We start from the raw sequence: 115,343 nt of genomic DNA on the forward strand, positions 1-115,343 counted from the left end.
TGCAAAACAACCTCCCGGCCAGCGCAGAACGGGAATATGTAGTTTTCGTAATGCTTCAATCACATCAATACGCATGCCTTCGATATTAGGAATCGGTGAATCTTTACCTACCCAGATGCCTTCATAAATACAACGACCTAGATGTTCAGCAAATTGTCCGTGGATATGCCGACTGATTTTCCCTGTGATATCTTGAATATTCATATTCATATTAATCATATATATATACCTCCTTGATATCGCTTACATGACGATAATAACACGTTTTTTGATAATATATAATATAATTTTGCGACATAAATAGAATAACGTTTGTATTTTTATTAACATAACGATATAGTGGAAAGGTATTCGTTTACGTTACACACATTTGGTATTGGAGGAGCCTGAATATGAATCTGGATATTTCGGATAAATCATTGCCTGTGTATGAAGCACTCGCAAGCAGTGTAAGGCACAAAATCATTCAATTACTTGCTATACGACCTATGAATATTCGTGAACTAGCGGAAGCAGTAAGTTTAACCAGTGCCATTGTCTCTATGCATGTAAAAAAGCTAGAAAAAGCAGGAATTATTTCAACCAGTATGCAACCTGGTAAAGGTGGCGTACAAAAAATATGTTCACTTCAAGTAGAGGAAGCGCAGATTAACTTTCCGAACAAAGTTGAGCATTTACGCCAATACCATGAAAGTGAAATTTCGATTGGACATTATACAGACCTCAAAGTAGAACCGACTTGTGGTTTAGCGTCAGCCGAGAAGTTTATCGGGCAAGTAGATGATACCCGTTATTTTTTTGATGCAGAACGTTTTCAAGCCAAAATTTTGTGGTTTAGTGAAGGATTTATAGAGTATAAGATTCCTAACTTTTTGTTGTCTACCGAAAATCCTTTAGAATTATTAGTTTCACTTGAGATTTCTTCAGAAGCTCCTTTGACAGATAACCGTTTTCCTTCAGACATTACATTTTATTTAAATGAAGTGAAATTAGGAACATGGACAAGTCCAGGCGATTACGGAGATAAGCGTGGTAAGTACAATCCACAATGGTGGCCAGATATTGTAAATCAATATGGACTACTCAAGCATCTGACTGTATCCAGAGATGGTACATATATGGATGGACAAAAGTTGTCTGATGTGAATCTGGATCAGGTCAATGTACGTGATCGTCAATGGACATTACGTATTGCTGTTGATCCTTCGTCTGAGCATGTCGGTGGGTTAACACTGTTCGGTAGAGGATTTGGTAACTATAATCAAGATATTGTGTTCCGATTATATTATGACAAATTAATTCATTCTGCGAATGCCAGTGCACGCGAAGCAGAAACACAATCGTAATCAAACCGTACAAAAAAACGGCTACAGAGCATAGGCTCTAGCCGTTTTTTGTGTTGTTAACAATGAGTTAGAACAGATGGAGAGGGGGTAATGATTATCCTTTTACCCCTGAGATCGCCACAGATTCGATAATCTGACGTTGGAAGATCAAGAAAATAATTAAGATTGGTAATAACGATACAACAGATGCCGCCATAATCAACGGATAATCACTTTGGATCGCATAGTTGGCGTTAAAGTTAGCAATAACGATCTGTAACGTCTGAATTTCAGGAGAATTCAGATAGAGAATAGGAGGCAAGTAATCATTCCAGATTCCCATAAACCATAAGATTAACTGAGCGGCTATTGCTGGCTTGATCAACGGGAAAATAATACGGGCATAAATGCCGAAGTATGAGGTTCCATCGATTTTGGCAGCTTCAATAATCGCATTAGGAATACTGTACAGATACTGTCTCAAGAAGAAGATCATAATAATATTACCGAACAATCCCGGTACAATCAGTGGTAATAATGTATCTACCCATCCCCATTCAGAGAACATAATAAATTGAGAGATCATGACTGCTGGATACGGAATCATCATTGAAGAAAGCAATAATAAAAAGATTTGATTTTTGTAAGGAAAGCGTAGTTTGGCAAAAGCAAAAGCTGCCAGACTGGATGTAATCGTTCCGATAATCGTTACGGTTAAAGCAACAATCAGACTGTTGATAATACCGCTTAATAGAGGACCTGCTGTCCAGATTTCTTGGTATTTATTAAAATGAAACACGGCTGGAATCCAGTTAGGTGGAAGCGCAAATACATCTTGTCTATCTTTAAAAGAAGTAGATACCATCCAAAGTAGCGGAGCGATCATAACAATAGCTCCTATGCAGAGTAAAACAAAAATGAACGCATTGCTTATCTTTTGTTGCTTCGTATGAACCATTCTGTACTCACTCCTTTACAGCTAATAATCAATCGACATCAAAGCTTGAACGCTCATTCATTTTGAACTGAATTAATGTAACGATAAAGATAAATAGTCCTAAAATAACAGCCATTGCGGAAGCATAACCCATTTGTAAGTTATCAAAAGCTTTTTGCCAGATATAGAATACGATTGTAGCTGAAGAGTACTCCGGTCCACCTGTAGGTGTCATAATATTGATCTCGGTAAAGATCTGTGATCCCCCGATAATATTCGTAACGACAAGGAAGAACGTAACTGGCTTCACCATCGGCCATGTAATGTGACGGAACATTTTGAATCCACTTGCACCATCCAATTCAGCCGCTTCATAGTAACTACGAGACACACTTTGAAGAGCAGCCAGATATAGAAGCATTGAATATCCAAGACCTTTCCAGATCGTCATAATAATCAACGCTGGTTTGACAGTCGTCGTATTTGCTAACCAGTTAGGGCCTTTGATACCAAATAGATCAAGGAATTGATTCACAAGTCCATAATCCCCGTTATATGCCCACTGCCAAAGGATCGAGATTGCAGCCAGTGAAGAGATAACCGGTACATAATAGATCACACGAAATGTAGTGGTACCTGGAATTTTACGATTAAGTCCAAGTGCTAGTAGCAAAGAAATAACCAATCCAATCGGAATACCGATCATTAAGAATAAGGTGTTAAACATTGATTTGTAGAAGAAATCATCTGTCAAAATATCTTTAAAGTTATCCAACCCGATAAAGTTCATCTGTCCAAGACCATTCCAATCGGTAAATGATCCGTATACCGAATATAGTGCAGGATAAAGTGTGAACAGTAAGAAACCGACAACGGGTGGCAAAATAAACAAATAACCAAAATATTTTTCTTTACGATACAGATTAGATTTGGTTTTCATAATTCACCCCTAATTCATCTGGAATGAAAATGATGTTAGTCCCATCTGGATCTAGGGAAAGCTAACATCATTTTCACCATATTCAAAATGGCTCTGATTTATTACAGCAGGTACAGCTTACTTTTTAGATTTTTGATCTTGTTCTACGGCACGATCAAGTAGTTTTTGCATTTTAGGTTGTTCTTGTTTGACATAATCAGCAGCAGACATTTTACCATCGATTACTGGTTGAATATCTGTGAAGAAAAGGTCGTACCATTCTGCATTGTACGTATATTGACCTGGTAATGGTCTGCCATACTCAGTTACGATTTTGAGGAATTCTTCTTTGTTAGCTGGTTTGGTTGATGTATCAGCAGCCCATGTTTTCGCCATATCTTGCAAGTTAGGAATCTGTACGCCAGATTTAACTAACGCTTCTTGACCTTCTTTTGAAGCAGACAAGTAGGTTACTAATTTAGCAGCAAGTTCAGGATTAGCTGTTTTGCTAGATACACCAATACCTAGACTTCCGATCCATGTTGCTGTTTTGCCAGTAGAACCAGCAGGGTAAGGAATCAGATCATAATCGAATTTCAATTCACGATCATACGTGCTTAGATCCCAAGGTCCAACAGGGAAGAATGCAAGTTCGCCTCTCATCCAACGTTGGTACGTATCCAGTGTTTGTGCTTGCTCAATAGCAGGCGTGATTTTGTATTTGTTCTGCATATCTGCAAAGAATTGTAGAGCTTCGATAAATTTAGGTTCATCGATTGTCACTTTCGTATGTGTACTATCAATCCAATCAGCGCCATTACTCCATACGAACGCTTGTAGCGCCCATTGTACGTTAAGTCCAGTACCGAATTGATCTAATTTGCCATCACCATCGGTATCTTTGGTTAGCTCTTGATTGACTTTGATAAATTCATCCCATGTATAAGGTTTGTTTTTGTCCGGCAGAGGGATGCCTGCTTTTTCAAACATGGTTTTGTTATAGCCGAGGGAGAAAGGACCCAAATCTTTTGGTAGTCCGTATAGTGCGCCTTTGCCCACTTCTTTACCATCGTAGCGATAGAAATTTACGCCATCAGCCCACATGTTTTTCAGGTCAACTTCTTTGTTGTTTTCGATATACTTGCTAATGTCTAATAGGATATTGCTATTTACATATGCTTTAAGGTCAGCAGGATTGTAGAAAAATACATCAGGAATACTGTTTCCTGTAATCGCTGCTTGTAATTTAGTAGCATATTGATCACCGGTCGTCTGAATGACTTTGACCGTAACTCCAGGATTATCTTTTTTAAATTCTTCGACTACCGCATTATATGCTTTTTGCTCATCCGGTCCACCACGGAACATAAATGTTAATTGATTTGGATCTGAATTCTTTTTAGAACCTCCACAGCCTGCAAGCACCAAAGACAACATCAACACACTCGCCAAGACAATCAGCCAACTTTTTTGACGCAACATAGTTTAAACCTCCCCTTTAATTTCAAAAAAGTAATTCATAGACCACTGTACAGATTCAAATCATGACCTTGTTGATTTTAGGCAATAAGGCGAAGCTTAGGCTTTACGTAGACGAATTACATTCCACGAAGCTTTAGCAAGGCGAGCGGTTAACATGCCATCATCTAGTTGAGATTGACCACCGCGATGTGGCGCAACTTTTTCTTCATCTGCTGTATTTACAGCTTTGAGATCATCGTTTTCAAGAACAATATGTTCTTCAATCTGGTAACCTTCGAATGAACGCACATCACAATTCAAATCTAACGATTCGCTTAAATGACGGTTCAGTGCAAAGATCGTTAAGTATTCGTTTTCTTCGTCATACACAACAGCGCTATCTAAGTAAGGAACATCTGTATAATCACTAGCATCATACTTAGGAGAATCAACAACAGGCTTGAGGGATACACCACGTCCAAATGTAGAAGTGTGCATATATGGATAGAAAATCGTCTGTTTCCATACACGTCCGCCATCTTCAGTCATAATCGGAGCGATAACATTGACCAATTGAGCCAGACAAGCCATTTTGACACGATCGGCGTGACGTAAGAAGGTAAGTAGCATACTTCCAACTAACAAAGCATCTTCAAAATTATAGACATCTTCCAATTGTGGTGGAGCAATACTCCAAGGGTCCATTTTGCTATCTGCTTCATTAGAGTGATACCATACGTTCCATTCGTCAAAGCTCAAGTTCATTGTTTTTTTGCTACGTTTTTTCGCTTTAATATAATCACATGTAGAGATAACGGTATGAATAAAATGATCCATATCCATCGAACGAGCAAGGTAATCTGCTGTATTGTTGGTAGGATTACCGTAATACTGATGAAGTGAAATATAATCAACTGCTTCATACGTGTGATCCAGTGTTGTAGCTTCCCATTCAGGGAATGTAGGCATGCCTGTATTGGAACTTCCGCAAGCAACCAATTCAATACTAGAATCAACTTGACGCATCGCTTTAGCGGTTTCTAATGCTAATCGACCGTATTCATCGGCTGTTTTGTGACCGATTTGCCACGGGCCATCCATTTCATTACCAAGACACCATGTTTTGATATTGTAAGGATCACTAGCTCCATGTTGTTTACGTAGATCGCTGTAATAAGAGTTGCCCGGGTGATTGCAATACTCGATAAGATTACGAGCAGCATCGATACCACGTGTTCCCAGATTGACAGCCATCATCACTTCCGAACCTGCTTCTTTTGCCCATTTCATAAATTCATTTGTACCGACTTCGTTAGGCTCAACTGTTTTCCAAGCTAGTTCTAAGCGTTTCGGTCTAGAAGCAACAGGGCCAACACCATCTTCCCAGTTGTAACCGGATACAAAATTACCGCCAGGATAGCGAATAATAGGCACTTGTAGCTCTTGTATCAATTGTTTGACATCATTTCGGAAACCGCTTTCATCTGCGGACGCGTGAGAAGGATCATATATACCACCATATACGGCACGACCTAAGTGCTCGATAAAGGAACCATAAATGCGTTTATCAATTTCGGCGATACGGAAAGCTTTATCCACGACCATCTTAGCTTTGAGGTTAGACTGTGACAATAATATTCATCCTTTCTATCATCGATCATCATTAATGATAACGCTTCATTTGGATACTTCTTGCATAATTTAACAAAGCAAATGTAGCATATATTTTTTATACAGTCAATAATAATATTAATAATTAACATAAATATTAACTAAAATAAAAATGTAAATGATAGACCTACACAAAGCAATAATAGTTGACTATATTAATTTTAGTACCGTATAGTACTAATTATGACAAAAAAAAATAAAACCTCAAATCGTGATCTGATTATGCAGTTAGCCAAAGAATTGTTTTTACAAAAAGGATATTTAGCGACAGGAATGGATGAGATTGTAGCAGTAAGCAAAGTCTCTAAGACTAATATTTATTACCATTTTGCAAGTAAAGAAGAACTGTTAGCAGCTATTATTCATCAACTGATTGCACAATATACAGAAAAGATTACACATATCGCTGCTCAGCATGATCAATCTGTATGGGAACGTCTGCAACGATTTACTGAACTTCTAATCATGGAAGAAGTCGATTGTTTGGGAGGGTGTCCATTTTTGACGTTGTATACACAGACCCCTATAGAAGCAGAACATATTCGCAATACGATCAAGCATTTTTTCGAACAGCAAGTGATAGTCGTAGAACAATTGATCATTGAAGGGATACAGCGTAAAGAATTTAATGATTCGTTGCAACCACCAGCCGTTTCTTCATTAATCGTATCTACTATAGAAGGAGGACTTTTTTTAGGTCATGTTCATCAAAATCCACAAATGATTCGATCATCACTTTTTGCTTTGGCAGCGATGCTGAAGTAATTTTTTTTGAATATATTAGTACAGATCGGTACTAATATAAAAATGTGAATAAACATCAAAAGGAGACAATATGGATACTTTATTTTTGACAGGTGCTACAGGGTTTATTGGAAAGGCAATTTTGAAAAAATGTTTAGCAACCGATTACCGCATCATTGTACTGGTTCGTTCTTTACAACGATGGCAAGAATGGAGAAGATTACATAAGTGGAGTGACACCTTACAAATTATTGCGATAGAAGGAGATCTAGGATTACCACATTTGGGATTGTCTCATGAAGATTGGAGCCTAGCGATGCAAGCTGATACGATTATTCATGCAGGCGGACCAATGGATATTTTACTTCATTCCGATCAAGCCCAGTCTGCTTTTATGCAAGGTGCTATTCATATTGCAGAGTTGGCAAGCCAGATTCATCAAGCGCAACTTTTAAAGCAATTTATTCATATTGTAGGTTACAAAAGCCCGGTCACTGAAGAACATATACAGTTTCCAGAACGATTGAATCAGTTGTTACAACATGAAGCCCCTTATGAACAGACGAAATTCAAAGCCGATGCTTATATTCGTAAGCAATCATTACAACATCAATTTCCATTGTCGATTATTCATCCAGGAGTGGTGATTGGAGATTCAATGACAGGAGACACTCCGCAATTAGGAGGATTAGGAATCGTAGTCGATGCTGTACGTAAAGGAAAGATGCGTATTGTACCGGGTGGAAAACACCATTGGTTGCCTTTAGTTCATGTCGATTATATCGCTGACTTTCTGATCTGCTTATTATCGGAACAGCAACACTCACAGCTACCTCATATGCAAGCATACTATCTATTAAATCGCCCTGCACATACACATGACATGAAGCAATTGGTGAAGCTAATCAGTTCGGAATTGAATGCTCCTCAACCGATAGGGTCTGTTCCGCCTTACTTAGCCAAATATATACTGGGTACATCGCTCGGGCAAAAGTTAGGTGTGCCAGCAGCTTCTATTGATTTTATTGTTAATCAAGACTATCCATTAGAATCTGTACGCCAGATCGAAGCTAAATATGGTATTCAATCTACAATTACCATCAATGGATTGCAAAAAGTGATACATGATCTACATGCTCGTCTTCAACTTCAGACTCATATATAAATGACAACGATAGAGATAGAATAGCTTGTAATAACAACGTCAAGAAAAGGATGAAAATCAATTTTAGATTTTATCTTTTTTTATTGGCGTTTTTTTGCGTAAGAAATTTACTTTTTTATCCAATATGCTTTACAAGACGTCTACATTTTAGTTATTATAGAATTATAATTATTCTAAGTATAAATACTATATATTGTTATCGTATTATAATAATTGCATAACAAGTTGTGCTAGAACATATAGATTTATCGTGAAAACCAGATTATGCTCATCTTAGAATCTGTAGATATCTTGCAAATTTAACCGGAAGGTGTGAACACATAATGATACTGACAGAACAATTGAACCGGATTAAAGAGCGCTTAAAATCAAAAGGCTACAAACTAACACCTCAACGTGAAACAACAATTCGGGTATTACTCCAACATGAAAAAGATCATTTAAGTGCGGAAGAAGTATTTTTATTAGTAAAAGAGCAATTTCCTGAGATTGGTATGGCGACGGTATATCGTGTACTTGATCTGTTGACTGAACTTCATGTCGTTCAGAAAGTGAATTTCGGCGATGGAGCAGCTCGATTCGATCTTCGTCAAGCAAATAGCCCTCATTTGCATCATCATCTGATCTGTACAGAATGTGGAAATGTAGAAGAAATTATGGATGATTGGTTGCTACCGCTTGAAAAGCGTATTGAACGTGAATATGGATTTACTGTTACCGATCATCGTCTTGATTTTCAGGGTATCTGCACAGAGTGTCGGGTCAAAGAGCGTGACAAAAATAAAGCAAACAACAAATGCAAAGCAGTTTCTTAATTCCAGAAAGAGCCATGAATGGCTCTTTTTTTTGTGTTTATCTTTATTTTCACAAATACGCAACCGAAATAAAGGATAGCGCGAAATAACAGTTTGTCCTTCATTTGCCAAAATTGAGACTTATCTCATAGGTCGTACGTATGTAATAATACGAATATAAAGATAGAGAAAAGGGGAAGAAAGATGGCATTAGTAGAGGTAATAAAATACGACGGAACACCAGATGTATATGCTTGGAAACATCCTAATGAAGAGTTAGGCACATGGACACAATTGATCGTTAACGAATCTCAAGAAGCTATATTGTACAAAGGCGGTAAAGCATTTGATACCTTTGGGCCAGGCAGACATACACTAAGCACGCTCAATATTCCACTACTTAATAATATTGTTAATATTCCGTTTGGTGGACATTCTCCATTTGCAGCCGAAATATGGTATGTGAATCGAATTAGCAATTTAGATATGAAATGGGGCACAACGGCACCGATTCAACTACAAGACCCTAAGTATAAAATTATTATTCCAGTGCGTGCTTTTGGACAGATGGGTATTCGCATTGAAGATTCACGTAAATTTTTGGTGAAATTGGTCGGGACATTATCTCAATTTGATCAGGCAGATATTTCACGTTATTTCCGCGGACTATTGTTAATGAATATCAATGAGAGTATTTCTTCTTATCTGGTTCACAAGCAGATCAGTATCCTGGAAATTAATGCTTACATAAGCGAAATTTCTAATCATGTGAAAGAAAAAATGATGCCGGTTTTCGCAGAATTTGGGATTGAGATTGTTAATCTGTATATGGATTCAGTCAATACACCGGATGACGATCCATCAGTCAAAAGATTGCAAGAAGCTTTAGCACGCAAAGCTGAAATGGATATTGTCGGATATACCTATCAGCAAGAACGTAGCTTTGATACATTAGAAGGTGCCGCCAAAAATGAAGGTAGTACACAAGCAGGAGTGATGGGTGCTGGACTAGGCATGGGGATGGGTTTTGGTCTGGGTGGTGCTTTTGGACAAGGAATGGCAGGTCTTGGGCGGGTGATGGATATCACCGGTGGATCAGGAAATGTCCAATTTAACAGTTCTACATCATCCAACTCGGCAGCTACACAAACATGTGATAAATGCAGTCAACCGTTAACACCAGGTTCCAAATTTTGTGCTCATTGTGGAGATAAATATCACTCTTGCGAACACTGTGGAGCAGATAATCCAGAAAATGCTACAGAGTGTAAAAGCTGTGGAAAAGCATTTGCTAAGCCTTGTCGTAGTTGCGGGACAGCACTCAAAGCAGGCGTCAAATTCTGTCCGGAATGTGGAGCTTCAGCTGTGATGACTTGCAGTAGTTGTGGACATGCTGTTCAGCCAGGTCAAAAGTTCTGCCCTGAATGTGGTCAACGGGTCACACCAGAAGGAGAACAATAATATGACTGATAACCGCTTAGGAATCAAAATCATCACATTACTATACGGTGTTATTTTGACGATTACAGTGATTGGCTTTTTTCTGTTAGCTTCTTTTCATATATTAGACGTTCGCTTCTGGGTGTCTTTAGCTACGATTGTGTTGGCAGAAACATGTGTATGGTCTTTAGCAGGTTGGGGTGCATTACGAGCTGAACAATTTAAAAAGACAGTTCCTGCTTTTATGGGATTGGCTGTTGTAGCTGTTTTGTATCAAGCTTTAACGATTCTGTATGCTGTGGTGCTCTGGTTAGTGATTGCTGTACCGGCTAGCTTGTATATCTGGATTCAATTGATTACGTTTGGTGCTGTTTTTGTAATTGGTGGGTTATTGATCTGGTTTATGCAGACAGAACGTGGTATTGATAAAGAAGAACGATTGCAAATGCTCGGTATTCAAGAAATTCGTTCTATACTTAGCGAATCGAATCTGCAATTAAAAGGTTGGCAAGAACCTTATCGCAGCGAACTCAAACAATTACTCACTAATCTTGAAGAAAATGTACGCTTTAGTGATCCTGTGACTCATCCTGATATTTGGCAAGAAGAAGAGCAGTTAATGCATGAAGTCAGACGTTTACAAGAACAAATGATGCAAAGCCAAATGCAAGACGAACACAAAGCTACTCAGCAAGTACAGAATGTAAAAGCATTATTTGATTCAGTTCAAACTGTACTGCAACAACGTAATCGTAAGCTTATTACTGTAAAGTCTTGATACACATAAATAGTAAGAGAGTAATTTGAAGAATAAGAAAAGAGAAACATATAAAGGGGTTTATTATATGGCACTAGGTATCATTATGATTATAATTGGTATTCCTTTTTTATTAGTATGGGGAATAATGTCTATTGGGATTTTTATTCCAGATCCATCAGGAGCTTCTATTCCTATGGGTAGTCTTTGGGGAAGTTGGATTATAGTATCCTTATTTACATTTTTACCAGGTTTTTTACTTGTTTATTTTGGTGTCAAACAAATCAAACTGCATAATCGAAAAATTCAAGCACAAAAAGATTGGTATGCTCGCCAAAATGAAATTCATAATGAGCGTCAACAGCAGCACCAAAATCATTCATCAGGTTCTATTCATACAATTGATCGCGAAGATATGCAACATATTCCACATCGTCAGCCGAATCCTAATCATCATAGTAATACGACAACATCATATTCATCTACCACAACGACAACCAGTAATATGAATGGCAACAGTACGACAACAACCGATTACAAAATTTTTAATCCATTAGATCCTAAAACAGCACCTTATACGTCATGGCAACAACAGCAACGTAATCAGCAAATGAATCCTTCACCCACTCCTAATCTTCAACCTAAAAAGGTAGATTGTTCCGGTTGTGGAGCGATTTATACGATTGCACCGCATGAAACGAAGGATTGTGAATACTGTGGAAACACAGTTGTGTATGAATAGAAAAGTAAATGTTCTAATTTTAAATGTAAATTTGCAAAATCCTCAAAATCCCGCTTCTATCGACCATGAAGCGGGTAAATACTACGATATAAGACGAAACCGCAAGGCATCATTGCACTACGGAACATCGTCTTTTTTAATATTTGCCTTGTTAATGTATCCAAGTGTAATTGACAGTTATCTTACTTCCGCATTAACATATATTTATTGCCCTTTATAGGCAAAAACGGATTAGAAGGTGACTGCAAGTGCAACAGTATCGAGCAACAAGAGCAGACATTAACTTGGATGCATTACGTGCCAACTACGAAGCTTTTCGTGGAGCATTATCTCCACAAACTCAATTGTTATGCTGTGTCAAAGGTAATGCATACGGACATGGAGCAGTTGAAATTTCACGAGAATTGGAACGATTAGGTACGGATTATTTGAGTGTGGCATTTTTGGATGAAGCGATTGAGCTGCGTCAGCAAGGTATACGTATGCCTATTCTTGTTCTGGGCTATACCGGACCGGCAGGTATATCTGCTGCTTATGAATATGATATTACTCTTAATGTATTCACGGAGGATGTACTTGAAGCGATAGCTGAACTTGTGCTTGATTCTTCCGAACGCAAGCTTAAAGCTCATATCAAGATCGACAGTGGAATGGGTAGAATTGGTCTTTTAACAAATGTGGCAGTTGATTTTATTACAAGAGCTTTCCAGGTGCCACAACTTGAGATCGAAGGAATGTTTACCCATTTTGCCAAAGCTGATGAGTTAGACAAAAGTTATACATTGGAACAATATGAACGTTTTCAACAGGTGAACATGCAATTACGTGAACTGGGTTACTCTATCCCTATCATACATACGGGGAACAGTGCTACCGCTATTGATACTCCTGAACTATCACCTCAGATGGTTCGGATAGGTATTGCATTGTATGGGCTGTATCCTTCAGCTGAAGTGAACGAACAGGCGATAGAATTAACTCCAGTATTGACGCTCAAAACAGAAGTAACATATGTCAAACAACTTCCTGATCATTCCAAAGTAAGTTATGGCGGTAAGTATGTTACCGAAAGTGATGAATATATTGCAACACTTCCTATTGGCTATGCTGATGGTTATTCTCGAATGTTAACGGGAGTAGCGGAAGTATTGATTCGTGGTCGTCGTGTCCCTGTAGTAGGAACGATTTGTATGGACCAATGCATGGTATCACTTAAATCTTTTGCTGAAGAAGCAGAAGAAATCCAAATCGGCGAAGAGGTTGTCTTAATTGGCAGACAGCAAGATGCTGTGATTACTGCTGATGAGCTTGCATCTAAGCTAGGTACGATTCACTACGAAGTCGTTTGTATGATTGCCGCTAGAGTTCCGCGTGCTTATTACCGGAATAATGCCATTGTCACCCTTTGGAATCCCCTTACACATTTTACAAATTAAATTTGTAAATTCAGAAGGAAACCAACTATTTACGGCGAATCTTACATAAGTATCAAGAAAGGTCTGTACGCACACCTATGATCTGGTTTATAATGATGGCAGCAAACTTGCCTCATATGTCGTATGTGTCGCAAAGACCAGGAAGTTAGATTCGTGCACGAAAGATGCCAATACAGCCGCTATAGGGGTAGAGCTGGAAAAGGTTTTGGGGGTGCTTGACAGTTGGACAACATGCAAAATGCGCAGAGCATTATGATCCGTTTGCCGGATCAACTTCTGCAAGAAGTGGATGGTATCGCAGCTTTAGAAGATTCCGATCGCAGTGAACTAATCAGAAAAGCCACAAAAATTTATCTCACTGAACGCAAAAAGCGGTATATCCGTGAAGCGATGCAGCGTGGATATATGGAAATGGCCAAAATTAATCTGAGAATTGCTTGCGAAGCTTTTCATGCGGAGGAAGAGGCGGACATCACTCTGGACCGTTTAGTTAGCGGGGTGTAGACATTGATCGTAAAACGTGGCGATGTATTTTTTGCAGATTTATCGCCCGTCGTCGGCTCCGAACAGGGCGGCGTGAGGCCGGTTCTGGTTATCCAGAATGATATCGGCAACCGTTTCAGTCCAACGGTTATTGTGGCGGCAATTACGGCACAGATTCAAAAAGCCAAATTGCCAACACATGTGGAGATTGACGCGAAATCTCATGGGTTTGATAGAGATTCCGTCATTTTGCTGGAACAGATTCGAACTATTGATAAACAGCGTCTGACTGACAAAATCACACATCTGGATGAAGAAACAATGCGTCGTGTACATGATGCGCTCCAGATCAGTTTGGGCTTAGTTGAATTTTAAGCCTGACCACAATTCCGACCCGGTGAATTACACCGGGTTTTTTTGTATGGATATAGAGAACAAGATAGTGTCTCTGGAGCATCTCTAAGAGAGAAGTTATGCAATCAGGTGGAAATCAAAAGCATTGTCTGAGATAATAAAGGTATTATGCGAGGAATCTCCATTGTAGGGAGAAGAGAAAGAGGGATAGGATTTGTCTGAACAAAAAGTAATTACAGAAGCAGAAGCCAAAGTCACCGAACAGCAGGTTCGTGAACAAATTATTAAACAAATCGCAAGCGAATTACAGATTTCTTTAAAACAGATTCGTACAACGATCGATTTACTTGCAGAAGGTAATACTATTCCGTTTATTGCCCGTTATCGTAAAGAAATGACAGGCGAATTGGATGAAAATGAATTACGAGATATCGAAGAACGCCATCAATATTTGCGTAATCTGCAAGAACGTAAAGATGAAGTGCTACGTATCATCAGTGAACAAGATAAATTAACAGAAGAATTAGCAACAGCGATACAAAATGCAGCTAAATTGCAGGTTGTAGAAGATTTGTACCGTCCATATCGCCAGAAACGTAAAACACGTGCCAGTGTAGCCAAAGAAAAAGGATTAGAACCCCTTGCTAACTGGATTATGGAACAACATGCAAGCCCTGCGCCATTAGTTGAAGCAGAGCGCTATATTGATGTAGATAAAGGTGTAGAAGACAGTAATCAAGCACTACAAGGTGCTATGGATATTATTGCTGAGACGATATCCGATGATGCGAATCTACGTGCATGGATTAGAAGATATACGTTGGATCAAGGGATGTTGGTCACAGAAGCCAAAGCACCAACAGAAGAGTCTGTATACGAAATGTATTACAACTATCGTGAATTAGCCAAAAAAATGCCGCCTCACCGTATTTTAGCGATCAACCGCGGAGAGCGTGAGAATATTTTGAAAGTACAGCTTGAAGTACAACCAGAGTCGATCCATCGTTATATGGAAAAGCAACTGGTTAAAGGTTCCTCGGCAGTGCGTGATCTTTTGCTTACAGTGATTGAAGATGCATACAAACGTCTCATTGCACCATCAATTGAACGGGAAGTGCGCGCAGAGCTAACAGAAAAAGGCGATCAACAAGCAATTTCTATTTTTGCAGGCAATCTTCGGAATCTATTGCTACAAGCACCGATCAAAGAAAAACGTGTGCTTGGTGTCGATCCGGCTTATCGTACAGGATGTAAATTAGCGGCTGTAGATGGTACAGGTAAACTGCTTGAAGTGGAAGTGACCTATCCAACTCCACCGCATAACAAAAAGCGTGAAGCGGCTGAAATCTTCCGTCGTATGATCAAGCAGTATGATATTGAATTGATCGTTATCGGTAACGGAACCGCTTCGCGCGAATCCGAACAGTTCGTAGCAGAACTCATTCAAGAAATTACAGATCAAGAATTGTCTTATTTGATCGTTAGTGAAGCAGGAGCAAGTGTATACTCCGCTTCCAAATTAGCACAAGAAGAATTCCCAGATCTCGATGTAGCTCAACGTAGTGCTGCTTCGATCGCTCGTCGTGTTCAAGATCCTCTAGCTGAATTGGTCAAAATCGATCCAAAAGCGATCGGTGTAGGACAATACCAGCATGATGTGTCTCAGAAACATCTGGAGAGCAGTCTAAAAGCCGTTGTAGAGTCCGCAGTTAACCATGTTGGAGTAGATGTGAATACAGCTTCTCCATCGCTGTTATCGTATGTAGCAGGCGTTAATGCGACGATTGCCAAAAACATTGTAAAATACCGCGAAGAAAACGGTAAATTTACAAGTCGTAAACAATTGCAAAAAGTACCTCGTCTTGGTGCGAAATCTTTGCAACAATGTGTAGGATTTTTACGAATCAATGGTGGAGAAAATCCGCTCGATTATACATCGATTCATCCAGAGTCTTATGCAGCGACAACCAAATTGCTTAAATCACTGAAGATTACACCGGAACAATTAGGTACACCTGAAGCAGTAACAGCGTTATCAAATGTAGATGTAGAACAAGCTTCAGAAACATTGGATATCGGTGTGCCTACATTACGCGATATTTTGGATAGCTTACAACGTCCAGGACGTGATCCACGTGATGAATTGCCTTTGCCTATTTTCCGTACAGATGTTTTGAAAATAGAAGATTTATCACCAGGTATGGAATTACAAGGTACCGTTCGTAACGTTATTGATTTTGGTGCATTTGTCGATATCGGTATCAAAAATGATGGATTGGTGCATATCTCACAATTGAGCAACAGCTTTGTAAAACATCCGATGGATGTCGTGTCTGTTGGAGATAATGTAACAGTGTGGGTATTGAATATAGACCACAAAAAAGGTCGTGTCGGCTTAACGATGCGCAAATCCTCTGCGGATGAAGCTGCTCAAGCGTAAAGCAATTAGAATAGCTTTTTCTAAGGCATTCTTGTTATGTATACGAGATTATATGGTACAAATCGTAAAAGATAAATAACTCCAAAGGTAATCTAAAAAGCGTACACTCTTCGAATAGTCGTTCGAGAGATGTACGCTTTTTGCTGTAGCCAGATATAAGCTAGGGGTGAATGTGTATGTGCTGGATATCGGATGTTTGAGAAATAGAATTTTATGATAGAAAAATAATTAATTGAAAAGAAGTATTATACTTGAGTCTCTTCGTATTCTTCATACCATTGTTCTAATTGCGCTTGCAAAGCTCTAATTTCGGTCAATAAGGAGATTAAAGGATAATGATTTTCTTTGAGCACTGCAAAAGAACGTTCTAATTCATTGATATAATCCAGTCCGCCTGTAATCGAAGCATGCTCATCTAACAGTTCTAAATCATTACATTCTGCAATAGCACGAGGCAGAGAAGGAATGTTTGCGGCTGTTAATTTACTGATTTCTTTATGTAATCTAAGGTTAAGGGCACTTAATTGGTAAGCATAATCAGCAGGCATTTCTATATAAAAAAGCTGTGAATCTTGTTGCAATAGCACATAACGCATGTTTGTAGCAGTCATCATTAGATTCTCCTTTAGATATCGAATAGGTTATATAATTTATACTTGAAGTGTAGCTTACAATAAAGTTAAAATTCAAGAGAAGAGATTAAAATACAGGAAAACAGATACAAAGGAGAGCCATATTGTCCATGACTAACGAAGAATTACAAACGTGGGTGGAACAACTGTCGCTGGAGCATTTCGAATGGCCTTTTCGTCATCGTGCTGTATTCAATGCTAGATTACGTACGACAGGTGGACGTTACTTTTTGCGAAGTCATCATATAGAGATCAATCCGCATCAACTAGAAGCATTTGGTATAGAAGAAGTAGAACGGATTATCAAACACGAATTGTGTCATTATCATTTACATATTCATGGAATGGGTTATCGGCACCGTGATGCAGAATTCAAATACTGGCTCAAACGTGTAGGAGGAAGCCGATATTGTCAGGCTCCACCTGCGATAGAACAACAAAAACGCAAAGAATTGTACCGTTACAAACTATTATGTACTGCATGCCAGACTCAATATTTACGCAAACGAAAAATGAATCCAGACAAATATCGTTGTGGCAAATGCAGCGGTAAATTAACTTTGGAACAGCTTGACTTGCCTCAGGAATCATGGTAAATTATTTCTTGTACTACCTATATTATTCTTTGTAGATATTCCCTGATAGCTCAGTTGGTAGAGCACTCGACTGTTAATCGAGTTGTCACAGGTTCGAGTCCTGTTCGGGGAGCCATATGGAGAGATACCCAAGTGGCTATAAGGGGACCCTCTGCTAAGGGGTTAGACTGCGTTAGCGGTGCGAGGGTTCGAATCCCTCTCTCTCCGCCATATAAGAATGAGTAGAATAAGTAAGATCATAGGTACATACAACAAAAGGATCAGCAATTGCTGGTCCTTTTTTATATTTGTATAGTCAACGTGTAGAAGTAAAATATAAAAAAAGATTCTGACTGATATCAGAATCTTTTTTTATATAAAGCAATAAATAAGGACAAGATAAAATTGAAAAGGTAGCCTGTTAAACAGAAGGGATTGTCATACCCATTGCTTTATAAATCGCATGAGCTACGCCATCTTCTTCATTATTTTTGGTAACTTCATCAGCATAGGATTGGACTTCTAGATCGGCGTTGCCCATCGCTACACCTTTACCTGCGATTTGGAGCATTGATACATCATTGTAGTTATCACCGATAGCCATTGTATCTTCGATCGCAATATTGAAATGTTCAGCAAGACGTTGCAAAGCAAATCCTTTAGAAGCTTGTTTATGTTCCATTTCAAAATTATGACTACCTGAGATCACCATCGTCATATCATCGCGATTGGAGAATTTGTCTCGTCCTATTTGTAACTTCTCTGAATCTAAAGACAATGCCATAACGTTATACAAATCCGCTTGATCTGGAATTTCAGTAAAGGAAGAGATTCGTAAAAATCCTGCATTTTCATGGTGGAACTGCATCGCTTCTAGCATCTTGAGCAAGCTTGGATCAGGATCGGTACTCAGCAGGCGATCTACTTCCATCGCTAATAATTGATGACTATTGTTTACTGTATAAATGCCGCGGTCGCTATGCACCTGATAATAGTATTCATTGCTTTCTAACCATTGCAATACTTCATTAGCTGCTTGACGATCCAATGGCAAAGCAAATAGTTGTTTTTTTTGTTCATCATGAATAACAGAACCATTTGAAGAAATAACAGGAGTTTGAAGACCGGATGCTTGCAGGATTTCACGTACGTTACCATGTTCGCGCCCTGTAGCAATAGTAACTAAAATCCCTTCTTGTTGCGCAGTACGAATCGCTTGAATATTTGTTTCACTTACATGAGTATGGGCGCTTAATAACGTTCCATCCAAATCGATAGCAATTAATTTAACAGTCATAGACTTATCTCCTTTAAAATAGCTTGATTGGCAATATGCACTTCAATTTCATATTTTTTTAATAACTCCGCCATTTCTGGTGTAGGAGCACGATCTGTAATAATAAGATCAATTTCAGACAAATCTGCAAATTTATAAAACAGTTCTCTGCCGAATTTGGATTGATCTGCTAAAACAATAACGATATCTGCTTGTTGCATCATTTTATGTTTAATCATGCCTTCTTCATCAGACACCGAAGTAAGCCCTTTAGCCGAAATTCCACCAATACCAATAAAAGCACGCTGAACAAAATAATGCGAAAGTCGTTCAATCGCTGCTGAACCATACACATAACGATGCTGAGTATGTAGTTGTCCGCCTAAGAGATGAATCGTAATATCTTCTTTTTCAGATAAAATATCTGCTTGATTAATAGAATTAGTAATAATGGTACAACCCGTAGCATCTAGAAATTCAGCACAAGCTTGTACAGTCGTCGAAGAATCAAGAATAACCCGATCACGATCACTAATCAGTGAAGCAGCGACTTTACCGATACTTTTCTTTTCAGAAGAAACCGTATTTAGTCGATCTTGGTAACTGGGGATAATCATTTCAGAAGAAGGAAGCAGTGCACCACCACGTGTACGAATAATCGAATTTTGCTCTTCCATACGTACAAGATCACGCCGAGCGGTATCTCTGGATACATCGAACAATCGGCAAATATCTTCAATATTAATCCGTTGATGATTCTTCAGATAATCCAAAATATGAAGCATTCGTTCCTCTTGATACATAAGAATACTCCTTTTTATTAAGTATATATAAGTAATTATAAGTAATATTAAGTCATTTAACAAGTACATTTCTGTAAATGATAAGTAAAATAATTTCACTATGAAATGCTTGCTATCTATATCGATTCTTGTTATACTCATGTCTGTTGTTAAAAGCATGGCCCGTTGGTCAAGTGGTTAAGACACCTCCCTTTCACGGAGGTAACAGGGGTTCGAGTCCCCTACGGGTCACCATTTATCTACATTGAGAGCCATTAGCTCAGTCGGTAGAGCACCTGACTTTTAATCAGGGTGTCGAAGGTTCGAGCCCTTCATGGCTCACCATTTTTGTAAACAATAGTCCTCAGTTATATTATTGAGCGGTCGTGGTGGAATGGCAGACACGCTACCTTGAGGGGGTAGTGGGTGTATACCCGTGGAGGTTCGAGTCCTCTCGACCGCATATAAAGTAAAAAAAGTCCTAGCTGTTATAGCATGGACTTTTTTTCTAATGTTATAAATATAGGATAGAATAGAGTGCTTATTTTTGGTAGAATATAACGAGTGATTCATTTCTATTCGTCATATCCGTAGTAGAGCTTTGAATACATAAATATGATGCGAATCAATCTTGATCTGCTGTATAGTGCAAGAGCTATAGGTGACCTATGTACGCATATCAGTGGTTACAGTAATCATGAATATCAAGCAGGTCAGCGACTTGTTTACGATATCTGGTTGCTTTGCGTGTCCCGTTAATAAGATTGGATAAGCGGGAAGGAGGAATCCCGTAACGCGTGCAAAATGTCTTCTGATCCATCTGTAATTCTGCTAGACGTTGCTTGATTGCCCAACCGAAGGGGGTAACGGGCTGCTTACGATTCAATAGAAATCACCCCTTAATTTAACATAAAATGATGTATGCTTAGGTTGTAAATAAAGAGCTTCAAATTCATTATTGAACAACCTATGATATAATTATTTAGGGAAAGTAGTAAAAAAATGTCGCTAAAGTAAGTATATACTTTTTTAAGTTGTTAATCAATAAAAATAACTTAATTGAGTATCTAAAGATAATAACGTCGGGAGTGGAGGTACAATATGCAATCTATCTATGATCGAATCGAAATATTGATTAAGAATAAAGGGATTACTAAAAAATCATTTTGTGAACAATTGAAAATCAGTACAGGTAATTTTGGTGATTGGAAAAGAGGCAAATCGACACCCGGTACACATAAGCTTATAGAAATTGCCGCTTACTTTAACACAAGTCTGGATTGGTTGCTTACAGGGCAAGAACGTCTTCCTGAATTAATTAAAGAGCAGACTGATCCTTATTTTTTTGAACTAATGGGGCAATTGAATTGCCAAGATGAAATACTGTCAGAACAGGAAAAAGGTTTTATCAAAGAATATATTGAATTCACAGTGTATCGCAAAAATAAAAAGCAAGATCAATAATATAATGTATTCCAAAGTCCGTCGTTCAATGACGGGCTTTTTATATGAAGTAATTTGTACTATAGTTAACAAAGCGTAGTAGACAGTGTTCACTTTATTGCTTATTAAGTATGGGAAGTATAAGAAGGTTTACAAGTGACGTTCAGGATAGTATAATATGGAGGTTCGCTATAAGAACATGATATGTACGCGGTCGTGGTGGAATGGCAGACACGCTACCTTGAGGGGGTAGTGGGTGTATACCCGTGGAGGTTCGAGTCCTCTCGACCGCATTATAAGCTTTATCGAATACAAAGTTACATATTCCTCAACACAAAAAGCCTTTTAAACAGTAAGAGATATTTATATGTCTCTAGGTTTAGAAGGCTTTTTTGTATGAAATTTTAGGATGCTATAAAAAATTATGATGGTGTCGATGAAGAATCCGTATCATTTTTTAACAATTCAAGGATATCTGCTTGTATTTTGTCTGGAGTCGTTTGAGGTGAATATCGTTTGACAGGTTTGCCATTACGATCAATTAAGAATTTGGTAAAATTCCATTTAATTGCTTTGGAGCCTAGTATCCCGGGAGCTTCTTTGCTTAAATATTGAAAAAGTGGATGTGCAGAAGAACCTTTGACTTCTAGCTTTTCAAACATAGGAAAAGTAACTCCATAATTCAACTGACAAAATTCAGAAATTTCTTCGTTAGAACCAGGATCTTGTTGACCAAATTGATTACTTGGAAATCCTAAAATTTCGAAATCATGATCTTTAAACTCATCATATAAATCTTGAAGACCGGCAAATTGAGGAGTGAAGCCGCACTTACTCGCTGTATTGACGATTAACATAGGTTTTCCTTTGTAATTTTCTAACGGTACTTTTTCTCCACGAATATTATCAACAGCGTAATCATAGACACTCATACTAATACTCCACCACCTTTTTTGTTTGGTAACCTATTATAACATGATACAATTTAATTTCAAAAAATAGAGTTCATTGTGTGTCTTACGTTTCATTTTGCTAGAAATGCTTTACAAATATAGTGTTGGTCTAAAATAGCCTATTACAAGGAGCTGAAAAGAAATGGCAGTATATACAGCAAAAGTAACAGTCCACGGTGGACGTCAAGGTAAAGTGGAATCAACTACAGGTGGACTCGATGTAGACTTGGTTATGCCTAAAGAATTAGGTGGCGGCGGAGGTACAGGTACGAATCCGGAAGAATTATTTGCAGCAGGATACGGGGCTTGTTATCAAAGTGCATTAGCAAACGTAGCACGCCAAGCTAAAGTGGATGTAAAAGATACTACAATTGTAAATAACGTTATGCTTGATAAAGATACAGATGGTGGATTCAAATTATCCGTACGTATGGATATTAATATTCCTGGATTATCAAAAGAAGAAGCGACAGACATTGCTAAAAAAGCACATGAATTCTGTCCTTACTCCAAAGCAATTCGCGGAAATATTGATGTACAATTGAATATCGTCTAATTTCGATTGTATTTGTTTTAAATAAGTACAATAGATGAAAGAACCTGAATATTTTCAGGTTCTTTTTTATTTTATCTATACAATTTAGGCTGAAAATGATCATTATCTTAGAATGAAAAGATTAAAAATGATAGAGAAGGGTAAGTGTAGATAACAGAGTATTTTTAAAATAAATTTGTACAAGTAAAATGATCGAATCTATTGCTATGATTGCCTTTTTGACGATATTGTTGCTCCCCCGCAATCAAAATGAGTTGACAGGCAAAGCAAAATTCTTTAAGATGACATAGGTGAATTTCTATTGTTTTAGACCGAAATTTAAAGGATAATGGGTGATCATTAATGGCATATAGACCGAATATTACGGAATTACAAAAAGCTGGTATCAATGAAAAAGATGGTTTGTACGAATTTGTTTTGACACTTGCTGATGGAACACAATGCCGTGTGTTTTACAATCGTTTCCCAGAGTGGAAAATGACAAACATCAATCGTTTGTTAACAACACCTTGCCCAGTATGCCGTAAAGATTTTATTTGTAAATGTATGGATGCATTTGCAGGCGAAATCAATCAACAGATTCAAGATCGTCAATTGATTGATAAAGCACTTTCTTAATATGTAAATAGTTTTCATTAAATTGAAGACGCGGGGGTTTTGTACCCTTGCGTCTTTTTTCTATATTCTGTTATGAATTTATAAGGAGGAATACTATAATGGTAACTGCTAATGTACCTGCAACCAGTCAAGCACCAGTATCCAAACCAGGTGATCCAACAGATAAAACATCAACAGAAGTACAACAATTAATTCATGGAGATCATTCTATTGTCCTAGTAGATGGAGTGTGTCACTTTTGTCAGGGCTTAACCAAAATCATTATTGCTCGTGATCCTAAAGGAACATTCCATTTTGCTTCGATTCAATCAGAGATAGGACAAGAATTGCTCAAACGGGGTGGAATCCGCACCGATACGATGGATACTTTTGTATTGATCGAAAATGGTAAGTATTATACTCGTTCTACAGGAGCACTGCGTATTGCTCGCAAATTACGTTTTCCATGGCCGATGATGTTTGCATTAATGCTTGTACCGAAGCCATTCCGTGATGCCGTTTATAATTATGTAGCTCAAAACCGTTACCGTTGGTTTGGCAAATCAGATCAATGCATGTTACCTAGTCCAGAGATTCGTGGACGATTTATAGATTAATCTCTTTCTATACCAAAATGATATATATTAAAAAGCACCTTTGTCCTTATCGGATAGAGGTGCTTTTTGAATACTATTTTAAAGGTCAAAAGCTAGAGAATATTATTTTAATACCATTTTGGCAAGCATATCTTCATCTACTGAATAAATAGTATGGTTCACATAATCATTTGGTGCACTTAAAGCACTATTTTTGAATACATGCACAGTTGAAAGATTTGTTGGATACAAAATATACGTACGATCATCCAAATTAACAGCTAGATTGCCATCATTTGTTTTTTGTACCCATGTATAATCAGCAGAAGGTTCACCTTCTAATTCACGAGAAGCGATCACTTTGCTAGAAGACGTGTTATATAATTTCATCATTTGCTTATCATAAACCACGTATCCAGTGCCTGTAGATTGGGTGAGTGAACCACCTGGAATATTGCGTCCCCACATCAATTTACCTTTGGCATTAAATGCAAACATTTTATTTTTGGTACGATCGATATTCGTCCGAATTAAGACGGTGCTGTCTTTTAGAACAAACATCGAGTCACTGCCATCTCCATAAATATTGATATTAGCAGGGAACTGATAAGAATATAATTTGGTCAAAGCTAGACCGTATACATCGATCTTCGGATTAGGAACAGCTTCCCAACCATTTTGATTTTTGAGCAAGTTACTAGCAGTCACAATAATACGATCGCCTTCTGCTTTGAGCACAGTACCTTGAATATTTTTTGTGTTCAATAATGTCCCCATAGAATCGTAACGACTGATTGTCGATTTGACAACACCTTTTGTATTTACAGTTCCTTGAGAAGAGACTAATAAAGAACTATCTTTGAGCATTGTAATACTGCTTGCTTCTGTTAATGTTTTGACCCAGTTGAGTTTACCTGTTGAATTGATCGAGTGAAGTTTGTATGTTCCATCAGAATATGCGGCATACACATAAACTGTTCCATAACTTGAATAGATCATATCTGTATTTAATGTGTAAGGCCCCGCAGATTCATGTAGAGTGTACTGCCATTTCAGTTTCCCCGTTTTGATATCGAAAGCTTTGACTGTATCCAGATACCAGTTATTTTTCGTCTGACCGGTTGTATTAGGGATATCTTGCTGAGTATGTACATACACCAGATTTTTAGATGGAAGCGCGTGTACATCGGTTGCACGAGTCGCGATAGCATTATCCATCTTATCGGTGAACAGGGACGTTGAAGTCCACGAAGGATTCGTTAATGGCATAACGGTATCCGCTGCATACATAAATGAAGGTGAAGCCATACAGATTGCTCCTGTCAAAAGCAAAGCTGCCCATGGCTTAGTGTTAATAGGGCGTTGAAACATAAATTTTCCACCTCTCCTGATTGGCATAGACTGAGTTGATTACTCTGTATCCATTTAACCTTATCTTAATTAAATGCAACAGATGTAACTATAATGTAATATCTCTATATTAAAAACTTGTACTATACAAATGGTAAAGATCTATTATACCTATAAAATAGTTATTTAGACTACTGTATAGGTATATATACTTTACTAAATCATAGAGATACTAACTAAAAGTGAGACTATATATTCATATTATTCAATATTTTTTTGAATTTTTTAGTAAAATAGTATTGCAGACCTATAAAATGTATGATATTCTATCGTTAATTGGATAACACATGCAACGGAAGCACCGTTTAAGCATCGCACAATATATATTGTGTGGTATTTAAACGGTGCTTTTTTTGTTGCATTTTTTGAGGGGGAACGTCTATGGCTCCAGTACAAATTGTTCTGGGCGTTGAAGATAGCCAGTATATTGAATTGTTACTGCGCTATGTAAGAGACAGTGAATATGGATCTAAAGTAAGAATCAGAGCATTTTCGAATATAGCTACATTTCGCACCTACATGAATAGTGGGGAACATTCAGGGTTGGTAGCGGCAGAAGATTCTTTTCTTAAAAGCTGGTTAGATAGTGAAAATATTGAGAAACATCGGTGGGTCTGTCTAAATGAATACGGAGAAAAAACTCTTGAAGGTCCTTCGATTGCGAAATATCAGCCTTTACAAAGTTTGCTAGAACAATTATGTGCAATGACCAAGCCTGCAAGCACAGATGTAATACGGCGTGATAATCGTACTGTTGTGACGATGGTACATTCTGCTGTTCCAGGTAGTGGCAAATCGATCACTGCAATTAATATGGTCAAGCAACTTAGTATGAGCGGGCATCATGTATTTTATCTGAATCTAGAATCAGCAAGTAGCACATGGTTACTTCATTGGGATCAGCAACGTGAACAAGGTAATGGACTATCACGCTTATTGTATGATCTGCAAGCATTCGCTGAAAAAAAGGAAATGCCTACTCATCTTCCTTCTTCATACGCAGTGTATGCCGAAGAAATGAAAGCTGATACGTTTGAACCGCCTGAGAATTTAAATGAATTATTGCGAATGACAAAAGAAGAAACGCAAATGTTAATTCGTTATCTTGTAAATAGTGGGGAATATGATCATATCGTTATTGATGGAGAATCTAGCTGGCATGACCGGATACAGGTGGCATTACAAGAAAGTGATCGAGTGTTATGGCTGTTAACAGATGATCTACCTTGTATGAACAAAACAGCGATCTGGATGTCTTATTGGGAAAATCATTATGCAAGCTTGTATCAGGAATTGCGAGCCAAAACGTCGTTTATTATGAACAAATTTAACGGCAGTATTGTGAATGTATTGCCGGTAGAAGATATGCAATTAGAAGGTACACTGGCATATGTTCCTTCTTGGAAGCAAGTGACGAATAGCGAATTGTTATGGTGCTCTCCTATTTTTCAACGAGATATTCTGAAATTATGCCAGTCCGGTACATATGATCTTCGCAGTACTAATGGGGTGGAAATGTGAACGAAGACTTATTTATAACATTACGGGATGAAGTACGATCTGGACTAGATGTAACATTTACTATCGATGATGATGAACTGATGCAACGTATCGAGCAGAAAGTATTAGATCAACAACGTTATCCTAACTTAACAGCTGGTGAGAAAAGACGGTTAGTACGGCAAGTATTTGATTCATTTCGTGGATTAGATATTTTACAACCGCTTGTAGATGATAAAAGTGTGACCGAGATTATGATCAATAGCCATACCGATATTTTTATTGAACGTAATGGACAAGTGATGCGTAATGCTACAGTCTTTGAATCTAGAGATCGATTAGAAGATATTATTCAGACGATTGTATCGGGTGTTAACCGGGTGGTCAATGAATCTTCTCCGATTGTTGATGCAAGACTCAAAGATGGATCACGTGTCAATATTGTACTTCCACCTGTTGCGCTTAAAGGTCCTACGATGACGATTCGTAAATTTCCAGAGCAACCGATGACGATGAGTGATCTGGTTCGTATGGGCGCAATTGCTCCTGTTGCGTCTAACTTGCTACAGACGCTTGTACAAAGTAAGTTTAATATCTTTATCAGTGGTGGTACAGGTTCTGGAAAAACTACTTTTCTTAACGCTCTTTCTCAATACATTCCTGAGGATGAACGTGTAATCACGATTGAAGATTCGGCGGAATTACAGATCAAAACGATTCCTAATCTGGTCTCTATGGAGACACGTAATTCCAATACTGAAGGAAAAGGTGAAATTTCAATACGTGATCTGATTCGTTCTTCTCTACGGATGCGTCCCAATCGGATTGTAGTCGGTGAGGTTAGGGGATCAGAAGCGCTGGATATGCTACAAGCGATGAATACAGGGCATGATGGTTCATTATCTACAGGTCATGCTAACAGCGCTGTAGACATGATCAGTCGTCTAGAAACGATGGTGCTTAGCGGAGCAGATCTACCGATGCAAGTCGTACGTAAGCAGATTAGTTCAGCGATTGATATTTTTGTTCATTTGGCTCGCTTGCGTGATCGTTCACGTCGTATTGTAGAAATTTCCGAAGTACGAGGAATGGTAGATGGTGAAGTGGTGTTGAATCCTTTATTCGTATTTCAAGAGTCTGGCGAAAAAGAAGGTCGAATTATCGGCGATCTTGTACCTACAGGCAATCTATTGATTCATACAGATAAATTACGAGCTGCTGGAATCGAAGAATGGCGTAAATTAGCTTCGATGTATACACCTACTGCGGAACATAGCAGAGTATAACGTATTTACTCAGCAGTTGTGCAAAGACATATGAAGAAAGGAGAACAATATGTTTAAAGCTAATCAAGCAGGAAAAAGGCAACCGGCTACACCTGTAGCACAAGTCAATCCTGCTGTACCTAATCCATCTTCGTCGCCACTTCCACCACTTGCACGTTCTGAACAGCCGCGCGCAGAGTTAGCTGATTATACGGTGTATCATTTATCTGCTTTACAGCGAATAAGCTGTATTGTATTGTGCGCAGTTTTGTTTATGATGATCGGCTATTTATTTTACCATCAATGGATTATTGCTAGTGTATTGGCGATAGGAGCATGGTTTATGCCGAAGTTACTTCGCAAACATTTACTAGAACGCAAACGTGCTGCTTTGAGCTCCCATTTCAAACAAGCGTTATATTCATTGTCATCTTCGCTAGCTGTAGGACGTTCAGTGGAAAATGGATTTCGCGAAGCAGCGCAGGACTTACGGATGTTATATCCAGATGGTGATAACGATATGATTCGAGAACTGAATATTATTACTACACGCTTGGAGTATGGGCAACCCATAGAAGAAGCATTACAAGATTTTAGCGATCGAGCGATGAATGAAGATATTACGAATTTTGCAGATGTATTTGTGACGTGTAAGCGTACTGGTGGTGATCTGGTAGAAGTAGTACGTAAAACGTCTGCAACCATCGGTGAAAAGTTAGATATTCAGCAAGAGATATCCGTTATGATTTCGCAGAAAAAATTTGAATCTAATGCGCTTGTAGCGACTCCCTTTTTCTTTCTGATCTTTTTAAATGTAACAGCAGCAGACTTTATGAAGCCATTGTATGGTAATCCGATTGGTATTGTGATTTCTACGATTTGTTTAGCGGCATTGGGGTTCTGTTACTGGTTAATTCGGAAGTTTATGAATATCAAAGTGTAAACCAGTATCACAATAAGCTGGAAGGGAGGTGAACAAACTGCTTTTGATATGGTTGGAAGGGTTGTTGGCGACAGCATTAGTGATCGGATGGGTCGTACTGAATCAAAGTGCCAGTACGTTACATAAAGAGCTTGCCAAGCTACCATTAGAAGTGATTAAGCTAAGACCACTTTTACCAGCTATGTTGGTATTGCTCGAAAAAATTCGCTTTGTATCACGATTTTCAGGGGTGTTTTACCGGATTCAGAGCTCGATTCAAAAAGGTTTTGGGGTACATCGTAGCGGTGAAATGACCTTGCTTTATATTGCAGAAATGGCGGGCTATATCTGGTTATTACTAACAGGTGGACTTGTGATGGCAGCGATCTCGGGCGGTAGTATGACATGGTTAGTTATGGGAGTAGGGCTAGCAATACTGCTTCCTGTTGCATTATTCCGTGATTTACAAAAGAAAGTAAAAACACGAGAAATAGATATTTTACTAGAATTGCCCGAGTTTCTAAATAAAATCATTTTACTCGTAGGTGCTGGTGAAACGGTACAAAAAGCAATGGTACGTTGTGTAAAGCGCAAAGAAAATGCTAAAGATCATCCATTATATAAAGAGCTTTTTCAGATGATTAATGAAATGGATAATGGCTATTCTTTTCAGCAAGGATTAGAGTCATTTAGTAAACGTTGTGGAGTTCAGGAAGTTTCGGTATTTACAACAACAGTGTTGCTTAATTTCCGCCGTGGTGGAGGAGAATTTGGACTTGCTTTACGTGATCTTTCGCGGACATTATGGGATAAACGAAAAGCAGTAAGTCGTATAAGAGGAGAGCAAGCTTCTTCTAAGATGGTTCTTCCAATGGTTTTAATATTTTTAATAGTTATGGTTCTTGTCGGCACGCCAGCATTTATGATGATGAATATGTAGGAGGAAAATATAATGACAAGCTTAATTAAGGGTTCTTGGACTGGAGTCCAACGTTTTTGGAAAAATGAGGATGGTGTAGGTACATTAGAAATGGTTCTAATTATAGCAGTTCTTATAATGATTGCTATCTTATTTAAAGATGCAATTAAGACAGTAGTTGGAGATATGTTGACTTATATGGATACTCAAAGTAAAACATTTAAACAACCTTAATATGAATATCCAACGTTTTTGGAAAAATACTAAAGGGAGCTTCACACTTGAAGCTTCCATCGTTTTTCCTATTATCCTGTTCACAACGTTGTTGATTCTATTTATGTGTATGTACCAATATCAAAATACAATGCTGAAACAAGCAGCATCCAAAACTTCAGAGCGTGCTGCGTATACATGGGATAACAGTCATAAAGATATCAATACAGGTGCTTTTCCGCAAGGTCAAGATGATGGTCTGTACTGGCGTATTACAGATGATAGTATGATCAGTGCACTCTTTGGATGGGCAGGAGCTACCAATACAGCAAATGTTGCTATTCCAGGTGGAGGTAGTGGATCATTGCCAGCAACTAAATTATCAGCGGCTGCTTCATGGATACCGGGCAAAATGACTGGGAATACAACGTATAACAACCATTTGATGATGCGAAATGTAAATACAACTTTAAGTGAACCTATTTCATTAGGGGCATTAGAACGTGAATTGGGTCAACCACTACGAAGTGAAGTTAGCGCAAGTTCAGTTGTTGTGGAACCAGTAGAATTTATTCGTACGATTGAATTAATGCGTTATTACGGAGCCAAATTTACGGGGAAATATGGTACGGCTATGAACATGGGACGTGCTGGAACCGTACTGCAATGGTTTTCTACAGCAGCAGGTAGTTGAAGCAGGAGTGTGAATCATTTTGAGAAAAGCACGTAAATCACAAGTAAGACTAAAAATCACATATTGGAAAAAGTTATTACTACGCAAGTTAGCAGATACACAAGGCGCTGTCTCTATTTTTATGATTGTTGTACTTGCAGGTGTTTTTTTATTTACAGCAGTTTTTATCGATTACTCGCGTATAGCAGCGATGGAAGTACAATCCGAGCGATTAGCACATGCGGCTGTTCGTTCAGCAATGTCTGCGTTTGATACCGATCTCCAACAACAATATGGATTATTTGCTGCGGGAGAATCTGATCCTACACAACTTTTAGATACGGCGTTAAATGAGAATTTTAATTATACCGAGAATACAGATAGTTTTAAATTAATTCCAATGAAAGCAGCTAACACTTCGATTCAATTAAGTCGACCTTTAGGAAGTTATGATGTTTTTAATCACCAGATTCAAGAAGAAATGAAATATAAAGCGCCTATAGATTTCACCATAGAAATTGTAGATAAATTTAAAGGCATGTCCGGTGTACTAAAAGAAGCAAGTCAAACGGTCAATGTCCTAGAAGATGTACGCGAGCCTTATGATAAGCGTGAACAAGAAATAGATAAATTAATAGCTTTGCAGAAAAAAACGGCAGGTGAAGTTCAAGAATTAACAACTAAAATTATGAATCCTGTCAAAAATTCTATCGCTAACAAAAATGTAGGAGCGATTACGTCAGTCGCCGATATTGCAGCTCAGTTCAATAATTATACAGCTTTAATAGCAGAAGATAAAAAGCGTAAGAAAAAAGATAAAAGTCCGATCAATACAGCCAAAATTTCTGCGTACAAAAGTAAATCTAAAACATTTCTATCTAATTTGTCACGAGATTACAAATATCTAATTAATACTCACGAAAATACGTACAAAGAAGCCAATGAAATTATGGTTAAAATCAAACAATATAATCAAGAAATTGCTCGTATTATTGAAGAAGCCAAAACACGTACACAAAATGAAGCATATGAACGAGTACGAAATACAAATATACCGGGTGGATCGAATGCCGGAGATGCAGAATCGGAAGCTAAATTAGCAGAACTTCGCAAAAATCTAGAACAGCTTGTTTTATCGGATGATCTATTGGGCAAAATGGAAAGTTCGATCAAAACACAAAAAGATGATTACACGACAGCTAAGTATGCTATTAGCAACTTAATTACAGAAGCTACAGCTCAACTTACCAAAACAACTGGCGATGCTAACTCGTTAAAAAGCAGTACCATTCGTACCGCTAAGCTTTTACAAAAATATATTGATAATTATACAGGGAAAGCACCCAACGGAATCATGGGTGTGATCGAGCATGATCTCAAAGCAGCAAGATCAGGAACAGAAACAAAAGCAGCTTCAGAAGCGAAAGCAAAAGAAGAATTGAAAAAAGCTAAAAAAATGTTGGCTCAAATCGTAGGTGCAGCCGCCGCTGCAAGATTATTAGCTAAAGAATTCGATGAAGTAGATGGATATTACAAAGAAAGTATCGCTTTTAACGGTGCAGATGGAGGAGCTACCTCTGACTCTACTATGGATAATGATCCTTATAAAGAAAGCAAAAACGCTATGGGTGCGATGGATGTTGTATTTGGTGGTTTATCCGATGCTCTTCTAGCAGGTAGAAATGAATTTTTCCAAAATGAATATGCAATTCAGTATTTTAATACGTTCGATATTATTCAGCTTCAAGGGTTATTAGATACGTTATCAGAAGGCTCAATTACAGATGCGCTTGAAGAGGCTGGAGTACGTAATCAGCAGATTGAATACATTATTTACGGTATTAACGATCCTTCTGCTAATATTGCTGCGGCATATAGCGAAATTTTTGGAATGAGACTTGCGATTCGTACTGCTGAAGGACTTGTTAAAAATGCAAATCTAGGGCATCCCCTAGCTGTTCTTGCAGCAGGAGTTGCTTATGGAGTAGAGATGGCGATCAAAGACATGATCGAACTGCTCAATACAGGTAAAACGAAATTATCAGCGTATTTCCCGATAGAATTTGAATATCGAGATTATATGCGTTTGTTTTTGTTGCAACCTAGTAATGAGAAAAAAATGTCTCGTATGTTAGCGTTAATTCGCTTTTTGACAGATATCAATCCAGCAGAACGAAATACGTATGCGTCTGCTCATATACGAACAGCGATGCCTATTTGGTTTTTACCAGGTGTAATCAAAATGGTGAACTCAACCAGCGTGAATAGTTCTATAGAACAGGGTGTGTATTATGCAGATAAACAAGCAGATTACTCCTATTAAAAGCAAAAATAGGATTCAGCAAATCGGTGTGTTTAACACTGCATCCCGATTTGTTGCTACCTACTCTTCCAAAAGCACAAATGATCGATCTGATCATACCTATCATTCCCAATCTTCACCTTCTAATAATGTATATGAACTCAAAAATCCTCCTCCAAATCGGCGTATAAAATGTACTTTTTTTAAAAATGGAGAACGAGGCAGTATCGTATTAGAAGCCGCTATGGTATTACCGATTTTTTTGTTTATTTCTATTTTTCTAGTCTATTTAGTGCAAATGACTTTGGTATATACAGCGATGCAAAATGTAACTTCTGATACAGCCAGATATGTCGCTACTCATATGTATCCTGTTCAATTAGCCGCAGATAATTTGGTTGCCAAAAAAATTCTGCCTGCTGAATCGATGCGACTACCCAAATTAACATTTACAGAACTGGCGTCCAAATATCAAGATTCTGTCCCTGCTCCGCTAAATACATGGATGATGGAAGCAGCAAGTAGTGGAGATATCAAGTTACAAGAAATGAAAAATCAATTATCTGCACCTGCACTCGATACAATGATCAAACCATTGATGCAGAAGTTATCAGCAGAAAATAAATTGGATTATGAACGTATTCATGTCACGCAAGTCACCGTGCCTGATCTTACAGCCAAAACGCATCCGTATTTTGGAATTGAGATCCGTTACGAATTACCTTTCAAAATTCCTTTGATCTTCAAACCGATTGTGTTGCAAGCAAGAGCAACCGAACGATTGTGGATTGGAGATACTGGAGAATTTGGTGAAGATGCAGCCGCAGAAGCTACTAAAGAGACAGGCGTATCTGTAGTATCGGTTCCTTCACCTGCTCATCCAGAATCAAATATTTCAATTGTAGCCAAAGCACCACCGGGTACAACGGTTCATCTTAATATTCAATATAAAAGTGGAAACAGTACTGCACAGGGATTGGGTCAGGCGACAGTAGATGCAGAAGGCAATGTGAATTGGACATGGAAAATCCCTTCTAATGCAACACCGGGATGGGCGAACTACACAATCACTACAGCAGATGGAAAAGAAGTTAGAGGTGTATTCCAAGTGGCAGAATACGATGGTCGACCTGTTATTGGTAGTGCAGCTTCATAATCAAACTATAATATTTATTTGGATACTAAAAGGGGATACAGAATAGCAATGGAAACGATATTTATCGGCGGTGGAGTTTTTATATTATGGGCATTTTGGACAGATATCAAAGAACGCAAAATTCCTAATATACTGAATATTTTATTTATAGTCAGTGGATTACTATATCATGCGGTAATGTCTGGTTGGGATGGTCTAGCTTTTGCTGGTAAAGGGTTTCTATTGGGATTCGGTATCATGCTTATTCTTCATTGGATGAAGGCTGTAGGCGCAGGTGATGTGAAATTGTTTGGTGGGATCGGTGTATGGTTTGGGATGGGAATGACTGCACAGGTGATGATATATTCTATTATTTTCGCAGGCATCATTGGTCTCTTTATTATGCTGTGGAGACGTGAAACGATTGTACGTATGCGTAGAGTATTCTGGAAGCTTGCAGGTTCTGTGTTATGGAAACAATCGATTCGCTCAACAGAAGCTGAACACCAGCAATTTTTAACATTCCCTTTTATGACCGCCGTATTACCAGGAGTCGCTTTTTGTTATTTTTTTATCACATAAAACTAAATCTGCTTACACAGCATAAGTGATTCATCATTCACATGTTGTCATTTGAGTATCTTGTATACACATTAATATTAGGCAAAGAAAGTAAGGGGGCATGTATGATCATGCAAAAATTAACACAGGATTTTGTACAAGATGGCAAAACATATATGATTGTAGGTCGTGAGCAAGGTTTTCAAAATAGTGATCTGAGTAAAGCACAGACAGGAATGATGCTAGCTTCTCGTATTCGCGGAGTGTTACAACTTCATTTACAAGAAGTCGATCTACAAGCTGTACTACGTTATGACATTACAGGCAAACGAATGCTTAAACATTGTATGCAAGGCGAAATGATGGGCATTGCAGAGTATCTAGGTCTATTATTACAAGTGGTTTCTACTCTCGAAGAAAGTAGTCAGCATATGTTGTCGATGACCAATTATGTACTGGATGAAGAATATATTTTTGTAGAAGGTTCACTACAAGCGGGCACATTACATTTTACATATATTCCGGTAATGGAGACATTAAATGAAGAACCTGTACAAATGATTTTGAGTCAATTGGCATCAAGGTGGATGACTTCTGTAGCTGAATTAAGTGGTAACCAGATTCAGCGCATTTTGCGTTACTGTCATGCAGAAGACTTTACGATCAAAGGCATCAAGATGTTACTGCTTGAATTACTTGGCAATCCACAGCAAATGATAGATCTTACGCCACAACCTACTCAATCTTCTACTTCAAAATGGATTGATCCGGCAGAATTACGAAATAAGCAAGTTCCGTCATTTTCAAATGCTATACCATCACAAGAATCGGTATCTGCTAACGCTAGATACCAACAAGAAGTAAATATTCCAGCTCAACCTGCAAACAATCCTATTTTACAACATATGCAGAATAAGAAAAAAAGAACAGATCTATCAGAAGTATCAGCGTCTTCTTTGCCAAGCCAGCACAATCATAAGCCAACCAAAATGTCTAAAAGTCAAAGTTCGGCTACACCCACACAACCGACACCAGATCAGGAAGTACAACCAATGCCTTCAGCTCATCGAACATATTTGCTAGCAGGAGGAGCATTAGTAACAGCTATGATCTGGAAATTTGGTTACCTTTCGCACAGCAATGATTTTATGTTATATGGCTGTACAGCTTTGACTGTAGCGATCGGTTTAGTTATTTATATGATCTTAAAAGGTAAATCTCCACTAAAAAAAGGGCTTCAAATGCCTTCTTTTGTTCGTAATAAGAAGTCAGAAGAGGAAGATGGAAACGAAAGTTGGCGCTGGCAAGCAGATCCTGTGTTAGCAGGCGGAGGAGGACTAGTTTCAGCAACGCTACCTTCCACACCAGCACCTGATCCGATGCGCTGGCGGGATGAGAATATTGCTGCTATTTTTGGTTCGGATACACCAGAACAATCATCGATTCGTAGTCAAAATGCGATGATGAATAGAAATGAACAACAGTCAGGCTCCTATTCTACTACAGGTTCACCTATAGAGTTTGGTCGTTCAGCACAGGCTTCATCTATACCTAATTATCATGAAGACAATTATTCACAACAATCATCTCATCATAGTACAGAAATGCTTTCTCCTCATATGGCAACTGTATTGTTAGGACAAGATGCTTCTAATGATCAAGCTTATAGTCATTCGGGAGTTCAACCCTTTACAGGATATTTAGAACGTAGAGAAAATGGAACGATGCAGATGGAGCCTATCCGCTTAACACGAGGAAGCTTTATTATTGGTAGAGCTGCGGAAGGTGTTCATTATTTAGAAAAATCGACTGGCACTTCACGTAATCATGTAGAATTGGAAATTAGTGACCAACAGATTACGATCAAAGATTTAAGTTCGCGTAATGGAACTATTCTTAAAGGAGAACCAATCGTACCGTACAAAGAGTATCTTTTACATGAAGGTGATACTTTTACTATTGCGCAAGCAGTGTATACGTTGCGATTAGGTTGATATAATTTTAAAGCTATGTACTATCATTGTGATTAATAAATGATAAAAGCCAAATAATTAAGATACTATAGCAAAAGAGTCAGGCAGTAAGATACTACAGCAAAGACGTAAGATACTACAGTAAAAAGGCGATTTCTTTAGAGTATATTAAAGAAATCGCCTTTTATTCTTTTTCTCAACCTGTACAAATAATAAGTATAAGCAAACAGTCTATTATTTTACATGTATGATTATAGAGTTGATAATTTAGAAGTTACCGCATTACATCATATCTCTAAATATCTAAATATCTCTAAATTATTGCGTTTTTTCAATATGTTCTAAAGCTCCATATATCTCAGGGAAAAGAAACGTAAATCCATGATCCATTGCTTTTTTCGGGATAACACGTTGTCCATCTAGTAAAATATCTGACATTTCGCCTAATGTTGGTTTGAGCGCAATACTTGGAATATGGAACCAGTGTGGACGATGCGTGACTTTAGCAATCGTTTTGCCCAGATCAGCATAACGTACAGGATTAGGAGAAGACGCATTGATCGGGCCTTCAATCGCTTTATTTTTAACACAAAAATCGATCAATCTCACCATATCATCAATATGAATCCATGAGTTCCACTGCTTTCCTGATCCTAATTTACCACCAGCCATAAGGATATAAGGGAGTCTCATCATCGGGTATGCACCTTTATGTTTGTCGAGTACAATACTAACTCTCAGCTTGATTAGACGGACACCTTTGATACTATCCGCTACTGCTTCCCATTGTTCTGCAAGGCTAGAAGGAAAATTCATCGTTCTTTTAGGGCTATTTTCATCAAATGTTTCCGTATCTGAAGTACCGTAAATTGCCATAGCACTTGCTTGAACAACGACTTCAGGCTTTTTCTTTAATGCTTCGATCGCTTTTGAAACGATATTGACCGTTCTCATTCTGGATTCTACTAATTCAAGTTTGGTTTTGGTTGTCCATCTTTGATTTAGCGTCTCTCCTGAAAGATTAACAATCACCTCTGCCCCTTCTAATTGAGTAGGATTTTGTTCCATATCGTTCCAGGTGATATAGTTTACTGCTGGATTAGATTTTGATGTATCTGGAAGCTTACGAGTCACTACAGTCAGATCATGATTTTCTTGAAGCCAAAATGGAACCAAATGACTACCTACTAAACCTGTACCACCACACACAACAATATTCATATAAATCCTCCTATTTAATCTAAAGTGAGTTCACTATGTCCTGTTCGTTATGCCTATGGTAGAGTCTGTTTACATCAACAATATTTATTATGTTTATCCGATTCTATACATTCTTTTTCTATAATAATCTTTATTGAAAATACATTAGTACATTCAAACTATGAATCCAGTCATATAATCAATATAGTTATCCATGTATAAGATAGATTAATCTTATTCCACTGATGTTAAGCATTAATTATTCTTCTATTCAATGATTACCCATAATTGCTACAGGTGATCTGATCAGCAGACGATGAATTTAAGATGAAAAGCACAGCTATTTCTAGATTTATTTTGGTATTCACGTTAAAATAGGTGAGATTCGCGAATAGCGGAACAATAAGGAGGAAATACACTATGTTAAAGATCGGTTCCCATGTATCACTTTCTAGTAAAGGGTTACTCAGTGCAGCGAATGAGGCAGATACATATGGCTCAAGCTCATTTATGATATATACCGGAGCGCCGCAAAATACGCGCCGTAAACCTATAGATACGTTATTTATTGAAGAAGGCAAACAAAAAATGCAAACGATGGGTGTAGAAGAAATCGTTGTGCATGCACCTTATATCATTAATTTAGGTTCGTACAAAGAAAATATCTACGAATTGGCAGTTGATTTTTTACAAGAAGAAATCCGTCGCACTCATCAAATCGGTGTGCGTAATATCGTGCTTCATCCAGGTGCTTTTACAGATATGGATGCTGAATTTGGTATAAAACGTATTGCAAAAGGTCTGGAAAAAGTATTATCCGGTGTATCCGAAACAGATGTAAATATCGCGTTGGAGACAATGGCTGGTAAAGGAACAGAAGTAGGACGTAGCTTTGAAGAAATTGCGCAGATTATTGATATGGTTCCTCATAATGAGCGCTTAACGATTTGTTTTGATACATGTCATACCCATGATGCTGGTTATGATCTTGTTAATGATTTAGATGGAGTCTTGGAGAAATTTGATCGTCTTATCGGATTGGATCGACTTACTGTTGTCCATGTGAACGATAGTAAAAATCCGACAGGCGCAGGCAAAGACCGTCATACTACACTAGGTTCGGGTTGGATCGGTTATGAAGCACTTAGTCGTGTTGTGCATCATGATCAGTTGAAAGGTCGTCCGTTTATTTTGGAAACGCCGTGGATCGGTAAAGATGCGAAAACACAGCGTCCGATGTATGAAGCTGAAATTGCTTTGCTACGTGGTGATCTAACTGGTCGCTTTGGAGCAGGTTTCTTAGAAGATGTAGAAAAATTACATCATTTCTTTGAAGGGCAACAGATTGAAGCACGTCCATATATTTTGGAAACATGGGATATGCTGAAAAGCGATGCTAAAGCGCGTAAAGCAGATCCGCGTGAACCGATGGAACGTCTATACGATATGGTGATTGCTGAAGGATTATTTACCGAGTTGAGTGAAGAAGCATTGAATCACCGCTTAACTGCTTACTTTGCAGGGAAAAGTATTCTTTAATTGCACCCAATGTCTATGAATAGCTAATCACATCAGGATAAGTAAAGACATTTTTTTGAATGAATATTAATAAATTTGAATAAATATATTTACTTTCTTAGCATCATGACATAGATTGTAATATAAGATATTTGAAGGGGGAACGAAGATTCAATGGAAGTACATGTAAAACGAAATCAAACTGCAAGAGAAGAACAACAAGAAAATCGCGCCCGTATGCTGATTTCTTGCCCGGATGGCCCTGGAATCGTAGCTACTGTATCACGCTTTTTATTTGAACATGGAGCGAATATTGTTCAATCCGATCAATATACGATGAATCCAGCAGGCGGTATGTTCTTTATGCGTGTCGAATTTGATCTGCCTGAATTAAGTAAAAATCTACCTGCGCTAGAAAGTGATTTTCAAGCGGTAGGAGATCAGTTCAAAATGGAATGGACAATTAATCAGGTGAGTCGCAAAAAAAGACTAGCGATTTTTGTATCCAAAGAAGACCATTGTCTGGTGGAATTATTATGGCACTGGCAAGCAGGTGATCTGGATGCAGATATTGCGATGGTGATCAGTAACCACAATGATATGCGTAGTTATGTAGAATCATTTGGTATTCCTTTCTATCATATTCCAGTGACTGCGGATACGAAAAAAGAAGCAGAGCAAAAGCAATTAGAAGTGATCGGTTCAGATATTGATCTGATTGTACTTGCTCGTTATATGCAGATTATTTCGCCATTATTTATCGAGCATTTCCGTAATCGGATTATCAATATTCACCATTCGTTCTTGCCTGCATTTGTAGGTGGTAAGCCTTATGCACAAGCGTATGATCGTGGTGTTAAAATTATTGGTGCAACAGCTCACTATGTAACAGAAGAGCTTGATGGCGGTCCGATTATTGAGCAGGACGTACAACGTGTAAGTCATAGCGACAATGTAAATGAATTGAAGCGTATTGGTCGTACGATTGAACGTGTAGTATTAGCACGTGCAGTGCAATGGCACGCAGAAGATCGTGTACTGGTACATCAAAACAAAACAGTCGTTTTTAATTAATCCTTTGTCATCATAATCGCTTTTTATTCAAACGATAGCAGTGTATGACAAGCTGTATTATAAATATGTAAAAAGCACGAATGATCTTTTGCTGTTATTTAGCAGAAAATCATTCGTGCTTTTTTTGTTGCTACGTTAATGTTGTGTTAATACAGATCAAGTATGCTAAAGAGAATATAGATACAGCTCTATCCAAAGAAAATTTACAAATGTAATCCTGCTACATCAAATTGCATAAAAAATAGTGGAAATGATCTACATAGTATTCACTAATCTGCACACAAGAAAATCTGGAATTAAAGCTTATTGTTCTTTTCTATTTCGGCTCTATTTCGGCGTATTAATAATAATGTTCCAAGTAACCCCAAAGACAATCCGTATAATAAATGACCTGCTAACCAGTACCCGTAAGCCACTATATCAGTAATGTCTGGCACTCGATCAGACATCAATGTTAACGGAATAAATAAAAAAGAAGAGGCAATACCAATATATAGACCATACTTCCACGGATGCGGAGAAATTCGAATCCATATACTGTAGATCCAAGCAATAATGATTGCCACCACAAGATGTAAAGCAAATTCAATCGGTTCAGGCAAACGTTCCGGTAAAAAAGGAACAAAATCGATATTCAATAAAAGTGTATAAACCAATGAACCAGTTGCATATTGAACCCATTTCAAAAAGAATCCCAAAATAAACCCGCTAATCAAGCCCAACAGCAATGCATACGTGAACTCGACGATCCATATCCGATTCTGCTTTATCATGAAAACCTCATTTCTTTAGCGCTTAAAATTAATGGCGCGACTGAATGTCATAAAATCAAGTAATAATTTTTGCAACGTACATTATGTTGAACGATCGCTTATCCGTATATTATTACCACTAGCAAAAATAGTTCCTAACACACAATAGTTAATAACAGACAATATTTACTAACAGCTATAACAACAGACTAGCCGGAATAACAGGCGAAATACCCTAAAATAAAACGTGTTTTTCTAAAACTAAATGCGTAACTTCCTTTTCGTTATAGCCAGTTTGGGTATAAATAAGGATGAAGTTAAATAACGTTCTGGCAAACTTCTCAAACAAGTGTTACAATGGTTGAAGGCTAATAAGTCAAATTGAAAGACTCAAGAGGATTTATTTCATTTGCGACTTTGCTAAGATCTGATATTCAGATGAAATAGAATCTCAAGCACCTCGCTTTACCAAGAAGAATGAGGAGGATTAACATGACTGACAAGAAACAAGAGCAAGAACAAAGTATAAGTAAATCAGAGAACTCCAACGTGGACAATCTGGCGATTTCAACAATCCGTACGCTTTCTATCGATGCTATCGAGAAAGCTAATTCCGGACATCCTGGTATGCCGATGGGTTCTGCACCAATGGGCTACCAATTATTTGCTAAAACAATGACACATAACCCGGCTAATCCTACTTGGATCAACCGTGACCGTTTTGTACTTTCTGCTGGACATGGTTCTATGCTATTGTACAGCTTGCTACACCTTTCAGGCTATGGCTTGGAAATGGACGAAATCAAACAGTTCCGTCAATGGGGCAGTAAAACTCCAGGTCACCCTGAGTTTGGTCATACTGTTGGTGTTGATGCTACAACTGGACCTCTAGGTCAAGGTGTAGGTATGGCTGTAGGTATGGCGATTGCTGAAGCTCATTTGGCAGCGACTTACAACAAAGGCAACTTTAATGTTGTTGATCACTTCACATACGCTATCTGTGGTGATGGCGATATGATGGAAGGCGTTTCTAGTGAAGCAGCTTCTATGGCTGGTCATATGAAATTAGGTAAATTGATCATGATGTACGATTCCAATGATATTACATTGGATGGTAAAGCAGGTCTTTCTTTCTCTGAGAATGTAGAAGACCGTTATAAAGCTTATGGATGGCAAGTGATTCGTGTAGAAGACGGTAACGATCTTCCTGCACTTGCAGCTGCTTTGGAAGAAGCAAAAGCTGATCTTTCTCGTCCAACATTGATCGAAGTAAAAACAGTGATCGGTTACGGTAGCCCGAACAAACAGGGTATCGGCGGTCACGGTGGTACTCACGGTTCTCCACTAGGTTCTGCTGAAGCGAAATTGACTAAAGCAGCTTACGAGTGGACATACGAAGAAGATTTCTACGTACCAGACGAAGTTCGTGAATATTTCGCTAAAGTAAAAGAGCGTGGTGTAGAAGCGAACAATGCATGGAACGAGAAATTTGCTGAGTACAAAAAAGCAAACCCTGAATTAGCTGCTCAATTCGAAACAGTTATCGCTGGCGAATTAAGCGAAGGATGGGACAAAGAACTTCCTCATTACACTACAGAAGACAAAGCAGTTTCTACTCGTGTAGCTTCTGGTAATGCTTTGAATGGTCTAATCAATGGTGTTCCTCAATTAGCAGGCGGTTCTGCTGACCTTGAGAGTTCAACAATGACTCACCTAAATGGTCTAGACAGCTTTACTCCTCAAAGTTATGCTGGTCGTAACATCTATTACGGAGTACGTGAATTCGGTATGGCTGCGGCAATGAACGGTATTGCTCTTCATACAGGCGTTAAAATCTTTGGTGGTACATTCTTCGTATTTACAGATTACTTGCGTCCTGCTGTACGTTTGGCTGCTCTTATGGGATTGCCTGTAACGTATGTATTGACTCATGATAGTATTGCTGTTGGTGAAGATGGTCCTACCCACGAACCAATCGAGCAATTGGCTTCTCTACGCATCATTCCAGGTTTGACAGTGATTCGTCCAGCTGATGGTAACGAAACTTCTGCTGCTTGGGCTCATGCTATGGAAAACCAAAAAGGCCCTATCGCGCTTGTATTGACTCGTCAAAACTTGCCGATCTTGCCAGGTACTGTAGAACATTCTCGTCAAAACATCAAAAAAGGTGCTTATGTGGTATCTGATGCTAAAGCGGGACAACCAGTAGCACAATTGATTGCAACAGGTTCTGAAGTACAATTGGCTGTTCGTGCTCAAGAAGCACTAGCATCTGAAGGTATCGAAGTACGTGTTATCAGTATGCCAAGCTGGGAATTGTTCGAACAACAAGACCAAGCTTACAAAGATTCTGTATTGTTGCCTGATGTTAAACCACGTCTTGCAATCGAAATGGCTCAAACTTTCGGTTGGGAACGTTATGTGGGTGACAAAGGTGGAATTATCGGAATTACAACTTTCGGTGCTTCTGCTCCAGGAGATCGCGTAATGGCTGAATATGGCTTTACTGTTGAGAACGTTGTTCAACATGTTAAAGGTCTATTGTCTAAATAATTATAAAGTACTGTTAAAGGTGCAGAAGTTGGCAAAGCGCCATTTCTGCACCTTTTTATAACTATTTCTAGGTCTGTATTTCAAATGATGAGCAGGGGAGCGGTCTGAATTTATGACGCAATTAGAACAGGTTACAGTAATCAAAGAAGCTAATATTTATTATGAAGGCAAAGTAACAAGCCGTGCTGTGATTTTGCCAGATGGTAGCAAAATTACGTTAGGGATTATGTTGCCGGGCTCTTATGAATTTGGAACAGATCAACACGAAACGATGGAAATTCTGTCCGGTGAACTTCGTGTCCTGTTACCAGATACCGAAGAATGGTTAGATATTAAAGGACAGGCAACATTTGAAGTGCCTGCTCATACCAAGTTCAAACTTGAAATTGCTGTGGTTACTGATTATTGTTGCTCTTATGCTTAATAGCAATATAGTTAGTACAAAAAGTAGATCGTAAAAAAAGGCAAGCTCATCAGTATAGATTATACTGAGAACTTACCCTTTTCATGCGTAATCAAGTGATCCATCACCTGTGCGATACATCATGCGAAAGACAATGAAATACCGTTATACTGTACTATGGATATAGGATTACAGCTCTTTGCCGTTGATCGTTTGACCGATCCATTCTTCATAGCATTTAGCGATAACAGAAAGATCGTCATCACCATAGCCTTTGGTTTGACCGATCTGGAACATACTTTTTGCCAGATTTAGCATGGGCGAAGGGACACCGTTGGTATCGTTAAGCACAGAGGCAAGTTTGAGGTCTTTGAGCATTAATGCTAATGAAAATTGGTTGGTGTAATCACCATCGATAATTTTTTGACCTTTGAGTTCAGCTGTGCGACTGCCGGCTGCGCCCATACGTACCAGTTCATAAAATGCCGATGGATCGATCCCGCCTTTGGCTGCTACAGCAAAAGCTTCAGCAAGAGCAACCGTATGAATACCTACGATCGTATTATGAGCAAGTTTGGCAGTTGCACCGCTACCGTTAGCACCCATTGGAATGACTTTGCGACCTAGTGTCTCAAATACATCTTGATGAGCATCAATAACGTGTGGGTCACCGCCAACCATAAATACAAGTGTTCCATCAATAGCAGCAGGCTCACTACCGGTTACAGGAGCATCTAGAAATTGACCACCTTTGTCTGTAATCGAAGTGGCTAATTGTTTGACAAGTGATGGAGAAATGGTACTGCAATCCATAACGGTTAATCCGTTTTGGACAGCATTTAAAATACCATCTTCACCTTCGTACACATCAACAATCGAAGCATCATCACTAATGATCGTGATCACCATATCTTGATCTGTAGCGGCTTCACGCGGAGTATGTACTTGATGGGCTCCTTGTTGAACTAGAGATTCTGCTTTGGATGCTGTACGATTGTATACAGTTAAGGTATAACCTGCTTTGAGCAAATTGGCTGCCATAGGTAGACCCATCGTGCCAAGGCCAATAAATCCGATTTTTTTCATAGCTTGATTTCCTCCATATCGTAAGTGAGTTAGAACATCTATACTTATCCATTTAGTGTAGCATGTTCACTAGCACATTGGGTATGGGACCGTATCATAATTTATTTTGGGAGGGTAACAATATTATGGCTAAAACAGTTAAATTTGATTACAGTAACGCTCTTTCTTTTGTCGCTCAACACGAAGTGGATTATTTTGCAGAGCCGATTCGTTTGGCTCACGAACAATTGCATAACGGCACAGGCGCAGGTTCTGATTTCTTAGGATGGATTGATTTGCCTACAGCTTACGATAAAGAAGAATTTGCTCGCATTCAAAAAGCAGCAGCAAAAATTCAAAGCGATTCCGAAGTATTGATCGTTATCGGTATTGGTGGTTCGTACTTAGGTGCTCGTGCAGCGATCGAAATGTTAACTCATTCGTTCTATAACACACTACCTAAAGACAAACGCAAAACGCCTGAAATTTATTTCGCTGGTAACAACATCAGTTCTACGTATGTAAACCAATTGCTTGAAAATATTGAAGGTAAAGATTTCTCTGTGAATGTTATCTCCAAATCAGGTACAACAACAGAGCCAGCAATTGCTTTCCGTATTTTCCGCGCAGAACTTGAGAAAAAATATGGTAAAGAAGAAGCGAAAAAACGCATCTATGCAACAACTGACCGTGCAAAAGGCGCTTTGAAAACATTGGCTGATGCAGAAGGTTACGAAACATTCGTGATTCCTGATGATGTTGGTGGACGTTACTCTGTATTGACTCCTGTAGGATTGTTGCCTATCGCTACAGCAGGTATCAATATTGAAGAAATGATGCAAGGTGCAGCAGACGCAGCGAAAGAATACAGCAATCCTAATGTTGCTGAAAACGAAAGCTACCAATATGCAGCAGTGCGTAATGCTCTATACCGTAAAGGTAAAGCGATCGAAATTCTAGTTAACTATGAGCCTTCGTTACACTTTGTATCTGAATGGTGGAAACAACTATTCGGCGAAAGTGAAGGTAAAGACTTCAAAGGTATCTTCCCAGCAGCTGTAGATTTCTCAACAGACTTGCACTCTATGGGTCAATTTATCCAAGACGGTAGCCGTAACATTTTCGAAACAGTAGTACAAGTTGAAAATGTAGCTAGTCATATTACGATCGAATCGGATCCAGATGACTTGGATGGCTTGAACTTCTTAACAGGCAAAACACTTGATTTTGTAAACAAAAAAGCATTCCAGGGTACATTGCTTGCTCATACTGATGGTCAAGTACCTAACTTGATTGTAAATATTCAAGATCAAACACCGTATTCTTTCGGATACCTTGTGTATTTCTTTGAAAAAGCTTGCGGAATCAGCGGTTACTTGTCAGGTGTAAATCCATTTGACCAAGAAGGCGTAGAAGCTTACAAAAAGAATATGTTTGCATTGCTAGGTAAACCAGGATTTGAAAAACAAAAAGCAGAACTTGAAGCAAGACTTTCCGAATAAGTGACTTTAAGTTAAAATAGAATAAATCAATACGAGAAAGCAGTTCTTTGACAGTGATGTCAGGGAACTGCTTTCTTGATACTTAAATATAGTGTATTATATCTTTGGAAACACAAGCGCTATTCTGCGTTACATACATCCAGCATCATAGCAGAATAGTACAGTGTCTAATGAATAAAGTGGGGATTAAAATGGATAAGCCTGAACGGTATCGTACAGTAAAGCAAGAAGGTGTCAAAGAAATCGTGATCAAAAAATCTCGTTTTCTAGGGCATGTGATGCCTGTACAAAATGAAGAAGAAGCGATTGCTTTTATAGAACGAATTAAAAAGCAACACTGGAATGCAACTCATAATTGTTCTGCTTACTTGATTGGTTCGCGTGCAGAAATACAACGTCAATCAGATGATGGAGAACCAAGCGGTACAGCAGGCAAGCCGATTTTGGAGGTGATCAAAAATCAGCAACTTCAAGATGTAGCGATTGTAGTCACTCGTTATTTTGGAGGGATTATGTTAGGCGCAGGTGGATTGATTCGTGCGTATACAGACGGCGCTGTAGCGGCGATTGAAGCAGGGGAAGCAATTACTCGTATACTTCATCAAGAAGTTGCAGTAGAATTGGATTACACCTGGCTCGGCAAAGTAGAAAATGAATTGCGAAATCGCGGTATTCGCACAGCCGAGACTGATTTTACCGATAAAGTGATTATGAATTGCTTACCTGTTGCAAGTGAAGCCGAAGCATTCAAAGCATGGATCACTGATATTACGCAGGGACAATCTGTGATCACTGAAGGTGAACAGCGTTACTTTATCGAAGCTGCATTTTGAATCAGACTATGCAAAATGCTTGAAGGAGAATCGTAATCATGGCACGAAGAGCGGTAGAACAAGAATTATCCAGAGAAAGAATTCTCGAAGCTGCCAGACATCTGTTCGTCACCAAAGGATATCGGGCAATTTCAATGCGTAGTATTGGTCAACATTTGGGGTATAGTCATGGTTCGTTGTACTATCATTTTAAAGAAAAAGCAGAATTGTTTTATGCGATTGTGATGGAAGATTTTGATCATCTATGTGTGTTATTTAGAGAAGTCAAAGACAAACCTGAACATGGGGAATGGAGCAAAGTAGAGCTTTTGTTGATCGAATTTATTCGGTTCGGGCTGGATAATGCGCATCAGTATGAAATTATGTTTATGACACGAGATGAAGAGTTGTTAAGTTATTGTCGTGCAGAACAAGCACGATGTTTTGATTTATTTGCTTCTATTATCCGTCAATCTATGAACACATCCAATCATACGGCTGAAGCAATGAATACTGTGCCATTGAGTTTATTTTTATCGATTCATGGTTTTATTTCGTATTATATTCAAGATCGTGTTGGATATGATGAAATTAAGCCAGCTGTTATTGCCCATGTCAAGACATTATGTCGTGTACTGTGAAGGGACAATACAATGATTGCTTATACAAATAAGAATCAGGTCACTGATTCAAAGCAAGCGGGATTATATCTGCATACTTTAAGACTTTCCCTTGTCAAAACGGTAATCCCCTATAGTAAATTCATGTATCGCTATAGACACTACACACATGACGGGGTAACAATGTATCATGCCAAAAGGCGATTTATCCACAATATATATATGGATAGATCGCCTTTTGTAATTAACCTGCTATAATTTTGACCATATATTCACGCTTGCGAGGACCATCGAATTCACAGAAGTAAATGCCTTGCCAGCGTCCAAGTAACATACGACCTTCTTGAATAATAACGGTCTGTGAAGGGCCGGTCGTAATTGATTTTAGATGGGAAGCTGTGTTGCCTTCCATATGACGGTATTTCGGATGTTCCCATGGATAGACTTCATCCAATCGCATAATCACATCATGCTTTACATCAGGATCAGCATTTTCATTGATTGCTATGCCTGCGGTTGTATGTGGACAATAGATCACGACAATACCTTCTTGTACTCCGCTTTGCGTAATCAAAGAAGACACATCACGCGTAATATCTCTCATTGCATCACGTTTACTCGTTGAAATGGGCAATGTATACAGCATCATTATTCCTTCTTTCTCTGCTTTTTTTCAAATTGGATATTCAACGATTATTATTTTACATATATAGACAAAATATTGCGAAAATTGATCTGAAATCAGATCGCAAAATAAGTGACTATCTACTTCTGTATTACCCATTTTGCACGAAATGCTTATCATATCAATACATTTAACACTATTAACCATTTTGACAAAAAGTACTCTTTTAATTGACGGTAGGCATAACAATTTGCTAAAGTATTGCTAAGATTTAAAGCCGAGTATACTAATAGGAAATAAAGGTTAAAGCAAAGGAGTCATATCGTGAATAGTACATTGCTGCGTCATAAAGGATGGACTTGGGGATTTCGCTCTACCGTATTATTGTATTTTCTACTATTGATTGTACTACCGATTGCAGGAGTGTATGTGAACTCATTTTCAGAAGGTTGGGCAGCATTTGTACAGAATATCAGTGATCCTATCGCATGGAAAGCTGTTCTATTAACCTTAAAATTAGCGCTGATTGCTACGCTTATTAATGTGTTGATCGGTACGATGTCTGCATGGGTGTTGGTACGTTATGATTTTGCAGGGAAGTCTTTATTAAATAGTATTGTAGATTTGCCTTTTGCTTTACCGACTGCTGTAGGCGGATTGATGATTCTCGTTTTGTTAGGGCCGAACAGTTGGATGGGCAAATTAGCAGATACACTAGGCTTTCAGTTCGTATTTCATCAGCCGGCGATTATTATTGCGATGGTATTTGTCACCTTTCCATTTGTGATTCGGGCGATACAGCCATTATTGGAAGAAATCGATCATTCGGCTGAAGAAGCGGCTTATACACTAGGAGCTTCCAAACGAGATACTTTTTTTCGAGTGATCTTACCATCGATGACACCGGGTATTGTAAGTGGAGCTATGCTGGCTTTTTCAAGAGCATTGGCTGAATTTGGAGCTGTCGTTCTGGTAGCTGGTAATATTCCAGGACGTACACTTACTGCTTCCGTATATATTTTTGGTGAAGTAGAAAGTGATAATGAAGCAGGAGCCGCTGCTGTATCGGTTATTTTATTAACATTATCGTTTCTTATTCTTTGGCTGATTAATGCAGTACAGACAAGGAGAGCACGCTAATGAGAAAATATTGGATTCCGCTCACATGGATCGTTTTTAGCATATTGATTTTGATTCCTTTGGCTGTACTGGCAACAGGAGCTTTTGATAAAGGAACCAGTGGACTTATTGATGCATTAAGTCGTCCCGAAGCAAGACATGCACTGATGATGACAGGGCTTATCGTTATTGTGGTGACTATTTTAAATGGAATCTTTGGGATTATGATGGGCATTTATCTGGTACGAGGAACATGGCTAAGCCGTAGAGTAAGACAACTGTTCAACAGTATTGTCGATCTACCTTATGCGGTCTCACCAGTAATCGGTGGATTAATGATTGTGTTATTGCTAGGGCCAGATACAGTGATTGGTACATTTTTTGAACAGATTGGATTTAAAGTGGTTTATGCTTTTCCAGGGATGGTTATTGCGACACTATTTGTTACATTTCCATTAATGGTGCGTGAAGTTATGCCTGTACTACAAGAATTAGGAAACGATCAAGAAGAAGCGGCTTCTACATTAGGCGCGTATAGTTGGACAACGTTTTGGAAAGTCACCTGGCCTTCGATTCGCTGGGCTGTGATTTACGGTACGATTTTGACAGTTGCACGCTCTTTGGGTGAATTTGGAGCGGTATTGGTAGTGTCAGGCAATATTATTAACAAAACACAAACAGCAACCACGCTGGTGTATCAAGATATGGAGAATTTCAATGTCACTGCTGCTAATGGAGTTGCTCTGGTGTTGGCTGTATTTTCTGTAGGATTATTATTGTTAATGGAACGCGCCAAGAAGAGAAAGGGAGTGCACTGAGTATGCATCTGGAAGTTCGTAACCTTGATAAGCATTTTGGACAATTTCACGCTGTACAAGACGTTAGCTTCAATGTACAAAAAGGTCATCTGATCGGATTATTAGGCCCAAGTGGTGGAGGAAAAACATCTATTTTGCGTATGTTAGCTGGACTAGAATCACCGGATAGTGGCGATATTATTTTTCATGGGCAAAAAGTCAATCAACTACCTCCACAAGAACGCGAGATCGGCTTTGTTTTTCAAAACTATGCGTTGTTCAAACATATGACCGTATTCGATAATATCGCTTTTGGTCTAACCGTAAAAAAAATGAAAAAGTCTGCGATTAAAGAACGTGTACAGGAATTAGTAGAACTCACAGGATTAGCAGGATTTGAACATCGCTATCCGCATCAGTTATCAGGCGGACAACGACAACGGGTAGCTTTTGCGCGTGCTCTTGCGCCTGAACCGCAATTGTTATTGCTGGATGAGCCATTTGCTGCGATTGATGCTAAGATTCGGCAAGAATTACGTACATGGCTTCGCGAGCTGATTGAACGTGTCGGTATTACATCGATCTTTGTGACTCATGATCAAGATGAAGCAATTGAAGTAGCTGATGAGATTATGATTATTAACGGTGGACGATTAGAGCAAAAAGGAACACCGTGGGATATTTATAAACAACCTTCGACTCCTTTTGTTGCTTCCTTTATTGGAGAATCAACGATTGTAGATGAAGTATCGCTGTTAAAAGGATTCGATCATGAGCAGTCTCATCCGGGTATTCATGCATTGATTCGCCCTGAATATATTGAAGTAGGTCATGCCAGTGAATTTCCATTATTATCTGCTACCGAGAAAGGTACAGTAAAACATCTTCATTTTCGGGGCAGTCAGTGGTTGGTTGAAGTACAGGTGGGTCAGAATTCATTGATCACCTATCGTTCACTGGAAAAAGAAACATTAGAAATCGGACAATCTGTACATGTGATGGTGCACCGGGCATATCTATTTAATGATCAAGAAAGTTGGATCGCTGAAAACCGCCTGAAAAATGATACGTTATCGATGTTTATTTAACAGCAAAAGTAAGCTGAGTATGGTCTGTGAACGCGGGAAAGGAAGGGATTGGGCTTGAAGAACAATCGCTTGAGAATGTCTATGATCCGTAGTCGTTTAGTGCTGGCTTTACTACTTATGATGAGTGTAGTCTTGTCAGCTTGTAGTCATCAAACAGAAACAGACGCTACAGCTTCTGCTAGTGCTGTATCCAATGATGGCAAAGATATTACTTTAGTGATTGGTGCATACAGTGTAGCCAAAGATGCTGTAGGCGAGATTTTACCCAAGTTTCAAGCAGAATGGAAAGCCAAAACAGGGCAAAATGTAAAATTTCAAGAATCGTATGAAGCTTCAGGTACGCAAGCTAGAGCAATTGCAGGTGGATTTGAAGCTGATGTTACTTTGTTATCACTAGAAGGTGATATTGATAAATTAGTAAAAGCCGGACTGGTCAAAGATACATGGAGAGATGAACCGCATAAAGGAATGATTACACGTTCTATCGTTGTATTAGGTACACGTGAAGGCAATCCTCTCGGTATTCATAACTTTAATGATCTCACCAAGCCCGGGGTAAAAGTGTTATACCCTAATCCCAAAACATCCGGTGGTGCGCAGTGGGATATTAATGCGATCTATGGTGCAGGTCTCAAGCAATCTGAACGAGATGAAGGTCAGAAAGATCCTGCGGTGGCAAAAGCTTTTCTACAAGCAGTGCATCAAAATGTCGAGTCATTGGACAAAAGCGGACGTGCTTCTATGGCGGCATTTGAATATGGTGTAGGCGATGTGATTGTAACGTATGAAAATGAATTGCTTGCACGAATGGCGCAAGGAGCTAAATACGAAGTGGTTATACCTGACGATACTATTCTGATCGAAAATCCAGCCGCAGTTGTCGATAAATATGTCGATGAACATGGAACACGTAAAGTAGCTGAAGCATTTCTTGCTTATTTGTGGACACCAGAAGCCCAAGAAATATTTGCAAAGCATGGGTTCCGTCCTGTAAATGAGCAGGTGATGGCAAAACACGTAAGTGAGTATCCTACACCAAAAGGACTGTTTGATATTAACTATTTGGGTGGATGGAGTGAAGTACGCAAAAATCTATATTCTAGTCGTGGAATATGGTATCAGGTGCTAGCTGGGATATAAAATAACATAAATAGATGTTATTGGGCATAAAATTAAAAAACTTCTTTACGTGAAGCTCATTTCACGCTTAAAGAAGTTTTTTTGTGGGTAAAAGCAGAACAAGACCTAAATACCTTACCTTTTTAACTAAGCCAAAGGTCACGATTCATATGTCGAAAGATACAAGAAAATGATATAATAAATGATACTAGATGGCAACGCTCAAGGAGAGAATATAAACATGAACGGACGAGTAGATCGATTAACATTTTTAGGAACAGGCGATGCAATGGGCGTGCCAAGAGTATATTGTGAGTGTGAAGTATGTGAAGAAGCACGTAGTGGTGGAACGAACCGAAGGTTACGATCTTCTGTACTGGTAGAAGGTATTGAAGGAGACTTTTTATTAGATTGTGGACCTGATTGGCGAACACAGATGGAAATGATCAATCGTCGCGCAGATATTACAGACGTTATTGTGACTCATGCACACTTTGATCATATTGGAGGTTTGCCAGAATGGGCGGACGCTTGTCGCTGGCAACAGTTAAAAGGTCGCTTATTTGCTCCACAAGAAGTATTGGATGCGATCGGTAAGCAATTTCCGTGGATTAGTAGTTATATTGAATTGATAGCGAATGATCAAGGAATGGAATTGAATGGTTGGAGTATTACTCCATGGAAAGTACATCATGGACATAACGGATACTCTTATGCGTATCGGTTTGAAAAAAATGAGTTTGCCTGGGTATATTGCTCGGATGCTATTGGACTTGATGAAGAACAGAAAAAACCGATGCATATGTTAGATTTATTGATTTTAGGAACAAGCTTTGTTCGTGAAGAAGCAGAATATCATACTCGTTCTGTCTATGATATGTATGAAGCGGCTGAACTTATAGATGAAGTGGTTCCTTCTGAAACGATCTATACCCATATGTCTCATCAAGTAGATTTGCGTGAAGATTTGAATTTGGCTGCCAGTGTTAGTATCGCTCGCACAGGTATGACTGTAGATTTAGGCAATTATTCTTCGCTATTATCTGAATAACACTAAGAATAAAGGTATTCACCATATAGAGAAATACGATAAACCGGTAGATTGTGTACCGGTTTATTTGCATTTTTATGATCATTATTTAGAATAAAACAGAAATTTACTACTATTTAATGTAGGATTGTGTAGTTTTACATAGGTGTAGCTTAAGATTATATAAAATGTAAGTATAACTAACAAGAGAAACATAACATATACTATTTATGGAATTTTAAGGAGGAATATGATGATTACCTTCCATGAAGTTAACAAGTTCTATGGAGATTTTCAAGTGCTGACTGGAATTAATCTTCATGTCAAGCAAGGAGAAGTGGTTGTTGTACTCGGGCCTTCTGGTTCTGGTAAAAGCACCATGCTCCGATGTATCAATCGTCTTGAAGATACCAGTAGTGGACAGTTAACGGTCAACAATGTAAGAGTAGATGATCGCAAAACAGATCTCAATAAACTTCGCCGCAAAATTGGGATGGTGTTCCAACATTTTAATTTGTATCCCCATAAAAAAGTGATCGATAATATTACACTGGCTCCTATCAAAGCATTAGGTGTATCCAAAGCAGAAGCGGCAGAGACAGCTATGTATTATTTAGAAAAAGTAGGTATAGCAGAAAAAGCGAATGCGTACCCTTCCCAATTATCCGGGGGACAGCAGCAACGTGTCGCAATTGCTAGAGGTCTTGCTGTCAAACCTGAAATTATGTTATTTGATGAACCAACTTCTGCATTAGACCCTGAGATGGTCGGTGAAGTACTTGATGTTATGAAAGCACTCGCTAGAGAAGGAATGACTATGGTTGTCGTTACTCATGAAATGGGATTTGCTCGCGAAGTCGCAGACCGCGTGATCTTTATGGATCAAGGCAAAATTGTAGAAGAAGCTACACCTGAAGAATTCTTCTCCAATCCAAAAGAAGAGCGTGCACAGTTGTTCTTGAGTCGCTTATTAAATCACTAATATCTAATCTCTATAGTTCACTAATAACACATAGAAAAGGGGATTTACTTATGAAAAATCAAAAAAGATACAATGTTAAAAAATTAGCGATGTTGTTAGCGTGTATGGTAGCTATTGTTACAGTACTCGGAGCATGTAGCGTAAGCAAACCGACTTCTTCGTCCACAGCAAGTTCAAATGCTCTTCTGGATCAAATTAAAGAACGCGATAAATTAATCGTAGGTGTAAAATACGATACCAAATTATTCGGTCTGAAAAACCCGTCTACAGGTGATGTAGAAGGATTCGATATTGATATGGCTCATGCGCTAGCAAAAAGTATTTTAGGAGATGCGAGCAAAGTAGAGTTCAAAGAAGTAACATCCAAAACACGTATCCCTATGCTTAACAATGGCGATATTGATATGGTTATCGCAACGATGACGATTACAGATGAGCGTAAAAAAGAAGTAGACTTCTCGGATGTGTATTTCCAAGCAGGACAATCTCTATTAGTGAAAAAAGGTAGCCCGATCAAAGGAATTGAAGATGTAACCGCAGATACGACTGTACTTGCTTCTAAAGGTGCGACTTCGATTAAAAATATTGAAGACAAAGTACCAGGTGTAACCGTATTGGAATTTGATAATTATCAAGATGCATTCAACGCACTCAAAGCAGGTAAAGGTGATGCTTTAACAACAGATGATGCGATTCTATACGGTATGGCTGCGCAAGATCCTGGCTATGAAGTGGTAGGTAAGCCATTTACAGATGAGCCTTACGGTATCGCTGTGAAAAAAGGCGAAACCAAATTGGTTGAAGCGATCAATAAAGCTCTAACCGATATGAAAGCTGATAAATCTTACAATGAAATTTATAAAAAATGGATTGGTAAAGAGCCAACAACCTAAATCATGATCTCTTGAAGCGATCATTCGTAACACATACAGAAGGTGGGCAACAGGCAATCGTTGCCTACCTTTTTGTTTGATGATGTATACACAGGCTAAGGAGGTACAGAATATATGTTGGACTTTTCGATTCTTGTCGATTATTTGCCTTTATATTTGGAAGGGTTTCTGAATACGATCAAAGCGAGTGTACTGGCATTGATTGGTAGCTTTGTATTAGGAACGATTATTGCTATTTTCCGAATTAGTGGTGTGAAGCCATTACAGTGGTTCGGTACCGCTTATGTTGAATTTATACGAAATATTCCTATTTTGATCGTGGTGTTGTTTTTCTCTTGGGGATTACCTTCAATCGGTGTCAAATTAGATGGATTTGCCGCAGGTACATTAGGCTTAACCGTCTATACGTCGGCATTTATAGCAGAAGCGATTCGGGCAGGTATTCAATCAGTACCTAAAGGACAATCTGAAGCAGCTCGTTCAGCGGGAATGACTTATATTCAGACGATGATTCATGTCATTTTGCCACAAGCGATCAAATTGGTTATTCCACCGCTTAGTAATCAATTTATTAATCTGATTAAAAACTCTTCTGTACTTACGATCGTAGCTGGTCTGGATCTGATGTATTTTTCAGACAAAATCAGTAGCGAAACATATGTTATCTTCAGTACTTATATTTTTGCAGCGATGTTCTATCTTGTGCTGACTTTACCAATGAGTTATGGAGCATCTGTATTAGAACGCAAATGGGCGAAAAATTCATAACGATTGAGATAGAAACTCTCATAACACAGAAATAAAAAGTAAGAGTCAGAGGAACCAAAGGAGGGCAATCTATGGATTTCATAGGAGCATATTCACCGGATAACTTGCGCTTTCTTATGGAAGGGCTGAAAATAACACTTTTTGTAGCCTTTATCGCTATTATACTTAGCTTTGTAATCGGCTGTATTGTCGGTACGATTCGGTACGCTAAAGTACCTATTTTATCCCCGATCTTAATGGTTATAGTAGAAGTCTTGCGTAATTTGCCATTATTGCTTATTATTTTGTTTGTACAGTTTGGCTTGCCAGAGATTGGTATCAAAATGACGATCACCTTTGGAGCGATTGTAGCATTAACTGCTTTTGAAGCTTCGATGATTTCGGAGATTGTACGTGCCGGTCTAACTTCGGTTCCCAAAGGACAAGTAGAAGCTGCACGTTCTTCAGGGCTTACGCAAATGCAAACGTTATGGCATATTGTGTTACCACAAGGACTACGCAAAATGGTTCCACCATTAGTGAGTCAGTTTATTTCGCTACTCAAAGATACGTCGTTAGCTGTTATTATTTCGCTTGCAGAATTAGTACACAATGCACAGATTATTATGGGACAAAATTCAAATTACCCGATTCCCATCTTATTATTAATCGCTGTTATTTATTTTGTGATTAATTATGCGCTATCGTTAATTTCCAAACGGTTAGAAACCAAAACAGCTTAACATGGATCATTATGTGTGCCTTTATATCACCGGTTTCCGCAGGGAAGCCGGTTTTTGGTATGTGAAATCAAGATTTGTAAGTAATTTGTAAAAGTATACAGCCTGAAAGGGAAAATGTATGATACCATATAAACAATTTCAAAATACTTTTTATAAGCTAATGACAAAGGTAAAGTACTCGTTAGTGAATCAGCAAGTCGCAGCAGAAACCAGTTCCAGAGGAGCGGAAGGACGGATGGCGACTTTTTTTAAAAATGAAAAAATCCAGATCCTTACTGTAGCAATCGGTACAGCAGTAGCTGGGGAATTTAAAATCAATCCGGTACAGGGTGATCTGTTCCGTATTGGTCTGGGTGGTAGTGCTTTTCTATTATTAATGTTATTGATGAATCGTCTGCCTTATTTGAAAACAGGGGTATTTACTGCTTTGACGGTAGTTGTGTTTCGGATGGTGTTAGATTTTATTTCGGCACCTCATTTATTTTCAATCGAAGAAAGTGGACGTGTGCATACTTCAGCAGGGTTGTACTATATGACTTTTGCGATTGGAATGTTTGTTATTCAAAGTCGACTTCCTCAGATGAATCTACTGTTATTAAGTGGAGTGACTGCACTTATCGACTTTGGCTCCAATACGGTCGAAATGATCTGTCGCTGGGGACTCACAGGTAGTGATATTATGATTCCAGCTACATGGGGCTATATTTTTCTAGTCGCTGTTATTCGTGGATTTTTTACGACTGGATTATATAGCAGTATCGCTGTCAGTCAGATTCGTGCACTTCATAGTGAACAGAAAAAGCGGATGGAACAGATGTTAGCTGTCAATGCAGGCTTATATGGTGAAGTGTTTTATTTGCGCAAATCGATGGATACGATAGAACATCTAACCAGTAGCAGTTACCGATTGTATACCGATATGAAGCGAGAAGGTCTGACAGAATACAGCCAACGACAACTGAGTATTACCCAAGAAATACATGAAGTCAAAAAAGACTCACAACGTATTGCCGCAGGCTTACTCAAATTATTTGATCAACAATCAAAAACGGTATTATCACTGTTCGAAATTCTCGATTATACAATACGCGGCAATCGTAAATATGCCACCATGTTAGACAAAAAAGTAACATTTACTGCTCGCTTAGAAGTGAATTATAGTACTTCTGAATATATTCCTTTGCTCACGATATTGAACAATTTGACATCTAATGCTGTCGAAGCTTTGGGTGAAAAGGGTTCGATTGAGGTCAGTGTATGTGAACAAGGACAAGATACGGTACTAACTGTGTATGATTCGGGTAAAGGAATAGAGCAACAAGCACGTGAATTGATTTTTGAACCTGGATTTACGACTAAATTTGCTCAAGGTGGAAGTGCGGCTACAGGCATAGGGCTTTCCCATGTACATGATATTGTATCTTCGCTAGGAGGACGTATTCAATTACAAGAAGCAGATACTTCACTATGGAAAACAGTCTTTGAAGTGAAATTACCAACGTTATTGTTGAAAAAGGGGGAATAAGATGGCTTTATCTTTTTGTATTGTAGATGATGATCCAGCAACTCGTGCGATGCTTGAAAATATCATCAAAGAAAGTCAGCTTGGCGAAGTGATTGGTACAGCACGCGGTGGGGAAGAAGGAACACGTATTATTTTAGAGACGCATCCTGATGTCGTGCTAATCGATTGGTTGATGCCGGATCAAGATGGATTAGAAACGATTACCCAATTGAAGCGTCAAGGCTATCATGGCAAATACGTTATGATCTCGCAGATTGAAAATCAAGAAATGGTAGGCGAAGCTTATCAATCCGGGATTGAATTTTTTATTCGTAAGCCGATCAACCGGATAGAAGTAGAATCAGTACTGTCTCGGGTGAGTGAGCATACAGAAATCAAGCATTATTTGAATGAGCTCAAATCATCTTTATCCAAACTGGATACCCTTAGTCAGATATCACCTCATACGTCTTCTTCTACATCTGTGAAGCCACGAACAGTCGATGATATGGTACGTCCTATTTATATGAATCTAGGGATCGTAGGCGAATCAGGGTGTGGTGATTTGACAGCGATTATGGAAATCCTTTTGGAACAACAAGGTAAGCCAGGTTCATTTCCACCTCTTCGACAATTGTATGAAGCCGCAGCGAGTCGTTACAAGCATACTCCACGCGAAGTCGATAAAGAAGCCAAAGCGATTGAGCAACGCATCAGACGGACAGTGACAACAGCGCTGAATCATTTAGCTTCGATAGGGTTAACCGATTATGGTAATCCCAAGTTTGAACATTATGCGCCACTGTATTTCGACTTTGAAGATATTCGTGCCAAAATGAAAGAAATCGATGAAGAGCGAGACGATGGCAAAAGCAAAGTCAGTATCAAAAAGTTTTTGCAAGTGTTATATCTAGAAGCACTCGACCAGATGAAAAATAGATAATAGAGTCAGAACGCATAAAAAAGCACCTTCCGAAGAGTATAGGATTATCTAGCACATAATGATGCAGATGATCCTATACTCCTTGGCAAGGTGCTTGTTTGTTACATACGATTTTCAGATGAAAGCTATATTAAGCGTTCAAAATAAATTTCTCAATTACTTCTTTTACGCCATCTTCATTATTGCTAGCAGAAATGTAATCAGCAATATCTTTTAGAGGTTGAATCGCATTACCCATCGCTACGCCCAGACCCGCTACTTCTAACATTTCATGATCATTCCAAGAATCACCTACAGCGATTGCATTTTTTAGATCACAATTGAAATAATCTGCAAGGAACGTGAGTGCAGCCCCTTTAGTTCCTTCTTTGTGCATAATTTCAAGGAATTGAGGTTTGGACTTGGTGATATGAACACTGTCGCCTAGCAATTCACGCAAAATAGGTTGTAATTCATCTAAAAATGCAGGATCATCAATAATTAGCATTTTAGGTGTAGGTTGCTCAATCAATTTGTTGAAGTCAGGTTCGATATGGTACTGTGTACCGTTCAATGTTGCATAATCAATCAAATGTTGATTTACTTCACGCGCATATAATTTATCATCGATATAGGTTTGCAAATGCAAATTGTGTTCGATGCAATATTCAAATAATTTACGAGCGGCTTCGATCGGTACATAACGCTCATACAATACTTTTTCATCCATCAAGTTTTTAACCAATGCCCCTTGATACGTAATAATCGGTACATTAAGTCCTGTTTGACGAGCGATCGCTTGAGCAGAAGCATAAGCACGACCTGTAGCGAGTGTCACCACTACATCTTTGGCTACAGCTTGTTCAAGAGCAGTCTGTGTAGCAGGTGTTACTTCTTTATTATCATTGATCAGTGTATCGTCGATATCGATTGCGATTAATTTATACATGTAGGTAACTCTCCTTTTATCTATCTCATTCTAGTCTTGCAAAAATACCAATCCAACAAATTCGTCTAATTCAATATTACCAAAATAGTGCTTAATATCTGTATCAGCAAGTGCTGTCTGTACTGCACTTTCTTCATAACGCTGACCACGCAATTTATTTTCAATATCTGCTACATCGCCTATACCGAAAAAGTCACCATAGATTTTGATCTCATGAATATGACCGTCTTTGATATCCATACGTAGATCGATAATCCCTACAGGGAATTTGCGAGTATGCTTGATATTGGATTCAGGTGATTGACCATAGTTCCAATCCCAGTTCCGGTAACGTTCGGCAGAGATTTCGTGGATTTTTTTCCAATCGTCTTCTGTCAGCACATATTGAGGCACTTCGGAAGGTTCGACACCGAAAATATGGCGCAAAATATCGTCGCGGAATTGCTCCATCGTTAACGGTTTTTCCAAAAACTCAGTGATATTTGCTACACGACTACGAACTGATTTGGTACTTTTGGATTTGAACTTCTCTGGATTTACTTTAAGAGCAGATTGTACATTATCCAGTTCAGAATCAAACATCAATGTACCATGACTGAACATCCGTCCACGTGTAGAAAATTGTGCATTTCCTGAAATTTTGCGTTCACCGACTTGAAGATCATTACGTCCAGACAATTCAGCATTAACGCCAAATTGATGCAATGCTTCAACCACCGGTTGAGTAAACTTACGGAAGTTATGGAACGATTGACCGTCATCTTTGGTCAAAAAGCTAAAACTTAAATTCCCTAGATCATGGTACACTGCTCCACCACCAGAAAGACGACGCACGACATGAATATGATTTTCTTTTACATATTCAGCGTTAATCTCTTCGATCGTGTTCTGATGCTTACCGATAATGATTGAGGGTTCATTAATATAAAAAAGCAGGTAGCTATCATCCATTGGCAAATGTTTAAGTACGAATTCTTCGATTGCCAGATTGATGGTTGGATCGTGAATTCCCTGATTATCAATAAAAAGCATGATTCTTCCTCCGTTTGTACTCATCATTAACAGATTTTTATCAAAAAGTATGGTAAATTGTCTGCTTTCTTATTGTAAACCAAACAATAGGAAAATATAAGGGGGAGGGGGATTGAAAAGGGGGTGGGTGGGGAGCTGAGAAGGCTGCGGGGATCAGTTCTTCTTGTCGTCGCTGTTGTAAAGGAATCCCTTTGAATAACCGCTTAGCGGTCGGGATTTCTTTACAAAGGCGAGCGCTTCGCTCTTTCAGAAGAATTGATCCCCTCCGCTGGGTATCGGCTAGGGAGAAAATGCTCAAACCCGGGGGGAGAAGGGCAGAAAAGATAAGGTGGTACAGGGAGTAGGGGATGAAAATAGGTGGGGGGAGTGAAGTGGGGAGGTGTAATAGAAAAGAACGTGAACAAGAAAGATGAAAAAGGAAATAGTATAGGGAATGGATATAGATATAGATATAGATATAGATGGTGGGATATTAAGAAAGGGTAATAGGGATTTGGTTGAGGGGGAAGTGGAATGAATGTGGATTTGAAAAAAAAGGCCAGTATAGCTTGATGGCTATACTGGTCTGGATGGGATTTGTGGATATAAGTTTTTTTGGTATATGGTTGGCAAATGGATTAGATTTTGAATTTGCTCACGATATTTTGTAGAGATAGAGCTTCGTTGTTGAGTTCGCGCATGATTTCCACATAGGCTAACATTTCGCCGGATTGACGTTCGGCGTTTTTGGCGATGGCTTTGACGTTGGATAGGGATTTGTGAGTGATTTCGGCAGTTTCGTCGACTGAAGCGCTCACTTCTTCTGAACCAGCAGAGATTTCTTGGGTAGCAGCTGATGCAGATTGAACAGTTTGGTTAGCAATTTGCATCATTTCGACAAAGCGATTGAAAGCTTCGCCTGCTTGTTGAACTAACTCTGTTCCTGATCTAACTTCGTTATTGACGATATCCATTGATTGTGTCGATTTTTGAGATTCTTCGCGAATCGATTCTAACGCTTCTTCGATTTCATAAGTAGAGTGACGGGATTGCTCAGCAAGCTTACCTACTTCTTGAGCAACAACAGCGAATCCGCGTCCATGTTCGCCTGCACGAGCGGCTTCAATCGAAGCATTTAGGGAAAGCATACGGATTTGTTTGGTGATATCGCTCATTGCTACTAGAATTTGACTGATTGATTCAGAACGGTCGATTAATGTCTGTACAGATAATTTGGTATCCTGTACTGCTTGCTCAACAGAACCCATTTGTGTAACAGCTTGTTGTGCCATTTGGTTACCGGTAATTGCGCTATCTGAAGCATCACCAATCTGTTCTGAAATTTCAGCGGTAGATGAAGCAATATGCTGAATACCTGTAGTGATTTCTTCCATCGCACGTGCATTTTCAGAAGTGGTATTAGCGATCATTTCACTACCTGATTCGATACTGGTTACAGATTGAACTGATTGATCCACCATATGTTGCATTTTGTTTAAGCGTGTAGTTAATGCTTCTGTACCTACAGCTACTTTGTCTGAACTATCCAATACTTGATGAACCATTGTTCGCAAGTTCTCGGTCATCAGGCGGAATCCACGAGCCAATTGAGCAATCTCATCATTTCCTGTCATTTTGATCTCTTGTTGTAGATTACCTTCTGCGACTAGACGAGTATGACGAACCAGACGGGCAAGAGGAAGAGTGATTTTACGACTGAATTTGTAAGCGACCCATAGACATACGGCAAGAGCCACAATTGCTACAATTACAGTTGTCCAAATTAAGTTAGAAATAATTCCATTTACAAAACTAGCATCCATACTAGCTGCGACAATTACTGAACTACCCGGTACGCGATAATAATAAGTTACTGTAGAACCAGCATCGGTCTGATATAAATCTGTCAAAAGCTTGCCTTGTGACATTGCAGTATTGATATTGTCACTTAATTGAACTTCTTGCTTGTCTTTAAAATTTTTGGAGCTATTCGCTACAGCTTCTACAACGGCTTTATTTTCTTCAATCCGAAGTAGATATAGATTATCCAATTGATAGGCTTGAAGTTGAGTTTCTAAGTATGTTTCGATCTTCATGATCTCGCCACTGTTGCCTTGTGCTGCTTGCATAGCTTGTGTATTATCCATTCCTTTGATAATACCATCCATAGCGATATTCAACACCTGACGGAATTGAGGAACTACATTTTGATTGATTATTCTTTGAGTCATAAAGAAAAAGAAAAGACTGAGTACAATACAGACTGCTACAATAAGTAAAGCGAACGTCACCATAATTTTACGGCTAATAAATTGATTGATTCTGAACATGCAAACTTACCCCTTCCCATACTTAAAAACAGTTACTCTTTCTTTCATCAAAAAGTAGCTAAACAACCTTTTCCAACTGACCCCTAGTGACGTGACAAAATGTGACATAGATAATTGCGCAAATATTCCAAGTGAAACAAACTAAATATACAATTCTATGTATATTTTAAGTAAAAAGAACTATATTTATTCGACCCCTCTCAATATCCATCCTATTTAAACAGGTTTATCTGTAAATATGACATGAATAATTGCGTATATAAGCTTAAAGTACTGAGTAAAAAGATACAAATAATTATCTATATTATATCAATCGACCACTGTTTGAATAGGTATTTTTTCATTTATTTAGCTATAAAACTAATTTTTTTCTATAAAAAGCGCAAAAATTGTAGAAAAAGCATGATGAATATATCTTATAAATAACCCTACCTGTTTACTAGACATTATGCTAAAATGAAATGCGACTCGCTATTCAGTCACTACATATATATCAAAAGGGGTGTCAAAATGAATGTTTTGCTAGTTATTGTGAATATAGCTGTTCTGATCTTACTGATCGTTCTTCTCGGTTGGATGCAGAAAAAGCATATTTCATTTACAAAAAGAGTATTTGCCGGGTTAATCCTTGGTATTGCATACGGAGTAGTCTTGCAATGGATCTATACGCCGGATTCAGAAGTGATCTCTGACTCTATGGAATGGTTCGATCTTGTAGGTAGTGGCTATGTAGGATTATTACAAATGGTCGTTATTCCACTTATTATGGTATCGATCATTATGGCAATTCTTAATCTGAGTGGTAAGCAAAATCTAGGTAAAATCAGTGGTTCGATTATCGGGGTATTGCTATTCACTACCGCAATTGCTTCAGCGATAGGAATTACAGTAGCACTTGGATTCAATCTAACTGCTCTTGATATTCCTGCTGGTGAAGCGGAACAACAACGTGGCGTGATACTGCAAGAACGTTTAGGTGATGTCGAAGATATGTCGTTGCCTGCACAGTTGTTAGAATTTATTCCGACTAATCCTTTTGCAGATATGACAGGCTCTCGTCGTTCTTCTACGTTAGCAGTTGTTATTTTCTCAGCATTTGTTGGGGTAGCAGCGTTGGGTCTTATACGCAAAAATCCAAAACAAGGTGAGATGTTCCAGAGTATGATGGGAGCGATCTATGGTGTAGTTATGCGCATGGTAACGATTATTCTTCGTCTAACGCCTTACGGTATTTTAGCGCTTATTGCTAAAATGGTTGCAACGACAAGTGGTCAAGAAATACTGAAATTGATTAACTTTGTAGTGGCTTCTTATGTAGCTTTGATCGCAATGTTTGTTGTTCATCTAATTATTTTAGCAATCTCAGGTCTGAATCCAGTTCAATATGTTAAAAAGATTATTCCTACACTTACATTTGCTTTTACTTCCCGTTCAAGTGCGGCTACGATTCCAATGAATGTAGAAACACAAACGAAGAAGTTAGGTGTATCTGAAGGGATTGCTAACTTATCTGCTAGCTTTGGAGCGACTATCGGGCAAAATGGATGCGCAGGTATTTATCCATCTATGTTAGCGATTATGATCGCACCAATGGCAGGCATCAATCCATTAGATTGGCAGTTTATTTTGACATTGATCGCAGTGGTTACAATCAGTTCATTAGGTGTAGCTGGTGTAGGCGGTGGAGCTACATTTGCAGCATTGATCGTATTGTCTACGATGAATCTACCAGTTGCTCTAGCAGGTCTATTGATCTCTGTAGAACCATTAATCGATATGGGGCGTACAGCGTTGAATGTTAGCGGATCAATGACATCTGGCGTAATTAGTAGTAAATTGCTAAAAGAACAGAATAAAGAGGTATACAATCAACCTGATCGTGATCTGGATACAGCAGAAGCTTCTTAATTCGTAAATAATCATTTATTTTAGCGTATATGCAATAATAGATAAACATTCAAAAAGTCTATTCCTTATCGTTATAGATAAAGAGTAGACTTTTTGGGTTTTAATAAAGTAGTAGGATTGATATGATGCCTGTTATTTTCAGGTCAAAAGAAGATCAATATCTATAATGACATATCTTTTATGGAAAAATTAGTTATAATAGTTGGCAGCTTGCTTGCTCGTATGATAAAGTAAAACAGGTTTTCAGTGATTGATCCGCGGTTCGTAACCATCCCGCGTTATCAAAACTAGGGGGAAAAGTATGTTCAATATATGGTGGGGCATTTTATTTGTTATCGTCAATTATGGATTGTTTACGTTATGTTATCGGTTATTTGGAATTAAAGGAATGTATGCTTGGATTGGAGTTGCTACAGTACTCGCCAATATTCAAGTAATTAAAACGATTGAATTATTTGGGATTGTGACGACACTGGGTAATACGATGTATGTGAGTATGTATTTAGCAAGCGATCTGTTGAATGAAAAATTTGGACCTAAAGTAGCACGGAAAGCGATTTGGTTTGGATTTTTCACTTTGATTATGACTACAATTGTTATGAAAATGGCTTTAGGATTTGCACCTTCTGGTGTTGATGATTCTGAAGAAGTACAATTTGCTTTAGCAAGAATTTTTGACCAAATTCCTACATTGATGGTAGCAAGCCTTTCTGCATATGTAATTAGTCAATTCCTAGATGTACGTCTATATACATGGTTGCGCCAATTGTTTCCTGCGCCACATCAATTATGGATACGTAATAACGGAAGTACAATGATCAGTTCATTTGTCGATACACTGGTATTTTGTAGTATTGCTTTCTTGGGTGTATACGAATGGCAAGTATGGATTGAAATATTTTTAACAACGTATATTCTTAAATTCGTACTTACCGCAGCAGGTACACCGTTCTTGTACATTGCACGAGGTATGAAAGTAGCAGAAGAAGACAAACCGCTAATGATTAGCTACCAGATCGCTAAAGAAAAAGCAGCAGAAGAAGAAACACAAGAAGTAGCCAAGCCATAATATAAAAAAGACACGCAGTCCAGAAAAGATTAACTGATCTGGAGCGTGTCTTTTTTGTATGAAATAAACTAACAGCATATAACGTACCACTATAAAATATATCAAAAACCAACAATAATAATCAGAAATAGTATATGTGAAGGTGCAAATTAACCTAAAACTGTTAACTCTTTAGGGAATGAACTTAGCACTTCTACACCATCCGCAGTCACAATAACATCATCTTCGATTCGTACGCCACCATGACCTGGAATATAGATACCTGGTTCAACAGTGAACAATACACATTCTTGCAATAGGTTTTCATTTTGACCATGTACAGAAGGATATTCATGAGTATCCATACCTAATCCATGACCAAGACGATGGACAAATCGAGAACCGTATCCAGCTTCTGTAATCACATCACGAGCAGCTTTGTCGATAGAGGCAAAAGTTACTCCTGGCTTAGTCGCTTGAATAGCGGCTTCATTAGCAGCTAGCACTGTATGATAGACTTTATTCAGTTCAGCATCGATTTCTCCAATAGCAAATGTACGCGTAATATCTGAAGCATATCCATCTGCAAATAGACCGAGGTCGAACATTAATAATTCATTTGCAGCAATTTTACGAGTACCCGGTACGCCATGAGGAAGAGCAGTATTCGGACCGGATAGAACCATCGTATCAAAAGCAGGCTTTTCAGCACCTACTTTTTTCATCTGATATTCAAGTTCAGCGACTAATTCTATCTCTGTTACTCCAATACGTACACTGGATAGACCACGACGTAATACTTCTTCGATCAATTGGATAGAATGTTTCATCCGCTTCACTTCGTCCGGTGATTTGCGTGATCTCATTGAATTAAGCATACTGCCGATATCTTGATACGAAGTTGCCCCGAGTACTTCTGACAGTTGTTCATATCTCGCAACAGATAAATTTTCTTTTTCAATACCCAGATTGCCAATACTACCTTTGACAAATTGTTTCAACCGTACATAAGGATTGTCTGTATCCGTATGTGTCTCTATACGTGGGACGCTAGAAGCGCTCCGAGCTTTGTCTTCATCAAGTGCAGGTAATAGTAAAAAGGCTTCGTCTCCATCTGGAATAAAAAGCCCTAAAAAGCGTTCATGTGGATCACTGGCGAATCCAGTAAGATAGTATACATGTTTGGGATCGGTAATCAGTAAGCTGTCCAATCCATTTGTTTGCATATGTCCACGAATTTTGGCGATTCTGTCGTCCATGTGTATAGTCCCCTTATCGTTTATAGAATACGTTGTCACATTATATCTATTTTAACGTGGAATAGCTGTTAGGACAAATACGTATAAGATCCAGTACTTCTATCATCTCATTTATCCTAACAATCTAGTACATAGTATAAAACGATCTGATACGTAGTGTAGATTAAAAAAACCTTCTCTTATAGAAGAGAAGGCTTGTTAGAAAGCAGGATTACTTCTGGATCATTGCTCATATCAAGGATTATCTATGTGATCTTTAAGATAAAGGATATACCTATTAATGATATTGTGATAATTCTGCTTCGATTTCTTTCATTTGCTCTAAATGACGCTGTTCGTGAAGTCCAATAAATTCAGTCCATTCTTGTAAAGTAAGTGGGCCGAATATAGGGTGATCCATCGTACGATTTTCCAGCATCACTGGATCTATACTTTCGATCAATTCAACAAACAGTTCGCGTGAACGTATCAGTCTTGTCTGCAATTCAATCAGTGTACAGTGCTTATCAGCAGGTACTAGAGCAGCAGGTGCAGGCGTATGACGATTGCGATCCAAAGTAAGATGAAATGGAGTTGACGGCATAGAAGAAGGAGCTGGGTTGTGTTCCGCTACTTTCATTCGTAATCTTGCTGTAATTGCCGTTTCCATCAGATACAAATGTTCTAACACCTGTGCTATCGTCCACTTATTAGGCTGACTATGTTCATTCATTACATTTTCATCAATAGCATTTGCAAAATTCCAAATATCTTCACGTACTTTAATCGTATTGGGATGAATCATATTCATGACCTCCTTGGCTGTTAGCCTATAAGTCTATTTAAACATACTTCACCCTTTACAATCCAATCTGACCAAATCATAGGTTTACGTTAACACATAGGAATTGTATGATAAAAGACGAACGTCTGTTACCAGTAAATCATAGAATAATGCGCCGACTACATAAAAAAAGGTTAATACTACTTAAGCGAGCCATTGAGCGAAAGGGGAAAGATATGTTATGAGTATGAATGAACACGATCATAATGAGCAAAATGAACAAGCTGATGAGGATTTTGGATTTTTTAATATATACTCTGCACAATTGCTATATCGTACACCACCCACTATAGATCGAGATATACTGTATGCCAAAGTACAGGAATATACAGGGCCTCTTCATACCATTGTAGACGATGAAGGAACCGAACAAGAATCACTGGCTGTATGGGAAGCTAACCCTACTGATGATGTAGAGACAGAAGTAGACCCGAAAGATTATTACCATTTTTTCCATCTTAATCATATCATCAATTATGAAGATGGAGACTTGCCTGTACAAACGGTGCTTATGCCTTCAGAAACGCCAATTCAAGTGGAATCATATGCGACTGCTCTACAGCAATCATGGCACTGGCAAGAAGCTTCGGCAGTGGTTGAGCAATGCCAATATGAATTGATGTTGACCGATATGATGGCACGCGGGCTACCTCATCAACAGCGTCTACAACTTTTTAATCAAGTGTTGCGTGCTATACTTGAAGTTGCTCCATGTGATGCAATTTACTGGCGTAGCAGTGATAAAATGATTCAACCGGAAGCTTTTTTAGCTGCTCTACAAGAAGAACAAGATCTGTATGGCGCGCTAAATATTCGATTGTACAATATTCAATCCGAGCAACAACGTCAAGAGATGGTTATGGATAGTTGTGGGTTAGCTGCGCTCGGTGTGCCGGATGTGCAGTGTCACTTTTACGATATGAATCCGAATGAAGTGGCTGGTTTCTTGATGGATATTGCGCACTATCTATATGAGCAAGGCGATATTATTACCGATGGAGAAACGATTGGACAAGATGAAGAACAGCGCTGGACGTGTGAGCATCAATTTTCATTGATTGCCCCTCGTAGAGTAGTGATCGATCTTAATCCGGGTAATCTTTATTATGCAGGAGTACAGGAATCTAGTCGTTCCCAAAGTCAGGAGTAGATCAAGGTTATGGAATATTACCGTTTGAGCTATGAAGAGAATGATGAGAATTATTATTTTGAAATTAATGAAGAACAGACGGTATTGCGTGAAGTGATCGAAGATGAAGAACGGTGGATCGTATCCAGTCAACGTGATGAAGAGCTACATTTTTGTCTATATGATCAACAGTTTGATCAAGATATGAATCAAGCGATTCGGGAAGATATTTCAGCTGAAGAATTTGAAAAAGTATGGCAAGAAGCAATGAAGCCTTATATGAAAGATTGGGAAAAGACGCAACAAACATTTAAAGTAGGTGATCATGTTAAAGGCATCGTTGAAGTTATTTATCCGCAAGGCATTATTTTGAGTCTACCGAATGATGCGCTAGGGGTGATTAATGTAGGCGACTGTGTAAAAGGGATTCCTGCCGAAAGCTTATATCCGGGGCATTTGTTAAAAGCAGTCGTTGCTGGATTTGATCATGTGAATCTATGGATTCGGTTAGAACAAGGTACGATTGTCTAGTGATAAAATTCAAGGAGGTTGCGCATGGATAAGCAATCGATCGAAGCTTTGAAAATAAAATTACAGCAAGGATCATTACTGCCTGCTTCTTTGCTCAAAGAACTAGACAGTGCATCGTATCTAGCGTATCGAGATCGTGCTGATTTTGATACCGAGTGGATCGGTGCTTATCAGAAATTAGAGCGAGATCGTCTTACCGAAGCAGAGCAAGCACAGATTACTGAATGGAGCCGCTTAGCTTTTACACAGGTGATGCAAGGTGGCGGAGATTCGGATCTAGCGGCGTATATAAGCGATGATATCGATATGATTTGTACTGCTTCCATATTAGAAGTGGAAGATCAGTTTATTGATCGCTTGATTGAAGATTATAGCGCAGAACGGTTGCCCGTATAATCATAAATAGAATATCCTGTTAATAGCATTACAGCCGAGATAAAATATAAAAAATACGCCGGGATCTATTTGATCACGCGGCGTATCATTTGATTCAGAACTTCGGATAACACTAGACCAAGAGCAATAGCGCCGGATATCATAGCGGCTTGAGCAGCTAATTCCATAGCTACAGCATAATTGTTTTCAACAAATTTGCGCATAGCGTTGTAAGCAAGTCCTCCAGGAACAAGTGGAATAATACCGGCTACACTAAAGATAATCACCGGTGTTTTGTACATACGAGCAAAAATCTGACTGACTCCACCAACAATAACAGTTGCGATCAGAGAAGCGGAGACAGGAGTCAATGTTTCATACAGCAATATATACACCATCCAGCCTAACATTCCTGAGATGCCACATTGTAGTAAAGAAGCTCGCGGAGCATTGAAAATAATACCAAACCCTGCCGAAGCAATAAAGCTGGTAATTAATTGCGCCAGCATAATGCATATAACCTTCTCTCATTCTAAATTCAATAGATAAATGTTAACACAATCGCTACTCCTGATCCGGTCGCAAAAGCGGTTAAAAGCGCATCGGCTCCTTTGGAAATACCGGATACCAAATGACCTGCCATCAGATCACGAATCGCATTGGTGATAAGTAACCCGGGAACAAGTGGCATAATAGAACCGATAATAATTTTATCCAGTTGATCGCCCCAGCCCAAATTAATAAATATAGCCGCTAATAATCCGATCAGAAATGCCGCAGACAATTCAGCGAAAAACTTTACTTGTACCCAGCGGTGTAAATAAAGTGAAGCCGCATAACCTACCCCACCTGCTACAATAGCAGGCAAAAAGTCGCTCCAACTTCCTTGAAACATAATGCTAAAACATCCACTAGCAATCGCTGCTGCAATAATTCGCAAACGAACACTGTATTCACTTGGTGCAGCTTCAATCACTTTTAATAACTCATACGCTTCATTGACATTCAATTCCCCGCTACTGATACGGCGTGACACCAGATTCACTTGAGCAATTTTGTGTAAATCGGTTGTCCGTTCTGCAATACGTATCAATTTAGCAGGATCTGTTCCATTGGTAGAAAACATAATCACTGTAGGGGTTACATAACTGTGGGACCCGGGAATACCGAGCGTCTCTGCAATACGAATCATCGTATCCTCTACCCGATAAGTCTCTGCACCACTTTGCAACATAATTTTACCGGCCAGCAGACAAGTATCCATAATTTCAAAAATCGCCCGACTGATCGTTGATGGTTGATCCAAAGCTATTCTCCGTTCTAAGCGCTTGGCACTATAAGCGCGAATTCTTCTATTCAAATCAAAAGCGATTTTTGCAAAGCAAAATATCTTACATCCAGCGCTTGGAACTATAAGCGCGGTAAAGCAATATTTTCTAAATGAACTCTTGTTACAGCATCGTATCATATTATGCTTGATTCTACGCCATCATTCAATGGTAAATGTGAGGTTTATGCGAGTAATGCAGATATTGCACTCAATATCCAAAAATTTTAAGTGAAAATTCAAAACTTTTTGATCATAACATGTACCGTATTCTTTAAATAGGAGTATAATGGGAAATAATCTACATCTGATTGGAGGAAAAGAAGATGGGCGAGGTTCTTAAAGAAAGTAAGGTGCTCGAAGAAGTTTTTAAAGACGGATTTGCCTTAGAACAAGTTAAATTATGGAGAGGCCAGAGACGTAATCTTGCTTTTTATACCAAGTCTATCGGGGAACTGCGTGTGATAACCGGCAAAATTGTAGCCGATGATCCATACAGCTTGATCGAATCTACACCTTTTGTACAGACTTTCCCCACAGGTTCTTTTCCAATAGAATTATCTATTGCTCGTATTACCGATCCAACCGATCGGCATAAAGATCATGTAGATGAACGGATTGCTTTTGCACGCATTACGTTTAGTCAAGCTCCTGTGGCTAGATGGGTAGGTGCAGAGCGTGAAGTTCAGCCAGATGCTAGCTTATATCAAATGGATGAACATGAACGTTGGGGGTATGCAGTGGATTCTGGCACAGGTAGTTTTCTAGATGCCGAAGCATATGCATGGCTTTCTTTTCAACAAGAACAAGAAAATCCTGAAGTGGCTCAAGAATTAATGGAAGCATGGGAATTAGCAGCAGAAGAGTCCTATCTTCATACACGAAGCTGGCTGGTGCAAGAACTGGATAACGGGCATAATATTGCACTGTTTTCTAGCGGTTTTGGTAACGGTATTTACCATAGTTATATCGGTTATGATAGCGATGGTCAATGTGTACAATTGTTAACTGATTTTAATGTATATCCTGATTAATTGATAACGTTCAGCCGGGTGAAGTGATTCATCCGGCTATACGTGTGTAATAAATAACATGTGTATCAACATAATCACTCTAACCAAAGGATGTGAATAAGATGAGTAATTTAGATCGTGCTATTATTTTAGCGACCCGTGCGCATTCAGGGCAAACAGACAAATCAGGCTTACCTTACATTTTACATCCATTGCGCGTGATGTTAAAAATGACGACTGAAGAAGAACGAATTATTGCTGTTTTGCATGATGTGTTGGAAGACACCGATGTAACAGCTCATGATTTATCTGCTGAAGGGTTTTCTAATGAAATTGTAGAAGCTGTTCAAGCATTAAGTCGTAGTGAAGATGAAGATTATCATGAATTTGTAAAACGTGCTAAAAAAAATTCATTAGCTCGTCCAGTCAAAATTGCCGATATTGAAGATAATATGGACCCGTCACGTATTTTGAGCTCAACAGACAAAGATATGGAACGTATCAGTAAATATGGTAAAGCGCTGGATGAATTAATGACCGAGGAGAATCCGACCCATTGAATCCACAACAAATAGGTATCTTTTTTGACGTTGATGACACGTTATACGATCATTTGCAACCGCTCTTTGAAGCATTGCAAACAGTGATTCCAGACCAACAGGAGTCATTATCGTATGGCGATGTATATCAACGTTTTCGTTATTATAGTGAAGTGTTAGTATCGCCTCAGAATCCTCATGCTCTTTCGTTAGAAGAAATGCGTTACCAGCGCTTCATTTTGACTTTGAAGGAATTTGAGATTGAGATCAATGAGCAACAAGCCAAGCAGATGCAGGAGATTTATTTAGGATGCCAGTATGATATTCGTCCGTATGATGGGGTAGTCGAATTGATTCATGAATTGATGGATCAAGGCTACACGGTGGGCTTATTAACCAATGGGCCTGCTGAACATCAATGGAAAAAGATTTGCGCATTACATATGGATCAAGTATTTGCGCGTGATCGAATATTTATTTCAGGGGAGATTGGTTTGGAAAAGCCTGATCCTGCTATATTTGCTTATGTCAATCGACAGACAGATACAGTGCCGGAATATAGCTACTTTATTGGTGATTCCTGGCGTAATGATGTAGTGGGGGCCGTTAGTGCTCACTGGCATATGATTTGGTTCAATGCTCGTCATGCAATTCGTGAATCGGATCATCAGCCAGATACAGAAGCTGTCAATTATACAGAGATTCGCACTCAGCTACTAGCGATGATCGCTACACAACTATCTTAATATCATATTATTACAATTTAGAATAAGAAAATATAAAGAAAAAGCAAAGACATAGATAGTGTCTTTGCTTTTTCTTTATATTTTAACAATATTCGCTAAAATTCTATTCAAAAAAACGTATAAAATCCCGATAAAAATACAATATATTAATAAGTTAAGTGTTTTAAACCGTTAGGTTATATTCATTAGGGAGAAGGCGGATCATTAAGTATGAAAAATACAAACAAAGAGAATTCTACAGTCAAAAAGGTTATGCAAATCGCAGGTACTTCTATTCTGGCGACTGGATTAGTCGCAGCACCCACTGTCACAGGAGCACAAAGTCTATCATCGCCTTCTACTTCTTCCAGTTCATATCAGACTTCTTCAGACCAACCTACGGTATATAATGGTAATTCAATGCTTTATTTTGAGCAAAACTTCTTTGGTAGCTCTTCTTCTTTGACACATGGAGAAAGTGGAGCAGCTCCAATCGCGAAAAGTTTAAGCTTTATCATCAAAAAATCAACAGTATTTAGCAGTCAGTTACAAGCTACAGATGAAGAAACTAACGACAATCTAACATATCATTTACTGACTCAACCACAACAAGGGAAAGTCGTATTAACCAATACATCTACAGGTACATTTGAATATTCTGGAACAGTTGTCGGAACATATACTTTTACGTATAACGTTACTGATCCACAAAACAATCAATCAGAAGTCGCTACAGTAACAATCGAAGTGAAAAAAGACAAAGAAGATAAAGATCCTTCATCAAATACACCGACAACACCAGCACCAACTACGCCTTCTACACCTACACCTGTGGTGGCGCAACCGGTAACTATTGATGCAGTACATTCAACAAAAGATACCAATGGAACAGCAACAGGTAGTAATAGTGAACGCACCAAAGGTGCAGCAACCTTATCCAAGTCGGACGATAATAGTGCTGTACTGGATCTGATCTACGATCGTGTTCATGCAGCTACCGAAGTCGCCGCGCCGAAAGAAACGATTACGATTGCTGCTAATGCGATTACAGGTAAGCAACAATATCAATTCAATTTTGCAGGTAATGTGGTGCAATCATTAGTGGCCAAGCAAAATGGATTAGCGATTCAAACAGGGGATGTTCGCATCTATGTGCCAGCATCTGCATTTACCAATGTTAATCGCAATCTCAATCTGAGCAATAACACTACAGCGAATTGGACGATCAAAGCTGAAAAAGTATCACCTGCGTCGTTCAGTAACTGGGCAGGCAATCCGGTCACTACAGCAGGTGGAACATATCAAGTCAGTGTTCAAATCGATAATGACGGTACAGTCAATACACTTAATAATTACAACAATCGTTATGTACAATTAAGTGTAGCTGCTCCTGAAAATGCTGCTAGCAATGATCAATATATTGCATTATCTACCGATAGCGATGGAAGTACGCATGTAGTTCCTGTGGTATTTGATAATCAAGGTCAAGCGAGTATTCATAGTCTGGAAAATGGGACATTTACTATTGTCAAAGTCAATCCTTCCAACAATGTGACCAATGCTTCACCAGAATTGAAAAAATTAGTCGATAAACAAATTATTCCGGTTAGCAATCAAGCTACTGTGGCTAATGATGGATTGTTAACACGCGGACAATTGGCTTCCTATCTGGTCAATGCACTCGGTATAAATGTGAATAGTGCTCCAGCTTCAACATTCACTGATATTGACCCATCATCATCGGAAGCCAAAGCAATTCAAGCACTTTATCATGCGGGTGTATTACGCGGAATATCAGCTACTCAATTTGCTCCGAACCGTACGATTAGTAAAGAGCAACTGGCTGTTATTTTAACACGAGCCGCTTCTGCTTATGGATTGGATCAAAGCAGTAACGCTAACAATATGGAAAATGCTAGTAATAATTCATCCAGCCAATGGGCAAAAGCAGAATTAGATCAAGCGATCTCTTCAGGGAATAATACAGGTGTAGAATCTGCTAAAGGATCCGCATTAACAGCTTCTCCAACTACGACCCAGTCTGAAGGAGCGACTATGCTGGTGAAATGGCTACAAGATTCAGGGCTTCTTAATTAATAATCGTAAGTGCATAGAAAGCAACAAAAAACCGGAATATTCACTGCTGATCTATACCAGCAGGATATTCCGGTTTTATTTTGTATATAAGCATAACAGATTACTTTCTGATTAAGATAAAGGCTTATACAAAGAGATCGCATAAGGAACTGCATATTTAGCAGCTTCAAAAGCATGAAATGAATTGCCAATCCGGTTAAAATTCGCTTCAAATATCCAAATATTACGCTGCTTATCGACACCCAGATCAATCGCCACTTCAGGGAAGTTACGTCCCAGACGTTTCTCAAGATGAGTTGCTGTCTCAATCGCTAATTGACGAACACGACGATCCATTTGTTGTCCTGGCGCTTCGCCGTATTCCATATTTAGAAACCAGTCCCATTTGGTAGATAACCGTAACGTTTGAGCATGATTAGTCACTTTGCGATACGTGGATACGGCAACAAAAGGTTGTACAAAAGCAACTTTCCATTGTCCTTCGCCAACTTTCATCACATGGGTGCGTAAATGAAAAGGATGACCTTCTGTAGTAGAACTATCTACAAACTGTTGAAAAATATAACCTTTACCTAATGACATACGGACAAAATGATCCAATTGATTAGCATCTAGGTAATGCAGATACGATTGATCATACACTTCATAATCTGACTCCCGTTGCTGAATATTAAATATATTTTGCCCGTGTGAGCCAGTATCAGGTTTGAGAACGGTATTTTCATACTGCTCCATAAATTCCACCACTTGATCAGATTGTTGCATATCGTGAAAAGGAATCACCGATGCCGATACGATCTCAGAAGCATCTGCTAGTAGACGATATATATGCACTTTACTCATCGAACCGCTTTTCAATTCATGAGTAGCAGGAATCGAAGCCAGCGCATCATACATGCGAGAATAAGCAGCAATTCCTCTTTTTTTCAATCGATCAAATACTACATCAGGATAACGACAAGCATAAGGAACAAATCCGCCTTGCTCCCATACATAACCTAACAGTCGTTGTTGCCAAAAAAAGATATCATCAGCATAGATACGTACTAATCTTGCTCCATTAACAGCAGCAACAGCAGCGCAAGCTTCGATAAAATTCTCATCACTATCATTGCCATGATGTTCGGCTAACAGTCCAATCATAATCTGATCATCAGGTAATGAAGGCAATTGCTCCAATATATGATAACGCTGATCTAAATAATGAGCATAACCGATCGTATGCATAGCACGTTCATACTCATGATCACGTGTCTGTGGAGCTGTATTCGCTTCATAGAACCATAACTTTTCTTCATGGTCAATCGCTACATCTATTCCTAACTCATCCAAAGGATAATCATACATCGCATCAATATACTCTGCTAATTGCAATCCAATCTCAGGTAAAGTATCGATCCAATAATCTGCGGTCTGTGGAAATTGTGCTTGTAACCATGATGTCCACAACGCTGTAGTTCCACCCTGACTGTAATTACTTACAACAGTATGCGCTTCACCGATCCGTGGATAGATTTTTGTGATCTGAAAAGTTCCTTGATGATTACGTTGCATATGAATACGAAAATCGAATGGACGATGATCTGTAGTCTGACAATGAATATACGGTTGTACTAGATAATCTTGATGTTCAATCAGCGCCATCAATGACTTCTCTAATCCAGCAGATGTCATAATCTGTTCAGTTGTGGCTGTCTGCCATAGAAATTCTTCTTGTCCGGTCATACGTATACTTACAATCCCTTGACCTTGTCGTCCACGATCTGGCTTAACAATCACATGACGATAATGTGATAAGTAATCTTGTAGACTGTGAATATTACGACAGGGTTGTGTAGGAATAACCAGTTGAGCTAGAGATTCCGATTGACTCAAATATTGTTGAATACGCAATTTGCCATGAATCGGATGTGATGTGAACGTGACCATCCGATTTAACTTTTGTTCTACCGAAGATCGCTCTTTAGGTAGCTTGCCCATTTCGTTGATCACGATATCTGGTAAAGGAAGTGTCTGAATAATCCATTGCCCTGGTTGATCAGGGTCTGGAACCGAAGCAGTAACCTGTTTGTTTTTGAGATCAAGCCCTTTTTCATCGAAAAAAAGAATCTGCACTTGAAGCTCTACTGCCGCATCCACCATAGCCTCTATACGTGCAGAAGGAAGCAACTGCAAAGGATGAGTAGCATGATATATACCAATACTCAAAGGTGATAGACACTCCTTTTATCCAGAAAAGCGTAAGCGCTTATTCTGTTGCTAGTCTGTGATTAGTTAGAATCAGCAGGGAAGACCAGACCTAATTGACGGCGGGCTTCATCCATAATTTCAAATGTAATCAACGAATGTTCCCATGAATTGATAGACGATTGTTGTCTACCTTCGATAATCAAATTCAAAAACTCACGAATCTCGTAATACATCGGTGGTTCGGATTGACTCACATTAATCTCTTCTTCATATCCGCCACGATACGTAATCGTAATTTGTTGAGGTTCACTGATTTTGTCAATACGTACGCTGCCTAACTCACCTTGAATTTCAGAAGGAAGTGAAGAGTCTGTGATTTTGGAATACATTACGACAGCATCCATTTCGTCATAAGACAAAATAATACTACCTTCACCATCGACACCGGATTCTAACATTACCCCTGTCGCTTTCACTTCATTCGGGCGACCGAACATTACTGCAAGCGGATACAGACAATAAACGCCGAGATCCATTAAAGCGCCATTGGAGAATTCAGGCTTAAATGCATTTTGGATATTGCCTTCTTTGTAAGCATCATAACGAGAAGAATATTGCCCGTAATTTGCAAAATAACGACGTACTTGTCCGATCCGATACAAATTATCATGAATCGCAATATGATTCGGCATCATCGTTGATTTCATCGCTTCCATCAAAGTAACGTTGTTTTGCTTAGCGGCTTCGATCATAGCGCGAACTTCGGTTACGTTAGAAGCCAGTGGTTTTTCACATAATACATGCTTACCATGATTCATACATAGAATCGCTTGCTCTGCATGAAAAGAGTTAGGGCTAGCAATATAGACAGCGTCTACTTGCCCGCTTTCTAGCATTTCTGCAATATCTGTAAACACATGTGGAATATTGTGTTTGCCACCAAATTGTTGTGCACGTTCAAGTGTGCGTGAGTACAGTGAAGTAATCTGCAAATCATCATTCCGTTGCGCAGCATCAATAAATCGCTCTGTTATAAAATTAGTGCCTATAATACCAAACCGGATCATGGAATCGTCCTCTCTATTCGTCATATATGGGTACCCCGAAATATGTACGGATACATGTATTCAATATACAATATTATACCCGAGTCACCCTTGATATGACAAAGCATGTTTGTAAAAGAAAAAAGATTCATTTTGGAGATGATATAGATGTTCTTTATCTGAACGCTTGAAATGCTACAAACTTCTATCCAGTTTTACCCAAAAATATAAAAAGTTATATTGATTGTCGATACAAAGCTTGATAAAGTTTCTACATAACAAAGTAAACAGGTAGGAATTATTAAATTTAAGTAGAAAAATCGAAATGATGGGGTGTTGAGATTGAGAGACAATCAAAAGGGAAGCTACAAATTAGGGTCTGTATTTAGTGTTTTGTTAAGTTTAGTACTTGTGTTGAGTGCTTGCGGGGGAAATAGTAATGCTACTAACAACGCTGAAGGAAATGCAGGTTCCAGTAAAGATGCGGTAGAGCTACTGAATGTATCGTATGATCCGACACGTGAATTGTATGAAGAATACAATACTGCTTTTCAAAAATATTGGAAAGAGAAGTCCGGTCAAGACGTTACGATCAAACAATCTCATGGTGGTTCTGGTAAGCAAGCACGTTCTGTTATTGATGGTCTCAAAGCAGATGTGGTTACTTTAGCACTCGGTTATGATATTGATGCGATTGCAGACAAAGGATTGCTTGCTGAAGATTGGCAGTCCAAATTTGAACATAATAGTTCTCCGTATACATCCACGATTGTATTTCTTGTACGCAAAGGCAACCCCAAAAATATTAAAGACTGGAATGATCTGATCAAAGACGATGTACAGGTCATTACACCCAATCCCAAAACATCCGGTGGAGCACGCTGGAATTATCTTGCCGCTTATGGTTATGCCCTACAACAAAACAACAATGATGAAGAACAAGCAAAAGCTTATCTTGCCCAATTATTCAAACATGTCCCTGTTCTCGATACTGGAGCCAGAGGAGCTACGACTACTTTTGTAGAAAAAGGATTAGGCGATGTATTGTTAGCCTGGGAAAATGAAGCTTTTCTATCTATTAATGAGTTAGGGCCTGATCAATTTGAAATTGTCTATCCATCGATCAGTATTTTAGCAGAGCCGCCGGTTGCTGTTGTAGACAAAGTAGCCGAGCAACATGGTACACAGGATGTTGCCAAAGCATATCTGGAGTATCTCTATTCGGATGAAGGACAAGAGATTGCCGCCAAAAATTACTACCGTCCGATCAATGAAAAGATCGCCGCTAAATACAAAGATACATTTAAAGAAATGAAGTTATTGACGATAGATAAAGATTTCGGAGGATGGAGAGAAGCACAGCAGAAGCATTTCAGTGATGGTGGATTATTTGATCAGATTTATACACCGGGTTCTTAATGAGTACTCAACCTGTTCGTACCACCAAGCTTCGTCCATCCAAAGCACGTACTATTTTGCCGGGGTTCGGATTGTCGATGGGGTTCACGATTGCTTATTTAAGTCTAATTGTTTTGATTCCATTGGCAAGTATTTTTATCAAAACGACCGAACTCAGTTGGGTACAGTTCTGGCATACCATTCTTGATCCGCGTGTATTGGCATCGTATCGAATTAGTTTTGGCACTGCTTTTTGCGCGGCAGCCATTAATCTGATATTCGGGCTACTGTTATCATGGGTGCTGGTGCGTTATCGTTTTCCAGGTAAAAAGGTGATCGATAGCTTAATCGATTTGCCGTTTGCTTTGCCAACAGCTGTAGCAGGGATCGCATTAACAACAATTTATGCACCGAATGGGTGGATAGGGCATTTATTTACCCCGCTCGGTTGGAAAATTGCTTATACCCCTCTGGGTATCACGATTGCGCTGATCTTTATCGGTATTCCTTTTGTCGTCCGTACGGTTCAGCCAGTATTGCAAGACTTGAATCAAGAAACAGAAGAAGCCGCAGTGATGTTAGGTGCTTATCGCTGGCGAACTTTTTATCGAGTGGTATTGCCACAATTAATGCCTGCTTTATTGACAGGCTTTGCACTGGCATTTGCTCGTGGTATAGGGGAATACGGATCTGTTGTATTTATTTCAGGTAATATGCCACTCAAAACAGAGATTGCGCCACTGCTAATTATGACCAAATTAGAACAGTATGATTATGCAGGAGCTACAGCGATTGCATTGGTAATGTTAATTATTTCGTTTTTGTTGTTATTGCTGATTAATTTTATGCAATGGCGGTTAAATCGCCGCACGATTGAAGGCGGATAGATTGCCAAGAAAGGAGATCGACATATGGCTGGTGCTGTTACTGCACATCTTTCGCATACATCTGCGGATCGTCCCCGGCATATCAATGAATCAGGCATTGTACGCTGGACATTGATTAGTATTGCCCTGTTATTTCTAGGATTAATGGTGGTGTTGCCTTTAGTCTGTATTTTTATCGAAGCTTTCAAAAAAGGTTGGAGTGTATACGAAGCTTCTATTACAGATTCAGATGCTTTGTCAGCACTACGCTTAACATTAGTCGTCGCTTTGATTGCTGTACCGCTGAATACGATATTTGGTATAGCGGCGGCATGGACGATTAGTAAATTTCGTTTTCGTGGTAAAAATGCGCTGATTACGTTGATTGATTTACCTTTTGCTGTATCGCCTGTTATTGCAGGGTTGGTTTATATTTTGTTATTTGGTGCTCAAGGATATCTTGGACCATGGTTAGATGAGCATAATATTCAGATTGTGTTTGCTTTGCCGGGGATTGTATTAGCAACTGTTTTTGTCACTGTTCCTTTTGTAGCGCGTGAATTAATTCCACTCATGCAAGCACAAGGGGTACAGGAAGAAGAAGCGGCAGCAAGTCTTGGAGCGAAAGGCTGGCAAATCTTCTGGCGGGTGACTGTGCCCAATATTAAATGGGGCTTACTGTACGGCATTATTTTGTGTAATGCACGCGCTATGGGCGAATTTGGAGCTGTATCGGTGGTATCCGGTCATATTCGCGGAGAAACCAATACATTACCACTGCATATCGAAATTTTGTATAATGAATATCAATTTTCCGCTTCATTTGCAGTGTCGTCGTTACTGGTATTTCTAGCGGTATTGACGTTATTGACCAAAGCTTTTTTGGAATGGCAAATGAATCGTCGCCAAACAGGGTAAAATACATCATAAGATGATTTTATCAGGAGGGCGTACAGGTGAATAAAGAAGTCAATACAGTGTCTTGGGATCAATCTTTGCGTGAAGTGATGAAGCAGTTAGGAGAAGCAGAACCGACACCGGGTGGAGGTAGTGTGTCTGCAATTGTTGCAGCGCTCGGTGCAGCGATGACTTCGATGACCGCCCACTTTTCGCAAGGCGAAGGATATGAAGAAGTGCAAGTAGAAGTGAATCAAGCACTACAAGATATGGATAAGATCAGAAGTGCTTGTGAGCATTTGATGAATAAAGATATGGAATCATTTGGACAATATATTGAAGCTTTACGTCTGCCACATCATACTGACAAAGAAAAGCAGGAACGCAAGCAAACGCTACAGACGATGAAATTACAGTCGATTGATATTCCGCTACAGTTAATGGAATGTTGTCTTTATGGTCTGTATAGCGCATCACCGTTGATTGAGATATGCAATCGAACTGTTTTGTCGGATGTCGGTATCAGTATTATTTTGTTTGAAGCTTCGGCGCAATCTTTACTGCTAACCGTAGAAATTAATCTGGTGACTCTTCAAGATGAAGAACAACATCATTATTACCAACAGCGTGCAGATAGCTTTATGCAAAAAGTAACTACATTAAAACAAAAATGTCTAACACAAGTTCGACAACGTATCGCTAGTGATCATGCGTAGAAGCTCAAATGATCGTACAACATAAAAAGCTCCAAACCATTCACGATCAAGCACAGTGAATAGGTTTGGAGCTTTTTTTGCTAAAGATTATCGTAATTGTTACCAAAAGCGAAATTAAGACTGTAGTTCTCATAGTATGATAGTTCTTTCCATGCATCAGGAACTTCGCAACTACCTACATACAAAATTTGCTGATCTCGAATCAACCATTCTAATCCATGTTCTACTTCCCAATCGCAATTTAGCTCTATACGAATAATCGTCTCGGTTCGTTCGGGATCCATCTCTATCATCATATCAATAGGTTCGATATACTGTAAAATTTCTTCTGGTTGTTGAATAGACGGACACTCTTGGTCGCCTACATAATCGCAGAAGCTTTTGCAGTAATCCCATGAAAATTGAAATAATTTAGCAAGGGTATCCTGATCCAACTGATTAAACGCTTGAACTACTTTTTCTACCGCTTCTGTAGAAATGTCCGGATCACCAACATAGACGCCCATATATTGATTAAAAACAGGGGCATAGAACTCTGCGCCCCAATCTTCTTTGCGTCGGTCTATTTTTCGTAGAATAGTTTCACTCATAGTGACTAGACCGAACGATCTGTATTCATATTTTTGGCGTAATAGATTTCGTCCATTTCCATTTTGAGACGTTGTGTAATCTGATCTTGATCTTCTTCGGTCAATGTTTCTTTGGTATACCCGAATAGATAATTATCCAGATCAAATTTTTTTAATTTACATTTTGTATGGAAAATATTTTCTTGATACACGTTCACATCGATCATATCGTAAGTGTCTTTGATTTCAGAAGGAATATAGTTCTGGATCGAGCTAATATCATGATCGATAAATAGCTTGTGTCCTTGAATATCACGAGTAAATCCACGTACCCGATAATCCATTGTCATAATATCCGTATCAAATGAATGAATAAGGAAGTTCAATGCTTTTAGTGGTGAGATTTCGCCACAAGTAGACACATCAACATCCGCGCGGAATGTACTGATACCTTCATCAGGATGGTATTCAGGATACGTATGCACGGTAATATGACTTTTATCCAGATGCATCAATACATGCTCTGGCAATGGACCAGGTGATTCTTCAAAAGAAGCATTAGGTGCTGTCTCTACCGGACCTTCAGAGATCAACATCGTTACACTTGCTCCTTGTGGAATATAATCTTGCTTCGCCACATTCAGCACATGAGCTCCAATAATATCACATACATTCGTTAAGATTTTTCCTAGACGATCTGCATTGTATTGTTCATCAATATAAGCAAGATAGGCTTCACGCTCTTCTTTCGTACGTGTATAGCAAATATCGTACATATTGAAGCTCAAAGATTTTGTTAAGTTGTTAAAATTATGAAGCTGAATGCGCTGTTGCGGTGTCAATCCCATCTGTATTCCCCCTATTGTCGTCGATATCGATATCCATGTTGTGTTGCTTCAATACATAGTATGGATCGGACAGTTGTATATTTAAAGTGCCGAGCACTTAGTAATAGAAAATACTATTCATATACCCCATTGACTTATTCAAAAACATTCAGCTATTAAGCTGTACGTATTAGCATGATAAAATGCCGAATCGAATGCTGAATATGGTCGTTACATACGATTCAATGTTAACAGATGCCTTGCCTAATATCCATAGCTATAAATGTAAAACATCAACTTCAACAGCTAGGTCATTTGAGTAGATAAGATATTGAGTTTTACGCTATTTTATAGTCCACAAAAAAATTTTGCACTATCTATTAAATAAAATAACGATAGTGACGATAAGTATTAAGAACTACAAAATGTCGAAAAAAGGCGGTTATTGTCGTGATAGAGAAGTTGCTATCCCCATTTACGTTTGTTATATCTAAGCTCAAATACGCACAAAAGTTTATATTAATTAGTGTATTATGTGCGCTACCTTTACTCTTATTAACCAGTATTTGGTTTGAGAATCAACAAGCTAAAATTCAAATGTCATCTTCAGAACGAAAAGGAATAGTTAATATTGATAGTATTTTCCCGCTTATTTTACTGATGCAGAATCATCGTGCTTTTTATGGCAATTATGTATCAGGAGATACGAATGCTCAATCACAATTGAGTCAGACTGAACAAGATATTAGCGCAGAAATAAAAAAAATTGATCCTATTATCCAATCCCAACAACTACCTCAGTCGATTACAATCTGGCAAGGTATTCAAACAGATTGGAGTACATTACAAAAAGAACAATCTTCTTTAAATGCAGAAGATAGTTTTACTCGTCACAGTGAATTGATCCAAGAAATGATGAATTTTATTACAAAAAGTGCGAATGAATCGAGATTATCTCTAGATAGTGATATTGACTCCACTTCACTGGCTGGTATTTTTACCAAACAATTAGCGCAAACGTCAGATATGGTAGCACAAATGCGTGGTAGAGGAACAGCACTACTGATTAGCAAACAGAATAATCATGATACCGTTGTAAAAATCACAGAAAATACAGGCAAAATGAAATTAACGATTGAAGATATCACTAATTCTTTAAATACAGCGTATGACAATAACCCGCAGTTAAAACAATTATTTGCTGAAAAAGGAAACGAAAATATCAGTCAAATGAATGCATTTGTAGATATCGTCACCAATCAAATTATTAATGATGAAAGCTTAAAAGGTTCTTCTAACGATTATTTTGCGGCAGGTACGCAAACGATTCAGTCTTTACAACAGTTTTCAGAATCTATTGCTAATGAATTAGATGTTCTCATTGCCAAACGTATACAAGAATTAACGTATATGCGCAATCTGATTTTGGGAATTACTTTATTCGTCCTTATACTTGTGGCACTATTTTATATCGCTTTTTACCGCAATGTATTGCAATCGGTCAGAAGCTTACAAAACGGTGCAGATGCTATGGCACAAGGGGATCTCTCGCAAACGATTGTACTTCAGACTAGAGATGAACTGAAACAAGTGGGAGATGCATTTAACCAAACGATGTTGTCTCTAAATGAGCTGTTGCATCGTAATCAACAAGTATCCGATCAATCTGCAACAGCTTCTGCTCATTTGAAAATTGTATCGACTGAATCGACATTAGCGATGGGGCAAATTGCTGATGCGATTCAAAGCGTCTCTGAAGGTAACAAAGGACAGAAGAAATCAATGAATGAAACAGCGAATGCGATGAACGAAATGTCGATAGGTATTACGCGCATTGCTGAAGCAGCATCAGGCGTAGCAGAGTCGTCTATCCAAGCAACAGAACTGGTGTATGTTGGAGATCAAAAATTGGTTGATGCTGTAGCTCAAATGGAAAGTATTCGTCAGTCAGTAGATGGATCAGGTCACAAAGTCCGTACACTATCCGAACATTCTAACGAAATCGGACAGATTGTAACTGTCATTATGGGGATCGCTTCACAGACTCAATTGCTATCATTAAATGCAAATATTGAAGCCGCGCGCGCTGGTGAACATGGCCGAGGATTTAGCGTAGTAGCTGAAGAGGTAGGTAAACTAGCAGAGCAAACGAAGTCTTCCGTAGAAATGATTTCTATGTTAGTCCGTGATATTACTGAATTAGTATCGCAAACGGTCGCTTCCATTCAACTAACAGATCACGAAACGATGCAAGGGATTCAAGCAGTTCAACAAGCACATCAGACGTTAAAAGATATTTTGGCATCGACTCAAGTGGTAAGTGCTCAGATTCAAGAAGTGTCTGCTACCTCTGAAGAAATATCAGCAGGTATGGAGCAAGTAACAGCTTCTATGATTGAAGTTGCAGATGTATCTGCCAAAACATCGAGTGAAGCAGAGACGATGGCAGCAGCAACTGAACAACAATTAGCTTCTATGGAAGAAATCAATACTTCCGCAGAATCATTAAGTGGTATGTCTACCCAATTGCAAGAGGATCTCAGCAAGTTCAAATTGCGTCATTAATATAGATAGTATGTCTCAAAAAAGGTTATCTGTGCTGTACATTCAGAGTAGGTAGCCTTTTTTGAAATTACAAATTGAGCTTATAAATTACATCTTTTGTTATATAGATCATTACTAACGGTACTGTAAAATGCAAAATGACATTTTTATTAATACCAGCACAGATACACGTAAGCAGTAAAGATTACATCATAATGAATGACATGAGATACCTAAAATAGAACATCATTTTATTTTTTCTATTACTTAACAGTGTAAACTGTCCGATAAAAATAGTGGATTCAACGAAAAAAATGTCGAACAAAGGTGGAAAATGTCAATGTCAACTAAGATTCTGTTGCCTTTTACCAAAGTAATATCTAGATTGAATTACGCACAAAAATTTATACTGATTAGTTTTTTGTTCTGTATTCCGATTATTATGCTATTTGTCATTTGGTTTAACACACATCAAGAAAAAATTGATATTACTCATCAAGAGCAAAAAGGAATCACTTCTATAAATAGTATTATTCCTCTTTTTCTAGCGGTTCAAGAACATCGCGCACTATATAGCAGTTATACCAATGGATTAACAAACGTCAAACCAGATATCGAAACTACAGAAAAAGAAATCGATACACAAATCCAAAAGATTGATCAAGTTGTAGCTCAAAATGAATTTGCTGATTCTAGCAAGCAGTGGCAATCGATCCAAGCAGATTGGAAAACTCTACAAACAGAACAATTCTCATTAAATAATGCAGACAGCTTTGATCGCCATACCGCTATTATTAATAAAATGAATAATTTTGTACTGATTACAGCAGACGATTCAGGCATGTCATTAGATACAGAAATTGATTCTTATTATTTAATGGATGTTTTCGTGAATCAACTAACTCAGACTATGGAAAAAAATGCTCAACTTCGTGGAGAAGGTCAGAACATTCTACAAAAGAAAAAAATAACAGAAGCTGAATTGGTTGATATTTTGCTAGAAAAAGGTCAAATGCAATCTCTCCGTGACGGAATTGCGGATTCTCTAGACACAGCGTATAAAAATAACAGTCAATTAGAAAGTATTTTGGGTGCACAAGGGAAAACAACACTTGCCACATTAGATCAATTCCTTACAACTGTAAATAATGATCTAATTACAGATAAAACGTTTGCTACAACCCCATCAACATTTTATGATGCCGCAACTCAGACTATAGAGGCTACACATACATTTACAACTAGTATATCTAATGAGCTGAATGAATTGTTGCAACAACGAATTCATCGCTTAACTGAATCCAGAAACATTATTATCGGAATTACTATACTCGCTTTACTATTAGTGACTTTATTTTATCTTGCTTTTTACCGTAGTGTTCGTGAAGCTGTACAACGTTTGCGTGATGGAGCGACAGCGATGGCATCAGGCGATTTATCTCAGCATATTCATCTCACTACTCAAGATGAGCTTCGTCAGGTCGGAGATGCTTTTAATCAGACCATTCAAGAATTGAATCTATTATTACGCCGTAATCAGGATATTGCCGCCCAATCATCCGCAGCTTCTATACAACTTAAAGATGTCGCTAATGAATCGACTCAAGCGATGCAACAAATTGCAGAAGCGATTCAAGGGGTTTCTTCAGGAACCGATACGCAGAAAAAAGCAACTGAAGAAACGGCTAATGCAATGAATGAAATGTCGGTTGGTATCGCTCGTATTGCTGAATCAGCATCAGAAGTTGCTGAATCTTCGATTCAAGCGACAGGACGTGCTCAATTTGGCGATCAGCAATTGGTATCTGCTGTCAATCAAATGGAAAGTATTCGTGATTCGGTTCATCAATCCGGCGATACCGTCAAAGTGTTAGCAGAGCATTCGCAAGAAATTGGACAGATTGTCACTGTGATTATGAATATTGCCGCACAGACTCAATTGTTATCATTAAATGCGAATATTGAAGCGGCTCGTGCAGGAGAGCATGGACGTGGATTTGCTGTGGTAGCTGGAGAAGTAGGTAAGTTAGCAGAGCAGACCAAATCATCTGTAGGCTTAATCTCCCGTCTGGTGGCTGATATCGAACAGTTGGTTCAACAAGCCGTTCAATCGATGGAACAGACACAGACAGAAACAGAGAGCGGTATTGAAGCTATTCAGAATGCTCATCAGACGTTAAATGGAATTTTGAATGCTACCCAGTTAGTGAGTGCACAGATTCAAGAAGTATCAGCTACCTCTGAAGAAATATCAGCAGGGATGGAAGAAGTAACAGCTTCTATTGTAGAAGTGTCTGAAGTGTCAATGCGTACATCGGACGAAGCAGAGACAATGGCTGCGGCAACCGAGCAACAATTAGCTTCGATGGAAGAAATTAATGCTTCTGCAGAATCATTAAGTGATATGTCTACCCAACTGCAAGAAGATCTAAGTAAATTCAAGTTGCGCGATTAATATAGATATCATTCCACAAAAAAAGGTCGTCTGCTCTGTAGTTTGAGAGTAGATGACCTTTTTTTATATGATTACTGATGTAACGATTAATTTTACCATAAAAATCAAGCTTGAGTCTGTGGCTTGAATCCTTCGTCTTTGAGATAGTCGCCAGCTTCACTGCGGGATTCAAAAGCCATATCTAAATTCAGACCGGAATAGACACACCACATCTCATCTTCGTATTTTAGCGTTAGAATATGTCCATCTTCATCGATCCATGTACCGCCTGTAGAAGTCGTCGTTGCTAATTTGAAAGAAGCTTTAGCTTCTTCTTTTTCTTTCAACTCAACCGTTTTGTGGTTGTACGACATCGCTTTGATCGTCTCATCCAGTAATGTGCGTAACTGTTCTTCCGAATAATCGCGGATATTTACAAATCCTTTATCATCGGTTTCATAGTTATGCAATAATCCAGCATAAATATAACCGTTACCGTTCGGATGAATATGGAAAGCGACAATTTTTTTCTCATAGGCACTGTCTTCATAATGGAAATTCACACGACCTAAAGAAACATCTTTACGTTGTAGTTGTGGATACGATTGTAGCAGTTCAAGCTTTTGTTCAAAATTAAGCATAATTGCCTCCTATAAATAATGGGTAGTGGTGATTATAACATACGTAAAAAGAGATAAGCATCAAAAAACAGGTGCAGTTCAGCACCTGTTTTCTTAACAGCATACATGATCACTTATGTGGATTCAGGCACATCTTTAAAAGGATGTTTGAAGCTTTTAGGAATATCCGTTTCAAAGCGCATCGTTTCACCGGTAACAGGATGAATAAAAGAGAGTACACGTGCATGTAGACCAAGACGACCTACACCTTGAGCACGAGCGCCGTACTTTTTATCGCCAACGATAGGATGCCCTAGATCTTCCATATGAACACGAATCTGATTTTTGCGTCCTGTTTCTAAGCGAACTTCTAATAAGGAATATTCGCGTGTTTTTTGTAATCGTTTGAAATGAGTAATAGCATGTTGTCCACCATTATCATGTGAATTGGAGAACATTTTAAGTGTTTTGCTTTCTTTCAGCCATGAAGAAATGGTTCCTTCAGGCTTTTTCACTTCGCCTTCAACAAGTGCTACATAGGTACGTTCTTCTACACTTTCACGCCATGTATTTTGCAATTGTTGTTGAACTTCATGAGATTTGGCGAACATCATTACACCGGATGTATCTCGATCTAACCGATGAACTACGAAGATTCGTTGTTCCGGATCAGTCGCACGTACATGCTCGGTAAGCTGACGATAAGCTGTGACATCTTTTTCTTTATCCGATGCGATAGAAAGTAGTCCAGCATCTTTGTGAATCACAATCAAATGCTCATCTTCAAACATAATCGATAGACCGACCATCGCAGGTGCAGCAACCCGTGGTTCTTTGTGAACCATTACTTCTTGACCGGGACGAAGCATATGATTGTACGCTGTAACGGTTTTTTCATTAATAATGACCTGACCACGCGCCAATATCGATTTCACCGAATTACGGCTGATATGTGTAAGATTATCCAGTAAAAAAGGAAGAAGTTCTGTCGCTTCCTTCACTGTATAGACCGTAGGTGGAAGTGGTTTGCCACGATAGGAACCATTGCGAGATGAGCTGCTTTTCGCTTTGGATGAGTGGGCGGTCGGTTTACCTTTATGACCTGATTTCGTTGTTTTGGAACGATTTGAAGATGAATGAGAACGGGAATTTTTCTTTTGCATAAGCTGTAAGCCTCCTGTAATTAACCCCTTCACTATATCATGGAGATAGTGATCTTGCACCCGTATTTGTTAATTCTGTCGTTTTGGGTAGGATTAAGGTAAATCTAGCCCCTCCAAGCGGGGAAGAAGTACATAGAAGCTCTGCTTGCAAATGAGATGCAATTTGTTGACAGATCGCAAGCCCTAGCCCGGTAACTCCACTTTTACCTGTATAAAAGCGTTGAAAAATCTGCTGTCGTTCTTCCTCAGATAATCCTTCTCCATCATCGTCGATATGAATACACCATGATTGCTGATCTGAAGTCGGTTCGATGATCAACTGTACCTGTGTTGCAGTATGACGAACAGCATTTTGAAGCAGATTCAGTAAAATTTGAAAAACTTGTTCAGCCGCAATCGCGATAATCAGTGAAGGGCCGATGACTTGTAATTGAATATTGCGCTCTTGCGCTGCTGGCTGTAGTAAATGAATAGCTTCTTCTGCCATCGTTTTGAGATCAATCGTGGTTTGTTGCCAGACTTCATCTACACTTTCAAGTCTCGATAATTGCAGTAATTTCTCGACCATATGAATCAAGCGCTTCGATTGAGTAGTAATAATCTCTAATCCTTGATCGGTTGTGACGACCTGATCTTGAATCGCAAAGACATATCCTTGAATCGACATCAGTGGTGTTTTCAGTTCATGGGATACATTTTGCAAAAATTCAATCTGGTATTGATGTTGTCGCTGTAATCGGTTGGCCATCAATTGAAACGTACTGATCAATTCCCCTATTTCGGTATGATCTGCTTGTAAAAAATGTTCATTAGGTTGTAAATGAGGTTCATACCGACTGACTGCTTCTTTTAACCGATTGAGCGGTTGTACCATGCGCCAGACAGCAAATAAAGCAATAAATAAAATAACGATAAAGCTAGCGCCGATAGATAATAAAGTCGTTCGTAACAAAGGAATATATAGGGCACGTACTGATGATAAAGGAGAGTACAGAATCACGCGAAATGGTTGATGATTGAGTTGAGCTTCACTGTATAACACTTTACTGCCGTTTAACTGCATATATCCTTGATGATTACTGGAAAAGTTTTTGAGGATTTTACCATTGTTTTGCGTATTGCTGGAAGTGATAATTTTATTGTTTTTATCAAGTACAAAATAATCAGCATAAAACAAAATATCTTTAATAAAAAAGCGGAAGTCTGTACTATCCAGTCCATCAATATCTTGGTCTTTCAAAATGTGGGCTGCTTTGATCGTCTGAGCAGATAATTGTTGTTTGACTTGATTGAGTAAAATATCATCCATTAATTGTACAAAGAAAAAGACGGTAATCGCTACCGTCATCAGCATACCTACACAAAGTGACAGCAACATTTTGCCACGAATCGTTTTCATTATTCATGTATAGCGGCTTTGTAGCCGAATCCCCATACCGTGTCTATCGTCAGTGTCGATTGATACTGGACTAATTTTTTGCGAATCCGTTTGACCAGATCATCTACAACTCGTAATTCTCCGAAAAAATCATAATTCCATACTTGCTGAATCAATTGTTCTCTACTGAATGGACGCTGTAAATGGGTCGCCAAAAATAACAACAATTCAAATTCGCGTGAAGTAAAATACAATTCGTTATTCTGAATAAGCACTTGCCGAAATTCTTCCGAAATCGATAAATTACCTGCATAAACATAAGAGGTAGAAGCTTCAGGTACAGATGGTGTAGCCGTATCTGTAACAGCAGACACGCTAATCGGGTTGCTTGCACGCTTACCAGTGTCAATTAAGCGAAGCATTGCTTTTACACGTGCAACCAATTCACGAGGATTGAAAGGTTTACTCAAAAAGTCATTACAACCTAATTCCAAACCGTTGATCCGATCCACTTCTTCGCCCCTCGCCGAGATCATAATAATAGGAATACCTGTAAATGTACGAAGTTCGGTTAATAAAGTAAGCCCATCAATACCAGGCATCATAATATCCAAAATCAAACAATCCGGATGTTCATGTTGTACCTGTTCAACCAGTTGTTGTCCATGAGCAAAGGAAAATACTTCATACTGTTCTTTGCGTAAATACTCAGAAATTAATTGCAAAATAGACGGATCATCATCAACTACAAATAGTTTGGTCATAGCGGTAACTCCTTATCTTTCCAGAGATATAAACGTTCTAATCTTAATGTAGCAGAGCAGGGTCACCAATATCAAAGTTTGCCTAAAGCAAAAAGACAGGAACCTGCTAGGCAGTCCCGTCTTTAAGAGTGAGTTTTAGTCATAACTTAGCAAGCTTACGTTTGTAGCTAAAAGGAACTTGATGTATCTAAGCGATCCTTTTATTTGTGTGTTGTTGTTTTTGCAGGTGTTGTTGCTTTAGTTACAGGTGCTTTTGTAGCAGTTGTTTTCGTTGTTGCTTTGTGAGCAACTGCTTTTTTATGAGCTACTTTTTTGTAAGTAACTTTTTTAGCATTGTGTTTAGCAACGACTGGTTTACTCACATGACGAGCTGCTTTGTGTTTTGGAGCTTTAGTTACTACTTTGTGTGTAGTAGCTGCTTTTTTGTGGGCTGTAGCTTTTGTAGCAGTAGCTTTTTTAGTGTTGTGTTTGGCAACGACTGGTTTACTCACATGACGAGCTGCTTTGTGTTTTGGAGCTTTAGTCACTACTTTGTGTGTAGTAGCTGCTTTTTTATGAGCAGTCGCTTTTTTGTGAGTCGTTTTTTTAGCATGGTGTTTGGTAGCTACTGATTTAGCGACATGACGAGCTGCTTTGTGTTTTGGAGTTGTAGTAACGACTTTATGTGTAGTACCTGCTGTTTTGTGAGTTGTTGCTTTTTTATGAGCGGCTTTGGTAGCTCTATGTTTTGCTTTGGTAGCTTTGTGTTTTACTTTATGAGCGGCTTTAGTAGCTTTATGTTTCGCTTTGGTTGCTCTGTGTTTAGCTGTAACCGTTTTTGCTGTTTTTGCAGTCAATTTTGCTGGCATTGTTACTTTTTTAGCTGGAGTAGCTGTTGTTTTATGCGTTGCTGTTACAGGTGTAGTCGTTTTTTGCGTGGTTGGAGTAGCTGTTGTCGGTGTAGCTGCAAAAGCGCTTGTTGCTCCTCCTAATACACTGATTGTTGTTAATAATACTGCCGCATTTTTTGTCCATTTTTTCATTGGAATCACCTCTTCTTAGAATGTAAATTCATCTTATCAAGAGGTTATGTGAGAATAATGGAATAGATGTGTGAAAAGTGTATGAAATAATAAAAGTATAAGAGTTCTACATCATTCAAATCATATAATAAAATAAAAATATACATTAAATCCATATTATGCTATTAATTAAGCATCCAATAATATACATAACCCGTTGATAACAGCATTTCTACTTGTATGAAATGATAAAAGGGGGTCAATTATGAAAAGCCAATCTCAATTAGGTAAAGGGTGGCTGTATTTGTGTATCTTTAGTATGCTGGTTGTTTTTATCCCACAGGCGAAGATGATCGAAGCGGCTTCGGCGGTAACAGATGGAAGTGAAGGGATGGTCGGGAGTCGTATACCTGTAGGTACAACATATACTTCGACTACGTATGATCCAACATTTGTACCGCAAAATATCGGAGATGGTGATTGGTATAGTATATGGAAAGTATCTAGTAATACAGGACGTATTCAAATGAACTTTCCAGAAGCTGTGAATCTGAAAGGTGTACAAGTCTCTACAGGAGGCACGGGAGATCGGTATGAGACATATACAATTCGCGGTCTGCAAAATGGATACTGGCGCACGATTGCAACACGTACATTTCATGTGACTGCCAGTGAATATCAAGCTCTTACACCAATAGCTGTACAAATAGGCTGGTATGAAGGAATTGATATTTCAGTGAGTTCTACGCGTAATTGGTTGCTAATGAGTGAAGTGAATCTAGTTCCTACAACGACTAGCATTGCTCCAACACAGCTCAAAGCGACCAATAACAATGAAGAAGTATCGCTTCAATGGCAACCACTTGCCAATGTAGATCATTATCAAATACGTTATGGTACGACTTCAGGGCATTATACAGAGACAATCACTGTATCAGCAGATACGTATACAGATGTACAGATTCCTAATCTGACAACAGGCACAGCTTATTATTTTACGGTAGCCGGAGTGCGCAATGGAGTACGGACGAATTACGCTACAGAAGTATTAAGCATGCCAGTACCCGGATATAATTTCCCGGTCAATACAGGTAAAAGCGCAAGTAGTGAGTTTTATCGTAACCCTGTAGAAAATACAATGGATAGAGATATAGCATCCACATGGAAAACTCAAAACAACAGTAAAAATGCAACACTAAGCTATCTTGTCGGATATCCATTATATATAAATGAACTGCAATTTGTGATAACAGCGCCAGTAGAAAGTGATATTACGTATAAAATATATGAAGAAGGGGAACACAGCAATACGTTGATCGGGCAAAAAACAGTACATGTACAAGGTTCTACTTCTCCGATAGCGATCGACAGTATCCCTATTGAGCCAGATTGGTACCAACTACTCAAAATAGAAATTAGCTCTACAGCCGCTCCAGTCGTAGTAAATGAACTATTATATAAAAGCGATCTTTCTTATATAACCGGTCTACAGGCTACACCGCAAAATGGACAAGTACATTTAACATGGGATACAGTTCCAGCAGCTGATCAATATCGCATCACTTATATGAAGCAATATCCAGATATTTTGCTAGGACAGACGATTACTGTGAATGCAGATACGTACCAGAATTACACAGTATCAGGGTTAGATAATAACAGTGTTCCGTATTACTTTGTTGTTAATGCTGTCGTTAACGGGCAAAATCAAAACTATTCCAATATTGTACATGCTACACCGATGAGTTATGCGACCGGTGATCCTGTTCCCAAAGGAACTACGGTAACCAGTGTCGGTTATTACGATAACCAACGACCAGAATATACGATTGATGGCGATCTATCTACCTATTGGATACCGAATACAGGCAATCATAAGAGTGGAACGATTAATTATCATTTTCCCAAGCCTGTTGCATTAGATGCGATTCAATTAGTCAGTATGTTGAATGTTCCGGGTAAGCAGGCATTCACTATCTATGGTCTACAGGGCAATGATTGGAATCTATTATATGATGGCAAAATTCAAGCATACTTTAATCCTTTTGGCGGCGTATTAGCACCTATTCCTGTGCCAGCAGGCAAATATGAAGGCATTATGATATTGACGGAGACGACCACCACATGGGTGACATTTCAAGAATTATTATTGTTTTATAGTGCCAACCCTCATAGTACGGTGCTAACTGATACGTATAGTGATATTACAGATCCAACAGTAAGTACAGATACGTATAGTATTCATTAGATACAGCAATGGGCATAATCATGAGGTGAATTTTTGCTAGAGTAAGATAGTTGTCAAACAAAAAGCTGTTTTGTAGGCGAGATGCTTACAGAACAGCTTTTGTTATCGTATCAATTATTTTCACTTTTGATCCCAAAGTGGTATTTTGTTCACTCGATATCTGGACTGAATAAGAAGAGTGACTCCGAATACTATAGTGATCGCTACCGGATACAAAATAGCCCAGCCTGTAAATGGAAAAATAATAGCAGTAGCTACAAAAGAAATCCAGCTGATGATCCATCCAAAGCGACTTTCACGTAATAAGCGAATCCCTGCGGCACATCCACCAAGATAGGTCAAAATAAAAGTCGCATTAGGCAATTGAATTAAAGTGGTTAACGAAATGATATGACTTGCGTACAAACCAGTAATCAACCCGAAGCATACACTTAGAAAAAGAATACCGCCTACAGGTGTACTGTATCTAGCAGATAATAGACTCATCCATTTAGGAGCATATTGTTGTCTGGACAATGCAAAAGCAACACGAGAAGAAGCACCCACATACGCAATAATAGTAGCTGTACAGATAAAGATACCGGTAACCCCAGCCAATACAGCACCCCATGAACCAAGCAGTCGACTGATTATCCACACGAGTGAAGCATCTGATCCACCTATCAGATAACTTTGTGTACCTACAGTCGCCAGTGCAGTTAGAAAATACAAAATACCTACTATAATTGCAGCAATCACAACACCACGAATGGCTGCTTTACGTGGATCTTTGAATTCTTCGGACATATGAGATACGGCTTCCCAGCCAATAAAGCACCAGAACAATATCGCAGCCGCTTGTCCGATACTTGTCCAACCATGGGGCATAAATGGAGTGAAATGAACGGCTTGAATCTCAGGCACAGCAGCGATAATCGCAAATGTAAGCACAGCTACAATAGAAATAACGACTGCAATTTGGATTTTGCCAGCCACTTGCATCCCGAACCAATTGGTGATTAATCCAACCAGTAACATTAAGATCGCTATCCCGATTCGAACCGATTCATCCCAGCCCATCGCAGCTGTCATATAACCTGCACCGGTAAGAGCGGCTACAGGTGCACCGATCGGAACAGATAATAAGAAAAACCAACCGACCAATGCACCTGCACGCGGCCCAAAAGCCATACTCACAAAATGAGAGACTCCGCCAGCATTCGGGAACTTGGCAGATAATAATCCCATCGACAAAGCCATTGGCAAAATTAACAACGTCATAAATCCCCATGCAATCAGTGAAGCAGGGCCTGCCATTTGAGCCGCCAGTCCGGGAACAAGTAATACACCTGATCCTAGAACAGCTCCAATATAGAGAGCGACAGCTTGCGGTAAACCGATCGTCCGTTTTAGATGAGATGAATGTGAAGTGTTCATTTTAATTTCCCTGCTTTCCTTGTCATTTGCTACAGCGTAGCAGATAATAGTGTTATCGGAAAAACGGAAATTTCAAATGCAATCCATCTAAAAAACCGATGGGAGAGATAAATATGGAATCCAGGCATTTATTTACGTTTCTAGTCGTAGTAGAAGTGGGAAGCTTTACACGTGCAGCTCAGCGTTTAGATTATGCGCAATCTAGCATTACCGCACAGATTCAAGCGCTTGAAGCAGAGTTGGGTACACCGTTGTTTGATCGAATGAACAAAAAGATTTTGCTTACTGATGCAGGGCGCCGTTTACTTCCGTATGCACAAGAAATATCCAAAATGCATGCATTAGCCAAAGATGCGATTCGTTCGGATGCAGAAATGTCGGGTACATTAACTATAGGGGCTCCAGAATCACTAGCTGCTTTTCGGTTACCTAATATTATTCGTGAATATCGCAAACATCATCCCGCTGTCAAAATCATTCTCAAACCGGGTGCATGTTCAGAACTGTTAGAAATGATTCGTAGTGGAGCGCTGGATATAGCGTTTCTGTTACAACCTGAACTGGAAGATCGTGAACTGCATATGGAGACACTTGTGTATGAAAAGATGGCGATGATCGCACCTATTGATCATCCATTAGTCGGTCGAGCTCATATTGTTCCAGAAGATTTGCGTACCGAAACGATTTTGCATACTGAATCGGGTTGTACGTATCGCACACTATTTGAACAATATCTAAATAGTCATGGCATTTTCCCTGATCCCAGTCTGGAATTTTGGAGTATAGAAGCAATCAAGCAATGTGTGATGGCAGGATTGGGCATTTCTTTTTTACCGCTTGTAGCAGTGGAACGTGAACTGCAAGAACACAAATTAGCACGATTAGATTGGGATGATCGTGAACAACAAGTGTATACACAACTGAGTTATCATTTAAAAAAATGGCAATCACCTGCTTTGGATGCTTTTCTAAAAATCGTGCATCGCCATGCTACAGAATGGCAAGATGCTCCTTTGATCAATACTGTGTAAATATAGATTATATCGAATGACAGGAGAGAACATATACAATGCATAAAGTAGAACATTTAGATCATTTGGAAAAAGGAATACGTCAACTGGTAGAACAGTTTGTAGAAGCTGGTCGTCCGTCTGTACTTCATCAAAGTATCGAAGAACGTCGTGCAGGATATTTGAGCACAGTTCCATTGGCAGGAGACAAAGTAGAGCTTTATTCTATTCAAGATGTGAATATTGATGATATTACATTACGCCTTTACCAACCGGTAGATCAGAGGGACTTGCCTGTATTGATCTATTATCATGGGGGATGTTTTGTCAGTGGAGACTTGGAGACTCATGATCAACAGATGCGTCAGTTGGCTTATGAAGGTAAAGCTCTGGTTATTGCTGTGCAATACCGATTAGCACCAGAGTATACATATCCAACTGCACACGATGATGCTGTACGCGCTGTACAGATTGTTCGTGAGCATGTGACTGCATGGGGTGGAGATCGTAACCGAATAACGATTGCAGGAGATAGTGCAGGAGGACATCTGGCGCTGGTGACATGTCTGCGGTTGAAAGAGCAAGGCGACTGGTTGCCACAGCGTCAGATTCTTATTTATCCGATGCTTGATGCCAGCGGTACAAGTACAACATATGCACAGTATGGCAACGATTATATTGTAACTAGAGATGTATTGATCAGTGGATATGAAGCTTATTTTGGTGATTTACCGTTAAATCATCCAGAAGTCAGCCCGTTATATGCAGAGAATCTTACAGGGCTTCCAGAAACGTATATGTTAACCGCTGAATTTGATCCGTTATTATTCGAAAATGAAGCTTTGTATCGCAAATTATTACTAGCTGATGTAGATGTGCATTGTCGTCGTTATCTAGGTGTGAATCATGGCTTTTTCCAACTGGCAGGCATCAGTATCGCAGCCAGACAATCGTTACATGATGTAGCAACAATGATTTATCGTTAACCGATAGATCTTCAAAGCTGTTATTCAATATCGCATAGATAATTATATTGAAAAAGTAAACAAAGCAGACCTTCTACTGTAATGGTAAAAGGTCTGCTTTGTGTTGTCTGAGTCATAATCTTTTAGCAAGTATGAGCTGTATGAGAAGACCATTAACTGCAAGACATTGTGCCAGAATAGGCTGTATCAGAAGCACCAAAAAGAAATTGTAATGATTTGATAAAATATTGCGTCATAAACATCAGATCATGAGTACCGCCATCTTCAATCTCAAGCAGAAGCTGGTGTGCAGGAAAGCCTTTTGCTTGCCACAATTCACATGCAGATAGTACATTTTGGAACATATGCTGTTGACTGTTCTGTTTGTATAATCCTTCACAATTGCCTATCGACACATATAGCTTGAGATCAGCGGAAGGAGCCGAATGTTCTTCGATATAATTCATCACTCCTTCATACCAGCAAGAAGGAGAAAGCATACCCACACAGCCAAATATATCCGGTCGCCAGTACGCAGCAAACATGCTAACCAACCCGCCCAAAGAACCACCGACTATCCCTGTAGAAATAGCGTCTGTCAGTGTCCGATAACGTTGATCAATATGAGGCTTTACCTGATCGGCTAATTCATCAATATAAGAGTGGGCTTGTCCACCAAAAGCAGGAAATTGAGGATTCAAAGCCAGAGCTGGCCAGGGGGTATAATCATAAGTACGCCGATCGGTATGTACGCCTACTAGAATCACTTCATGTAGCAACTGTTCTCGAAATAATCGTTCGATATAATTTTGACAGTGAGTTATTAATTGACCTCCATCTTGTACATAGATTACAGGATAATCACATTCTGAAAGGTGGTAAGAAGGCGGTAAGTATACCGTTAATTTGCGTCCTAATATATCCAATTGATCTGTCCGTTTCATCAAGTATCTCCTTTCAACTACAGACTTTTTGGTAGCTGATTTTATATCATCTTATCTGTGCGAGACGATCATTATGCTTGGCGACGTCTACTTAATAACCATACAAAATAAGGTGCTCCTATAATCGAAAGAACGATCCCTACAGGCAATTGAGCTGGCGAAAATAAAGTTCGTCCGATAAAGTCAGCAATAAGCACCAGTAAAGCACCGATTACACCGCTAAGTGGAAGAGCACGCCGATGAGCAAGTCCAACAAGCCGGGTCGCCATATGAGGAGCTATTAATCCTACAAAGCCAATACTACCGGATACAGCCACACCAGCCGCTACAAGCCCTACACTAATAAACATCAATTGACTACGCTTTTGGCGCAAAGGTATTCCTAGACTAAGCAGCGTATGATCACCTAAGCGCATAACATCTAGCAGTCGTGTCTGACAAAGCAACCACGGAAGCAATACTACTATCCATGGAAGCATCGATAAAACAAATAGCCAGTTCGCTGAATTAAAGTTTCCAGATAACCAGGCTGATGCTTTTTCAAAATCTTGCGGATTCATTTTGAGCGATGCATATAACGTAACTGCCGAGAATCCTGTAGTGATAGCGATCCCTACCAGAATCAATCGTTGTGGATTAAGCCCGTGTTGATCTTTGGCTAGTAGAAAAATCAGTAAAGCAGCTAACAAACCGCCCACTATGCCGAATAAAGGCATCATCATAATCGCTATATTTCCTGTCATATCGATCTGATCACGAATCAAAAACATAAACAGCACAATAAACATACCTGCGCCTGCATTAATCCCTAGAATCCCCGGATCAGCTAATGGGTTGCGAGTGAGACTTTGTACGACAGTTCCTGCAATCCCGAGGGTTGCTCCTATCACTAGACCCAATACAATACGAGGCAAGCGAAATTGAAAAATGACAATATAATGAGAAGCATCACTCGATCTATGAAGCAGTGTAGACATCATCTCGATCCATGACAGTCTGAGTTCACCATACGTAAGACCGATCCCCACTATAAGCAAAATCAACACTATTCCAATACTCATGATCGATATATAGCGTGCTTGAGAGTCTTTATCCATGTCGTGAGCCTCCTTTACAACGAATCAGGTAAAGGAAAAAAGGAACACCGAATAAAGCAGTAATTACACCGATAGGAGTCTCAAATGGATAATTTACAAACCGAGATAAAATATCGCAACAAGCTAAAAACATCCCTCCAAGTACACCGGATAACGGAATAATACGGCGATAATCGGTTCCGCCGATCATTTTGGCAATATGAGGAACAATCAAGCCGATAAAAGCAATTTTTCCCGCTAGAGCCACAGAAATACCGGATAACAAAGCAACTGCTATAAAAGCTGCCAATTTGATAAGTTTGACCCGTTGACCTAGACCTGTAGATATTTCTTCGCCTAGAGATAACGCAGAAATAGAGCGAGCGATAATCAACATAATCACAAAGCCGACAATAGCAAACGGAAGCGATAATTGAATCAATTCAGGATCAATCTGATATAAGCGAGCGTTATACCAATAACTAATCCGCTGTGATACATGAAAATACATCGCAATCGCATCAGCTAATCCATTCAAAAACATACCGGTTAATGTGTCTAGAATAGCTAGAACAATCGGTGACTGTGCTCCTGGAATCAGATAAGACATTCCAAATACCAATAACATGCCAAAAGCCGAACCTAACATAGATACCACAATCAGACTGCTTCCATGTATAGACGGTGCAAAGATCATACATAATGTAATCGCAAATACAGAACCATCCAATACACCAAGTAGTGAAGGGGAAGCTAGATCGTTACGAGTAATCCCTTGCATGACTGCGCCAGACATCGCAAGAAAAGCCCCGATCAACAAAGCACCGATCGCGCGCGGTAACCTTGAATGACGTATAATCTGATGATCGACATTACCAGCATCAAAATGAAAGATAGCGTTCCAGACATCAAGAGATGAGATGTTTTTGGCTCCATATAGAACAGATATCACAATGATGAAAATAATGACTACCGGCGCAGTCCAAAAGATCACTGCCGGTAGTCTATAAATGTTGTACATATTAGATTCATTACCTTCTTATTTGGATTGTAACGTATCAACAAAAGCTTGAAGAAATTGAATTTTACTATACGCTGTTCCACCTTGAGCGAGAGGATCAACTACATTGACAAAGACGTTGCCATCTTTGACAGCTTGAATACTTTGGAAAATCGGATTTTTTTGCAGATCTTCCAGAGCGCCTGTAGCATCTGGATTCTCGTCTTCTGAAAACTGGATAAATAACACATCTGGATTCATTTGAGCAAATTGTTCAATTGAGATCGCTTCTTGTGATTTAGCAGCGGCAACTTCTGCTGGAATAGCTAACCCCAGATCGCTGTATAATACAGGATTAAAGTATAAGTCAGGCCCGTATAGACAGACAGCTCCTTCACGCATACGAACTAGCAATACTTGTTTATCTTTTAATGTACTTTGTAAAGTCGTTTTCGCTTTTTCTAAATTAGCTTTGTAAGCAGTGATTTCTTGTGCTGCTTGTTTTTGCTTGCCACTAATTTCACCTAACAGGGTCAAATTTTCTTCCCAGTTTGTAGCAACATGCGAATAAGGAATAGTGGGGGCAATCTGTTGTAATTTTTCCAGTATAGCCGGATCGAACTTGGTTGTGCCGAGAATAACATCCGGTTTGAGAGACAAAATCTTTTCAAAGTTAGGATCGATTTTTTCCCCTATTGATTCTGCTTGATCAGTGATCGAAGCGAACAAAGGAGGGAATTTACCGGAGACAGAGATTGCGCCAACAGGATGAATATCAAGTAAAATAGAATCCTCCATTGCTTCCAAAGAACCTGTAATCACGATTCGTTCGGCTTTGGCTGGAATCGTATAAGACTTGTCCAGATACGTAATCGTTCGCGTAGCTGTAGAAGCTGAATCCGTCGAAGCTACAGGTGTAGTTGCTGAAGAGCTAGTTCCTTCTGTCGCTATAGGCTTACCACATGCAGCCAATATTACAAATGTGGCAATCATACATATAGACGTAATTGTTTTTTTCATAATCATTATATAACTCCCCTCAATATCAGTGAGAAAGATTCTCAATAGCTATCATAGAGGTTATATTTGTGCTTTGCCATAGACAATCAACGGATAGCACATGGACTTTTGGCGGATAAATAGTGTATTAGCTCTTCACGTACTCTGGTCAAAGCAGTAGGAGAGTATTCGCGCCATGGACTTGAACTTAGAATATGCAATTGTTGTTGACGGATTACTGGAAGATCAAGCCAGCGAGAAGATTGACGTAATCGATGCCAGTGTTCTAATGTCTCTGAATCTTGACGAATTAAGATACCAATATGTTCTACATCACTTGCTTGTAATTGATCCCATGTCACTATATCCTCTTCATTATCGTCAGCCGGTGTATCGTGAGGTCGCTGTATTCCCAGTTCGTTATAGACGTAATCTAATAATCCGGCTGAACCGAGGCTGTATAACTGATCATGAAGCATACGCACAAATAATACAGTAGGTCTGGAACCATCTGAACGGGTAAGTAACGTTCTAACACGTGCAGTATGTTGATCAAATGTATTAATCCATTGCTTGGCTTCTTCATTCATCTGAAGTTGTTCTGCCAGTTGATATAAGCCTGTTCGCCATGAACCACGTTGTGGAGCTGGCAATGTAATCATTTGAGCAGATTGACTTAACTGTGTATATTCTTCGGCTTGAATATCGTGTGAACATACGATCCAATCAGGCTTGAGTTCTTCTAGCTGTCGTATAGCGGTATGAGTCTGCTGATATGAATTTCCATATTCCAAATGATAAGGAATATCTGCACCGTAACGTTCTAGATAATATCCTGACCATTTGGGATGTAGTGGAGCAGCATAAGGTACAATATCAAGCGGTAGCAGATAACCAAGTGTAGACACACTAGCATAAGCGGCTACTTTTTGCTTGCGTTTGTGTATATATGTCGAAGGTGATATACCTGTTTCTTTTTTGAATACACGACTAAAATAAAATTCATCCCGATAACCGACTTCATGTGCGATATCTTTGAGTTTGTAGCCTGAACGAAGCATCAACTGTTTGGCCTGCGTAAGACGAATTTCAGTCATATATTCATGAGGGCTTTGACCATAGGTTTTTTTAAATACATCAGAGAAATGCTTGGCACTAAGTCCAGCAATCTGACTTAATTGTTCTAGCGTATGTGCTTGCTGAGGATGATCAGCAATATAATTTCGAGCACGCACCAGACCATCTTCTTGCTGGAACGTACATTTTTCTTTGGCAGTAGCCACTTCAAACAACAATTCAATAGCATCAATCTGAGCACGCCAGCGATGTAACACATGAGTCGAACGAAAAGCAGAGCAAATCTGCTGACACTTTGCACTGGCATACGGAAGTGTAGCTTCAGTCGGAAAATATAAGTGTTGAGAATCGGTAGCAGACTGCAATTGTCTAGGATCGTCTGGATGTGGCAGATATAATTCCAGATGAAGCATTGCTACCTGTGTATCCATATGTTCGGAAGACAAAGCAAATGTACTACCGGAGTGACATAGATAGACTGTATCTGTTCTCATAGGGTAGGGATCATTTTCACGCTTTAATATACATTCGCCTTCGATCAGTACAAGAATAGTCATATGAGTCGCCATAATCTGTGTTAATGACAATGAAGTCTGAGGTTGTATATGTTGAATATCTGCATGATGCAGCTGTAATACATAAGGATGTGCTTGAACAGTTGCTTGGGTAGTTATCGGTGCCATCTGTGGAAAGTTCAATATTGATTCTCCTTTACATATGAAAATGATAATCATTATCACATATATTATATCAGAATTGATAAGTTGCTGAGAATTATCGTTCGTTCTCTGTTAAAATAGGAGTATAGATTTGAAGCAGAAGACAGCAACACGATCACTACAGAATCAGGATAAGGAGTTTTGGCAATGAGCGTGCAAGCGCCTGTGATGCAGGAAGCACAGACTTTGTTACAGAAGTATTTTGGATATGAAGATTTTAGAGAAGGTCAACGGAAGATTGTAAATAGTCTATTACAACGTCAGGATACGCTCGGAATTATGCCTACAGGTGGCGGTAAGTCGATCTGTTATCAGATTCCAGCGATGGTTAATGACGGAGTGACGCTAGTTATTTCACCGCTGATCTCACTGATGAAAGATCAGGTCGATGCACTTACAGCGGCAGGGATTCCAGCGGCTTATATTAATAGCACGTTAACAGGTAAAGAAGTGAATGAACGGATTCGAGCTTCACGTCGTGGCGACCTGAAGTTATTATATGTTGCACCCGAGCGCTTAGAACTGGATTGGTTCCGCGAAGAAATGAACGGTGTGAATATTACGTGTATCGCTGTCGATGAAGCACACTGTGTATCGCAGTGGGGTCATGATTTCCGTACCAGTTATCTTGAGATTTCACCATTTGTAAATCAATTGCCACAGCGTCCAATCGTTGCCGCTTTTACAGCAACTGCAACACCGGAAGTGCGTGACGATATTTTGCGTCTTTTAAAATTAGATGATCCGCAGGTATTTATTACAGGATTGGGTCGGGATAATCTAGCGATGGCGGTCATGCGTGGTACGCAGAGACGTGACTTTGTGATCGATTATGCCAAGTCTCATGACAATGAATCCGGTATTATTTATGCGGCTACCCGTAAAGATGTAGATGATCTGTATAGTCGTCTGCTTAGTAGTGGGGTAGCGGCTGGACGTTATCATGCCGGAATGAGTGATGATGAACGGGATCAGAGTCAGGAAGCTTTTATTTATGATGATATTCGCGTAATTGTGGCTACGAATGCATTTGGAATGGGTATCGACAAGTCTAACGTTCGGTATGTTATTCATTATAATATGCCTAAAAATATGGAAGCTTATATTCAAGAAGCAGGTCGTGCAGGTCGTGATGGTGATCCTAGTGAATGTATCCTATTATTTAGCCCGCAAGATATTATGACTCAGAAATTTTTACTGGAACAAAATATGCATGAAGGTGATCGCAAACATAACGATTATCGCAAAATGCAACAGATGGTCGATTACTGTTATACAACCAAATGTCTACGTAATGCGATGCTTGATTATTTTCATGAAGAACATTCCGGTGAACCCTGCGGACAATGTAGCTCTTGCCGGGATGCTCGCGAGTTAGTCGATATGACGATCGATGCGCAGAAAATCTTCTCCTGTATTCATCGTCTACGTGAACGATTCGGTGTCTCGGTGGTAGCGCAAGTACTCAAAGGTTCACGTAACAAAAAAGTACTGCAATATCAGTTCGATCAATTGCCTACTCATGGATTAATGTCTCATTTATCAGAAAAAGAAATCTCTGAGCGGATCAATGTACTGGCAGCCGAAGGATATCTGTTGCTAACCGAAGGACAATATCCGGTGGTAAAATTGCAACCGATCGCAGCCGAAGTGCTCAAAGGACAGCGTAAAGTCATGCAACGTGCACCACGTCCAATAGCGACTTCAGCTTCAAGTAGTTCAGGTTCTAGCCGTAGTCGTAGCACTAGCCGTAATAACGATGCTTCAGCAGTTAACGAGACAATCTTCGAGCAATTGCGTCTGATTCGTCGTGAACTGGCATCACGTGAAGGTGTACCATCTTATATTATTTTCAATGATGCAACATTGCGTGAAATGAGTGTTGTCGAACCGCAAAGCGAAGGCGAAATGCTGGAGATCAAAGGGGTCGGCGAAGTGAAATTCCGCAAATATGGCGAACCATTTTTAGCCTTTTTCCAGAAAGAAAGTATGGATATGCATCAAGGACGTTACGATATGGAAGAATTTTAAAAGAAACCAACCAACAACCGATACTTCGATCAAGTTTCTTTTCACAATCTATATTGAAAAGAGCTTACCGGTAAGAAGTATCGGTTTTTTGTAATGTTTTGCAATGAGGTCACAGCAGGATAAGAACATGCGGAGGAAGATAAATATGCCTTTATTTGAAAAATATATCGGAATAGATTACTCGGGAGCAGATAAGCCACGCTCCAAAATTAAAGGTCTGGCTGTTGTGCAGGGAAGTATCTATTCACCTGCTTCTCTAGTCTATCCCTCTACTGTTAGTTCGCTTACTTCTAGCACATCATCATCTGACAAAGATCATCTCTGGTCAAGAGAAGAAGTGTATCTCTGGTTACGGGATCAGTTATTATCCAGTCAAGAACGAATGATTATCGGTATCGATCATGGGCTGTCGTATCCTTTGTCAGTGTTGCAACAATTGCAGTTGGATCAGTGGGATGATTTTCTCAAATGGAGTTATCAGACATGGCAGACGACCAAACTTACCATGAAGCAAAGTAAAGAACAAGCTCATTACACCAACTCTATCGCTAAGCGATTAGTGGAACGTGAATTTGTACCCTCAACCAAAAGTGTAGTTGATCTGGATCGTGTCTCCGGGATGCAAGGGGCAGTCTCTTATTCGACCCATACCGGATTAGCATGGATATATCGTCTACGATACTGGCAAAAAAGACATGGAATGAACATCCACTTCTGGCCATTTGATGGTAAAATAATACCAAAACAACATCATGTGATTGTCGAAGCGTATCCTTCATTGTACAAAAGAAGAATGATCACCGAACCTCATCTATCCAATATCTCGACCTATAGTGAACATGAACGTGATGCGTATTATATTGCAGCATGGATGCAAGAGCGCGATCAAGAAGAGACGTTAGCACCTTATCTGTCTTTGCCTACATTAAGCAGAGCAGAATATCAATTGAGTCTGTTAGAAGGATGGGTATTGGGATGCTTGTAACAGATTTGCTATCATGCCGAATCAGTATATTTACTGCATAGCGCTATCCCAACAATCATATGGAGGAATACAGATGAATAATAAGATTCGATTATTTACGTTAGCGTATGCAGGTGGTAATGCTTATATTTATAATTCATGGAAAAAATCATTACAGCCACAGATTGAATTGATTCCGATTGAGCTTCCCGGTCATGGACACCGAATTGCAGAGCCTTTAGTTAGCGATGTGGCAGTAGTTGTTAACGATCTATGGCAACAGATCCGACCGTATTTTCAAGACCATCGTCCGTTTGCTTTTTTCGGGCATAGTATGGGCAGTCTTCTTGCATTTGAAATGATACATAAAGTGTATACCGAAACAGGTCGTTATCCGGTAACAAGCCTATTCTCAGGCCGAGTAGCTCCTCATATTGCCAGTCGCAAAGAATGGAGCCAACTTTCAGATCAAGCCTTTATTGAAAAAGTCATTACCCTCGGCGGAATACCGGATGTTATACTGGAACATAAGGAATTGTTGGAGATGATTATTCCTGTATTGCGTGCCGATTTTAGGCTTGTAGAGCAATATCGCTATAACAAGCAGTATGAAGTATTTCCGTTCCCGATCACGGTCTTAACCGGAGAACAGGATCAAATGACAACGATAGATATCGAAGCATGGAGTGAGTATTCATCACTTCCAACGACATTCAAATCTTATCATGGTGGACATTTCTTTATTAATACTTGCGCAGAACAGGTGCTTGCCGATATCCGAATGATTTTGTTACAGCATGAGAGGAGCATATCGCTATGAAAGTCGTATTATCTACATTGAACGCCAAGTATATTCATACATCACTTGCGATTCGTTGCCTAAAAGCTTTTAGTGAAAAAGACTTTGATATTGAACTTGCCGAATTTACAATCAAAGACCCGGTGATGAATATCGTATCTGACTTGTTCCAACGGAAACCGGATGTGATCGGATTTTCATGTTACATCTGGAATATTGAAGAAACGATTAAAGTGGTCGATATTCTCAAAAAAGTCATGCCAGAAGTGAAAATTGTACTCGGTGGCCCTGAAGTATCTTATGATACCGAATACTGGATGAAGCGTGTCAGCAATATCGACTTTATCGTGATTGGTGAAGGCGAAGAAACGTTCCATCATTTACTACAAGAGATCGAAGGAGCAGGCAAATATCATTTTGTCTACGGGGTAGCATACCGCAAAGGCGAAGAACTGATTATGATGCCAGGTCGTCCGAAGCTTGATCTCAATGAACTACCTTCGCCGTACCGATTTGTCGAAGATGTACCTGAACTTGCCAAGCGGGTTGTATATTTTGAAACGAGTCGTGGTTGTCCGTTTAGCTGTCAATTTTGCTTATCCAGTATTGAAGTCGGTGTGCGTTATTTTGATATCGAACGTACCAAAAGTGATATTCTGTACTTGATCGATCAAGGTGCCAAATTAATCAAGTTTGTCGATCGTACATTTAATATTAAGCGTGATTATGCGATGGAAATGTTCGAGTTTTTAATAGCGAATCATAATGGATGTACATTCCAATTTGAGATTACCGCAGATATTATGCGTCCCGAAGTGTTAGATTATCTAGCAGAACATGCACCACCGGGTGTATTCCGCTTTGAGATTGGTGTGCAATCCACTAACGATCCGACCAATGAACTGGTGAAGCGTCGTCAGAACTTTACCAAGCTTAGTCGGACAGTAACGAAGATCAAAGAATCTGGTAATATCGATCAGCATTTGGACTTGATCGCAGGATTGCCGCTTGAAGATTATGATACATTCCGCAAAACGTTTAACGATGTATTTGCTTTAGGGCCAGAAGAATTGCAATTAGGATTCCTCAAAATGTTACGCGGAACAGGGCTGCGAATCGATGCAGACAAATATCAGTATACGTATATGGATCATGCGCCGTATGAGATTCTGAGTAGTGATAAGCTGTCTTTTGAAGATATTGTACGCTTGAAGCGTCTGGAAGATGTATTGGAGAAATACTGGAATGCGCATCGCATGGATTATACGCTGAACTATCTGCTGTATAACGAATTCCAGTCGCCATTCGACTTTTTCCAGGAGTTCGGCAATTACTGGGAAGCTCAAGGCTGGCAGAAGATTGGTCATCAATTGGAAGATTTATTTACCCATTTACAAGCCTTCTTAATGGATCGCCAGACACCTCGTATGGATGTGGTACTGGGATTGATGAAGTTAGACTACTTCCTCAACCATAAGTACAAACCACGCAAAATCTGGTGGGACTTCACGATGAACAAAGACCAGATGTCCAGCCATATCAGACATGCTATTCAACAACCGGAAGACTTCTCAACCGAGTTTGTTGATTTGAAATTAAATGATAAAGAACTTCACAAACATACAGTGATGGAAGAACTGCCATTCCGTCTCGATAAAATTCTTGCCGGTGAACCAGTAACAGCTAGCGAAGGACGCAGTCTGTTACTGGTAGCGTATCAGCAGAATGAACAGCAAAAACCTGTATTTTTCACTACTGCTTTATCGCCTGAAGGGGCAGCAATGTAAGACCAAGAAGCACCAGTTATATTGTAATGATATAGCTGGTGTTTTTATTTAATACATAGCGTTACTGATTTTGTTAGAAATAAATTATGTGATACATTTCAGTGTCAATTGTCTGACTTGATTGAGTACCAACCAGATCAAGAAGAAGCAGAGAATAAGTAGATAATAAAAAAGCCATCCTTCAGGATGGCTTAAGCACGCATACTCATACGTTCCAATCTAGATTCTACTCGAAATATACGATGATTCAGTATAGCTAATTCCGAATCTTTTTCACAAAAATAATCATCAAACGTTTCTAACAGAGCGACAATATCTTTGGGTTGATCATTTTCAAGACGAACGACCGCAGTGTGAATATCACTGATTTTAATATTAGTTTGCACTTGATTTTTTTCTAAGTGAACTTGGTTTTCTTCTAGTCGTGATTGACTTTGCTCCAAGCGGGATTGACTTTCTGTTAGTTGGATCTGATTTTGAGCCAGACGAACCTGGTTTTCTTCCATGCGTAATTGATTTTTTTGTAAATCCGTTTGATTTTGTTCAAATTGAAGTTGGTTTTTTTCTAGTTGTGACTGTCTTTCTGCTAAAAGAATTTGATTCTGATTAAGTTCTTGCATGCCGTCTTTTAGAAATTGATTATCTTTCTGTAACGATTGGATTTCCTGCAAAATCTGTTGAAGCATATGTTCCATCCATTCCACACCTTTCAGCCTTATACATAGCACGTAAATAAATGTTTTATTGCATTATTATAACTTAATTACGTATTTTTTAAAAGACAGAAACATAGACGAATTACTCTTTTTCGACTCCTGCTACTACCCAACGTTTGCTATACTTTTGCATCCGTGGATGAAGAGAAGTAGGTTCTTCTGTCAAAACGATTTTGAGCTTACTGATCCATTCTTCAAAAGAAGAAAATGACGCGAATAAGTTCGCCATATCAGGAGTCATCAGTAGAAAATAAGGAGATTGGTATTGATCTACCAGATGGCGTAATGCGGCTTCGATAGGAGTATACTTTTTACGCTTACCATCCCAGCCTTCTACGGTGATACTTTTGCGTTCGGTTTCTCGTTTCCAGGCATGTAGACGGTCTTCACGCTTGTAATAGGCAGATACCGGCTCTTTGGACATGCGCTTTACTGTCTGCTCATGCAGTGGATAGAGCACCAAGCGTGTAAATTGCATATGATCCATCGTTCGTAGCGCCAAGTTCAGATCATCATCTGTTGTGTGTTCGAACGAATCGTAGTAGATTAGCGTTCCTTTGCTTTTTTCGATAACAGGTTCATAGCCATAAGGCACAGTTGTATGTGAATTGGATTTCATCAAAACGCCCCCTGATTGTAAACGGATATATGTGTATATAACCCTATTTTGGGCAATTAGACAAGTTTTAATATTGAGGTAGAATAGTAAAGAAACATTGAATTTTACATCTACGAATGGAGGATTATGATGATTAAAGGATTGTACGAAGCATTGCTACCTGTCAAAGATATGAATAGATCGCTCGCTTTTTATGAGAAATTAGGGCTTGAGATTGCTCACCGCGGAGAGAGTCTGAGTTTTGTATGGATCGAGAAAGGAATCAGTTGGTTAGGGCTATGGGAAGGCGAGCAGGTGAACACACCGTATCATCCTTCTTTGCGTCATATGGCTTTTCGCGTTGATTATGAAGATATCAAGCAAGCCAAAGAGTGGTTAGAAGCCAAAGGAATTGCTGTACGCGAAGTGTTTGGCTTTCAACCGATTGGCCCGATTGTATTACCAAATAGACCTCAAGCGCATGCGGCTATTTATTTTGATGATCCTGATGGTAACTTGTTAGAATTTATTTGTCCGATTGAATTAGATACATCCGATCAGGAACAGATGATCTATTTGCATGAATGGGAAGAATTACAGTCCAAGCGAGGTAAAGAGTGACTACAGTTATGAATAATGATTTTAATGATTGGTTAGAGCAGACTTTTCCACAAATGAAGTTAGAAGTGCCTTTGTTTTATAACTTTCCTTTAGGATTACGGTTTGAATTAGGAGTACCTTATCGTGGTATTGATGATCCGACTTATTTTGAACAACTTCAACAACATGCTGTATCTTTATTTGAAGCTGTATTTGCTGAAAGTGAACAAGTATGTGTACTGACTTTTACTTATCAGACTGTATTATCTGATATTGAACGTATTGAGCGAAATGAAGTTCAGGTATTATCAACGTATCTACGATCAGAATGTTTTTCACAGGTTAAGCTCCATTCGCAACAACCTGATTATGATGAAGATACAGCAGAATTAAACGGATATATTCAAAGCCAATATGTATGGTGTACGATCCATGATCTTGATTATGCAGGGATTTTCAAAGCGATTAGTTATACAGATTTTCCGGAGCGAGGAGCTTCTTTATCTGAAAGCGTGTATTTTATAGAGCCCAAGCAACAAATCATCTTCCATATGTACGATGATCGTGGACTCGATATTGTAGGCATGCAAAAAGGTTCATTACAACGCTTGTATGAGCAATATTATGATTGGCTTTTACCGTATGATTTGGAAAAGATGGATCAGGTTTTTGGGACATAAATAAAGGAGGTACTTATGAGTGTTAGCAGTTATAGATGGGTCGGAAGTGAGCAACCTTTTTTAGATACGCCAACGATGACAGAGCAACATGGGATACATATAGGATGGTACGGCGGGCATACAGGAGCAGGCGCTTATAAAAATGAAGATGGCTTATTAGTGATGCAAAGTGAAAATGGTTCTGCCAGGCTAGCTGTTCTTTTGGATGCTCATCAGAC

General features: G+C 39.0%; 109 protein-coding genes and 6 tRNA genes (2 of these 115 cut by a window edge). 76 read left to right on the forward strand and 39 right to left on the reverse strand.

Translation table 11 applies throughout. The features are described from left to right. Positions 1-219 carry the start of an alpha-N-arabinofuranosidase gene (locus PQ456_RS05815; protein ID WP_273615293.1) on the reverse strand. Its footprint begins 1,263 nt before the window's first position, so 219 of the gene's 1,482 nt are visible here — the first part of the coding sequence; its start codon is at positions 217-219; the stop codon falls past the left edge of the window. 173 nt (positions 220-392) lie between these two features. On the opposite strand from PQ456_RS05815, the gene PQ456_RS05820 reads away from it, so the two are divergent. Continuing rightward, entirely contained in the window at positions 393-1,346 is a 954-nt protein-coding gene (locus PQ456_RS05820; RefSeq protein WP_273615294.1) for an ArsR/SmtB family transcription factor, read from the forward strand. A gap of 94 nt (positions 1,347-1,440) precedes the next feature. Here the strand turns inward: PQ456_RS05820 and PQ456_RS05825 are convergent, their stop codons facing one another. From PQ456_RS05825 to arfA, 4 genes are all read right to left on the reverse strand, one after another. Further along, positions 1,441-2,283, reverse strand: coding sequence for a carbohydrate ABC transporter permease (locus PQ456_RS05825; protein ID WP_069326116.1), 843 nt, complete (start codon positions 2,281-2,283; stop codon positions 1,441-1,443). 28 nt (positions 2,284-2,311) lie between these two features. Next, positions 2,312-3,202: a carbohydrate ABC transporter permease gene (locus tag PQ456_RS05830; RefSeq protein ID WP_204825221.1), complete on the reverse strand. Its 891-nt coding sequence runs from the start codon at positions 3,200-3,202 to the stop codon at positions 2,312-2,314. A 117-nt stretch (positions 3,203-3,319) separates the two neighbouring features. Beyond that, complete coding sequence (locus PQ456_RS05835; protein WP_273615295.1) at positions 3,320-4,663, reverse strand: ABC transporter substrate-binding protein; 1,344 nt, start codon at positions 4,661-4,663, stop codon at positions 3,320-3,322. 96 nt (positions 4,664-4,759) lie between these two features. After that, a complete protein-coding gene (arfA, locus tag PQ456_RS05840) occupies positions 4,760-6,247 on the reverse strand; it encodes an arabinosylfuranosidase ArfA (RefSeq protein ID WP_273616253.1) in 1,488 nt (495 codons plus the stop codon). A 249-nt stretch (positions 6,248-6,496) separates the two neighbouring features. On the opposite strand from arfA, the gene PQ456_RS05845 reads away from it, so the two are divergent. The 10 genes from PQ456_RS05845 to PQ456_RS05890 all read left to right on the forward strand — a co-directional run bounded on the left by PQ456_RS05845 (position 6,497) and on the right by PQ456_RS05890 (position 16,668). Beyond that, a complete protein-coding gene (locus PQ456_RS05845) occupies positions 6,497-7,078 on the forward strand; it encodes a TetR/AcrR family transcriptional regulator (RefSeq protein WP_273615296.1) in 582 nt (193 codons plus the stop codon). 70 nt (positions 7,079-7,148) lie between these two features. Next, complete coding sequence (locus tag PQ456_RS05850) at positions 7,149-8,222, forward strand: SDR family oxidoreductase (RefSeq protein ID WP_273615297.1); 1,074 nt, start codon at positions 7,149-7,151, stop codon at positions 8,220-8,222. A gap of 323 nt (positions 8,223-8,545) precedes the next feature. Continuing rightward, positions 8,546-9,037: a ferric iron uptake transcriptional regulator gene (fur, locus tag PQ456_RS05855; RefSeq protein ID WP_373461906.1), complete on the forward strand. Its 492-nt coding sequence runs from the start codon at positions 8,546-8,548 to the stop codon at positions 9,035-9,037. A 183-nt stretch (positions 9,038-9,220) separates the two neighbouring features. Next, positions 9,221-10,477 (forward strand): SPFH domain-containing protein, encoded by a 1,257-nt coding sequence (locus PQ456_RS05860; RefSeq protein ID WP_273615298.1) that lies wholly within the window; start codon positions 9,221-9,223, stop codon positions 10,475-10,477. Between the two features lies 1 nt (position 10,478). Next, positions 10,479-11,234 carry a hypothetical protein gene (locus tag PQ456_RS05865; RefSeq protein WP_273615299.1) on the forward strand — a complete coding sequence of 252 codons (756 nt, stop codon included), beginning with the start codon at positions 10,479-10,481 and terminating at the stop codon, positions 11,232-11,234. A 67-nt stretch (positions 11,235-11,301) separates the two neighbouring features. Further along, complete coding sequence (locus PQ456_RS05870) at positions 11,302-11,955, forward strand: hypothetical protein (protein WP_273615300.1); 654 nt, start codon at positions 11,302-11,304, stop codon at positions 11,953-11,955. A 248-nt stretch (positions 11,956-12,203) separates the two neighbouring features. Continuing rightward, positions 12,204-13,391: an alanine racemase gene (gene alr / locus PQ456_RS05875; protein WP_373461907.1), complete on the forward strand. Its 1,188-nt coding sequence runs from the start codon at positions 12,204-12,206 to the stop codon at positions 13,389-13,391. Between the two features lie 222 nt (positions 13,392-13,613). Further along, positions 13,614-13,895 carry a CopG family ribbon-helix-helix protein gene (locus PQ456_RS05880; protein ID WP_069326107.1) on the forward strand — a complete coding sequence of 94 codons (282 nt, stop codon included), beginning with the start codon at positions 13,614-13,616 and terminating at the stop codon, positions 13,893-13,895. A 3-nt stretch (positions 13,896-13,898) separates the two neighbouring features. Next, positions 13,899-14,249 (forward strand): type II toxin-antitoxin system PemK/MazF family toxin, encoded by a 351-nt coding sequence (locus PQ456_RS05885; RefSeq protein ID WP_069326106.1) that lies wholly within the window; start codon positions 13,899-13,901, stop codon positions 14,247-14,249. Between the two features lie 193 nt (positions 14,250-14,442). After that, positions 14,443-16,668, forward strand: a complete 2,226-nt coding sequence (locus PQ456_RS05890) for a Tex family protein (protein WP_273615301.1) — start codon at positions 14,443-14,445, stop codon at positions 16,666-16,668. A 245-nt stretch (positions 16,669-16,913) separates the two neighbouring features. Here PQ456_RS05890 and PQ456_RS05895 read toward each other — a convergent pair whose 3' ends face one another. Then, positions 16,914-17,279, reverse strand: a complete 366-nt coding sequence (locus PQ456_RS05895; RefSeq protein ID WP_273615302.1) for a hydrolase/acyltransferase — start codon at positions 17,277-17,279, stop codon at positions 16,914-16,916. A 131-nt stretch (positions 17,280-17,410) separates the two neighbouring features. On the opposite strand from PQ456_RS05895, the gene PQ456_RS05900 reads away from it, so the two are divergent. From PQ456_RS05900 to PQ456_RS05910, 3 genes are all read left to right on the forward strand, one after another. Next, positions 17,411-17,896, forward strand: coding sequence for a SprT family protein (locus PQ456_RS05900; RefSeq protein WP_273593461.1), 486 nt, complete (start codon positions 17,411-17,413; stop codon positions 17,894-17,896). A gap of 39 nt (positions 17,897-17,935) precedes the next feature. Next, positions 17,936-18,011 (forward strand) — tRNA-Asn (locus tag PQ456_RS05905). A 3-nt stretch (positions 18,012-18,014) separates the two neighbouring features. Beyond that, positions 18,015-18,106, forward strand: a tRNA-Ser gene (locus tag PQ456_RS05910). Positions 18,107-18,296: 190 nt separating this feature from the next. Here the strand turns inward: PQ456_RS05910 and PQ456_RS05915 are convergent. Together PQ456_RS05915 and PQ456_RS05920 are read right to left on the reverse strand one after the other, a co-directional pair. Further along, positions 18,297-19,172 carry a Cof-type HAD-IIB family hydrolase gene (locus PQ456_RS05915; protein ID WP_273615303.1) on the reverse strand — a complete coding sequence of 292 codons (876 nt, stop codon included), beginning with the start codon at positions 19,170-19,172 and terminating at the stop codon, positions 18,297-18,299. Continuing rightward, entirely contained in the window at positions 19,169-19,954 is a 786-nt protein-coding gene (locus tag PQ456_RS05920) for a DeoR/GlpR family DNA-binding transcription regulator (RefSeq protein WP_273615304.1), read from the reverse strand. The genes PQ456_RS05915 and PQ456_RS05920 overlap by 4 nt, the downstream gene beginning before the upstream one ends. 159 nt (positions 19,955-20,113) lie before the next feature. On the opposite strand from PQ456_RS05920, the gene PQ456_RS05925 reads away from it, so the two are divergent. The 3 genes from PQ456_RS05925 to PQ456_RS05935 all read left to right on the forward strand — a co-directional run bounded on the left by PQ456_RS05925 (position 20,114) and on the right by PQ456_RS05935 (position 20,396). Further along, positions 20,114-20,188, forward strand: a tRNA-Glu gene (locus PQ456_RS05925). Between the two features lie 14 nt (positions 20,189-20,202). Beyond that, positions 20,203-20,278 (forward strand) — tRNA-Lys (locus PQ456_RS05930). Positions 20,279-20,313: 35 nt separating this feature from the next. Continuing rightward, positions 20,314-20,396 (forward strand) — tRNA-Leu (locus tag PQ456_RS05935). A gap of 216 nt (positions 20,397-20,612) precedes the next feature. Here PQ456_RS05935 and PQ456_RS05940 read toward each other — a convergent pair. Further along, on the reverse strand, positions 20,613-20,819 hold the full coding sequence (locus PQ456_RS05940) for a helix-turn-helix domain-containing protein (RefSeq protein WP_273615305.1): 207 nt from the start codon (positions 20,817-20,819) through the stop codon (positions 20,613-20,615). Positions 20,820-21,034: 215 nt separating this feature from the next. On the opposite strand from PQ456_RS05940, the gene PQ456_RS05945 reads away from it, so the two are divergent. Both PQ456_RS05945 and PQ456_RS05950 read left to right on the forward strand, forming a co-directional pair. After that, on the forward strand, positions 21,035-21,397 hold the full coding sequence (locus PQ456_RS05945) for a helix-turn-helix domain-containing protein (RefSeq protein WP_204825209.1): 363 nt from the start codon (positions 21,035-21,037) through the stop codon (positions 21,395-21,397). 189 nt (positions 21,398-21,586) lie between these two features. Continuing rightward, positions 21,587-21,669, forward strand: a tRNA-Leu gene (locus PQ456_RS05950). Positions 21,670-21,798: 129 nt separating this feature from the next. On the opposite strand, the gene PQ456_RS05955 is transcribed toward PQ456_RS05950, so the two are convergent. Next, a complete protein-coding gene (locus tag PQ456_RS05955; protein ID WP_273615306.1) occupies positions 21,799-22,308 on the reverse strand; it encodes a glutathione peroxidase in 510 nt (169 codons plus the stop codon). Positions 22,309-22,471: 163 nt separating this feature from the next. Between PQ456_RS05955 and PQ456_RS05960 the strand changes: the two genes are divergently transcribed. The 3 genes from PQ456_RS05960 (at position 22,472) to PQ456_RS05970 (ending at position 24,099) form a co-directional block, all read left to right on the forward strand. Next, positions 22,472-22,885, forward strand: coding sequence for an organic hydroperoxide resistance protein (locus PQ456_RS05960; RefSeq protein WP_069327155.1), 414 nt, complete (start codon positions 22,472-22,474; stop codon positions 22,883-22,885). Positions 22,886-23,227: 342 nt separating this feature from the next. Then, entirely contained in the window at positions 23,228-23,503 is a 276-nt protein-coding gene (locus PQ456_RS05965) for a hypothetical protein (RefSeq protein ID WP_273615307.1), read from the forward strand. 98 nt (positions 23,504-23,601) lie between these two features. Continuing rightward, a complete protein-coding gene (locus tag PQ456_RS05970; RefSeq protein WP_273615308.1) occupies positions 23,602-24,099 on the forward strand; it encodes a thiol-disulfide oxidoreductase DCC family protein in 498 nt (165 codons plus the stop codon). 102 nt (positions 24,100-24,201) lie between these two features. Here PQ456_RS05970 and PQ456_RS05975 read toward each other — a convergent pair whose 3' ends face one another. Further along, positions 24,202-25,449, reverse strand: coding sequence for an outer membrane protein assembly factor BamB family protein (locus PQ456_RS05975; protein WP_273615309.1), 1,248 nt, complete (start codon positions 25,447-25,449; stop codon positions 24,202-24,204). Between the two features lie 420 nt (positions 25,450-25,869). Here PQ456_RS05975 and PQ456_RS05980 point away from each other — a divergent pair, with 420 nt between their 5' ends. From PQ456_RS05980 to PQ456_RS06025, 10 genes are all read left to right on the forward strand, one after another. Next, a complete protein-coding gene (locus PQ456_RS05980) occupies positions 25,870-27,009 on the forward strand; it encodes a P-loop NTPase family protein (RefSeq protein ID WP_273615310.1) in 1,140 nt (379 codons plus the stop codon). Then, entirely contained in the window at positions 27,006-28,274 is a 1,269-nt protein-coding gene (locus PQ456_RS05985) for a TadA family conjugal transfer-associated ATPase (RefSeq protein ID WP_273615311.1), read from the forward strand. Before PQ456_RS05980 ends, PQ456_RS05985 begins: the two co-directional genes overlap by 4 nt. 49 nt (positions 28,275-28,323) lie before the next feature. After that, a complete protein-coding gene (locus tag PQ456_RS05990) occupies positions 28,324-29,196 on the forward strand; it encodes a type II secretion system F family protein (RefSeq protein ID WP_273615312.1) in 873 nt (290 codons plus the stop codon). Positions 29,197-29,239: 43 nt separating this feature from the next. After that, positions 29,240-30,115 (forward strand): type II secretion system F family protein, encoded by an 876-nt coding sequence (locus tag PQ456_RS05995; RefSeq protein ID WP_273615313.1) that lies wholly within the window; start codon positions 29,240-29,242, stop codon positions 30,113-30,115. A 12-nt stretch (positions 30,116-30,127) separates the two neighbouring features. Then, positions 30,128-30,328, forward strand: a complete 201-nt coding sequence (locus tag PQ456_RS06000; RefSeq protein ID WP_273615314.1) for a Flp1 family type IVb pilin — start codon at positions 30,128-30,130, stop codon at positions 30,326-30,328. A gap of 1 nt (position 30,329) precedes the next feature. Continuing rightward, complete coding sequence (locus tag PQ456_RS06005) at positions 30,330-31,001, forward strand: TadE/TadG family type IV pilus assembly protein (RefSeq protein WP_273615315.1); 672 nt, start codon at positions 30,330-30,332, stop codon at positions 30,999-31,001. A gap of 19 nt (positions 31,002-31,020) precedes the next feature. Next, positions 31,021-33,303, forward strand: coding sequence for a TadE/TadG family type IV pilus assembly protein (locus tag PQ456_RS06010; RefSeq protein WP_273615316.1), 2,283 nt, complete (start codon positions 31,021-31,023; stop codon positions 33,301-33,303). Beyond that, positions 33,272-34,438, forward strand: a complete 1,167-nt coding sequence (locus PQ456_RS06015; RefSeq protein ID WP_273615317.1) for a TadE/TadG family type IV pilus assembly protein — start codon at positions 33,272-33,274, stop codon at positions 34,436-34,438. The genes PQ456_RS06010 and PQ456_RS06015 overlap by 32 nt, the downstream gene beginning before the upstream one ends. A gap of 48 nt (positions 34,439-34,486) precedes the next feature. Continuing rightward, positions 34,487-34,999, forward strand: a complete 513-nt coding sequence (locus tag PQ456_RS06020; RefSeq protein WP_273615318.1) for an A24 family peptidase — start codon at positions 34,487-34,489, stop codon at positions 34,997-34,999. Between the two features lie 110 nt (positions 35,000-35,109). Then, complete coding sequence (locus tag PQ456_RS06025; protein WP_273615319.1) at positions 35,110-36,972, forward strand: DUF6382 domain-containing protein; 1,863 nt, start codon at positions 35,110-35,112, stop codon at positions 36,970-36,972. A gap of 297 nt (positions 36,973-37,269) precedes the next feature. Here PQ456_RS06025 and PQ456_RS06030 read toward each other — a convergent pair whose 3' ends face one another. Then, on the reverse strand, positions 37,270-38,172 hold the full coding sequence (locus PQ456_RS06030; RefSeq protein ID WP_273615320.1) for a TIGR01777 family oxidoreductase: 903 nt from the start codon (positions 38,170-38,172) through the stop codon (positions 37,270-37,272). A 399-nt stretch (positions 38,173-38,571) separates the two neighbouring features. On the opposite strand from PQ456_RS06030, the gene PQ456_RS06035 reads away from it, so the two are divergent. After that, positions 38,572-39,690 (forward strand): deoxyribonuclease IV, encoded by a 1,119-nt coding sequence (locus PQ456_RS06035; RefSeq protein WP_273615321.1) that lies wholly within the window; start codon positions 38,572-38,574, stop codon positions 39,688-39,690. 153 nt (positions 39,691-39,843) lie between these two features. Next, complete coding sequence (gene purU / locus PQ456_RS06040; RefSeq protein WP_273615322.1) at positions 39,844-40,743, forward strand: formyltetrahydrofolate deformylase; 900 nt, start codon at positions 39,844-39,846, stop codon at positions 40,741-40,743. Positions 40,744-41,039: 296 nt separating this feature from the next. Here the strand turns inward: purU and PQ456_RS06045 are convergent, their stop codons facing one another. Continuing rightward, positions 41,040-41,516: a hypothetical protein gene (locus PQ456_RS06045; protein WP_273615323.1), complete on the reverse strand. Its 477-nt coding sequence runs from the start codon at positions 41,514-41,516 to the stop codon at positions 41,040-41,042. 471 nt (positions 41,517-41,987) lie between these two features. Between PQ456_RS06045 and tkt the strand changes: the two genes are divergently transcribed. Further along, complete coding sequence (gene tkt, locus PQ456_RS06050) at positions 41,988-44,048, forward strand: transketolase (protein ID WP_273615324.1); 2,061 nt, start codon at positions 41,988-41,990, stop codon at positions 44,046-44,048. Between the two features lie 112 nt (positions 44,049-44,160). Continuing rightward, complete coding sequence (gene ppnP, locus PQ456_RS06055; protein WP_204825190.1) at positions 44,161-44,472, forward strand: pyrimidine/purine nucleoside phosphorylase; 312 nt, start codon at positions 44,161-44,163, stop codon at positions 44,470-44,472. A gap of 168 nt (positions 44,473-44,640) precedes the next feature. Here ppnP and PQ456_RS06060 read toward each other — a convergent pair whose 3' ends face one another. After that, positions 44,641-45,537 carry an NAD(P)-dependent oxidoreductase gene (locus tag PQ456_RS06060; protein WP_273615325.1) on the reverse strand — a complete coding sequence of 299 codons (897 nt, stop codon included), beginning with the start codon at positions 45,535-45,537 and terminating at the stop codon, positions 44,641-44,643. Positions 45,538-45,662: 125 nt separating this feature from the next. On the opposite strand from PQ456_RS06060, the gene PQ456_RS06065 reads away from it, so the two are divergent. The 3 genes from PQ456_RS06065 to PQ456_RS06075 all read left to right on the forward strand — a co-directional run bounded on the left by PQ456_RS06065 (position 45,663) and on the right by PQ456_RS06075 (position 48,471). Continuing rightward, positions 45,663-47,018, forward strand: a complete 1,356-nt coding sequence (locus PQ456_RS06065; protein WP_273615326.1) for a glucose-6-phosphate isomerase — start codon at positions 45,663-45,665, stop codon at positions 47,016-47,018. 191 nt (positions 47,019-47,209) lie between these two features. After that, positions 47,210-47,851, forward strand: coding sequence for a YigZ family protein (locus PQ456_RS06070; protein ID WP_273615327.1), 642 nt, complete (start codon positions 47,210-47,212; stop codon positions 47,849-47,851). Positions 47,852-47,889: 38 nt separating this feature from the next. Next, positions 47,890-48,471, forward strand: coding sequence for a TetR/AcrR family transcriptional regulator (locus PQ456_RS06075; protein WP_273615328.1), 582 nt, complete (start codon positions 47,890-47,892; stop codon positions 48,469-48,471). 223 nt (positions 48,472-48,694) lie between these two features. On the opposite strand, the gene PQ456_RS06080 is transcribed toward PQ456_RS06075, so the two are convergent. Then, positions 48,695-49,096 (reverse strand): secondary thiamine-phosphate synthase enzyme YjbQ, encoded by a 402-nt coding sequence (locus PQ456_RS06080; RefSeq protein ID WP_273615329.1) that lies wholly within the window; start codon positions 49,094-49,096, stop codon positions 48,695-48,697. A 303-nt stretch (positions 49,097-49,399) separates the two neighbouring features. Between PQ456_RS06080 and cysT (PQ456_RS06085) the strand changes: the two genes are divergently transcribed. From cysT (PQ456_RS06085) to PQ456_RS06135, 11 genes are all read left to right on the forward strand, one after another. Next, complete coding sequence (gene cysT / locus PQ456_RS06085; protein WP_273615330.1) at positions 49,400-50,215, forward strand: sulfate ABC transporter permease subunit CysT; 816 nt, start codon at positions 49,400-49,402, stop codon at positions 50,213-50,215. Beyond that, entirely contained in the window at positions 50,215-51,012 is a 798-nt protein-coding gene (locus PQ456_RS06090; RefSeq protein WP_273615331.1) for a sulfate ABC transporter permease subunit, read from the forward strand. The genes cysT (PQ456_RS06085) and PQ456_RS06090 overlap by 1 nt, the downstream gene beginning before the upstream one ends. A gap of 2 nt (positions 51,013-51,014) precedes the next feature. Further along, a complete protein-coding gene (locus PQ456_RS06095; RefSeq protein ID WP_273615332.1) occupies positions 51,015-52,079 on the forward strand; it encodes a sulfate/molybdate ABC transporter ATP-binding protein in 1,065 nt (354 codons plus the stop codon). Positions 52,080-52,154: 75 nt separating this feature from the next. Next, positions 52,155-53,219 (forward strand): sulfate ABC transporter substrate-binding protein, encoded by a 1,065-nt coding sequence (locus PQ456_RS06100; RefSeq protein ID WP_273616256.1) that lies wholly within the window; start codon positions 52,155-52,157, stop codon positions 53,217-53,219. Positions 53,220-53,439: 220 nt separating this feature from the next. After that, complete coding sequence (locus tag PQ456_RS06105; protein ID WP_273615333.1) at positions 53,440-54,249, forward strand: MBL fold metallo-hydrolase; 810 nt, start codon at positions 53,440-53,442, stop codon at positions 54,247-54,249. A 232-nt stretch (positions 54,250-54,481) separates the two neighbouring features. Further along, complete coding sequence (locus PQ456_RS06110; protein ID WP_204825180.1) at positions 54,482-55,210, forward strand: amino acid ABC transporter ATP-binding protein; 729 nt, start codon at positions 54,482-54,484, stop codon at positions 55,208-55,210. Positions 55,211-55,260: 50 nt separating this feature from the next. Beyond that, complete coding sequence (locus tag PQ456_RS06115) at positions 55,261-56,103, forward strand: glutamate ABC transporter substrate-binding protein (RefSeq protein ID WP_273615334.1); 843 nt, start codon at positions 55,261-55,263, stop codon at positions 56,101-56,103. A 114-nt stretch (positions 56,104-56,217) separates the two neighbouring features. Beyond that, positions 56,218-56,871: an amino acid ABC transporter permease gene (locus PQ456_RS06120; RefSeq protein ID WP_273615335.1), complete on the forward strand. Its 654-nt coding sequence runs from the start codon at positions 56,218-56,220 to the stop codon at positions 56,869-56,871. A 71-nt stretch (positions 56,872-56,942) separates the two neighbouring features. After that, complete coding sequence (locus tag PQ456_RS06125) at positions 56,943-57,593, forward strand: amino acid ABC transporter permease (protein WP_069327184.1); 651 nt, start codon at positions 56,943-56,945, stop codon at positions 57,591-57,593. Positions 57,594-57,777: 184 nt separating this feature from the next. Continuing rightward, positions 57,778-59,118: a sensor histidine kinase gene (locus tag PQ456_RS06130; RefSeq protein ID WP_273615336.1), complete on the forward strand. Its 1,341-nt coding sequence runs from the start codon at positions 57,778-57,780 to the stop codon at positions 59,116-59,118. A gap of 1 nt (position 59,119) precedes the next feature. Then, entirely contained in the window at positions 59,120-60,040 is a 921-nt protein-coding gene (locus tag PQ456_RS06135; RefSeq protein ID WP_273615337.1) for a response regulator, read from the forward strand. A 130-nt stretch (positions 60,041-60,170) separates the two neighbouring features. Here PQ456_RS06135 and PQ456_RS06140 read toward each other — a convergent pair whose 3' ends face one another. The 3 genes from PQ456_RS06140 to PQ456_RS06150 form a co-directional block, all read right to left on the reverse strand. After that, entirely contained in the window at positions 60,171-60,968 is a 798-nt protein-coding gene (locus tag PQ456_RS06140) for a Cof-type HAD-IIB family hydrolase (RefSeq protein ID WP_273615338.1), read from the reverse strand. Positions 60,969-60,998: 30 nt separating this feature from the next. Continuing rightward, positions 60,999-62,000: a lipoate--protein ligase gene (locus tag PQ456_RS06145; protein ID WP_273615339.1), complete on the reverse strand. Its 1,002-nt coding sequence runs from the start codon at positions 61,998-62,000 to the stop codon at positions 60,999-61,001. Between the two features lie 617 nt (positions 62,001-62,617). Continuing rightward, a complete protein-coding gene (locus tag PQ456_RS06150; protein WP_273615340.1) occupies positions 62,618-64,309 on the reverse strand; it encodes a methyl-accepting chemotaxis protein in 1,692 nt (563 codons plus the stop codon). A 510-nt stretch (positions 64,310-64,819) separates the two neighbouring features. Between PQ456_RS06150 and PQ456_RS06155 the strand changes: the two genes are divergently transcribed. Beyond that, on the forward strand, positions 64,820-66,217 hold the full coding sequence (locus PQ456_RS06155) for an L-cystine transporter (RefSeq protein ID WP_273615341.1): 1,398 nt from the start codon (positions 64,820-64,822) through the stop codon (positions 66,215-66,217). Positions 66,218-66,518: 301 nt separating this feature from the next. Continuing rightward, on the forward strand, positions 66,519-67,286 hold the full coding sequence (locus PQ456_RS06160; protein WP_273615342.1) for a queuosine precursor transporter: 768 nt from the start codon (positions 66,519-66,521) through the stop codon (positions 67,284-67,286). A gap of 149 nt (positions 67,287-67,435) precedes the next feature. Here the strand turns inward: PQ456_RS06160 and PQ456_RS06165 are convergent, their stop codons facing one another. Then, positions 67,436-68,524, reverse strand: a complete 1,089-nt coding sequence (locus PQ456_RS06165; RefSeq protein ID WP_273615343.1) for a M24 family metallopeptidase — start codon at positions 68,522-68,524, stop codon at positions 67,436-67,438. Positions 68,525-68,801: 277 nt separating this feature from the next. Continuing rightward, on the reverse strand, positions 68,802-69,308 hold the full coding sequence (locus PQ456_RS06170) for a DinB family protein (protein WP_273615344.1): 507 nt from the start codon (positions 69,306-69,308) through the stop codon (positions 68,802-68,804). A gap of 220 nt (positions 69,309-69,528) precedes the next feature. Between PQ456_RS06170 and PQ456_RS06175 the strand changes: the two genes are divergently transcribed. The 3 genes from PQ456_RS06175 to PQ456_RS06185 are packed head-to-tail and all read left to right on the forward strand — an operon-like array spanning position 69,529 to position 71,403. Then, positions 69,529-70,497, forward strand: coding sequence for a DUF4261 domain-containing protein (locus PQ456_RS06175; protein WP_273615345.1), 969 nt, complete (start codon positions 69,529-69,531; stop codon positions 70,495-70,497). Positions 70,498-70,506: 9 nt separating this feature from the next. After that, on the forward strand, positions 70,507-71,007 hold the full coding sequence (locus tag PQ456_RS06180) for a hypothetical protein (protein WP_273615346.1): 501 nt from the start codon (positions 70,507-70,509) through the stop codon (positions 71,005-71,007). 24 nt (positions 71,008-71,031) lie between these two features. After that, positions 71,032-71,403, forward strand: a complete 372-nt coding sequence (locus PQ456_RS06185) for a hypothetical protein (RefSeq protein WP_273615347.1) — start codon at positions 71,032-71,034, stop codon at positions 71,401-71,403. A gap of 65 nt (positions 71,404-71,468) precedes the next feature. On the opposite strand, the gene PQ456_RS06190 is transcribed toward PQ456_RS06185, so the two are convergent. Together PQ456_RS06190 and PQ456_RS06195 are read right to left on the reverse strand one after the other, a co-directional pair. Beyond that, positions 71,469-71,891 (reverse strand): threonine/serine exporter family protein, encoded by a 423-nt coding sequence (locus PQ456_RS06190; protein ID WP_273615348.1) that lies wholly within the window; start codon positions 71,889-71,891, stop codon positions 71,469-71,471. A 29-nt stretch (positions 71,892-71,920) separates the two neighbouring features. Further along, positions 71,921-72,646, reverse strand: a complete 726-nt coding sequence (locus PQ456_RS06195) for a threonine/serine exporter family protein (RefSeq protein WP_273616257.1) — start codon at positions 72,644-72,646, stop codon at positions 71,921-71,923. 389 nt (positions 72,647-73,035) lie between these two features. On the opposite strand from PQ456_RS06195, the gene PQ456_RS06200 reads away from it, so the two are divergent. The 4 genes from PQ456_RS06200 (at position 73,036) to PQ456_RS06215 (ending at position 77,083) form a co-directional block, all read left to right on the forward strand. Next, positions 73,036-73,743: a DUF4241 domain-containing protein gene (locus tag PQ456_RS06200; RefSeq protein WP_273615349.1), complete on the forward strand. Its 708-nt coding sequence runs from the start codon at positions 73,036-73,038 to the stop codon at positions 73,741-73,743. Between the two features lie 101 nt (positions 73,744-73,844). Then, entirely contained in the window at positions 73,845-74,282 is a 438-nt protein-coding gene (locus PQ456_RS06205) for an HD domain-containing protein (protein ID WP_273615350.1), read from the forward strand. Next, positions 74,279-75,007: an HAD family hydrolase gene (locus PQ456_RS06210; RefSeq protein ID WP_273615351.1), complete on the forward strand. Its 729-nt coding sequence runs from the start codon at positions 74,279-74,281 to the stop codon at positions 75,005-75,007. The genes PQ456_RS06205 and PQ456_RS06210 overlap by 4 nt, the downstream gene beginning before the upstream one ends. Positions 75,008-75,217: 210 nt before the next feature. Next, a complete protein-coding gene (locus PQ456_RS06215) occupies positions 75,218-77,083 on the forward strand; it encodes an S-layer homology domain-containing protein (RefSeq protein ID WP_273615352.1) in 1,866 nt (621 codons plus the stop codon). A 111-nt stretch (positions 77,084-77,194) separates the two neighbouring features. Here PQ456_RS06215 and PQ456_RS06220 read toward each other — a convergent pair whose 3' ends face one another. Together PQ456_RS06220 and PQ456_RS06225 are read right to left on the reverse strand one after the other, a co-directional pair. Next, positions 77,195-79,291 (reverse strand): YheC/YheD family protein, encoded by a 2,097-nt coding sequence (locus PQ456_RS06220; protein WP_273615353.1) that lies wholly within the window; start codon positions 79,289-79,291, stop codon positions 77,195-77,197. 62 nt (positions 79,292-79,353) lie between these two features. Next, entirely contained in the window at positions 79,354-80,340 is a 987-nt protein-coding gene (locus PQ456_RS06225) for a Gfo/Idh/MocA family protein (protein WP_273616258.1), read from the reverse strand. Between the two features lie 321 nt (positions 80,341-80,661). On the opposite strand from PQ456_RS06225, the gene PQ456_RS06230 reads away from it, so the two are divergent. The 4 genes from PQ456_RS06230 to PQ456_RS06245 are packed head-to-tail and all read left to right on the forward strand — an operon-like array spanning position 80,662 to position 84,196. Then, positions 80,662-81,738, forward strand: a complete 1,077-nt coding sequence (locus PQ456_RS06230; RefSeq protein WP_273615354.1) for a sulfate ABC transporter substrate-binding protein — start codon at positions 80,662-80,664, stop codon at positions 81,736-81,738. Then, entirely contained in the window at positions 81,738-82,604 is an 867-nt protein-coding gene (gene cysT / locus PQ456_RS06235; protein ID WP_273615355.1) for a sulfate ABC transporter permease subunit CysT, read from the forward strand. The genes PQ456_RS06230 and cysT (PQ456_RS06235) overlap by 1 nt, the downstream gene beginning before the upstream one ends. A gap of 24 nt (positions 82,605-82,628) precedes the next feature. Next, complete coding sequence (gene cysW / locus PQ456_RS06240; protein WP_273615356.1) at positions 82,629-83,501, forward strand: sulfate ABC transporter permease subunit CysW; 873 nt, start codon at positions 82,629-82,631, stop codon at positions 83,499-83,501. A 38-nt stretch (positions 83,502-83,539) separates the two neighbouring features. Then, positions 83,540-84,196 carry a cyclodeaminase/cyclohydrolase family protein gene (locus PQ456_RS06245; protein WP_273615357.1) on the forward strand — a complete coding sequence of 219 codons (657 nt, stop codon included), beginning with the start codon at positions 83,540-83,542 and terminating at the stop codon, positions 84,194-84,196. Between the two features lie 80 nt (positions 84,197-84,276). On the opposite strand, the gene PQ456_RS06250 is transcribed toward PQ456_RS06245, so the two are convergent. Both PQ456_RS06250 and speD read right to left on the reverse strand, forming a co-directional pair. Beyond that, positions 84,277-84,786 (reverse strand): DUF6985 domain-containing protein, encoded by a 510-nt coding sequence (locus PQ456_RS06250; protein WP_273615358.1) that lies wholly within the window; start codon positions 84,784-84,786, stop codon positions 84,277-84,279. A gap of 5 nt (positions 84,787-84,791) precedes the next feature. Beyond that, a complete protein-coding gene (speD, locus tag PQ456_RS06255) occupies positions 84,792-85,613 on the reverse strand; it encodes an adenosylmethionine decarboxylase (protein WP_273615359.1) in 822 nt (273 codons plus the stop codon). Positions 85,614-86,042: 429 nt separating this feature from the next. Here speD and PQ456_RS06260 point away from each other — a divergent pair, with 429 nt between their 5' ends. Beyond that, the gene (locus PQ456_RS06260) at positions 86,043-88,157 is read left to right on the forward strand and encodes a methyl-accepting chemotaxis protein (RefSeq protein WP_273615360.1); all 2,115 of its coding nucleotides are present in this window, start codon (positions 86,043-86,045) and stop codon (positions 88,155-88,157) included. A 319-nt stretch (positions 88,158-88,476) separates the two neighbouring features. After that, on the forward strand, positions 88,477-90,591 hold the full coding sequence (locus tag PQ456_RS06265; RefSeq protein WP_273615361.1) for a methyl-accepting chemotaxis protein: 2,115 nt from the start codon (positions 88,477-88,479) through the stop codon (positions 90,589-90,591). A 104-nt stretch (positions 90,592-90,695) separates the two neighbouring features. On the opposite strand, the gene PQ456_RS06270 is transcribed toward PQ456_RS06265, so the two are convergent. The 5 genes from PQ456_RS06270 to PQ456_RS06290 form a co-directional block, all read right to left on the reverse strand. After that, a complete protein-coding gene (locus tag PQ456_RS06270) occupies positions 90,696-91,211 on the reverse strand; it encodes a hypothetical protein (RefSeq protein WP_273615362.1) in 516 nt (171 codons plus the stop codon). Positions 91,212-91,324: 113 nt separating this feature from the next. Then, entirely contained in the window at positions 91,325-92,353 is a 1,029-nt protein-coding gene (locus tag PQ456_RS06275; RefSeq protein ID WP_273615363.1) for an RluA family pseudouridine synthase, read from the reverse strand. A 37-nt stretch (positions 92,354-92,390) separates the two neighbouring features. Continuing rightward, entirely contained in the window at positions 92,391-93,752 is a 1,362-nt protein-coding gene (locus PQ456_RS06280; protein WP_273615364.1) for a sensor histidine kinase, read from the reverse strand. Continuing rightward, positions 93,752-94,495 (reverse strand): response regulator transcription factor, encoded by a 744-nt coding sequence (locus PQ456_RS06285; RefSeq protein WP_273615365.1) that lies wholly within the window; start codon positions 94,493-94,495, stop codon positions 93,752-93,754. Before PQ456_RS06285 ends, PQ456_RS06280 begins: the two co-directional genes overlap by 1 nt. Positions 94,496-94,695: 200 nt before the next feature. Then, positions 94,696-95,517, reverse strand: a complete 822-nt coding sequence (locus PQ456_RS06290; RefSeq protein WP_273615366.1) for a hypothetical protein — start codon at positions 95,515-95,517, stop codon at positions 94,696-94,698. A gap of 244 nt (positions 95,518-95,761) precedes the next feature. Between PQ456_RS06290 and PQ456_RS06295 the strand changes: the two genes are divergently transcribed. Then, the gene (locus PQ456_RS06295; protein ID WP_273615367.1) at positions 95,762-97,744 is read left to right on the forward strand and encodes a fibronectin type III domain-containing protein; all 1,983 of its coding nucleotides are present in this window, start codon (positions 95,762-95,764) and stop codon (positions 97,742-97,744) included. 120 nt (positions 97,745-97,864) lie between these two features. Here PQ456_RS06295 and PQ456_RS06300 read toward each other — a convergent pair whose 3' ends face one another. Further along, positions 97,865-99,160: an APC family permease gene (locus PQ456_RS06300; RefSeq protein WP_273615368.1), complete on the reverse strand. Its 1,296-nt coding sequence runs from the start codon at positions 99,158-99,160 to the stop codon at positions 97,865-97,867. Positions 99,161-99,273: 113 nt separating this feature from the next. Between PQ456_RS06300 and PQ456_RS06305 the strand changes: the two genes are divergently transcribed. Together PQ456_RS06305 and PQ456_RS06310 are read left to right on the forward strand one after the other, a co-directional pair. Then, complete coding sequence (locus tag PQ456_RS06305) at positions 99,274-100,191, forward strand: LysR family transcriptional regulator (protein ID WP_273615369.1); 918 nt, start codon at positions 99,274-99,276, stop codon at positions 100,189-100,191. A 38-nt stretch (positions 100,192-100,229) separates the two neighbouring features. Further along, positions 100,230-101,156, forward strand: coding sequence for an alpha/beta hydrolase (locus PQ456_RS06310; RefSeq protein ID WP_273615370.1), 927 nt, complete (start codon positions 100,230-100,232; stop codon positions 101,154-101,156). 152 nt (positions 101,157-101,308) lie between these two features. On the opposite strand, the gene PQ456_RS06315 is transcribed toward PQ456_RS06310, so the two are convergent. The 5 genes from PQ456_RS06315 to PQ456_RS06335 form a co-directional block, all read right to left on the reverse strand. Continuing rightward, a complete protein-coding gene (locus PQ456_RS06315; RefSeq protein WP_273615371.1) occupies positions 101,309-102,079 on the reverse strand; it encodes an alpha/beta hydrolase in 771 nt (256 codons plus the stop codon). A 71-nt stretch (positions 102,080-102,150) separates the two neighbouring features. Next, positions 102,151-103,176 carry a FecCD family ABC transporter permease gene (locus PQ456_RS06320; protein WP_273615372.1) on the reverse strand — a complete coding sequence of 342 codons (1,026 nt, stop codon included), beginning with the start codon at positions 103,174-103,176 and terminating at the stop codon, positions 102,151-102,153. Continuing rightward, complete coding sequence (locus tag PQ456_RS06325; RefSeq protein ID WP_273615373.1) at positions 103,169-104,176, reverse strand: FecCD family ABC transporter permease; 1,008 nt, start codon at positions 104,174-104,176, stop codon at positions 103,169-103,171. Before PQ456_RS06325 ends, PQ456_RS06320 begins: the two co-directional genes overlap by 8 nt. An 18-nt stretch (positions 104,177-104,194) precedes the next feature. Beyond that, the gene (locus PQ456_RS06330) at positions 104,195-105,175 is read right to left on the reverse strand and encodes an ABC transporter substrate-binding protein (RefSeq protein ID WP_273616259.1); all 981 of its coding nucleotides are present in this window, start codon (positions 105,173-105,175) and stop codon (positions 104,195-104,197) included. An 86-nt stretch (positions 105,176-105,261) separates the two neighbouring features. Next, complete coding sequence (locus PQ456_RS06335) at positions 105,262-106,929, reverse strand: AraC family transcriptional regulator (RefSeq protein WP_273615374.1); 1,668 nt, start codon at positions 106,927-106,929, stop codon at positions 105,262-105,264. Positions 106,930-107,097: 168 nt separating this feature from the next. Here PQ456_RS06335 and recQ point away from each other — a divergent pair, with 168 nt between their 5' ends. From recQ to PQ456_RS22955, 5 genes are all read left to right on the forward strand, one after another. Next, positions 107,098-108,981, forward strand: a complete 1,884-nt coding sequence (gene recQ / locus PQ456_RS06340; RefSeq protein ID WP_273615375.1) for a DNA helicase RecQ — start codon at positions 107,098-107,100, stop codon at positions 108,979-108,981. A gap of 145 nt (positions 108,982-109,126) precedes the next feature. Further along, positions 109,127-109,966, forward strand: coding sequence for a hypothetical protein (locus PQ456_RS06345; protein ID WP_273615376.1), 840 nt, complete (start codon positions 109,127-109,129; stop codon positions 109,964-109,966). A 73-nt stretch (positions 109,967-110,039) separates the two neighbouring features. Continuing rightward, a complete protein-coding gene (locus tag PQ456_RS06350; protein WP_273615377.1) occupies positions 110,040-110,765 on the forward strand; it encodes a thioesterase II family protein in 726 nt (241 codons plus the stop codon). Continuing rightward, positions 110,762-112,531 (forward strand): B12-binding domain-containing radical SAM protein, encoded by a 1,770-nt coding sequence (locus PQ456_RS06355; RefSeq protein WP_273615378.1) that lies wholly within the window; start codon positions 110,762-110,764, stop codon positions 112,529-112,531. Before PQ456_RS06350 ends, PQ456_RS06355 begins: the two co-directional genes overlap by 4 nt. A gap of 51 nt (positions 112,532-112,582) precedes the next feature. Next, on the forward strand, positions 112,583-112,693 hold the full coding sequence (locus tag PQ456_RS22955) for a helix-turn-helix domain-containing protein (RefSeq protein ID WP_420540665.1): 111 nt from the start codon (positions 112,583-112,585) through the stop codon (positions 112,691-112,693). A gap of 29 nt (positions 112,694-112,722) precedes the next feature. Here PQ456_RS22955 and PQ456_RS06360 read toward each other — a convergent pair whose 3' ends face one another. Beyond that, positions 112,723-113,226 (reverse strand): hypothetical protein, encoded by a 504-nt coding sequence (locus PQ456_RS06360; RefSeq protein ID WP_273615379.1) that lies wholly within the window; start codon positions 113,224-113,226, stop codon positions 112,723-112,725. A gap of 103 nt (positions 113,227-113,329) precedes the next feature. After that, positions 113,330-113,866: a hypothetical protein gene (locus tag PQ456_RS06365; protein WP_273615380.1), complete on the reverse strand. Its 537-nt coding sequence runs from the start codon at positions 113,864-113,866 to the stop codon at positions 113,330-113,332. A gap of 129 nt (positions 113,867-113,995) precedes the next feature. Here PQ456_RS06365 and PQ456_RS06370 point away from each other — a divergent pair, with 129 nt between their 5' ends. The 3 genes in view from PQ456_RS06370 to PQ456_RS06380 are tightly spaced (at most 15 nt apart) and all read left to right on the forward strand, a layout consistent with a single transcriptional unit that may run on beyond the window. Then, the gene (locus PQ456_RS06370) at positions 113,996-114,466 is read left to right on the forward strand and encodes a VOC family protein (protein WP_273615381.1); all 471 of its coding nucleotides are present in this window, start codon (positions 113,996-113,998) and stop codon (positions 114,464-114,466) included. A gap of 8 nt (positions 114,467-114,474) precedes the next feature. Further along, positions 114,475-115,125, forward strand: a complete 651-nt coding sequence (locus PQ456_RS06375) for a DUF3885 domain-containing protein (protein ID WP_273615382.1) — start codon at positions 114,475-114,477, stop codon at positions 115,123-115,125. Positions 115,126-115,140: 15 nt separating this feature from the next. Next, positions 115,141-115,343: the beginning of a PP2C family serine/threonine-protein phosphatase gene (locus tag PQ456_RS06380; protein ID WP_273615383.1), read on the forward strand. The gene runs 607 nt beyond the window's last position; the window shows 203 of its 810 coding nt (coding positions 1-203); the start codon lies at positions 115,141-115,143; the stop codon falls past the right edge of the window.

Origin of the sequence: Paenibacillus kyungheensis (genome assembly GCF_028606985.1) — a bacterium.
GTDB lineage: Bacteria > Bacillota > Bacilli > Paenibacillales > Paenibacillaceae > Saccharibacillus > Saccharibacillus kyungheensis.

Coding starts and splice junctions, on each gene's coding strand:
- PQ456_RS05820 (WP_273615294.1), top strand. CDS start 393: ATGAATCTGGATATTTCGGATAAATCATTGCCTGTGTATGAAGCACTC.
- PQ456_RS05825 (WP_069326116.1), bottom strand. CDS start 2,283: ATGGTTCATACGAAGCAACAAAAGATAAGCAATGCGTTCATTTTTGTT.
- PQ456_RS05830 (WP_204825221.1), bottom strand. CDS start 3,202: ATGAAAACCAAATCTAATCTGTATCGTAAAGAAAAATATTTTGGTTAT.
- PQ456_RS05835 (WP_273615295.1), bottom strand. CDS start 4,663: ATGTTGCGTCAAAAAAGTTGGCTGATTGTCTTGGCGAGTGTGTTGATG.
- arfA (WP_273616253.1), bottom strand. CDS start 6,247: ATGGTCGTGGATAAAGCTTTCCGTATCGCCGAAATTGATAAACGCATT.
- PQ456_RS05845 (WP_273615296.1), top strand. CDS start 6,497: ATGACAAAAAAAAATAAAACCTCAAATCGTGATCTGATTATGCAGTTA.
- PQ456_RS05850 (WP_273615297.1), top strand. CDS start 7,149: ATGGATACTTTATTTTTGACAGGTGCTACAGGGTTTATTGGAAAGGCA.
- fur (WP_373461906.1), top strand. CDS start 8,546: ATGATACTGACAGAACAATTGAACCGGATTAAAGAGCGCTTAAAATCA.
- PQ456_RS05860 (WP_273615298.1), top strand. CDS start 9,221: ATGGCATTAGTAGAGGTAATAAAATACGACGGAACACCAGATGTATAT.
- PQ456_RS05865 (WP_273615299.1), top strand. CDS start 10,479: ATGACTGATAACCGCTTAGGAATCAAAATCATCACATTACTATACGGT.
- PQ456_RS05870 (WP_273615300.1), top strand. CDS start 11,302: ATGGCACTAGGTATCATTATGATTATAATTGGTATTCCTTTTTTATTA.
- PQ456_RS05895 (WP_273615302.1), bottom strand. CDS start 17,279: ATGACTGCTACAAACATGCGTTATGTGCTATTGCAACAAGATTCACAG.
- PQ456_RS05900 (WP_273593461.1), top strand. CDS start 17,411: ATGACTAACGAAGAATTACAAACGTGGGTGGAACAACTGTCGCTGGAG.
- PQ456_RS05915 (WP_273615303.1), bottom strand. CDS start 19,172: ATGACTGTTAAATTAATTGCTATCGATTTGGATGGAACGTTATTAAGC.
- PQ456_RS05920 (WP_273615304.1), bottom strand. CDS start 19,954: ATGTATCAAGAGGAACGAATGCTTCATATTTTGGATTATCTGAAGAAT.
- PQ456_RS05945 (WP_204825209.1), top strand. CDS start 21,035: ATGCAATCTATCTATGATCGAATCGAAATATTGATTAAGAATAAAGGG.
- PQ456_RS05955 (WP_273615306.1), bottom strand. CDS start 22,308: ATGAGTGTCTATGATTACGCTGTTGATAATATTCGTGGAGAAAAAGTA.
- PQ456_RS05960 (WP_069327155.1), top strand. CDS start 22,472: ATGGCAGTATATACAGCAAAAGTAACAGTCCACGGTGGACGTCAAGGT.
- PQ456_RS05965 (WP_273615307.1), top strand. CDS start 23,228: ATGGCATATAGACCGAATATTACGGAATTACAAAAAGCTGGTATCAAT.
- PQ456_RS05970 (WP_273615308.1), top strand. CDS start 23,602: ATGGTAACTGCTAATGTACCTGCAACCAGTCAAGCACCAGTATCCAAA.
- PQ456_RS05975 (WP_273615309.1), bottom strand. CDS start 25,449: ATGTTTCAACGCCCTATTAACACTAAGCCATGGGCAGCTTTGCTTTTG.
- PQ456_RS05980 (WP_273615310.1), top strand. CDS start 25,870: ATGGCTCCAGTACAAATTGTTCTGGGCGTTGAAGATAGCCAGTATATT.
- PQ456_RS05990 (WP_273615312.1), top strand. CDS start 28,324: ATGTTTAAAGCTAATCAAGCAGGAAAAAGGCAACCGGCTACACCTGTA.
- PQ456_RS06000 (WP_273615314.1), top strand. CDS start 30,128: ATGACAAGCTTAATTAAGGGTTCTTGGACTGGAGTCCAACGTTTTTGG.
- PQ456_RS06005 (WP_273615315.1), top strand. CDS start 30,330: ATGAATATCCAACGTTTTTGGAAAAATACTAAAGGGAGCTTCACACTT.
- PQ456_RS06015 (WP_273615317.1), top strand. CDS start 33,272: ATGCAGATAAACAAGCAGATTACTCCTATTAAAAGCAAAAATAGGATT.
- PQ456_RS06020 (WP_273615318.1), top strand. CDS start 34,487: ATGGAAACGATATTTATCGGCGGTGGAGTTTTTATATTATGGGCATTT.
- PQ456_RS06025 (WP_273615319.1), top strand. CDS start 35,110: ATGCAAAAATTAACACAGGATTTTGTACAAGATGGCAAAACATATATG.
- PQ456_RS06030 (WP_273615320.1), bottom strand. CDS start 38,172: ATGAATATTGTTGTGTGTGGTGGTACAGGTTTAGTAGGTAGTCATTTG.
- PQ456_RS06035 (WP_273615321.1), top strand. CDS start 38,572: ATGTTAAAGATCGGTTCCCATGTATCACTTTCTAGTAAAGGGTTACTC.
- purU (WP_273615322.1), top strand. CDS start 39,844: ATGGAAGTACATGTAAAACGAAATCAAACTGCAAGAGAAGAACAACAA.
- PQ456_RS06045 (WP_273615323.1), bottom strand. CDS start 41,516: ATGATAAAGCAGAATCGGATATGGATCGTCGAGTTCACGTATGCATTG.
- tkt (WP_273615324.1), top strand. CDS start 41,988: ATGACTGACAAGAAACAAGAGCAAGAACAAAGTATAAGTAAATCAGAG.
- ppnP (WP_204825190.1), top strand. CDS start 44,161: ATGACGCAATTAGAACAGGTTACAGTAATCAAAGAAGCTAATATTTAT.
- PQ456_RS06060 (WP_273615325.1), bottom strand. CDS start 45,537: ATGAAAAAAATCGGATTTATTGGCCTTGGCACGATGGGTCTACCTATG.
- PQ456_RS06065 (WP_273615326.1), top strand. CDS start 45,663: ATGGCTAAAACAGTTAAATTTGATTACAGTAACGCTCTTTCTTTTGTC.
- PQ456_RS06070 (WP_273615327.1), top strand. CDS start 47,210: ATGGATAAGCCTGAACGGTATCGTACAGTAAAGCAAGAAGGTGTCAAA.
- PQ456_RS06075 (WP_273615328.1), top strand. CDS start 47,890: ATGGCACGAAGAGCGGTAGAACAAGAATTATCCAGAGAAAGAATTCTC.
- PQ456_RS06080 (WP_273615329.1), bottom strand. CDS start 49,096: ATGCTGTATACATTGCCCATTTCAACGAGTAAACGTGATGCAATGAGA.
- PQ456_RS06090 (WP_273615331.1), top strand. CDS start 50,215: ATGAGAAAATATTGGATTCCGCTCACATGGATCGTTTTTAGCATATTG.
- PQ456_RS06095 (WP_273615332.1), top strand. CDS start 51,015: ATGCATCTGGAAGTTCGTAACCTTGATAAGCATTTTGGACAATTTCAC.
- PQ456_RS06100 (WP_273616256.1), top strand. CDS start 52,155: ATGTCTATGATCCGTAGTCGTTTAGTGCTGGCTTTACTACTTATGATG.
- PQ456_RS06105 (WP_273615333.1), top strand. CDS start 53,440: ATGAACGGACGAGTAGATCGATTAACATTTTTAGGAACAGGCGATGCA.
- PQ456_RS06110 (WP_204825180.1), top strand. CDS start 54,482: ATGATTACCTTCCATGAAGTTAACAAGTTCTATGGAGATTTTCAAGTG.
- PQ456_RS06115 (WP_273615334.1), top strand. CDS start 55,261: ATGAAAAATCAAAAAAGATACAATGTTAAAAAATTAGCGATGTTGTTA.
- PQ456_RS06120 (WP_273615335.1), top strand. CDS start 56,218: ATGTTGGACTTTTCGATTCTTGTCGATTATTTGCCTTTATATTTGGAA.
- PQ456_RS06125 (WP_069327184.1), top strand. CDS start 56,943: ATGGATTTCATAGGAGCATATTCACCGGATAACTTGCGCTTTCTTATG.
- PQ456_RS06135 (WP_273615337.1), top strand. CDS start 59,120: ATGGCTTTATCTTTTTGTATTGTAGATGATGATCCAGCAACTCGTGCG.
- PQ456_RS06140 (WP_273615338.1), bottom strand. CDS start 60,968: ATGTATAAATTAATCGCAATCGATATCGACGATACACTGATCAATGAT.
- PQ456_RS06145 (WP_273615339.1), bottom strand. CDS start 62,000: ATGCTTTTTATTGATAATCAGGGAATTCACGATCCAACCATCAATCTG.
- PQ456_RS06150 (WP_273615340.1), bottom strand. CDS start 64,309: ATGTTCAGAATCAATCAATTTATTAGCCGTAAAATTATGGTGACGTTC.
- PQ456_RS06155 (WP_273615341.1), top strand. CDS start 64,820: ATGAATGTTTTGCTAGTTATTGTGAATATAGCTGTTCTGATCTTACTG.
- PQ456_RS06160 (WP_273615342.1), top strand. CDS start 66,519: ATGTTCAATATATGGTGGGGCATTTTATTTGTTATCGTCAATTATGGA.
- PQ456_RS06165 (WP_273615343.1), bottom strand. CDS start 68,524: ATGGACGACAGAATCGCCAAAATTCGTGGACATATGCAAACAAATGGA.
- PQ456_RS06170 (WP_273615344.1), bottom strand. CDS start 69,308: ATGATTCATCCCAATACGATTAAAGTACGTGAAGATATTTGGAATTTT.
- PQ456_RS06175 (WP_273615345.1), top strand. CDS start 69,529: ATGAGTATGAATGAACACGATCATAATGAGCAAAATGAACAAGCTGAT.
- PQ456_RS06180 (WP_273615346.1), top strand. CDS start 70,507: ATGGAATATTACCGTTTGAGCTATGAAGAGAATGATGAGAATTATTAT.
- PQ456_RS06185 (WP_273615347.1), top strand. CDS start 71,032: ATGGATAAGCAATCGATCGAAGCTTTGAAAATAAAATTACAGCAAGGA.
- PQ456_RS06190 (WP_273615348.1), bottom strand. CDS start 71,891: ATGCTGGCGCAATTAATTACCAGCTTTATTGCTTCGGCAGGGTTTGGT.
- PQ456_RS06195 (WP_273616257.1), bottom strand. CDS start 72,646: ATGGATACTTGTCTGCTGGCCGGTAAAATTATGTTGCAAAGTGGTGCA.
- PQ456_RS06200 (WP_273615349.1), top strand. CDS start 73,036: ATGGGCGAGGTTCTTAAAGAAAGTAAGGTGCTCGAAGAAGTTTTTAAA.
- PQ456_RS06205 (WP_273615350.1), top strand. CDS start 73,845: ATGAGTAATTTAGATCGTGCTATTATTTTAGCGACCCGTGCGCATTCA.
- PQ456_RS06215 (WP_273615352.1), top strand. CDS start 75,218: ATGAAAAATACAAACAAAGAGAATTCTACAGTCAAAAAGGTTATGCAA.
- PQ456_RS06225 (WP_273616258.1), bottom strand. CDS start 80,340: ATGATCCGGTTTGGTATTATAGGCACTAATTTTATAACAGAGCGATTT.
- cysT (WP_273615355.1), top strand. CDS start 81,738: ATGAGTACTCAACCTGTTCGTACCACCAAGCTTCGTCCATCCAAAGCA.
- cysW (WP_273615356.1), top strand. CDS start 82,629: ATGGCTGGTGCTGTTACTGCACATCTTTCGCATACATCTGCGGATCGT.
- PQ456_RS06250 (WP_273615358.1), bottom strand. CDS start 84,786: ATGAGTGAAACTATTCTACGAAAAATAGACCGACGCAAAGAAGATTGG.
- speD (WP_273615359.1), bottom strand. CDS start 85,613: ATGGGATTGACACCGCAACAGCGCATTCAGCTTCATAATTTTAACAAC.
- PQ456_RS06265 (WP_273615361.1), top strand. CDS start 88,477: ATGTCAACTAAGATTCTGTTGCCTTTTACCAAAGTAATATCTAGATTG.
- PQ456_RS06270 (WP_273615362.1), bottom strand. CDS start 91,211: ATGCTTAATTTTGAACAAAAGCTTGAACTGCTACAATCGTATCCACAA.
- PQ456_RS06275 (WP_273615363.1), bottom strand. CDS start 92,353: ATGCAAAAGAAAAATTCCCGTTCTCATTCATCTTCAAATCGTTCCAAA.
- PQ456_RS06280 (WP_273615364.1), bottom strand. CDS start 93,752: ATGAAAACGATTCGTGGCAAAATGTTGCTGTCACTTTGTGTAGGTATG.
- PQ456_RS06285 (WP_273615365.1), bottom strand. CDS start 94,495: ATGACCAAACTATTTGTAGTTGATGATGATCCGTCTATTTTGCAATTA.
- PQ456_RS06290 (WP_273615366.1), bottom strand. CDS start 95,517: ATGAAAAAATGGACAAAAAATGCGGCAGTATTATTAACAACAATCAGT.
- PQ456_RS06295 (WP_273615367.1), top strand. CDS start 95,762: ATGAAAAGCCAATCTCAATTAGGTAAAGGGTGGCTGTATTTGTGTATC.
- PQ456_RS06300 (WP_273615368.1), bottom strand. CDS start 99,160: ATGAACACTTCACATTCATCTCATCTAAAACGGACGATCGGTTTACCG.
- PQ456_RS06305 (WP_273615369.1), top strand. CDS start 99,274: ATGGAATCCAGGCATTTATTTACGTTTCTAGTCGTAGTAGAAGTGGGA.
- PQ456_RS06310 (WP_273615370.1), top strand. CDS start 100,230: ATGCATAAAGTAGAACATTTAGATCATTTGGAAAAAGGAATACGTCAA.
- PQ456_RS06315 (WP_273615371.1), bottom strand. CDS start 102,079: ATGAAACGGACAGATCAATTGGATATATTAGGACGCAAATTAACGGTA.
- PQ456_RS06320 (WP_273615372.1), bottom strand. CDS start 103,176: ATGGATAAAGACTCTCAAGCACGCTATATATCGATCATGAGTATTGGA.
- PQ456_RS06325 (WP_273615373.1), bottom strand. CDS start 104,176: ATGTACAACATTTATAGACTACCGGCAGTGATCTTTTGGACTGCGCCG.
- PQ456_RS06330 (WP_273616259.1), bottom strand. CDS start 105,175: ATGAAAAAAACAATTACGTCTATATGTATGATTGCCACATTTGTAATA.
- recQ (WP_273615375.1), top strand. CDS start 107,098: ATGAGCGTGCAAGCGCCTGTGATGCAGGAAGCACAGACTTTGTTACAG.
- PQ456_RS06345 (WP_273615376.1), top strand. CDS start 109,127: ATGCCTTTATTTGAAAAATATATCGGAATAGATTACTCGGGAGCAGAT.
- PQ456_RS06350 (WP_273615377.1), top strand. CDS start 110,040: ATGAATAATAAGATTCGATTATTTACGTTAGCGTATGCAGGTGGTAAT.
- PQ456_RS06355 (WP_273615378.1), top strand. CDS start 110,762: ATGAAAGTCGTATTATCTACATTGAACGCCAAGTATATTCATACATCA.
- PQ456_RS06360 (WP_273615379.1), bottom strand. CDS start 113,226: ATGGAACATATGCTTCAACAGATTTTGCAGGAAATCCAATCGTTACAG.
- PQ456_RS06365 (WP_273615380.1), bottom strand. CDS start 113,866: ATGAAATCCAATTCACATACAACTGTGCCTTATGGCTATGAACCTGTT.
- PQ456_RS06370 (WP_273615381.1), top strand. CDS start 113,996: ATGATTAAAGGATTGTACGAAGCATTGCTACCTGTCAAAGATATGAAT.
- PQ456_RS06375 (WP_273615382.1), top strand. CDS start 114,475: ATGAATAATGATTTTAATGATTGGTTAGAGCAGACTTTTCCACAAATG.